Origin of the sequence: Budvicia aquatica DSM 5075 = ATCC 35567 (assembly GCF_000427805.1) — a bacterium.
GTDB classification, from domain to species: Bacteria; Pseudomonadota; Gammaproteobacteria; order Enterobacterales; family Enterobacteriaceae; genus Budvicia; species Budvicia aquatica.
In genome coordinates this window covers 1-107,345 of sequence record NZ_ATYS01000019.1, presented here as the reverse complement: position 1 = coordinate 107,345, position 107,345 = coordinate 1, and the positions used below count along the sequence as shown (strand labels likewise).

Here is a 107,345-nt window from a genome sequence, read left to right as displayed (position 1 = left end):
CGGTCGGTTCTGTTTTTGGGATCGACTTGGGCGATAACGTTGCTTTTTGCGTGCTTTGGGAGACATCGAATGATTTCCTCAACCAACAGATCAATGTTGTATTTATCGTTTGCGGATACGGCTACAATTTGATTTCTTGGATAGTGGAAGCATTTTTCAACGTAGGCTTGTTTTTCTTTGATATGTTGGCGCTGTAATGGAGAAGGACGGTTATTTGCTGTATCCCATTCTCGGTAGGGTTCAATTTTGTCTATCTGATTTAAGACAAAAACAATTTTCTCATCTCCCTCCTGACTGGTTTTTATGACATGGTGATAAAAATATTCATCGGATGCGAAAGCACGGTCATCCCCTTTTAATACCCAAAGTACAATATCTAACTCGGGTAATAGTGAGCGATATAACGTCTTATACTCTTCATCACGTTCCTTGCTTTCACCGACGCCCGGAATATCGATTAAAATAAGAGACCGTTTGCCAAAGGTCAGCTTCATTCTTTTGACTTCACGGGTACAGGCTCCTATATCGCTGACTTCACAGATATTGCTGCGAAATATGGCATTACATAAACTTGATTTTCCAGCCCCTGTTTTCCCCATTACACCAATAACAGGTTCGTAGTTAATCGTGTGTTTTAATTTATCAATGATTTTGTCACTGAGTGATTTAGGTAAAACATCTAAGTACGACCGAACAATTTCAATACCGGATTTATCATCCATAACGCTTTCCTTTGGCTGGTTTTTAAAGGGATTTAGTCTATCAATTCACCGGTTGGTGATTGATCGTTTGTAACAATGAAAAAATGTGATATTGATCGCCGCCGCCGATCAATGCGGTTAAAAACAGCTAAACGTTATTTAACCGGGGGAATATGCTTAATATTCCTCGGTATTGATTATTTATCTTTGTTGGTTTTGTCGATATTTACATAAATGAACTATACCGACGGAGTGTTAGCGCCAGAATGAGGTGTAACTAAACGATATAAGAAGAGAAGGGCTGAAGAGCGTACTGACATAATAAAGAATGGTTGTACGTAGGTTATGCCTCCTCAATGCGGGTCTTACACTGATAAATGTCATGGGAATGGTAACGGCAGAAGTTACGTTGCCAAAGGCTATACAGGGGGCCGTAGGCAGCAATAGGCTCCTGTCGCATACCAAGCTGATACCCCAAGCCCCGACTAAAGTCAAAATCGATAGCATAGGTTGATTCTTGACCAAATGGTGTGGATGTATAGGTAAACTCGGTTACGTAACAGATATACCATCGATTATCCTGTTTCCTTTCTAGTCTAATTTCCACAGGGCGGTAACCGCCCGTTTCTGCCGTGTAGTCCGCATTACTGTAATTGAGTGTGATGCTGAAGACTTTTGGGTGACGTTCGATGATGTTGGCCAGCAGGGTAATGAAGGGTTTAAAAATCGGTAAGTCACAGGTGATGGTTAAGTGCGGTGTTTTTCGTTTTAGTCGATTAGATTTTATTTTCATGAATACGTCTCATTCGCATAATTTATTATGAACAAATAGAGGGGAGGCTAAAAAGCCTCCCCTCGGGTTTTAGTCATATTTGGAAATTTATTTTAGGTTGTAGGTTTAATGACCTTAGCAAAGTCAAAAGGACTGATATAAGTATCTCGGTTAGCATCCAGATAATCCGCCCACCACTGCACCATCAATCGCCGTTCATCTAAATGCTCAGCCTTATGGATGTAAGCCGCCCTGACACCATTACGTTCCTGATGGCTCATCTGACGCTCTACACCATCTCTGGACCATAATCCCGACTCAATTAATGCACTACAGGCCATTGTACGAAAACCATGACCACAGATTTCTGTTTTCGTGTCATAGCCCATATTTTGCAAAGCTTTATTAACTGTTCCCTCACTCATCGGCTTTCTCGAAGAATGGTCACCAATAAAGATCAAATCGCAGCGACCACTTACTTCTTGTACTTTATTAAATAATCCAATGCATTGACGACTAAGAGGTACTAAATGCGGTGTATGCATCTTTGAGCCCCTCTCCGAAAACTTAACACCAGGAATAGACTCCCGTTCAGCAGGAATCGTCCACATAGCACGATCAAAATCTATTTCTGACCAACGTGAAAAACGCAGTTCACTAGAGCGAACGAAAAGCATCAAAGAAAGTTTGATTGCCCACTTCGTAAGTTCTCTACCTTTATACGAATCAATTCGTTTAAGAAGTTCAGGGAGTAGATCAAGTGATAAGGCTGGTCGGTGTGTTACTTTTCCGGAAATAATCGCTCTAGCCATATCTTGAGCTGGATTATAATCAATCAAACCATTCTGTACAGCATAGGTCATAATTGCTGTAGTTCGCTGTTTTAGACGCATAGCAACCTCTAAGCGGCCTGAACGTTCGACGTTCTTAATCGGCACTAACAGATCCTTGGTTTTCAAATCGGCAATGTATGTCTTTCCGATGGAAGGGAATATATGCTCGACTAAACCTTTCAATATGCGTTCACTATGTAACGCTGACCATTTCCTATTTTCGGCGTGCCAAGCCCTAGCTACGGATTCAAAAGTTTTGGCTTCATCCTCTAACTCGGCTTTTACTGCCCTTTTATATTCATTCGGGTCTGTGCCCACAACAATCAGCTTTCTGGCTTCATCACGTTTTTGACGAGCGTCAGCTAGAGTAACCTCTGGATAAACACCTAGCGCAAGCGTCTTTTCCTTACCGCCAAATCGATAACGTAAACGCCAGTATTTCGAACCATTGGGATGAACCAGTAGAAACATACCGTCACCATCGGTGAGTTTGTACGCTTTATCTTCCGGCTTTGCTGAGCGTACTTTGATGTCCGTCAGGGCCATAGTGTATTCCTTTAAATCGCTATTGAGGGTACAGGATTTTTCTATGCGAGAATATACCCGCATTTATACCCACATGAGCACATTGATGTCGGTTGAATTGAGTATACGTAGAGAGAATAGGAAATGAAGAAAATACGTGTAGAAACGTGAAGTTAAGATAAAAAAATAGACGTCTATTGACGTCTATTGATTTGATATTGGTACCGAGGACGGGACTTGAACCCGTAAGCCCAATCGGGCACTACCACCTCAAGGTAGCGTGTCTACCAATTCCACCACCTCGGCACTGCTTTCATACAGAGCAACCTGTAATGGTTACTCTTCGAACTCTTTTTAATCCTATCCCTTAGCGAGGGATATCACTGCTTGGTGTATTCTGAGGGACAGGTTTAACTGCCTCAGTTTTCACCGGAGTGCTTAGGTCTTCCCATTCGCCCACTTTCTTATCCTGGTGGGTACTGAGATTGCCTAATGCTAGGCTAATCACAAAGAATAGCGTCGCTAAAACTGCTGTCATTCGAGTCATAAAGTTACCTGACCCGCCTGAACCGAATAAAGTTGCAGAGGCACCGGCACCGAAAGAAGCGCCCATGTCAGCACCTTTACCTTGCTGAAGCATAACCAGACCAACCAGTCCGATTGCTACCAACAGGAAAATAATAAGAAGCGCTTCGTACATATTCTTGCCTGTAATCCTTCGGGATAACCCCGTGCTAAAACTTGTACCAGTATCCGGAGACGATGTTAATTTTATCTATCTCTCCCGACTGGAGCGGGTGTGAATACTAACGAAAGCCACAGTGAGGTGCAAGTTCATTTTAGCAACCTGCACGCATTTGCGGAAAAAATCAGCATAAATTCAGTCGGCCTGCGGCTAACGGCATCATTATAAAGCAATCATGGCCCGTTAAGCTACGTTTGAATCAGATATCAGTAATAAATAATCTTTCGAATTTTAGTGAACTTGCTTTCTCCGTTATCCCACTCAGCAAGCAACCAGTTGTGGTACCGGTCGTAATCTGAATAATGTTTTTCTCCGCTATTTCTTTTTACTTCGTCGTTACTTGCTATGCCGGTAACTCGTTGTAAAACATTATGTTCACCATAATCAAAGTAATGGGTAGAAATAAGATTTTTTCGTTTAGTTAACACATCGCGGCGGGCAATAAAACCTTGGGAATTGTAATGATATCTTCTAACAGGATAGGTTACTTCACTGAAATTATTTTCATCTAATATTTGTTTTTCAATAACCTCAGTAAGCTGTTGATTGTCATTATAGATATATTCACGCGCCCAGACGCTGTTTAACAACCGGCTTGAAACAATACGGCCCTGCTCATCAAACAGATATTCAATAACCACTTTTCCAACGTCTGACTCTTTGCCATCAATAAGCCAGTTAATACGTTTAATCCAGTTGCCTGATTCATCTCTATAAACCCTGGTGATTGACTCACCTTTTCGGTTCTTTTCCCGTCGCTCCAGTCGAGTCACGTTACCTGACGGGTTGTATTCAATACGGCCAGAGCTGACTATCTCTCCGTTAAGGCTAACGGTTTCATCAAGTTGCTTAAGTTTATAGCCGGGAGGAAATATAGAACTACTGCCGCTCTCAGTTAATACCAAATTAGTCGCAAAAATAGCATTACTATTTGTAAGTGAATTATTGTCTGATGCAAACGAGTTGCTTGAAATAAGAATCGTGCAGAAAACCAACAATGTAGAAAAGAAATTACGGCTAATGAAAGATTTCACGTCCATAGTCCAATCACCTGCCATATATTTTATCCGGATGCCTCAATGCAGCCGAGCAGATAATAACACTTAGAAATAGTTACTTTCCATAAGTATCTCTTTTAAGTAAACGAAATAAACAAAATTATTCAATAAGCGTTTTAAATTGTTGTTCTGTACCGTGGAAAACATTGAGATCGACAAAAGTATCAATGCCATCAAGATGCCCGCGATTAGCGTATTGCCATAGCGTCCACTCACGACTATCAACTAAGGCCGGCTGTGTATAAATATCCCGGATCCAGATAGGGTTATTATCAAATTTATAAGCAACAAAGTCGTTATAGAATTCACTGGTTACATAAAGAATCGGCTTTTTATGATAAAAATCTTCCAGCCGGTTAATTAGCACTTCGATTTCTGCAAGTACCAGCGCTTTGTCTGACGTCAGTTGACAGTTACCGCCATACTCCAGATCAATAACGGGTGGCAGAGTATTCGGCTCAAGCGGAACGGTTTCAATAAAATTTTTAGCCTGTTCTTCACCGGACTTACAAAAAGTGAAGAAATGATAGGCACCAACGATAAAACCACGTTCCCTGGCCGCCGTCCAGTTAGCATGAAAGCTCTTATCTTTGAAATCGCCGCCCTCAGTCGCTTTAATAAAAACAAAACTAACCTGACACTTGTCAATGTCGTCCCAGCGAATCTGTTTTTGATGATTTGAGATATCAATTCCCTGTACGGGGAACTGGCTTAATGTGGGGTAATTAAATCTTAGATATCCATTATACAGTGAAAAAATCACTAGAAGAGCCGCGGCAGTAATGCCGATAACAACAAATAGCAGAGACTTAGCACGCATATGAAGTAATATCCTTTTACTACCCTGAGACGTGACATAAAACTAAAGCGGGAATCTCCCGCTCAAGCTGTTGATAAACCTCACACATCAAAGTCTGGGACTTAAAAAACTCAAACGCAGGGAGAGAATTCCGTTGGGGCCGTAGCTGGCTTGCCAGCCGAAGTACCCCTAGGGATTCTAGGCCCGTAGCCCAATGAACTCAAAGTACCGCCCCTCGGCCGCTAGAAGAAGGTAATATTTCGACATTCTTTTTACGGACGAAACTTCTGATAAAACCAAATTGCACTACTTTATCGTCAGTCTGGGCGGGAATCTCCCGCTTTAGTTTGGATAATAGGCTAAAGTCATTAGCCGTTAGATTTTACCGCATCCGCAATGCTGTTTGCCAGGCGCAGAACTTGCTCATCATCCTCACCTTCAACCATAACCCGGATTAGAGGCTCAGTACCTGATTTACGCAGTAATACCCGACCACGCCCTGCCAACTCTAGCTCAACCTGAGCCGTTACTTGCTTCACGTTCTCAGCTTCCAGCGGGTCATGCTTGCCAGCAAAGCGCACGTTAACCAGTACCTGAGGCAGAAGTCTCATGCCGCTACACAGGTCGTGTAGTGTCATATGGTTGCGCGCCATCGCGGCTAATACTTGCAGGCCAGCAACAATGCCGTCACCCGTTGTTGTTTTATCCAGAAGAATCACATGACCGGAGTTTTCTGCACCTAATGTCCAGCCCAATTCTTTCATTTTTTCCAGAACGTAACGGTCACCTACTTTAGCTCTGGCAAACGGGATACCTAGCTGCTTAAGCGCCAGCTCCAACCCCATATTGCTCATTAGTGTGCCAACGGCTCCGCCTTTAAGCTGCCCCTGACGCAGAGCCTCACGCGCAATAATATACAGGATCTGATCGCCATCCACTTTATTGCCTAAATGGTCAACCATCATGACCCGGTCGCCATCACCGTCGAAGGCGATACCTACATGGGCTTTCTCAGCTAAAACCCGCTCTTGCAGCAGACGGACATCGGTAGCACCACATTTTTCATTAATATTCATGCCATCCGGTTCACAGCCAATAGTAATGACGTTTGCACCCAATTCACGCAATACGCTCGGGGCGATGTGATAGGTGGCACCATTGGCGCAGTCCACGACGATTTTTAACTCACTGAGGCTGAGTTCGCTAGGGAACCCGCCCTTACAGAATTCAATATAACGGCCGGCAGCATCATTAATTCGGCTGGCTTTGCCTAACTCGGCTGATTCAACGCAGGTCAGCGGCTTTTCCATTTCAGCTTCAATCGCTTCTTCTACCGCATCCGGCAGCTTAGTGCCGTCAATCGAGAAGAACTTGATGCCGTTATCATAATAAGGATTATGAGAAGCAGAAATCACAATACCGGCTTCAGCGCGAAAGGTTCGGGTTAAATAAGCAACCGCAGGGGTTGGCATTGGTCCGGTAAAAGACGCGGATAAACCTGCTGCTGCAAGGCCTGCCTCAAGCGCTGACTCCAGCATATAGCCGGAAATACGCGTATCTTTACCAATAATGATTTTACGAGAACCATGACGGGCTAAAACTTTCCCTGCCGCCCAGCCTAACTTAAGCACAAATTCAGGAGTTATAGGATGATCACCAACTTTGCCCCGAATACCATCCGTGCCAAAATACTTGCGATTACTACTCATTTTATTTTTATCCCTTAGCCGAAAGTGTAGCTTCAACGACTCTCATCGCTTCTGCCGTTTCTTTTACGTCGTGTACGCGAATAATTTGAGCCCCTTGCATCGCGGCAATCACCGCACAGGTAACGCTACCCACTACCCGCTGCTCAGGAGGCACATTCAAAAGTTGCCCTATCATAGACTTTCTCGACATTCCGACCAATAGCGGCAATTCAAAATGATGAAAGTCTGACAAATGAGCCAATAATTGATAATTATGTTTTAGATTCTTACCAAAGCCAAATCCCGGATCGAGTAGCAGCTTACTTCGTTCGATTCCGGCATCAAGGCATCGGGCAATATGTTCAACGAAAAAAGCGTCAACCTCAGCCACAACATCCTGATATTGGGGTTCATGCTGCATTGTTCTGGGCATTCCCTGCATATGCATCAGGCAAACAGGTAATCCGGTTTCAAGCGCGGCATCCATCGCTCCCGGCTCTTGCAGAGCCCGAATATCATTGATCAGATGAACACCTACCCGGTCTGATTCTCTCATAACCTCTGGCTTAGACGTATCGACTGAAACCCAGATTTCAAAATTTTTCGCAATCGCTTCTGCCACCGGAATAACCCGGTCAAGCTCTTCCTCTACCGAAACGTCTGCCGCACCGGGCCGCGTAGATTCGCCGCCAATATCGATAATAGTCGCGCCCGCCTGAATCATCTCATTTGCATGGCGTAGCGCATTATCAATTTGTTTAAAGCGACCGCCATCGGAAAAGGAGTCGGGGGTTACGTTAAGGATCCCCATCACCTGTGGATAAGAGAGATCCAAGGTTAATCCCCTGCTGTCTAACTTCATGATGAATTCCTTAATCCTGCATATCGCAATAAATAACGCCTACTATTTTACTCTAGGCCAGATAACTAACCGCAAACAAAACCTTCTGATGAAGAGACGGTTTTATACCCCAAATAATTCGGGTGAGCCAGCGCAGCTAACAAAGATGCGGCTTGACGTATGACCGGTATATTATACCGATAAATACAAAAACCCCGAGCAAGCTCGGGGTTTTTATTATCATACTCGACCAAATGATAGCTTAAACAGCGGGCTTGTCACTTGGCGCGTCAGGCTTATGCAAGTCTGTCACTGTCGGTTCTGCAGGCATAACCGGAGTCTGTGCGTTACCCGCTGGTGGTTTAGTTCCACCGCTTTGTGCATCATCCCAGCCGGCCGGAGTACGAACTTCTCTGCGGGCCATCAGATCGTCGATCTGAGGAGCATCAATAGTTTCATACTTCATCAATGCATCCTTCATCGAGTGCAGGATGTCCATATTATCTTCCAGAATCTGTCTTGCACGCTCATAGTTGCGTTCAATTAGTGATTTAACTTCCTGGTCGATAATACGCGCCGTTTCATCAGACATGTGCTTGCTTTTTGACATTGAGCGGCCAAGGAATACTTCGCCCTCTTCCTCTGCGTACAGTAAAGGACCTAACTTCTCAGAGAAGCCCCACTGAGTCACCATGTTACGGGCAATTGAGGTGGCTACTTTAATATCATTAGAAGCACCGGTAGACACTTTTTCAGGTCCGTAAATTAGCTCTTCGGCTAAACGACCACCGTACAGCGTTGAAATACGGCTTTCCAGCTTCTGGCGGTTCTCACTTATTGCATCACCAACCGGCAGGAAGAAAGTCACACCCAATGCACGGCCACGAGGAATAATCGTAACCTTATGGACAGGATCGTGCTCTGGTACTAAACGCCCAATAATCGCATGTCCGGCTTCATGATAGGCCGTTGACTCTTTCTGCTCTTCGGTCATAACCAGAGAACGACGCTCCGCACCCATCATGATCTTATCTTTGGCTTTTTCAAACTCAACCATCGATACAACACGTTTATTGGTACGGGCAGCAAACAGAGCCGCTTCATTGACTAAGTTAGCTAAGTCAGCACCCGAGAAGCCCGGAGTACCACGCGCAATAACTGATTCATCAACATCCGGCGATACCGGTACGCGACGCATATGAACTTTAAGGATCTGAGCTCTACCGCGAACATCAGGCAGACCAACCACAACCTGACGGTCGAAACGGCCCGGGCGCAGTAATGCAGGGTCTAAAACGTCAGGACGGTTAGTTGCGGCAATAACGATAACGCCTTCATTACCTTCAAAACCATCCATCTCAACCAGCATTTGGTTTAGCGTTTGTTCACGTTCATCATGACCACCGCCTAAACCTGCACCACGCTGACGGCCAACGGCGTCGATTTCATCAATAAAGATGATACATGGAGCCGCTTTTTTAGCCTGTTCGAACATGTCGCGCACACGAGATGCACCAACACCCACAAACATTTCAACAAAGTCAGAACCAGAAATAGTGAAGAAAGGAACTTTGGCTTCACCGGCAATGGCTTTAGCCAGCAAAGTTTTACCGGTTCCCGGAGGACCGACCATCAGTATACCTTTAGGGATCTTACCACCCAGCTTCTGGAAACGGCTTGGATCGCGTAAGAACTCAACCAGCTCACTCACATCTTCTTTTGCTTCATCACAACCGGCTACGTCAGCAAACGTGGTTTTGATTTGTTCTTCCGATAGCATTCTGGCCTTACTTTTGCCGAATGACATCGCGCCTTTACCACCACCGCCTTGCATTTGGCGCATGAAGAAGATCCAGACACCGATCAATAACAGCATCGGGAACCAGGAGATAAAGACCTGTTGTAGGAAGCCAGGCTGTTCAGGCGGCTCACCAATAGTTCTTACATTATTTTTTAGCAGAAGGCTAAGAAGCAATGGGTCTTCCATTGGCATGTAAGTTGTATGGGCTGCTTTGTCCTGCTGCGTTTTATACTGAATTTCACGCCCGCTAATACGAGCTTCGCTGACCTGGTTATTACTAACCTGCGTCATAAATTCCGAATAGTCGGTACGACGACTATTCGATTCGCTAGGCCCGAAGCTCTGAAATACAGTCATCAGTACAACTGCGATGACCAACCAGAGAATTAGGTTTTTCGCCATATCACTCAAGGAATTAACCTCATATTACAATGGTGTTAACAATACGCGTTAGGGTACTACAGTTTGCGCCCAGTCGCTACAATGTATACTTCACGTGAACGAGCTCGCGAAGCATCAGGTTTTCGGACCTTTACTATGCTGAAAAGAGAGCGAACTTGACGTAAATACTCATCAAAACCCTCTCCTTGAAAGACCTTCACCAAAAAACTCCCGCCCGGCGCTAAGACATCTCTACACATCTCTAACGCCAACTCAACCAGATACATCGCCCTTGGAATATCAACGGCGGGAGTGCCACTCATATTCGGCGCCATATCAGACATTACCACCTGAACCTTACCATCACCTACGCGTTCTAATAAGGCTTTCAGTACCATCTCATCACGAAAATCACCCTGAAGGAAGTCAACTCCGACTATTGGATCCATAGGTAAAATGTCGCATGCGATTACTCTACCTTTGTTACCAATTTGTGTCACAACATATTGTGACCATCCGCCAGGGGCCGCCCCCAAATCAACAACTGTCATTCCCGGCCTAAATAGTTTGTCAGTTTGCTGTATTTCATCTAGTTTAAACCATGCGCGGGAACGTAGCCCTTTTTTCTGCGCTTGTTGCACATATTTATCGCTAAAGTGTTCTTGTAACCAGCGCGTTGAACTGCCTGAACGCTTTTTACCCATGTGGTATTCCAACCATAAATGTCTATCGGCTTCACACCAAATTGGTGATAAGTATCAGATGGCGGTAGAATAAGCCGTTTTCAACCCCAACCCCAAACTGACGTAAAGAAAATGAATCTATCTAACAAGCAAAAGCAACATCTTAAAAGCTTAGCGCACCCTTTAAAGCCTGTGGTGATGATTGGTGGTAACGGCCTCACAGAGGGCGTTCTCGCTGAAATCGAACAAGCTTTAGCGCATCATGAGCTGATCAAAGTAAAAATATCAACGGAAGAGCGCGAAACAAAACAGCTGATTGCTGATGCAATTACTCGTGAAACTGGCGCTAACAACGTGCAGGTGATTGGTAGTATTTTAGTGCTCTATAGAGCAAGTAAAGATAAAAAAATCAGCCTGCCTCGTTAAGTTTGATGAAAAAAGGTGATAATTGTCGCCTTTTTTCATTTCTTTACATTCGATTAACCTTTAACCAAATGTAACATAGCTAAAAATCAGAGATATTCAACCTTCAAAATCTCAAATTCGATGTCACCGCCCGGCGCTTTAATCACCACCACGTCGTCCGCTTCCTTGCCGATCAAACCACGCGCCATCGGTGAATTAATTGAGATTAGATTTTGTTTAAAATCAGCCTCATCATCACCGACAATGCGGTAAGTCACTTCTTCTTCCGTTTCCAGGTTCATCACTTTGACCGTGGCACCGAAAATAACCCGCCCCGTATTGGGCATTTTCGTTACATCGATAATCTGAGCATTCGATAGCTTAGCTTCGATATCCTGAATACGACCTTCACAAAATCCTTGCTGTTCACGGGCAGCATGATATTCAGCGTTTTCTTTGAGATCTCCGTGAGCGCGAGCCTCAGCGATATCAGAGATAATTTTTGGTCTGCGTACGCTTTTTAAAAACTCAAGCTCTTCACGCAGGCTCTCTGCACCAAGTAACGTCATTGGAATTTGTTTCATCTACTATTCCCTCTTAAATCGCCAAACTTTAGTTATAATAGCGACGATTTATAATAAATTAACGGCATCAGTCTGCCATACCGGCTACTTTACAAACAAATAGAGTCCGACCCGGCACTATTTTACCAAGCCAAATAAATATCGTATTTAATCCCCATTTTACCTTAGAGTTGCTGTGGGGTCATTGTTTACTTTTATTACTCACCATCCGAGCGTATGGCAACCATGGTATAAATGATGTCATCAAATAGTGATACACTTTCACCTATTCGGACTTTTGCCTCTCTTCATATTTGCTGGCTACCCGCTGGAGCGGTTTAGCAAGAACCGATATCGGGGCAACTACTTTTTATTTTTGCAGGTAAGCAGGTATCTATTCATTATGCGTTTACTGAAAATTCTCACTGGTTTGGCATGCTCGCTCGCATTAACTGCACAGGCAGTGCCCGTTGAACAATATACAAATTTGCTACCGGAAGGGGCCAGCCTTTCACTGATGGTGCAAAAAGTCGGGGCCCCTGCACCTTCAATAGACTATCACGGAAAACAGCTCAGCCTGCCGGCCAGTACGCAAAAGGTGGTAACTGCCTTAGCTGCACTGCTACAACTGGGTCCGGATTATCGATTTACCACTACAATGGAAAGTTCCGCCGGCATAAGTAACGGTGTTCTCAACGGAGACTTAGTGGTTCGATTTAGCGGTGATCCAACGCTGAAACGTCAACAAATTCGCAATATGGTGCAATCACTTAAACAGCAAGGGTTACAAAAAGTATCCGGCAGTCTAGTGATTGATACCTCGATATTTGCCAGCCACGATAAAGCGCCGGGCTGGTCATGGAATGATATGACTCAGTGCTTTAGTGCTCCGCCTTCGGCCGCTATTGTAGATAAAAACTGTTTCACCATTGCGCTGCAAACGTCCAAACAGGACGGCGGCATAGCAACGCCACAGGTTGCCCCGTATTACCCGGTACAGGTTATTAGCAATGTCCGGTCCTACCCAAGAAACTCACCGGACGCCCGTTACTGCGAATTTGATGTTACCGCCGGGGAAAATCAGAAATATACTCTGACAGGCTGCCTGACTCAGCAAGAAAAACCGATTTCTTTAGCCTTCGCTATTCAGGATGGTGCGGGTTATGCCGCTCAGATAGTGAAAAGTGAATTTCAACAGGCCGGAATTCAAATTGGAAACGCGATCAGGTTCCAGACATCAAACACTACGCCTGAAAAAATTATTGCTCAGACTCAGTCAGACACACTACATAACTTACTTAAAGTCATGTTAAAAGAGTCAGACAATATGATTGCTGATACCGTATTTCGCACGCTGGGTAACAAACAGTACGGAGTGCCGGGCACATGGCGAACCGGTGCAAACGCCGTTCGTTCAACCCTGCGTAATCAGGCGGGTATTGATATTGGCAACACCGTCATTGCGGATGGCTCGGGCCTTTCCAGGCATAACCTTATTGCTGCCGATACCATGATGCAAATTTTGCAGTATATCGCTAAGAATGACGCTCAATTAGATTTCATCTCCATGCTGCCAGTATCAGGCCAAGACGGGACACTGCGCTCACGCAGTGGCTTTAAAGATGCCGGATTAGACGGAAAAGTTTTAGCCAAAACGGGCGCGCTTCAAGGCGTATACAATTTGGCGGGATTTATCACTACCGCTAGCGGAGAGAAAATGGCTTTCGTTCAGTATCTTTCTGGTTATGCTATGTCGCCACAAGACCGTTCTGGCCGCAAAGCAACATTAGCCGGCTTCGAGAGCCAACTGTACCGGGATATTTATACTAATAACTAATCGCTGATAAAACGCTTTCCGGGCGGAGATAAAAACCGCCCGGTAATTCATCACTCAATCAGCATCAATCATCTCGGCTAAGACCCAAACGCTAACGCTCCCGCCGTTAACTGAAAACGCGCCCGTTCCCTGCTCATCAGTAACGATCGTTTCCTGACGATGCCCAAGATAATCACAATAGCGCTTATTTTCGAACCCGGCTCCCAGCGCTATCACTTTTTTATTTTCGCTACCGTTCGACATGATCACCACACAACCAGGCCCGTCATCGGTACCAGAACGGACAAAAGCAATACAGTTGACATCATCAAAATAGTCGGTCTGAATGCCATTAGCGAAGCGCTGACGCCCTTTAATCAATAGGGGCAGTTGCTCAATAGCGGGTATCTCAATATCATAGAGCCCGCCATCACTTCCCTCATCCTGATAATTTGCACCAAATAGATCCGGGTAGAAAATACAAGGAACCCCCTGCTCTCGCAGCAAAATTAACGCGTAGGCTAAAGGCTTAAACCAAGGTTCAACCGGGGTTTCTAACGACTGCAAAGGCTGAGTATCATGATTAGCAACAAGCGTTACAGCGTGTTCTGCATCAGCGGCAACTAATGAGCCATCAAGAATGGTCGTCAGATCGAATTCATCTCCGCCTTTTGATGCATGGTGGAAATTCAGATGAAGCGGAGCGTCAAACAGCATTAGTTTGTCATCAATCAGCGCTAAGTATTGCTGTAAAACAGTCAAATCATGCGACCAATATTCAGCAACGGTAAATAGATTACGCTGCACGGTGCCTCTGGCATGGTCCAGCCATTGTTTAAAAAACCATGCGGGAATATGTTTCACTGCATCCAGTCTGAAGCCATCACAAGGAACGGTTTCCATCAGCCAGGTAATCCAGCGTTTTAGTTCCTCTATCACCGCCGGATTTCGAAACTCAATATTGGCGCCCATCAGAAAATCATAATTACCATTTTCGCTGTCAACTTCATCGTTCCATCCCTCGTCAGCGTAGTCATTGACGATCTTAAATATCCCCTCTTCTTGAGGCTCTTCGATATAATCAACGCCGCTAAAGCTGTGATAATCCCAAACGTATTCAGAGTACTGATTTTTTCGGCCCGGAAATGTAAAGCGAGTATAGGCCAAAGCCTCAATCACTTCGGTTGAAATATCATTCCGGTTATCGGGATCGACTTTTTTGACCTTAACCTTTTCTTTTTCATCAGCACCAAGCTTATGATTCAGAACGATATCCAAATAGACTTCTAAACCATGATTTTTAAGGGTATTAACTGCATTAAGTAACCCCTCTTTATCACCGTATTTAGTCGCGCGAGAACCTTTTTGATCAAACTCACCGAGATCAAATATGTCATAGGTATCATAGCCAACTGAATAACCACCAGAGGCGCCTTTATAAGGAGGCGGAAGCCAAACTGCAGTTATGCCTAAATCAGCCAGCTCAGCCGCACGCTCCGCGGCCTCTGGCCATAGCTTGCCCCCATCAGGATAATACCAGTGGAAAAACTGCAGCAATGTCGCTTTTTTCATGATTTACTGGTTCCATAACTCAATTGGGTTCAGTAAGAGTATGGTGTTAATTGGCTGAAAATGCAGCAAAACCGAATATTAATTATCAATTCAGCTTAAATAGAAAAGGCTACCCTAAGGCAGCCTTTTCTATTAATACGACGGGTAAATCAATCAGCGTTCATAAATAATCTCAACGCCGTCATCGTCTTCTTCATCCCAATCATCGTCATCATCATCTTCATCACCATCAGTACCACTCCAGATCTCTTCAGTACTTTTACTCTCCGGACCGTCTAACTGCTCGCGATGATAATCATCCCACATGAACTCAACTTTTTCAGGCGCGACTTCTTCAATCGCCATCGCTTTAGGATGTGCGTTCAGGAAGGCCATGACATCCCAGCAAAGCGCAGTAACGCCAGCCCGGTTAGCCGCTGAAATCAAATAGTACTTGTCTTCCCAGCCGAGTGCATCAGCGATCTCTTTTGCTCTAGCCTCAGCTTCTTCTTCACTCACTAAATCGACTTTGTTAAACACTAGCCAACGTGGTTTTTCAGATAAGTTTTCACTGTATTGATTGAGCTCATTGATAATAACATGCGCATTTTCAACCGGGTTTGACTCATCAATCGGGGCAATATCGATCAGGTGTAATAGTACACGACAGCGCTCAAGGTGCTTAAGGAAGCGAATGCCTAAGCCAGCGCCGTCTGAAGCCCCTTCAATAAGGCCGGGAATATCTGCGATCACAAAGCTCTGCTCGCTGTCCATACGGACTACGCCAAGGCTAGGTATCAAGGTGGTAAACGGATAATCAGCAACCTTCGGTTTCGCAGCAGAAACTGCGCGAATAAAGGTTGATTTACCCGCATTAGGTAAACCCAACATGCCGACATCAGCCAGCAGCAGTAATTCGAGTAATAAATCATGTTTATCACCCGGCGTACCGCTGGTCTTTTGACGCGGAGCACGGTTAATCGAAGATTTAAAACGCAGGTTACCTAAACCATGGAAACCACCTTTGGCCACCATCAGTTTCTGCCCGTGGCGGGTCAAATCGCCCAGAATCTCACCGGTATCCTGATCTTTAATACGCGTACCCACAGGTACTTTGATCGTAATATCTTGGCCTCTGCGCCCGGTACAGGCTTTGCTTTGACCATTCTGACCGCGCTCAGCACGGAAAGACTTCTCAAAGCGATAATCAATCAGCGTGTTAAGGTTTTCATCAGCAACCATGAAAACGTCGCCGCCGTCGCCGCCGTCGCCGCCGTCAGGGCCGCCGTTTGGAATATATTTTTCGCGGCGGAAGCTTACACAACCGTTACCACCGTCGCCTGCTTCAACGCGAATGACTGCTTCATCAACGAACTTCATTCACTGTCTCCGTAAATTATTTATCCGACTACCCAAATGACTTTGTTTAATTTTACCCTATATGAGTCAGGGTAAATGTCTGAACGCTATTTAAGGGGTAAGACCGGTTTTTTCTCTGACCGCCGGGGGAGTAATCGATGACCCGCAGCGGAAAACATGGCGCCCATAACAACAATGAATGCGCCGCTATATCCAAGTATATTTAACACCGTCATGGAGAACATATCCGGCCAGAACAGTGCTAATAAATCAGAAAATACTAGGGTAAATAAAGGCGTTAGCGTAATCAGGGCACTCACCTGTGCCACCTGCCAACGCGCCATTGCTTCCCCTAAAGCTCCATAGGCAACCAAGGTATTTAAACCACAGAAAGCTAAACAGCTAAGCTGCCATGAATTCAGTTTATAAATCTCACTAGGTGCCGATATAGGAGTGACGAAAATGACACACAATACGTACAGTAAAAATAAGATCTGAGAAGCGGCTAACCGACGTTGTAATATCTTCTGTGCAAGCGCATAGCAGACCCAGACCAGAGATGAACAAACACCGAGTATGACGCCCATGGTGTAATCAGTTAAGCGAGTAAATATCTCAATCAGGTTAGTATTAAAAAACAGTACCAGACCAAAAATTAACATTACTGCACCGATAACCTGCGTAATCCTCATGCTCTCTTTTAAGATAAGCACGCTGGCAAACATCATACCGACCGGCGACAGTTGCGCAATCACCTGCGAAGCCGTTGGCGTAAGATATTGCAATGCGGAACTAAATAGAATGAAGTTTCCGACTAACCCTAGTGAAGCAATAATTAGCATTGCCAGCCAGCGAGGACGCTTAAATAACCTTAGGCTCGGCAACTTGCCTTGAACCGCTAACACAATACCCAGCCCAACGGCAGATATCACAAATCGATACCAGACAATGGTATAAGGCGTCATATCGGTTAAAAGTTGCTTCATCGCAATGGGCACTGCACCCCATAACACCGCGGTTATTAGTGCGAATGTAATGCCTAATGCCATACTCTGCTTTACTTGGGACATTTGTCTAACGGCTCCAGCACTGCGGAACTGATCCTAATCTAATTTAGATGCGAATTCGAATTTTAGGTACAACAACAAAATATTGATAGAGAATGGACCTTAAAAAGCCCATCAATCATGCCACCAACAGCCGATAAGTTAACATATTCTCAAAAATAAAAAGCCCCGCAATAATAATTGCAGGGCCTTACATCTATTCGGGCTCGAGAAAGTTATTCAGCTTCGATGCTGATAAACTTACGATTTTTCGGGCCTTTTACTTCAAATTTGACTTTACCGTCAATTAAAGCAAACAGAGTGTGATCGCGACCGCAACCTACGTTAGTACCAGCGTGGAATTTGGTACCACGTTGACGTACCAGAATGTTGCCAGCCAGGATTGATTCACCACCAAAACGCTTAACGCCTAAACGTTTCGCTTCAGAATCGCGGCCATTTCGTGTGGAACCGCCAGCCTTTTTATGTGCCATTTATCCGATCTCCTATACCTTAAGCGCTGATAGCAGTGATTTTAACATCAGTAAACCACTGACGGTGGCCCTGCTGCTTACGGTAATGTTTACGACGACGGAACTTAACGATTTTAATTTTATCGCCACGACCGTGCGCCACAATTTCTGCTTTAACTTTGCTGCCGTCAACGAATGGAACGCCAATTTTGACGTCTTCACCGTTAGCGATCATCATCACCTGGTCAAACTCAATTGTTTCACCCGTTGCGATGTCCAGCTTTTCCAAGCGAACTGTTTGACCTTCGCTTACTCGGTGTTGTTTACCACCACTTTGGAAAACCGCGTACATATAAACTCCGCATTTCCGCGCACCCGACTCAGTTAAATTTAATGTGTATAGAGTGCGCTATAAAATATTCACAATAGGGCGCGAATTCTACGCAAAAATCTAACCGTTGACAAGCGCATAATAGCTAAGAAGTAGAAGAAAATAATTAAGCACATTTAAGGGCGTTCCTCTATGCTCATTTTCAAGTACAATCCCCTAGCCTTGGCGTTCATTCTGACACGCTAGAGGATGGCCCCTAATATCAAAACGATAATATTATAATTGACGCTATGAACATTGAAAAAATCACGCAGTTAGCAGAAAAGGACATGGTAGCGGTCAACGCGGCAATATTGGCCCAATTAGATTCAGATGTAGTACTTATCAATCAATTGGGACATTACATTATCAGCGGTGGCGGGAAACGCATTCGGCCGATGATCGCAGTGCTTGCTGCCAGGGCTCTAAATTATCAAGGTGACGGGCATATTACGTCCGCAGCCTTAATTGAATTCATTCACACAGCAACCCTACTTCATGATGATGTGGTGGATGAATCCGATCTCCGTAGAGGAAAAGCCACGGCTAACGCCGCATTTGGCAATGCTGCCAGCGTATTAGTTGGCGACTTTATCTACACCCGTTCATTTCAGATGATGACCAGCTTGGGATCGTTAAAAATTCTCAAGCTGATGTCTTCAGCAACCAACGTGATTGCTGAAGGTGAGGTGATGCAGTTGATGAACTGTAACGATCCCGATATCACTGAAGAAAATTATATGCAGGTTATTTACAGTAAAACTGCCCGGCTTTTTGAAGCGGCGGCGCAGGCATCTGCAATTTTGGCAGACGCCACGCCAGAGCAAGAGAAAGCACTGCAGGATTATGGTCGCTATATTGGCACTGCCTTCCAACTGATTGATGACCTGTTGGACTACAGTGCTGACGGAGCTAAGCTCGGGAAAAATCTGGGTGACGATCTTAATGAAGGCAAACCAACACTGCCATTGCTACATGCGATGCATAACGGCACGCCAGAGAGATCCGCGCAGATTCGTGAAGCCATTGAGCAAGGTAACGGGCGACACCTGCTAGAGCCAGTATTAGAGACCATGCATCAGTGTGGCTCGCTAACCTATACCCAGCAAAGAGCCGAAGAAGAGGCCAATAAGGCTATTGAAGCACTAGCCTGCCTGCCAGACTCGCCGTATAAAGCGGCACTGGAAGGACTGGCTCGCATCTCGGTTCACAGAGACACCTAAACGATAATTCACAGATAACGGGCCGCCAGCGGCCCGTTATCTGTTTTATTTTTAACCCAACCTTTGACTAGGCTTCTGCCAGTTCCGCATCCGGTATGGCCGCTGGCGCACTGGTATTAATTTTTGCCATTAGTCCAATGACGCCACTACGAACAATCAGCGTAATGATTTGATCTCGTTCACTTGGGGTCAATTGATTATATGCAGTAACCCAGATAGTAAAGGGATCGTTACCATTAGCCATATATTGCGCACCATTCTCGTGTGCACGTAAAATATTCTTAGCTTTATCTGGAATACTATCGATGTGGTATTCGAGGGCTTTGCCTTGTATACCTAAACGCTTACGACTGGTCCAGTGTTCTCTGCGAGCTTTTTGATTAATTCCCTGAATGGTCGAAGGTAACCCGGCAATACCTGTCAGCTCATTTGTTGAAAACCATTCTTTTTTCATAAAATATGCTCCCTTTCTCCCACTAATCCAAATTATCAGGTCACTAATGATTTTCTTAAAAACAGATGAAATATTTTAATTAGCAGAGCATTCATCGTTTCTTTTGTAACCTGAGTATACAAACAAGTAACTTAATCATGTTAGCCATATAAATAAAAAAACGCCTAACTTAAATTATCATGACTGTATTAAAAGACAGGTTAACTCATTGTAAAAACATGCGTTAAAGGCAGCGCAGGTGGCCACAAGACACCAAAGTTAATAATAATAGAAAATATATAGATAACTCTATGAATCATAAATTGAATTTATATATAAAATTACCCCCATCAAAAAGAAAATTAATATAAACAAGTAACCTGATTAAGAAATTACAAAAAATAATCACATCAGAATAAACAACGCAATAGAAACGATAAAAACAAAATATCATCATAAGAAATAATGAATTACGATAAATACATTATTTCAATCATCGAGATTCATTTATTATCCATCAAATAAATCTGTTGAACTATATTAAGAAATTTGTTGATATAAATATTACAAATAACACTCAGTGTAAGTGTTGTAAAAAATAAACTAACGCGTATCTGTTAGTTGTTTCTATAACATCTGTGATTAATTCATACACTCAAGGAGTATATTCATGGTTTCAAGGAAAAGTGACTGGCATTCCGCTGATATTATTGCGGCATTACGTAAAAGGGGAACAACTTTAGCCGCCCTTTCACGCCAATCTGGTTTAAGTTCATCGACCTTAGCTAACGCTTTAGTAAGACCATGGCCCAAAGGTGAATGGCTTATTGCGAATGCACTAGAGACTCACCCGTCAGAAATCTGGCCTAGCCGTTATTTTGATCCTAAGAGCCGTAAGCTAGCCCCATATCGCCTGCCCAAAAATAAAACAGAGCCTTCTGACATGCCATAAGGCAGCATTAACTAAGTCAGTTTATGGTTGTCGATTAACATAAAAAAACCGCTAACAGTAAGGCTGGTAGCGGTCTTCTTAGCAGTAAGATTAATAATTAGCCTTGAATAAATTTCTCACCCAATTCAATGTCTTGATGTAAAACATCTAACATAGATTCAAGCGCTTTCTTCTCAAAGGCAGATAATGTACCAATATCTTTTTTCGACTCTATTCCATTCTTACCTAGGATAAGAGGTTGAGCGAAGAAGCGGGCATATTGACCATCACCTTCAACGTAAGCACACTCAACAACATTGCTCTCACCCTTCATTGCCTTAATCAAAGACAATGCGAAACGGGCCGCAGCCTGCCCCATCGAAAGGGTCGCAGATCCACCACCAGCTTTAGCCTCAACCACTTCGGTACCCGCATTCTGGATACGCTTAGTCAGGCTTTCGATTTCACTATCTGTGAAGCTAACGCCCGGAATCTGTGACAGTAATGGTAAAATAGTCACGCCAGAATGGCCGCCGATAACAGGTACTTCAACCTCTGTTGGTGATTTGCCTTTCAGAGCAGCAACAAAGGTATTTGAGCGGATGATATCCAGCGTAGTGATTCCGAATAACTTATTCTTATCATATACGCCCGCTTTCTTCAGAACTTCAGCTGCAATTGCAACCGTTGTGTTAACCGGATTAGTAATAATGCCGATACATGCCTTAGGGCACACCTGAGCAACTTGTTCAATCAGGTTACGAACGATACCTGCATTAATGTTGAAAAGATCGGAGCGATCCATCCCCGGTTTACGGGCTACACCGGCAGAAATCAAAACAATATCAGCACCTTGTAGTGCAGGCTTTGCATCTTCACCACTAAAGCCTTTCACTTCAACTGCAGTGGGAATATGGCTCAAATCGACGGCTACACCAGGAGTAACTGGCGCGATATCATAAAGGGAGAGTTCAGAATTAGCGGGTAACTGTGTCTTAAGTAATAAAGCAAGGGCCTGACCAATTCCTCCTGCAGCCCCTAGTACTGTAACTTTCATTCATTACTCCTTTGTATTGCATTTAATGTGTTATTGGAATTCATGTGTCAAGCTTAGAGGATGAAAAGCGCGATAACAAACACTAACCCAGCAGATTGAGATATAACCCAAAAAATAACTAGTTAAATACATTAAGTTCACGACAATATATAAAGATTTTTGAGTCCGGCGCGATTTTTATTCATAATGAGTACATTGTTATCTAACTATCGGCGGTAAATGATGCGAAGCTCTACAAAGCAAGACGATCTGGTTAAGGCCTTTAAAGCACTATTAAAAGAAGAGAAACTCAGCTCTCAAGGTGAAATAGTACAAGCTTTACAAGATGAGGGTTTCGAGAACATCAATCAGTCAAAAATTTCCCGCATGCTAACTAAGTTTGGCGCAGTCCGAATTCGCAATGCCAAAATGGAGATGGTTTACTGCTTACCCAGCGAATTAGGCGTTCCGACCGCAACAAGCCCATTAAAGAACCTGATTTTAGATGTCGACTATAACGACGCTCTGGTGGTTATCCATACCAGTCCGGGTGCTGCACAGCTATTGGCACGCCTTCTCGACTCTATCGGTAAATCAGAAGGGATACTGGGTACAATTGCTGGCGATGACACCATATTTACTACCCCAGCCAGAGGCTTTAGCGTAGAGCAGCTTTATGAGGCCATTCTGGAGCTGTTTGAGCAAGAGCTTTAATTAATGGGTTGGTGCTATTAAATATAAAAGGCCTTCATCATGAAGGCCTTTTTAGTCCAAGCTTGCAGAGCTACTAAGCGTTAGATCAGCTCTTTTTCTTTTAGTCCGGCAAGCAACTTGTCGTGTATGCCACCAAACCCGCCGTTACTCATCACTAAAATATTGTCACCGGGCAAAGCCGTTTTTACTATCATATTCACCAGCGTATCTAAATCACCAGACCAGTGAGCCGGCTGAATACAGGCATCAACAACGTCTGAAATCTGCCACGGTAGATTTTCAGGCTGAAGTAAGAAAACCTCATCCGCGCGTCCAAACGCCGGAGCCAAATCATTTTTGCTTATACCCATCTTCATGGTATTGGAACGAGGCTCAAACACGGCGAGGATTCTGGCGGTACCACCAACTTTGCCTCTTAACGCGGTCAGCGTTGCCAGAATAGCCGTTGGATGGTGGGCAAAATCATCATAAACCGAGATATTATTGACTTCACCTCTCAGCTCTAAGCGGCGACGGGCATTAATAAACTCACCAAGCGCATCGCAGGCATCTTTTGGCAGAACGCCAACGTGCCGGGCAGCTGCAATAGCCATTAAGCCGTTATGCATATTATGTTCGCCTACCAGCGACCAATTAACCTCACCGACTACTTCACCGTTGAGCATAACCTGATAATGACTGGCTTCAGCATTCAGTTTTTGAGCATTCCACTGTTGCCCTTCACCGGAGAATTCAAGCTCACTCCAACAGCCCATATTTATGACCTGTTTCAAATTCAGATCGTTCTCAGGCAGGATAATTTTGCCTTTACCCGGCACCAAACGAACCAAATGATGGAACTGCTTCTGAATCGCAGGCAAATCATCAAAAATATCCGCATGGTCAAACTCTAAATTATTCAGCACCAGAGTGCGCGGGCAGTAATGGACAAATTTAGACCGTTTATCAAAAAACGCACTGTCATACTCATCGGCTTCAATAACAAAGAATGGGCTGTCGCCAAGGCAGGCTGACACATCGAAATTACCCGGAACGCCGCCAATGACAAACCCCGGCTTATAGCCACAGCTTTCGAGGATCCACGCCGCCATACCCGCCGTGGTTGTTTTACCATGCGTACCGGCAATCGCGATTACCCAACGGTCGCGCAGTACATTATCATGTAGCCACTGAGGACCAGAAACATAATGGATTCCTTGCTCTAATACCGCTTCAACACAAGGGTTCCCGCGCTTCATTGCATTACCAATAATCACCAGGTCGGGGGCAGGATCAAGCTGAGCAGGATCGTAACCCTGAATAAGCTCGATACCTTGATTCTCTAGCAATGTACTCATTGGAGGGTAAACATTAGCATCAGAGCCCGTTACCTGATGTCCTAAAGCACGAGCAAGCATCGCTATGCCGCCCATAAACGTGCCGCAAATACCAAGAATGTGAATGCGCATTGTATTTCCATTTTTCTGGTGTATCGAGTTAGCTCTCATTCTAACGCCTTGGGCGGTCTATAAGAAGAGGAATAACCTATCAATTTCTTTAACCTTTAGTTAAAATTTCCCCACACATACTGGCGGCATATGATTGCCACCATTCTTTCAGCCTATTCAGGAATCGTTCATGAAAACGTTAGGCGAATTTATCGTCGAGAAGCAACACGATTTTCCTCACGCCACCGGTGAGCTTACTTCGTTACTTTCAGCAATTAAACTAGGCGCTAAAATTATCCATCGTGATATCAACAAAGCAGGTCTGGTTGATATTCTTGGAACTAATGGCGTTTCAAATGTGCAGGGCGAGGCTCAGATGAAGCTTGACCTGTATGCGAACGAAAAACTTAAAGCAGCGCTGAAAGCGCGCGGCGAAGTCGCAGGGATAGCATCCGAAGAAGAAGACGATATTGTTATCTTCGAAGGAGAACGGGCTACAAATGCAAAATATGTGGTATTGATGGACCCACTTGATGGCTCATCAAACATTGACGTTAACGTTTCTGTTGGTACCATTTTTTCAATCTATCGCCGTATCACGCCTTTAGGCCAGCCAATCACTGAAGCTGACTTCCTACAGCCGGGTAACCGCCAGGTTGCTGCCGGGTATGTCGTTTATGGCTCATCAACCATGCTGGTTTATACTACCGGCTTTGGTGTGCATGCCTTTACTTATGACTCATCGATTGGCGTATTCTGCCTGTCCCATGAAAAAGTACGCTTCCCGGCCAAGGGGAATATGTACTCAATCAACGAAGGTAACTACATTAAGTTCCCGATGGGCGTGAAGAAGTACCTGAAGTATTGTCAGGAACAGGATGAAGCAACTAATCGCCCTTATACTTCACGCTATATTGGATCTTTAGTCGCCGACTTCCACCGCAATCTGTTAAAAGGCGGTATTTATCTGTACCCAAGTACTGCATCACATCCAAAAGGTAAGCTACGCTTACTGTATGAATGTAACCCAATGGCAATGTTAGCCGAGCAAGCGGGCGGGCGGGCCAGTGATGGATTCCGTCGCATTCTGGATATTCTGCCGGAAGAACTTCACCAGCGTATGCCGCTATTTATTGGTAGCGAAGATATGGTGAAAGATGCTGAACGCTTTATGCATAACTACCCCGATCAGGATAGCAACGAGTAATCATTTAAGCTTATCTCGTTAACGCTAAAAGTCATACCGGAGCAGAGATATCTGTTCCGGTAATTTTTTACCCCTGCACGCTCTTTTATATCACCGCAGGTTACAGATTGCTTACCGCCATACAAATTAGGTTAACTATTTATTCTGACATATCGCACCCTTTGATATTAAAGAGGCCTACATGCTGGAGCATTTGCAGATCGTCGACTTGGTTATTATCGGCATTGGATTAACTTTTGCCTATATCATTTTTGGCATTACCGGATTTGGCACCGCTCTGATAGCAAGCCCATTGCTGGCATTTTTTATTCCGGTAGACAAAATTGTTCCACTCTTGGCCCTGCTGGATTGCTCCGCAGCTATCGCCAACGTTGCTCGAGATCGAAAACAGGCCAACATGGGAGAAATTAAGCGACTCGTTCCCCTGATGATATTAGGTAGCCTGCTGGGCGCTGGCATCTTGTTATATACCAACCCTGATAAGCTACTCATATACTTGGCTATATTTGTTATTCTTTATGCCCTTTACTCCCTAAGCGGCTTTAAACCCGTAGCCGAATATTCTGCAAAGGCATCAGTACCATTTGGTTTTATTGGTGGTATTTTTAGTGCTCTCTTTGGCAGCGGCGGTTTCATTTATGCGATCTATTTGTCAGGACGAATTCCGGATAAAAATGGCATCAGAGTGACTCAAAGTACACTCATCGGCCTTAGTACCTTCACGCGTATTGTGATCTTCTTTATTGCCGGTGTTTATACCGACTGGTCATTCCTTTCAATGGCTCTGGTTCTGTTCCCGGCCATGATCATTGGCGTATTTATCGGACGACGCATAACGTTGGCACTGTCCAGGGAATCTTTCCTAAAGATCATCAATATCATTATTTTAATCTCCGGGCTGGCCTTATTGAGCCGAACATTTTTATAAGCCGCAGACAAAATCGTCGGTTGTTTACATTTTTGAAACCATTATAATCATTAGCGTTTACAACATTGAGGTCAGCAATGAATAACATCGTTCAAAAAGGCGTCGTGGTATTTATCGCTTTTTGCGCACTGTCAGGCGTAGGTGGCGTGATACTCGTCGGATTAATGATCTACTCCCGCGCAATATCCTGAATAGACGTATTATTGCTCTAAGGGCATCGCTGCCCAAGGGCGATCACGCCCAATACTTTCTACAAACAACTAAATAAAATTTTAGATATTCATCTGATTATGCAGCCTATCGTCAAAAATTGAGGATTCGTGCAGAGAGTCAGCTATAATATGCGCCAATTCTAATCCGACTTTATTTGAGAAAAAGGAAATAAAGATGAGCCTTAACTTGGTTCCGGCAGGCAAAGACCTTCCAGAAGACATTTACGTGGTAATTGAAATTCCGGCAAATGCCGATCCAATCAAATACGAAGTAGACAAAGACACCGGCGCCATTTTTGTTGACCGTTTTATGTCAACCGCCATGTTCTACCCATGTAACTACGGTTATATCAACCATACCCTGTCATTAGACGGTGACCCGGTTGACGTATTAGTGCCGACCCCTTATCCACTGGTTCCTGGTTCAGTTATTCGTTGCCGCCCGGTTGGCGTACTGAAAATGAGTGATGAAGCCGGTGAAGATGCTAAATTAGTCGCCGTACCGCACACTAAATTAAGCAAAGAATACGATCATATTAAAGATGTGACTGATTTACCTGAATTGCTGCGTGCACAGATTTCTCACTTCTTTGAGCACTACAAAGACTTAGAAAAAGGTAAGTGGGTTAAAGTTGAAGGTTGGGAAAACGCAGAAGCAGCAAAAGCTGAAATCGTTGCCTCTTTCGAACGCGCCAAAAACGTCAAGTAATCTATTTCTGCTGATCTTAACCGCGGTTAAGATAAAAAAAGAGCGCTATCAACGCGCTCTTTTTTATTTTTTATCATGACGATAGTACTGCAAGATTAATCTTCACGATGCACCCAATCGCCACTATCGATGCGCTTAAGCCCTTCGACAGAGTGCAAATACAGATACATCCAGGCGCTACCATACGGAGTCTGAACCAACTCGCGTTTATAGTCCCGTCTGTCATTTTTTAACTCATCCAGCTCAGCAAGAATAGACGAATCGATGCGATAAACTTCACAATCAATCTCTCCGTCACCTTTTATCACGGCCGGATAATGTCCTAAATCGTACAGTTCGTAGCCCGGAATGCGATAATCGCCGAGCCACTGGGCATTAGTCATCCAGTGACTGTTTCCCTGTTTGCGTCGTAAACTACCATAAACAATAATTCGCATAATCAAAACTCAAACTGATAAAGTAAATCCAATGCCTGATCAAGACCAGACACAGCTTCAAGATACAACCTTGGCATTAATCGATAACGTAATGTCAGCGTCGCCAGCGAATCAAAAATCCCTACGCCATACTTCACCTGTAAGTCAGGAGTAATATAGCCGCTAACGACAACAGCAGAACTATCACCAACACCTTCGGTATCTAATGATAGATTTTTCACACCAAAAGCATTACCGATTTGACCAACCAGTTTACCACTTTTGGCAACGCCTAATCCAATAAGCATTGAAGTCATCATATCACTGTCACCACCACGGCTGTCTAGCCCCTGACCTCTTAATAGATAAGAAAGCGCGGCTTGTTGTGACATCGCAGGGTCTGAAAAGATCTCGACGCGAGGTTCACTGGCTAATCCGGTCACCCTCACCCCGGCTGTTACCCCGTCAGCGGTTGAATCCGGGTTACGAATCGCCTCTAAGTTAAGCAGTGGTTGATCCGGCGGCCCGGCAAACTGAATGACCCCTTTCTGGATAACCAAATCCTGCCCATAGGCCCGGAACTGTCCGCTCGGAATATTAATCTGCCCGTTAAGCCCCAACCCTCGCCGATCCTGAATAACATTTAAGTCACCCTGCAGGCGCGCTTTTAATCCAAAGGCGCTGATCCTAACGTCATTACCGACATTAATTACCAGATGGCTGCTAATAGGGATTGCCGCCGTTCTCGGGGCAATTGGCTGTAAATTATGATCTAGCATCACCTCATCAGGTGAGACTCTGGTGGCAGTCTCCGGGACTTCCTGAACCGAAATTCGCGCCCATGGAATACCCACAGAACCATTCAAGCTAAGTAGCTGAGGCGTCGCTTCAAACACGATATCAGGCGAAACATCCAACATCACCGTTGGCGGCATTGCCACCCGTATACGGTCACCTTTGGCGGCAATAGAAGCTCGCCATGCATCAATTTGGCGCCAGTCAGCTTTGCCGCTCAGATTTAATGAGCCTTTCTCTGTTTGAATCTGTCCTGTCAGATCGGAACTGGTGCCATTAAAGTTTAGCGCTAAATTGCCCTGCTTAATGGTTAAAGGTATCCATTGGCTATTAATATGTAATTTATCTAAAGCCAGATGGCCTAAAATTCGTGGGTTCTGAGCCGTTCCGGCTAAACGCAGATTGGCATTCAATGCCCCCTCAGCACTTTCGCTCTCATTAAGAATCGGTCTAATCAAGGCTAGTGACAGGCCATCAATCACAACGTTACCCGACAGATTACGCTGCCCCTGCGGGTCGTTTACTTGAACGTTGCCGTTGAAGCTACCGTTATTGGCAATCTTCATCAACCAGTTCAGCTGTGCCCGATTGCCATTCATATTGGCATCAAGCCTGAGGGTCTCTAACGCAATGGGTAACGGTTGTCCCTCAATCATCTGCGTGACCGAAACGCCATTGCCATTCAACGTTACTCTGGCCTGAGGTAATGTACCGTCAGCTCTCCAACTCACATCGGCATTGCCGGTAAATACGCCGCTGACTTTGGTGTCGCTATCTAAGAGCTGATCGAGCATGACTAGGTCAAAACGGTTAAGAACAATACTGGCTTGTCCGCTTGGACCTGCTTCAATGGTTCTGGGCACACAAAGTTCAGCATTAGGATTACGCCAGCAGTGCGGACTGATGCTAATACTCTGCTGAGTATTGCGATAATCTAATGAAATATCACGGGTTAAGCGCCACTCACCGACCGGGGTATTAAAATGGGTATTATTGAGCGTTCCTCGCCAGCGTTCGGTTTGGCGGTCGAAACTCCCATTTAATGCCAGCTGGCCGGAAACCGGTTCACCGTCAATGTTGAGCTGAAGCTGATGTCGTTGTTCATTTCCTCTGGCCTCAAGGCTCAATAAGCGAACCAACAGCTCGCCCTGCTTTAATTCACTCACCTGTACATTCAGAGAACCGCCAATCTGGGCAGCCGACACAACATCACTTCTTAAGGTCACTCTGGCAATACTGAGTTCCTGCCAGCGCAAACCACTCGCGGTTAAATCAGCCAGTAGCTGAGGTGATTTCGCTGAACCTCTTAGCCTGACAGTTCCGTTAACTACACCATCTAAACCGGGCATCATACCGGCGAGTTTTGGCGCATTAATATTGGCATCAAGAGACCATTGGCTGGCTAAGTCGCCTCTAATATCAACCGTATTCGGCCCTAATCTTAGATTGAAGCCCGGAATAACCCACTGGCCGGAATCATTGCCCCTCGCGGAACCTCTTGCCAGCAGCGGGTTTTGTTTCACGTTACCGTTAAGATCAATTTCAGGGATATTAATCTGCCAGCTACCGCCATATAAACTACCGCGTGTGGTCACTTTGCCATTTAGCTGTGCCGGCCATTCAGGCCACTGTTTTGCCGTATTAATTCCGTCAATGGTCAGAACGGAGTTCCAACTAATAGCCTTGCTCCAGTCAACTACGCCATTAAGCTCCGCTTTGCCCTGAAGTGCACTTAAACGCAGGCGGGACAGCGTAAATTGTTCGATATTTCCTTTTCCGTCCACCAGCAGGCTGGCAGGGGGAATATCCGTGCCTTCAATGCTGGAACGTAGTGAAAGGGCATAATCAGTCGCCTTACCGTTCAGGCGTAAGCGGGTATCATTAAGCTGATAGTCACTTTTACCGCTCAGCGGCCACTGAACCTGTTTACTTTCAAGAGTGAGTAGTAGAGGTAGCCCTGCCGTTGCCAGCTCGGTCTCGGCATCCAATTGAGCGCTAACAGGCCCGGATAAATTAAGCCCCAACGTTAAGCGCCCTATAACTTCGCCGGCTAAAGACAACTTCACCTTTTCGCCTTTGAGCGGTTCCGTATTCACCATTCCGTTAACGGTGAGATTAACCGGCCAGTTATCACTTAATGAGGCATCACCGGTTAGTGCAACGACCCCCTCTGGCGCATTAACTTTCAAGGTATGAATTTGAATATGAGAGTCTTTGGTTTGGGCCTGCAGCTCTAAGCGATCTATCTGTATTTGTGAATCGGTAACCAGCCGTAAATCTTCACCGACTAAGCTTTGCAGCGTGATGTCTACCGGTAACTGGACGTCAGGTAATGAAGCCAATAATGGTTTATCAAACAGCGCTTGCAACATTTCACCCGTTGATTGCGGGTCCTGAGGTGCCGTTACCGTCACCGGTAAATCAGACTCTTCAGCCTTCGGTAATACCACCAAGAGCTGACGGATATTTGAGGGTAAAAGCGTAACTTCACGACCTTGCCAGTTAGCGCCACTGCGAAACTCATCCAACGTAATGGCCATTCCATCAACGGTGACATTGACATTATTCAGGCGCAGCAGACTGAGCGCTATAGGATAGGGTGTTCGTATATCAGTAACGGGTTCACTCTCGGTTACCGGTGCTTCTGAAGGCTCCATTTGGTCACTATCAACGCTGACATCAACGTCTCTGGCCGTGATTGCATTCACGCAGATTTTACCGTCTGTCAGACAGGTAAAATTCACCGAGAGATGAAATTCACCAACGCTTACCGCAACACCCGGTAAACCATACTTAATCTGAGATAAGGTGAAGTTACGTAATCCACCTTCAACATTGCCAATTTGCAGCCCCGGAACAAAACGCGGAACGTTTTTAATCACAAAATGCAGGCCAGTCTGAGTTCCGAGTAAACCGGCCAATGCTCCCACCAGCAGCACCACCAGTAATACCAAGCTAATGGCAATTCGCTTTATCCATTTCATACTCATAACTCCGGCCCTAATCCGATATAAAACTGCAGACCACGTTCATCTTTATCACCAATGGGTGCAGCAATATCTAATTTAATCGGGCCAATCGGTGAAGCCCAGCGAACGCCCATACCTGCACCTTTCTTGAAGGAATAGTCGTCTAATTTATTTACCGCATCACCACCATCCGCAAAAGCGGCGACCCACCATCTGCCACTGACGTTATATTGGTATTCCAGTGAGCCCGTGGCCATTTTCGATGCACCGGTTAATTTATTATCACTATCTCTGGGAGAAATAGATCTGAATTTATATCCGCGAATACTGCGGTCACCGCCGGCGAAAAAACGCAGCGAAGGCGGAACCTTAGAAAAATCACCGGTCTCGATCCATCCGACGTTCCCGCGCACAACAAAGCGATGCCTGTCGGCTAATGTCCGTATCCAAACGTTTTGGGCCTGAGCGGCAACAAAGTTCACATCGGAGCCCCAAGTGGTATCTGATACATCAACGGAGTAGCGCTGACTATCTCCCCAAATGGGCATCAGGCCGCCTCGCTGCCGGGTACGATTAAGACTCACGCCCGGATAGAGCAACATCGTGGTATTGGTGGTTAAACCTTGGGTAAAGTGGTCCAGACTCCAGCGCATATTAATCGCACGCTGCCAGCCGCTTGAGTTATCCCAGAAACGGGCAACGTTGACCGCGGTTGAGTCAGACTGAGTATCGTTGCGGTCTTCTCGTCTAAAGCCGGTTTGTAAGACGTAATATTGTTCCAGCGGGCTTTTTAATAAAGGAATTTTATAGCTGAAATCAATAGACTGCTCCGGCACGGAAAGATTGATACTAGATTGAAAGCTGTGCCCCTGAGAATTAACCCATGGCTTTCGCCAGTTCGCGGTGACTTTAGGACCAATATCGGTTGAAAAACCGCCACCGAGTTCGATAATATTCTGGCTTCTTGGCGACAAAACCCCTTCCAGCGGCAACATTTTATCGCCATAAACCCCGGTAAACTTTGGTGCAACAACCACCGAGTTAAACCACCCCGTCGACGAGAGACGGCGATTTAATTCAGAAAGCTCAGCGGAGCTGTAATAGTCGCCTTCTTTAAAAGGAATCAGGTTTTGTAAATACCGGTCGTCGATTTGGGAGTTAATAAATTCGACATAGCCAAATCGATAACGATCGCCACTGTCAAAATCAATATCCCAAAAGGCCTGAAGTTCACTGGCAGCTACGCCCAACTGGCTTTTAGTGATATCAGCATCAAAATAGCCCCGACGTATGGCTAATCCGGTTAATGAACTTTTAAAACTATCGTAAGTTCCGTGGTCCAAAATAGTGCCATCAGGCGGCACCCCGGTTTTAAGTAATTGGATATAGGCTTCATCCTCTCGGGCTTGCCCCTCAATATTAATTCGGGTTTCTTCTATTCTGACCGGGTCACCGGGTTCAACGATGGCCGTTAAGACTGGCTTCAATGCTAATGCGGGTTTAACAACTTCAAATCTTATTTCAGGATCGTAGTAACCTTTAGCCCGTAATCCTCGTCGAATTTCATCATCGACCCGTCGGGTAAAACGCGGAGTATTCGCGATTTCATCATCAGGTATGGTAGAAAGTAACGCACGAACGTTTTGCTCTAGATCGCCACTAAGTCCTTTAACGTCTAAACTTAAGTCTGCAGTTTTGGCTGATGAAACAGCCACAAACAGCAACAATAGTGGGGACATTCTGTATCGAGTTCGTGGCACGCAGACTCCTAAAATAATCTGTCTGATTTACGACAATAAGCAAGGTGAGTACGATCCGCTAATCGTATCCCTTGTTAATTCTTTGTATATTGTCGGCAAAGATGCCTTGATATACAACATACTTAGCCTTTTATCGACAACCGGATTTGGAGTTAATTCATGTTTCCCTTTGATAAAACTAATTTTATTACATCAGAACACGCTCTGCCGGGACGTTCAGAATCTATGCCGGTAGCAGCTGAACACCTTATTTTACATACCGCTATGACTAAAACCCCTGATAATATGTTAGTTGCTATTCTAGCAATGGGTTGTTTCTGGGGTGTCGAACGGCTGTTCTGGCAACAAAATGGGATCTATAGCACCGCGGTAGGTTACAGCGGTGGCATCACGCCCAATCCGACCTATCGAGAAGTCTGTTCAGGGCAAACCGGACACGCAGAAGTAGTTAAAATTGTTTTTGATCCGGCTCGGACCCACTACCAAACCTTACTTAGGCTATTCTGGGAAAACCACGATCCGGCACAGGGTATGCGTCAGGGGGGCGATATCGGTACTCAATATCGCTCAGCTATTTATACAACTACTGAGCAACAATACCAACTGGCGTTGGAAAGTAAGGCTGCGTTTGAGAGAGCCATGGCTGATGCCGGTGATAAACGCCTCATCACCACTGAAATCATCCCGGCCCTGCCCTTCTATTTTGCTGAAGATGAACATCAACAATATCTTGCCAAGCACCCGAATGGTTATTGTAATCTAGGCGGTATCGGTGTTTGCCTGCCGGCGGCGATCTAAAGGCAGATGACAAGATTTAACCAACTGCTATACTAACGCGTGTGGCGGACTAAAGCCGATAGGCAATATTAGTCCGCAACCCTTTTTCAGACATCCTGATTACTCAATACCAAATCCAATTTCCGACATAACTGCGGATAAATTATGTTAAACAGTCTATTACTGATTATTTTGTTGATCGCCGTGAGCGCGTTCTTCTCATTTGCCGAGATCTCATTAGCCGCTTCAAGAAAAATGAAGCTCAAGATGATGGCGGACGAAGGCAATATTAATGCTGAACGCGTGTTAAAATTACAAGAAACCCCCGGTATTTTCTTTACCGTAGTACAAATTGGGATTAATGCCGTGGCTATTTTAGGCGGTATCGTCGGTGATTCAGCCTTCTCGCCATTTTTAACCGATGTATTTAGCCGCTTTGTAGAACCTGCGCTGGCCGAACAGCTGGGCTTTATTGTCTCATTTACCCTGGTGACCAGCTTATTTATTCTATTCGCTGACTTAACCCCTAAGCGTATTGGCATGACGTCACCGGAAGTCGTCGCCGTTCGAATTATCTACCCGATGCGTTTTTGCATCACATTATTCCGCCCGTTAGTTTGGCTATTTAACGGTATGGCAACCTTAATTTGTCGTTTACTTAAGGTGCCGATGGTACGTAATGACAATATAACCTCTGATGATGTGTATGCGGTATTTGAAGCCGGTGCTCTGGCGGGTGTTTTACGCAAACAAGAACATGAACTGATTGAAAACGTATTTGAATTAGAATCCAGAACGGTGCCTTCATCAATGACGGCCCGCGAACACGTAGTCTATTTTGATCTCAATGAGCAGGAAGATCAGATTAAGGACAAAATTGCCAATTATCCTCACTCTAAATTCTTAGTGTGTAACGGCTCTATCGATCAGATTATTGGTTATGTCGATTCTAAAGACCTCCTGATTCGCGTATTGAGTAACCAAAGCCTGGCGCTAACGGTTAAAGGTGGTATCCACATCCATACCCCGCTGATCGTGCCTGACACATTAACCCTGTCTGAAACGCTTGAGAGTTTTAAGGTAGCCGGTGAAGATTTTGCCGTTATTCTTAATGAATACGCTCTGGTCGTGGGAATCATTACCCTGAAAGACGTAATGACCACGTTAATGGGTGATTTAATTGGTCCCGGCCAAGAAGAGCAAATTATTGCCCGCGATGAGAACTCGTGGCTGGTTGATGGCGCTACGCCGGTTGATGACGTCATGCGCGTTATGTCGATCGACGACTTCCCACAGTCTGATAACTATGAAACCATCGGCGGATTTATGATGTTTATGTTGCGCAAGATTCCAAAGCGCACAGACTCAGTAAAATATGCAGGATATAAATTCGAAGTAGTTGATATCGACAGCTATAAAATTGACCAACTGTTGGTAACCCGAATTGAGAATTTACCAGTACCGGTGGTGGTAGAAGAAGTCAAAGCATCAGACTAAATGCGGTCTGCTAAAACACAAAATGGCCATCTTTTACGATGGCCATTTTAGTCATTAGCAATGCTAACTTAAATGACTATTAGGCAAACTCCGCCCTTAACTCTCTGACTTCACGATTAACTTCAGCCATAACATGAAAGTGAAGTTTATCGCACACTTTTGGAAGCGAAATTTTTCCCATGTCGAACTCAAAAGAACCGATACCTTTGATATATAACTGACCACGGAATAGAGTCTTCACATATAAAGCAATCCGCTGTGGATTGTAATTAGGGAAGATTTTCATTTTACACCCTCCAACATTATTTTAGCCTAACGCCACTATAGCCTGGCCACAAAAATGACTGGTTAGTGGCGCGAGCTAACACACCTAGTTAACACTACAATCGAACCAGTACATAGCCTCTTTAATGTTATTTACATAATCGACCATGACGCTGCCCCGACGACGAACACCCTTAACTATAGGAGTAAATCAGATTTTTATCGAATAAAAATCTAATAAATAATTTCATGTTGAAATATAAAACTAATTAACTCCATTTACTTCGGGGATTAGCCGAAACATAAAAACCAGGATTGATGAAGGATGGAGTCGGAGAGTAATCCAGCGATACATCATCCCAGTTATTCACCTGAAGGCCGGCGGCTAACGCAACGGCATGCCCTGCTCCGGTATCCCAAATACAGGTTGGCCCGAAACGCGGATAAATTTGAGCGCTGCCCTCAGCCACTAAACAAAACTTCAGTGAAGAACCAACGGCCATCGTCTCATATTGCCCCAGAGAAGAGAGAAAATCTTCCAACGGCTGGTCGCGATGTGATCGACTGCATACAACTTTAGGCGGATAAGCACTTTTAGCTTTAATCACCTTGCGCTCACCATCAGCCTCTTTCCATGCGATATTATTTTCAGCCGCGTATAACACATCAAGCACCGGCGCATACACCACGCCCATAATGGGAACACCATGTTCAATCAGTGCAATATTGACGGTAAATTCGCCATTCCGGCTGAGAAACTCTTTGGTTCCGTCTAACGGGTCAACCAACCAATAGCATTGCCAATGGCGGCGGATTTCCCAGTCTTGCGGAGCTTCTTCTGAAAGAATAGGAATATCCGGCGTAAGGAGCGTCAGTCCTTCAACGATCAACTGATGAGCGGCCAGATCGGCGGCTGTTACCGGAGAACTATCAGATTTAAAATTAGCTTCAACGGGTTTGTCTCCCTGATAGATAGCCATAATAGCTTCTCCGGCCTGACGGGATAGCAGAGATATTGCCTCCAACGTTTCAGATAACAGATGCATGATAAAACCCTCTATTGTCACTCGAATTCTGATTACCCAGAGTAGCGCTTTTTCCCATAATAGCCAGCAAGTTGGCCCTATTGATTATCACTATTTCTTATAGATAGGGTTATGCACCTACCTAAAAAGACTGATTGCAATTTTTAAAGATGTATTTAAAATACCACTTAATGAAATCAGATTAATTAAACAGGCGTTTTATGGACTATCCAAATCAATCTCTTGGTGCGCTGGCCATTGCTATTCCAGGTGCAACTAAACTATTTCGTCAATACGACCTCGATTTCTGCTGCGGGGGGAAACAAACGCTTGAACGTTCGGCAGCCAGAAAAATGCTTAACATTGATGTTATTGTTGAACAGTTAGAACAGCTGGCAGCTAAACCAACCAATGATAAAGACTGGTCAACCGCTTCTAACTCAGAAATGATCCCCTATATTATTCAACGATTTCACCAGCGTCATCGTGAGCAACTACCGGAGCTTATTTTACTGGCCGAAAAAGTAGAGCGTGTACACGCCGCTAAACCAACCTGCCCTAAGGGTTTGGCGGCACAACTCAATACTATTTATCAAGATCTCAGCCAGCATATGATGAAGGAAGAACAGATTCTATTCCCAATGATCCAGCAGGGAATGGGCGCTCAGGCCAGTGGCCCAATCCGGGTTATGGAGATGGAACACGATCGGGCCGGTAACGATGTTGAAGCAATAAAAAGTATCACTAACAATCTTACCGCCCCTCAAGAAGCCTGCAATACATGGCGTGCCCTGTATGCTTCGGTCGATGAATTTATCACTGACCTGATGGAACATATCCATTTGGAAAACAATATATTATTCCCGAGAGCACTACGCGGAGAGTAATCAAAAAAAAATAGGCTATAAGTAAAAACGCCAGCATCAGCTGGCGTTTTAGATTGTAAATTTAGCGACTGCGAAATTACAGAATTTCCAACAGCTCAACTTCAAATACTAAGGTACTGAACGGAGGAATCGCAGCACCTGCACCGCGCTCACCGTATGCCAGATTCTGAGGAATGGTTAATTTCCATTTAGAACCAACTGGCATCAGAGTTAACGCTTCGATCCAGCCAGGAATAACACCGCTGACAGGGAATTCAGCCGGCTCGCCACGCTGTACTGAACTGTCAAATACAGTTCCGTCAGTCAGAGTACCGGTATAATGAACGCGTACACGATCCTGACGTGAAGGAATTGCTCCTTCGCCCTGAGTCAGTACTTCAAACTGTAAACCAGACTCGGTGCTGTTGACTTCGCTACGCTTAGCATTCTCTTCTAAGAAACGGACACCGTCTTCAGCCATTTTCTGTTGTTTTTCACTACGGACTTTATCAGCACGTTCATGAATTTCACGCAGAGCACGGTGAACGGCTTCAACAGGCACTGACGGAGCATTACCGTTTAGTGCATCGGTCAGACCGGCTAATAATGCTTCAGGCTGTAAACCTTCTAATCCGGACTCTTGTAACTGCTGTCCGACTTGTAAACCAATACCATAGCTGGCCTGTGCTTCTACGCTATCAAAAGATGGCTTAGTCATCGTTTTTCCTTAGATCGATAAAATAAACCCGAAGCATAGCACAGCTACCTTTAAGGGAAAATTTGGATCTTTAAAAATGATAATTACCCCTGAGCAGAGGCGATTAATTATGCTCAACAATTGCCCGTTCAATACTCTTTTTAGTCATTAACCAAATAATAAGCGCCAGCAGGCTCAGTACACCACCGGCGACAGATACCCCGATCCACTGGGCATATTGATAGGCTAACGCTGAAACTAATGACCCTAAAGCTCCGCCAATAAAATAGCTGGTCATATAACCGGCGGTCAGGCGGCTACGGGCTTCCGGCATCATACGGTAAATCATGGTCTGATTGGTGACGTGCACCCCCTGAACCGCAAGATCTAATACAACAATACCCACCAACAGAGCCCAAAGTGAATACTCACCAAAAGCCACAGGCAGCCAGGATGCAAATAACAGAAGTAAACCCAGCGTTGTTGTCCTGCTGGATTTGCCCTTATCCACCATTCGCCCGGCACCATTCGCCGCCAAAGCACCTGCCGCACCCACTAGGCCAAACAGGCCAATGGCTGCTTCAGAATAATAATAGGGGGCGCCTGCCAATAGAAACGCCATTGATGTCCACAACATACTAAAATTAGCAAACGACAGCGCTCCCAACAGTGCTCTGGTTCGCAGGGTGGCATTACGGGTAAACAGTGAAATGATTGAAATCAGTAACTGCGGGTAATTCAATCCGCTCTGCTGTTTATAGCGGGGAAGTGCGCGCCATAATATGAATGCCATCACCACCATAAATATGCTGGCAACCCAGTACACCGTGCGCCATCCACCCAGCGAGGCTAATAGGCCGGCAACAGTACGAGCCAGTAAAATACCTAACAGCAACCCGCTCATAATCGTGCCGACCACTTTACCTCGTTTCTGCGGCTCTGCCAGCGTAGCCGCTAGAGGAACCAGAATCTGGGCCACCACTGAAAAGAGTCCCGTTAGTGCCGTACCGATAATCACCCACAGAATAGTAGAAGACAGGGCAGTAATCAGTAACCCCGCGGCCGATAAAAGCGTCATCAGTACGATTAAAGCGCGGCGTTCAAACATATCGCCAAGAGGAACAATAAACATCAGCCCGGCGGCATAACCCAATTGAGCGGCGGTAACAATAAATCCGGCCTGACTAACCGTTAACCCAAATGCGGAAGCAATAGTATCCAACAATGGCTGAGCATAATAATTACTGGCAACCGCCAAACCGGTGGCGATAGACATCAACGCTATCAAGGCTGGCGTTAACGATTTATTATCCGTTTTCTGATTCATATTTTAGATTCTTAAAATGACGATTTCCAGAGTATCTGGTAGTTTCAGCAATCCTTCCAATGTATAATTTTCATCCAATCTATCTCATAATGAGATTAATATGAATTTAAAACAGCTGACCTATGTGCTGGCAGTCGCTGAGGAGCAGAACTTTACCCGTGCTGCTGAACGTTGCCATATTGTTCAATCGGCCTTAAGTCATCAAATCGCCAAACTTGAACAAGAGTTGGGCTGTGAACTCTTCAAACGAACTTCCCGCCGGGTCGAACTCACGGCGGCTGGCCATGCCATCATCGGCCCGGCCAGAAAGCTGCTTGATGCCAGCCAGAACCTGATCAATCAGGTAGCCGCTACCAAGGATAAAATTTCCGGCACGCTGACCATCGGTAGTATATCGGCATTACATATGCTCGATCTGGCAGAACTTCTGGCGCAGTTTCATGCAGTGAATCCAGAGGTCAATATCAGGCTGTATATTGCGATGAGTAAAAACTTGGCCGAGGATATACGCCGGAATAAGACTGACATCGCCTTTATTGGTATTTCTGAGCCGGGGGATGCCACTATATTATCTCTTCCCCATATTCAGATAGCCAGTGAACCTTTAGTCGCGCTGTTGCCTCCTGCGCATGCTCTGGCAAAAATGCAGCAAATTACGTTACAAACGTTATCCCATGAGCCTATGGTCGACTATTATTCAGACAGTGCGGCCCGGCTTCAGACCGATAAAGCCTTTCAGGCAGCCGGAATTCAACGCCATGTAAACTTCGAAATTGATCACGTAGAATGGCTTGAGAACATTGTTCGAAGAGGGTTAGCGGTTGGAATCGTTCCGATATCTACCGCCGAGCGCTGTAATAATCTGGTTTCTATTCCAATTAAAGAAGAGCCGCGCCGAGGCGTCTATTGTCTCTGGGGTACAGAGCCATCAATTGCAACAGAGCGCTTTATCCAGTCAGTACAAAGCGCAATTCAGCCAGGCTAAAGTCAGGGATAGCGACGACCAAAAATGGACAGTAGCCTATATATATTATTTACATACGCTAGGTAATTCGGTCTATTATGGATAAGATGACGCCATAGCAAGGCGAGCCTCTCAGGCTTATGCTGATTGCGAAACGCTGGGCTAAGTTAGAAGGGAGTAGAATAATGCAAGCAAACAAAGGCAGAAAAAAAGCATTCACAGGCAGTAATCCGCTTAAAGCCGGGTTATCTAAACTGTGGCATCTGTCTGATAGCTTCGACTGGATGTCTCCGCTGCCTTATCCGCATCGCCGTGGCGTTATACTCGCAACGCTGTTACTGCTCGGAGCATTCTTCTGGCCAAGCTCAACCCCTGAAGACCAAACCAATAATAGCCCGGCTACCCCGGTTGATATCAGCGCGTCTGCAACACAGAATCAGCCACAAACACCGCCTTCCACACCGGAAGTTTCTGAACCGCATAGCGCACCTGCACAGGCCGAACCAGTAGCAACACAGCCACAGCAAAGTGCTGAAACCCCACCACAGGTTCAGCCAGAGCCACAACAACAGCCGGCAGAACCTGCGACAGCTCAGACACCACCGCCGGCAGATAACGGGCAGTGGAAAGAGTTCACTATTCAGCGTGGCCACACGCTGACCCAGCTATTCAGAGAGAATAACTACACGGTAACCGATGCATTTTTACTTGCCAGAGTTGAAGGCCAAGGGCGACCGCTGAACGAACTTCGAGTAGGGCAGAAAATAAAAGTACAAGTGACCCCCGACCGACAGGTTACAGCATTAGAAGTTGAACTAACGCCGAACCGTTCGGCGCTGTTTGTTCGCCAGCGCGATGGCAGCTTTAAACGGGAACGCTAAGTTTTTGCTGTAAAAAATCCCGCAGCACCACCGCCTGATTATGTACGGTGTCTTTATTCGCGAACAGTAATGTCACTACCGCCCCTTGTTGCAATAGCTCAACCAGAGGCTTCCAGCCATCAGTCTGTTCCAGCTCGGCGAGATAGCGCCCACGAAACTCTTCCCACCGGTTAGGATCTTCATGTACCCAGCGTCGTAACGCTTCGCTGGGAGCAATGCTCTTTAGCCAAGGCACGCCGGTTAACCGAACTTTACTTATCCCTCGGGGCCATAGACGATCAACCAAAAAACTGTTCTCTAGTGCAGGTTCTGGCACATCATAAACACGAACGAGTTGAATATTTTCAGTGGTCATATCGCTCTCCTTGTATCAATTAGGTCTCCGAATACAGATTCCAGTTTAGGGCCCGGTTAGACAAATGAAAACGATAAAAAGCAAAACGCCAGCATAAGCTGGCGTTTTTTTAACATGGTAAGAAAACTAAATATTAGTCTTCAGCAACCACGATCACGTTCAGTTTAGCGAATACTTCGCTATGGACTTGGAAGCTTACTTCGAACTCGCCAACGTTGCGTAAAACGCCGTCTGGCAGACGAACTTCGCTCTTAGCCACTTCAACACCTGCTGCAGTAACTGCATCAGCAATGTCACGTGTACCGATAGAACCGAACAGTTTTCCTTCATCGCCTGCTTTAGAAGCGATAGTCACGCTACCCAGACCAGTGATCTGAGCTGCACGAGCTTCAGCTGCTGCCAGAACGCCAGCCAGTTTGGCTTCTAATTCTGCACGGCGAGCTTCGAAGTACTCAACGTTTTTCTTGGTTGCCGGAACCGCTTTACCTTGCGGAACCAGATAGTTGCGAGCATAGCCCGACTTAACGTTAACTTGATCACCTAGGCTGCCTAAGTTAGCAACTTTATCAAGTAGAATAACTTGCATTACCGTATCCTCTCTAAGTTCGTGGACAGTTGCCGATTACTGATGACGATCAGTATACGGTAACAAAGACAGGTAACGCGCGCGCTTGATAGCACGAGCCAGCTGACGCTGGTATTTTGCGCGAGTACCGGTGATACGGCTCGGGACAATTTTCCCGCTCTCGGTGATATAATTTTTTAGCGTTGCGATATCTTTATAGTCGATCTCTTGAACGCCTTCCGCGGTGAAACGGCAGAACTTGCGACGACGGAAATAACGTGCCATTTGGCTAGTCTCCAGAATCTATCAATTCAATCTGCTCGGCATGTAACACTAATTTATTTAGCCCGTTGCGGCCTTGATGGCTGCTAATAAAGCCGGTTACTTTTAGGTTACTGCCGACCGTTATACTGTGAGTTAACGCTTGTGACTGCGGCCCGCTGACAACGATGGGCATTCTGCACCATGCTTGTCGGTTAAATCCTGCTTCCTGTTGCTGTGAGCGGTGCTCTAGCACGAACTGACAGTGAGGAATACCGGACGGACTTGTTTTACGAATGGGTGTCTTGCACACAGTACCAGACAACACCAAACGATTTGCAGTCAACACGTGCGATTACTCTTCAGAATCCTCAACATCATCAGAATCATCAATGCTTTCTTCTGCGAAATCTTCACGACGCTCACGGCGCTCGTCTTTCGCTTTAACCATTGGTGAAGCTTCTGTTACGGCATGCTTAGTACGCATTACCATGTTACGGATAACGGCGTCGTTGAAACGGAAGTTAGTTTCCAGTTCATCGATCGCTTCCTGAGGTGCTTCAACGTTCAGAAGAACGTAGTGAGCTTTATGCAGTTTATTAATTGGATAAGCCAGTTGACGGCGGCCCCAATCTTCTAAACGGTGGATAGTACCACCTGCAGTTGTGATCGCACCTGTGTAACGTTCGATCATGCCTGGAACTTGTTCGCTTTGGTCTGGATGGACCATAAAGACGATTTCGTAATGACGCATCAATTGCTCCTTACGGATTATTCAGCCTCCTGTCAGGGTCAGCCGTGGCCCATGGAAGCAAGGAACGTGTTTAAGTGTACGGCTGAAAAAATGACGGTGAATTGTACGTTTATGGCTCAGGAACTTCAAGGAGATTCAGCTTTTCTTTTTGTCGCCAGCCGGGCCTCTAATTTCTCAATCAAATAATCTTTAAATAATGACAGGCGCGCCGGGTAATGTTCCCGTCGTTTATAGAACAGGCTTATGTCAAAAGTACTGGCCATATAGTTGTCTAATATACTGATCAGGCGGCCTTGTTTGATATCTTCTCCCACTAACGACTTGGGTAAATAGGCAATACCGGCATGGTTAAGCGCCAAGCGTTTGAGTATTTCAGAGTTATCACATTCAAAAAAGTTAGGGATATTGTAGATACTCATTTTGCCATTAAGAAAGAATTGCCACTTATTACCACTCACCAGACTCTTAGAATAGAGGCAACGATGGTTAGCCAGATCTTCCGGAGTTTGAGGAGCAGGATGGTCATTCAGATAAACAGAGGATGCAACCGTCACCAAAGGCTCACTAATCAGTCGCTTACGAACATCTGAGGAATCAAGATCGATTTTACCTTTATAAGTCGCCTGAGCACGGATAGAGAAGTCCACCTCATCAACTAAATCGACCGGAAAAGGATTAATAAATAGTTTGACTTTAATTTTAGGGTATTCAATTAAGAAGGCAGAGATAATATCGACCAAATACTCCGTGGCAAACAGCGGAGTCGAGGCTATGCGGATAAGCCCGATATAGTCATTACCGGTACTGACAACCTCTTCAATCATTTCACGGGCTTGGCGCATTAATGGTTCAAATTTCTCATATAAATGCATTCCCGTTTGAGATGGCGAAACCCTACGCGTCGAACGCTTTAATAAACTCACCCCCATCTCTTTTTCTAATTCAGCGACCCAGCGGCTGGCGGCAGAAACGGAAATATTAAACTCTTCTGCGGCCTTGCTGAGTGAGCCTAATTTCACTACCGTGCAAAAAAAGATGATTTTATCGAACATGCAGGGATTTCCTTTTTATTATTATGTCACTCTTCAGATTGTGGCCTAAAAAGGGGGAGCTATATATTGGGTAAAGCAGAATATCTGTCATTTAGGAAATGATAGGCTATGAGTCTGTTACACACCAAGAACACCGCCCCTCAGCCGCCAGAGAAAACAAATATTCCGATGTTGATTATGCGAACGAAATTAACGTCGGGAGCTGATTAAATCACGCGGTCACTCGTCTCAATACCGCTCTCCTTCCGAAGCATGCAATGGTAATATTTTTGCTGATTAGATTCGCGCTGGGTGGTCACAAAAATGCACCTGCAAACCTAAGAAATATTGCGAGAATTTAGCGGTAGCTTGCGCCGATAACACGGCCAGCCGATAAAAATCCCCACTCAAGAAAAAAGCGGGGAGGCGAAGAAACTCCAGAATACTAACCGACAGCTAGATGTTTTTGATCACGATCGCAACACCCATTCCACCGCCAATACACAGAGATGCCAAACCGTACTGATTATTACGACGCTTCATTTCATAAAGCAGTGAAACCGTAATTCGACCACCACTGGCGCCCAGCGGATGCCCTAGCGCAATGGCACCACCGTTAACGTTAGTATGTTGCAAAATATCGTCCACTGAGCAGCCGTGTTCTACCGACAGTTCACGTAAAACCCCCAGAGACTGAGCGGCGAAGGCCTCGTTCAATTCAATAAGCTCCATATCCTGTAAGCGCATACCGGCATTTTTCAGCGCCTTAGCAATCGCAGAAACCGGGCCGAGCCCCATCACTTTAGGATCGACACCGGCCTGAGCATAGGAGACGATTTCAGCCAGAGGCTTCAAGCCATACTGTTTAACCGCCTTTTCACTGGCCACAATCACAGCACAGGCGCTATCGTTCAAGCCAGAGGCATTAGCCGCAGTGACCGACCCGCCCTCTTTTTTAAAGGCCGGGCGCAATTTCTCCATATCAGCCAGCGTGGTAAAAGGCTTGATATATTCATCTGAATCAAAAGTGATTGTTCCCTTACGGGTTTCAATCGTTATAGGGATAATTTCATCGCGGAATTTGCCGTCTTCTTGAGCAGCCGCTGCCTTTTGCTGGCTGGCAAGCGCGAAAAGATCCTGTTCCTGACGGCTAATATGATGCTTCTCCGCAATATTCTCGGCGGTCACGCCCATATGAATATGACTCAATGCATCAGTCAGGCCATCAACCAGCATCGAATCTTCCATGGTGATGTTACCCATTTTTACGCCGTTACGTACTTTTCCCGGCATTAAAAACGGAGAAGCTGACATATTCTCCATGCCTGCGGCCATCACTAAATCGGCATCACCGGCTTTAATATGAGATGCCGCATCCATGATGGTTTTCATACCGCTACCGCACAGCATGTTCAGCGTATATGCGGGAACTTGATTAGGAATGCCGGCTATTAATGCAGCCTGTCGCCCCGGCCCCTGCCCTTGCCCGGCACTTAAAACGTTACCAACGATAACTTCATCTAGCCACTCAGGTTTAATGGCCGATCTTTCTAGCGTTTTACGCATAACCTGTGCAGCAATTTCATAGGCTGGTAATGCCGACAAGGTCCCGCAAAAGCTACCAATTGCCGCTCGATTAGCGGCAACAATATAAACTTTGTTTGTCATAGCTAACCTTCCAAGTCGATGTTATAGGGTTAAACCGCCGTCAATCTTCAACACCTGTCCGGTAATGAATTTCGCTTTTTCAGAAGCAAGGAACAGAACGCCCTCGGCAATATCTTCAGCCGTTGCCATGCGATTGAGTGGTGTCTTGTTATTGATACCTTCCAGAACTTTTTCCGGTAAATCTTTGGTCATTGGTGTTTCAGTAAAACCCGGCGCTACGCAGTTGGCACGAATTTGTGCACCTTTACGAGCAAACTCTTTTGCCCAACCTTTAGTCATGGCAATAACGCCACCTTTAGTCGCAGCATAGTTACTTTGCCCGATGTTGCCATCCGTACCGACAATCGAAGACATGGTGATGATAGAACCCTTACCGTTTTCCATCATTAGAGCAACGATAGCTTGGGTCATATTGAATACGCCCTTTAGGTTAACGTTCAATACCGCATCCCAATCGTCTTCGGTCATTTTGCCGATCATGGCATCACGCGTGATGCCAGCGTTGTTCACCAAAACATCAATTCGGCCAAACTCGGCGTTAACTTGCTGCACAAATGTCGCAATCGCAGGTCGATCGCAAACGTTTAGTTTGACCGGACGCACATTAGGAAACTGGTTTTCAAGTAATTTCAGCTCCTGCTCATTCATATCAACAGCAAAAATCATTTTGGCGCCGGCTTGTGAAAACTTATTCACAATTTCCAGGCCAATACCGCGACCGGCACCGGTAACGACACAGATTTTATTTAACATATCTTTCTCTCCAATTTTAAATTTAACTTAATTTAATCATATAATTAGCACCTGACCGCGTAATGAGCGGTCAGATGCTTTGGTAGTGGTTATTTCAGAGTCAAACCGATAGGACGGTCATAAAAGATCGCTTCATCCATCACTTTCAGATCGGGACTTATTTGCGGAATAAAGCTCATTTTGCCCAGAACATCTTTTTGCAAATCGACACCCGGTGCGATTTCAATCAGTTCCAGACCTTGAGGTATTAGTCGGAAAACGGCGCGTTCAGTGATGTACAGCACGGGCTTTCGGTTTTCATTAGCCGTTTTGGCTGAGAAGGTAATTTGCTGAACTTTTTCAATAAACTTAATAATATCGCCATCACGATTGATAATTAGCTTACCGTCAGCAACGTGAATATCGAATTTTCCTGCGGTAAAAGTGCCACAGAAAAACACCTCTTTCGCATTCTGCGTAATATTGATAAATCCACCGCAGCCGGGGATTTTAGTGCCAAAGCGGGACACGTTCAGGTCGCCGGTTTTATCGCATTCAGCCAGTCCAAGAAATGCCTGATCGATACCGCCACCATCATAGAAATCAAACTGTTGGTCCTGAGTGATAATGGCTTCTGGGTTAGCCGATGCCCCAAAGCTCAATCCTCCGGCAGGTGTTCCGCCAATAGCACCCGGTTCAACGGTTAAATTTAGTTCGCCACCCTGCCCCTCTTCGTCAACCACCGTTGCGATATATTCCGGCAAGCCGATACCTAAATTCAGAATTGCGCCACGCTTTAGTTCCTGAGCGGCACGGCGGGCAACCACTTTTTTTGCATCCAGTTTAATCGGTGAAATAGTCTGTTCAGCTTTTGGGGTCAGGCGGCAATAGGCATCATTTTGTTGTTCAGCAAAAGTCTGCATGTGGTCTGCTTCATTATCTGCAATCACCACCATATCGACTAAAATACCCGGAATACGGACCTGCTGGGGCTCCAGAGTTCCGGCTTTTACCCGGCGTTTCACCTGAACAATAACCCGGCCGCCGTTGTTTTTTACCATCTGTGCTGCCGCCAGATTTTCAACAAACAGGCACTCATCTTCCATGGTGATGTTGCCATTATCGTCTGCCGTAGTACCGCGCAGCAGAGCAATATTAGCGTCCAGTCGTTTATAGAACAGGTACTCTTTATTGTGGATGGTTATCACGTCGACCCAATCATCTTTGGTCGCACTGTTAATTTTGCCACCTTCAATACGCGGATCGACAAAAGTCCCTAAGCCAACGTGGCTGATGGTGCCGGGTTTACCGGCGGCGGTATCGCGCATCAAGTGGGCAATAATGCCCTGCGGTAAGTTATAGCCGGTGATTTTTTCTTCGTTTGCTAACTTTTGCAGCTTAGGGATTAATCCCCAATGCCCGCCAATAACAAAGGAGACCAGTCCTTCTTCTGCGAGGTTATTAACCGCTCTTTGCGCTGAGTCACCCTGCCCGGCGGCAAAATACAGCGAAAGATTACGCGGATGCCCTTCATCTCTGAAACGTGCGCCAATCGCTTTCTCCAGCGCTTCAGGAACAACCGCACCGATAAATCCGCCCAAGACCAACCGGTCCCCGTCTTGAATCGATTGAGAGAATTCGCTAAGTGATACAAATTGAACAGCCATTATTTATTTCCTTTAATCAATTTGCTGAAAAATCAGACGAGTCCGGTCATGTAGTACACGCCGATAACAACGAATACAGCCATCGTCTTGATGCAGGTCACGGCGAAAATATCTTTATAGGAGTCTTTGTGGGTCAGGCCCGTCACGGCTAATAACGTAATAACAGCACCGTTATGAGGCAGGGTATCCATGCCACCACTGGCCATAGCAACCACGCGGTGCAAAACTTCAGGGCTAATACCCGCAGCTTCAGTTGCTGCCAGTAATTGCTCACCCATCGCACCAAGCGCAATGCTCATTCCGCCCGATGCAGAGCCGGTAACGCCGGCTAAAGAGGTCACGGTGATCGCGGCATTAACTAATGGATTAGGAATGCTGGTCAGCGCTTCGCGGATAACCATAAAGCCCGGAAGAGAGGCGATAACAGCGCCAAATCCATATTCAGATGCGGTATTAACCGATGCCAACATTGCCCCGTTAATGGCAACTTTGGTGCCTTCAGCAAAGTTTTTCCTCACCACGTTAAAGGCGGTACACAACACAAAAAGGATGCCTAATATCAAGGCAGCTTCTACAGCCCAGATACCCACAATTGAGGGAACCTTAGTAACTAGCGGCTCTTTCAAACCGGGTAAGGTAGTCACGTTCTGTACGCCATACCAGTGAGGAATCAGCTTGGTAAACGCCATATTGGCAACGCCAATCAGCACTAACGGAGTGATGGCCAGCCAAGGTGAAGGTAAATTACTGGTATCGACCGGAACCGGTTCATTGACCAGATTCGTTCCATATCCTTCTCCTTTGCGAATGGCGCAACGCACCCGCCAGTTGAGATAAGTGATTCCGGTAAAGAAAATAAATGCAGCCCCAATGCAGCCCAATATGGGTGCGGCCAGAGTGGTAGTACCAAAGAAAGTCGTAGGAATGATGTTCTGAATTTGCGGGGTACCGGGCAGAGCATCCATAGTAAATGAGAATGCACCCAGTGCAACGGCTCCCGGAATTAATCGCTTAGGTAAGTTCCCCTGACGAAACATCTCTGCCGCAAAAGGGTAAACGGCAAATACCACCACAAATAGCGATACGCCACCGTAAGTAAGTAAACCGCAGACAATAACAATAACCATAACCGCCCGCTCACGACCAATCCATTGGATAACTGCGGCAACAATTGATTTAGAAAAGCCGGACAGTTCTATCACTTTGCCAAATACGGCACCGAGTAAGAACACCGGAAAATAGAGTTTAATAAAACCAACCATCTTATCCATAAATAGGCCGGAAAAAACGGGGGCAACAGCGGCAGGTTCGGTGAGCAATACCGCACCAAGTGCGGCGATAGGGGCCATCAAAATAACGCTATATCCACGATATGCGGTATACATCAGAAAGCACAGAGCGCCGAGAACAATGATAAAATCCATCGTTGGGATTCTCCTAATTTTAATGCGGTTAGATTATTATTTTATTTGTTACCGGTTTCTAATTTGGCTATTATTTCCTTGATATTTAGACAAGTCTGACCGGACGTTAATCAGAAATATGGTTTGAAATTTAACAAACACAAACATGTGTCACATAAGATTTAATTGAAATTATGGAAGCCATCGGATAATAGTCACCAAAAGAAAAAACTCAAAATTAAATATTTATTCACACGTCTTATTTCAAATTTAACAAATTGAATGAAAAATAAATTAATACATAAAAAACAATAAATTAATTAATTTCAAATTTTGCTGAATCGTTTTTATTTGCATTTTTAGAGAATCATATTTGCAAAAATAGAACATAACCCGCGTTAAAAATACCATTTTAGAGAATAGTTATATTTTCAAGTTCTATAGCATTAATGATTTTTAAATAATCTTATTAATTTAATTAACTCATACGCCTATCGATTAATTTATAAACTGTTAAAATAAAACATGATCTGCATCTCATATTTAACCGTCTAAACACGCGGCTCTATATAAAAATAAAATAAAATTTATTCGTGAAAAATATCGAATGACAATATCCCGATAAATCAAATTGATGAAAGATGTCAGTTTGTCAGTTTGAACAGCGGCAAAGGGAGGGGAGATTGACCGATTTATGGCTTAGCCATATCAAAGGGATTCAACTGCGCTTTTTGACAGCTGAATCCCCTAATTTTAAGCCACTGCTAACGCTTCAATTTCAAGCGCAGCATTAAAATGCAGGCTGGCAACCCCGGCAACAATACGCGCCGGACGATGTTCACCAATCCATTGAGAATATATCCGGTTAAACTCCGGCCACTGTGCCATATCAACAATATAGATACGCACTTGCACCAGCTTATCCCGATTGCTGCCAGATGCTCTCAGGCAGGCATCAATATTAAACAGTACCTGCTCCGCCTGTTCAGCAAAAGGCCGGTCAGCTAATGGAACGCCTTCAGGGTTAATCGGTAGCTGACCAGAGAGATAGACCATACCGCCGCTAACGCAGGCATGAGAGTAATGACCTCCGGGCTTAGAGAGTTCTGAACTATTAATACAGGATATATCCTTTATTGCTGTCGACTGATTCATGGTGGTTACCTGATTTAATGTTATTGATTTAGCCCGTTAATTAAATATTTCGCTCATCGAACCCGACGCTTTTAGCCCGGAACCGGTAAGAATAACCACCGTTACTTCTCCCGGTTTAATGGTTCCACGCTGAGTAAAAGCATCAATAGCGGCAGCGGCCGTTGAACTGGTCGGTTCTGCAAAAAGTCCCATACCGGACAGCTTTTGTACTGCCTGAATAATCTGTTTTTCTGAAATGGAAATCGTGTCACCGCCCGAGCGCCGAACAGCGGCCAGTACTTCAGCTAAACGTACCGGACTTCGAATGGCAGTACCTTCTGCAATTGTCGGTGAGTATTTCGTCACCACCAGTTCGGTAGCGCCAGCCTGAAACGTCGCATCAATCGGTGAACAGTTTGACGGTTGAGCAATCAGTATCTTAGGGAGTTTCTTGATTTGCCCTGCCGCCAGTAATTCACTAAAGCCAATATCACACCCTAATACGTTACTGCCCGCACCGGTAGGGATAATAATATTATCCGGCGCCTTAAAACCCAGATCTTCCCAAATTTCATAGGCCAGAGATTTTGTTCCCTGTAGAAAGAACGGATGCCAGTTATGGCTGGCATAGAAAGTCTGTTTAGACTGTCGAAGTGCTTCGTCTTCGGTGGCCTGTCGAGAACCCGGAACCCCCTGAACTTCAGCCCCAAATGCTCTGCTTTGCAACAATTTAGCCGGTGAGGTTGAGTCCGGAGCCAGAATTCTGGCTTTAATACCTGCAGCAGCACAGGATGCGGCAATCGCTGCCCCACCGTTACCGGAGCTATCTTCAATCAGTTCTTTCACCCCTAACTGGGCCAGGAATGACACCATCACTGCGGCACCACGATCTTTAAAACTACTGGTTGGGTTAAACCACTCCAGCTTGAACAACACGTCTGAATTACCCCAGCGTTTTCCCACCAACGGCGTACATCCTTCACCTAAAGAGATCGGTCGCTGAATTTCAACCGGTAGTGCAGCCTGATAGCGCCAGAGCGATCGGTGTTTAGTTTCAATATCATCACGGGTAATCCCCGGTAATGGGGTAATCATTAATGGTGCTCCACGTTCTGAGCACCAGCGCAAATCATCAATCGGATAGGATAAACCAAAGCGTTCATCGACATATTTGGGTGGGTTTGTTTTCATCTGCATATCTCCGGGAGCCAAAATATTACTTCTGTTGCACCAACAGTACATCCGTCAGCATATACAAACAATAAATAATTATACAAAGTGTTAAGTTGATAACGGTACTTTTCTTTCATTACTTTTTTTCATTTATATAGCTACGTATCCAGAAGCAGCACTAACTTAAGATTTGACTAAACAGAATAGAAGCCTATAGATGAGGATGAATGGGTCGTTTTCTTGGTTGACATAACAATTCGTAATTACCCGACAGGAATAAAGGGCCATTAACAACACTTTAACTGATAATGAATTTCATTAAGCGATCCATTATAAATTAATCAAGCAACACATTTACTAAGCTTCAATAAGATAACATCGGGGAAATAGCATATATATAAGGAGCGGTAATATTATTGATTAATTAATAACATCATTTTCCATTTTCATTAACACCCTGAAATCAGCGCAATTAAAGCATATCTATTCACTTTTAATGCTCATTTTGAGTTATTAATGATCGTTATGAATAATTATTCAATTCGCAATCACCTCATTTATTATTAATACATCAAAAATGATTAATAACAAGGATGTCCAATTTTTGTATGTTACTTTTCGCTTCGATTTATCAACACGTCTGTAAAAATTTAGTTTAAGAGTTTTCGCTATATCTTTCATGCCGTTATAAGTCACTCCTGTGATTTATGATTATATTTAATTACTATCTAGTTGGATGATTGCAACATGACTGATTCATCTTCGAATAAACTTTCTCTATGGGCACTAACAGCGTTAGTTGTTGGTTCCATGATTGGAGCGGGAATATTCTCTTTACCGGCTACTTTTGGACGAGCAACCGGAGGCGGGGGAGCTATCATCGCCTGGCTAATCGCAGGAAGCGGAATGTTAATGCTGGCATTTGTATTCCAAACGTTAGCACAGCGCAAACCCGATCTGGACTCAGGCGTATTCATTTACGCTAAAGCTGGTTTTGGTAACTATTTAGGATTTATATCAGCCTTAGGTTTCTGGGCAGGTACATGTATAGGAAACGTATCTTATTTCATTTTAATAAAATCAACGCTGGGGGCATTCTTCCCGGTATTTGGTGACGGAAACACACTTCCGGCTATAGCACTGTCTTCAATAATACTGTGGGGATTCCACATTCTGTTACTGAAAGGTGTTAAAGGCGCCGCAGCAATTAATACTATTGCTACCTGTGCCAAGATTATTCCCATCTTCTGTTTCGTTATCATCCTGATTTTTGCCTTCAAGTCTGACATGTTTATGTTGAACTTCTGGGGTGCTCCTGAAGTAGCAGCATTAGCCAACGGCGTAGACATCTCCCACTTGAATGATTACGGCTATGTCGGACACGCAGCGCTGGCAATCGAACCTGTCGTAGAACCAGAGTCTCTGTGGTCACAAGTTCGCAGTACCATGTTAGTAACGGTGTTTGTATTCCTCGGCATCGAAGGCGCCAGCATCTATTCACGCTATGCGAAAAAACGTGAGCACGTAGGCATTGCAACCGTACTCGGCTTCTTAGGCGTTCTATGTTTACTTATCTTAGTGACCATGCTGTCTTATGGCGTGATGTTACGCCCTGACTTAGCCGCATTACGCCAGCCATCAATGGCCGGTGTATTAGAAGCTATCGTCGGCCGCTGGGGTGCAATCTTTATCAGCGTAGGCTTGCTTATCTCCGTTCTCGGTGCCTATTTATCATGGTCACTACTGGCTGCTGAAGTTCTATTCTCCGCAGCCAAAAGTAAAAGCATGCCGAAAGTATTCGCTACCGAAAATAGCAAAGCAGTTCCTGCCGCAGCCGTTTGGCTTACCAATATCGCCATTCAGCTATTCCTGATTATGACGATGTTCAGTGATTATGCTTTCCAGCTAGCGCTAGAACTCACCAGTTCACTGACGTTAATTCCTTACCTGCTGGTAGCGGCTTACGGCTTAAAGTTGGCCTATACCAAAGAGAGCTACGACAACGATCCTGGTAGCCGGACCAAAGACCTGATCATTGCGGCTATCGCAACCTTCTATGCACTACTGATGATCTATTCCGGCGGCCTGAAATACCTCTTACTGTCTGCCGTAGTTTATGGACCGGGTACCATTTTCTACATCATCGCTAAGCGCGAGCAGAACGAAAAACTGTTTACCAATATTGAAAAAACTATCTTCGCAGTCCTGATTACAGCAGCGATCGCGGCTATATACGGCATTATCACTGGTAGCATTACCATCTAATTTTTGGAGTAAATATTTATGAATACTAAACATATCTCTCGCCCTTACGGAGTTCATTCAGAAGTAGGACAGCTTCATAAAGTGATGGTTTGTGCACCGGGCCGCGCCCACAACCGCCTGACACCAAGCAACTGTGACGAATTATTATTTGATGACGTTCTATGGGTTGAGCGTGCTAAACGCGACCACTTTGACTTTATGACTAAAATGCGCGAGCGCGGCGTTGAAGTTGTAGAAATGCATAACCTACTGGCTGAAACATTAGAGAATCCGGCTGCACGTAAGTGGATTTTAGATCAGCAAATCGTACCCAATGAGGTTTCTCTCGGGATCTTAAACGAAACCCGTAGCTTCCTAGAGCAACTTCCGGCACGTACGCTGGCAGAAGTGCTGATCGGTGGTTTATCGACTGAAGAGCTAGCCAGAGACGGACACTGTGACAATGAAGAACTCAGACTGATTCGTGAAGCCGTCGGCATTACCGAATATTTATTACCACCGCTGCCGAATACGCTTTATACCCGTGATACAACCTGCTGGATCTATGGCGGCGTAACGCTTAATCCGCTTTACTGGCCTGCCCGTCATGAAGAGACCATCCTGACCACGGCTATTTACAAGTTCCACCCTGATTTTGCCAAGGCCAATATCAATATATGGTGGGGTAACCCGACACAGCATCACGGTAGCGCAACGCTGGAAGGCGGTGACGTTATGCCTATCGGTAATAAAACGGTCCTGATTGGTATGAGCGAGAGAACCTCTCACCAGGCAATTACTCAGCTAGCATCTTCACTGTTTGCTAATGAGAAGTCAGGCGTAGAGCGAGTGATGATTGCGGCAATGCCTAAATTAAGAGCAGCGATGCACCTTGATACCGTATTTACCTTCTGCGATCGCGATGTGGTAACCCTTTACCCAACGATTGTTGATCAAATTAAAACCTTCTCACTACGTCCTGATGATGGCCCTACCGGTATGAGACTGAGCCAGGATAAGGGAACCTTCGTTGAGGCTGTAGCCGGTGCATTGAATCTGGATAAGCTGCGCGTCGTCGAAACTGAAGGTAATAACTATGACGTTGAGCGCCAGCAGTGGGATAGCGGTAACAACATGGTGGCATTATCACCAGGGGTCGTAATGGCCTATGACCGTAATACCAAAACCAATACTCAGTTGCGTAAAGAAGGCGTTGAAGTTATTGAAATCGTTGGTAGCGAACTGGGAAGAGGTCGCGGAGGCGGCCACTGTATGACCTGTCCATTAATCCGTGATGGCATTGATTACTAAGTTTAATTAATTTAGACAATCATCAAAATCTGACTCCGGCTAACCGTTAGCATTGGCTGACGGCGGCCGGAGGTCCAGATGTTACAAATACTATTCAAGTCAAAACATCGTTGTAAATTCAAATCAATATAAGACAAACCGCGAATGCCAATCCTTGCAGCCATGACAAACTCATCTGATTAAAACAGTTCTTAAACCGGCAGCGGGTTTAATCGTAGCAACAACAGTCGTTTACTTTCTTAGCTATAATAAGATTCATCAGTATCCGTTATAGCCTACTTAATGTTTTTCATACAGGGTTACCGCCTATGCAGCAAGATACCGATTTAGAACAGAAGATACTGAGAAGATCCATTTTTTGTACTCTGATCATAGCGACGCTGGGCATTACGTTCGGTATCCTGTGCGGTTCTCTATCCATTATCTTTGATGGTATGTTCTCAGCGTTAGATGCCGGAATGTGCGGGCTATCTTTGCTGGTATCGCGTTTACTCACTAAACCGTTAAGCCGCCGGTTTCAATATGGCTTCTGGCATGTAGAGCCCTTAGTATTGGCCTTTAACGGTAGCCTGTTGGTTTTACTCTGTTTCTATGCGTTCATAAACGCCGTAAAAGGCATTTTTGACGGCGGACGAGAGCTCGAACTCGGTTGGGCAATTGCCTATGCTGCCGTTGTCAGCGTTTTCTGTTTTACCCTCTACCTTAAGCAATCACGCTTGAATCGTAAGATTAAGTCTAAGCTGATTGCTCTGGATACCAAAAGCTGGTTAATGTCAGCCTGTATCAGCTCAGCCCTACTCGTCGCCTTCATTATTTCATGGGGAATGGAAGGCACCCGCTATGAGTACCTTATCGTTTATGTCGACCCCTTTGTCCTTGCCGTGCTAACGCTGGCACTGATTCCGGTCCCGGTTAAAACGGTTATTTCCGCAGTAAAAGAAGTGCTGCAAATGACGCCGGATTCACTCGACTGTAAAGTAGAAAATGTGATGGAGCGGCTGACCGAGGAGTATGGTTTTCTGGACTATTCCAACTATGCGACCAGAATCGGGCGCGGCTTGTTCATCGAAATTCACATTGTCATTCCGGAAGAAATGGAAAAGATCGGGGTATTACAATTTGATAAAATTCGTGACGAAATCGCCAGTGAAATTACTGAGCGCGGCCCTTATCTCTGGCTGACAATCTCGTTTACACGTGACCCTAAGTGGCTATAGCCTGACCTAAACTATTTATGCCGGAGATTATGCCGGAGACGACTGTTCAGAAAAAGCGATCAACTCAGGTTGAACAATTCGCCCATAGTCTTCCACATTAAGCAAAATTGAACGCTCCAGTGAACCGGCATTAAATACGATCTCTGTTTCCAGCTGAAATAGCATAGGATCAACAACCAGCTTAAGCTCCGGGTGAAAGCTAAACGGCGGAATAGCGCCAAATACACACTGAGTCAGTTCCATCACCTCTTTCGGGCTGGCTAGTGATGCTCGAGTAGCACCCAGAGTTTTAGCGAGTACGGATAGATTGGCCTTACGATGAGCCGGAAGAACCGCCAGTACATGCTGCTTAATACCATTACCTTTCACATGACACACCAGCGCTTTTGCCCCCTGTTCAATCTTAGTCCCCCGGGCTTTGGCCGCCTCTTCCGAGCGGCCCGCCGTTGCGTGTTCTATCACTTTGTAGCGGGCACCTTGATTGTCCAATAACGAAACTAACTGACTAAAAATAATCGATGACACGGGGACCTTCTTACTTGATATGTTGTAGATAAAGCCGTTGATAACGAGTTATCAGACAATATCAAATATGGATAAAACTTGTCTGTCGGCCTTTCTTTAATTGGGCTATAAATCATTTATCATTTTGTATAATCTATAACAAAAAGTAAAACCGGATAACCGCCCAATGTCAGATATAAAACATCACAGTAACCCTAAGCTGAATGAAAATGAATTACTGCTCAGGGAAGCAAAAAAAATTGCCTCCGCGCTGGGTAAGATGTTTGCCCCGAGCTGTGAGGTGGTACTCCACGATCTGACTCATCCGGAACATGCCATTATCGCCATTGAGTGCCCGCTATCGGGGCGAAAAATTGGCGATCCGGCGACAGAAATGGGGCTGGCACGTATTCAAGATAAAGCCTTTCCCGATGTGGTACAGAATTATGAAAATACCTTCCCGGATGGACGCCCGGTAAAAAGCACCTCGATTGGACTACGAAACAGCCGCGATGAATACGTTGCTGCGCTATGCCTGAATATGGATATCTCACTATTCAGCACCGTTCAGCGTGTCATCAGCCAATTAACGGCCGTCGATAATCAACAGGTTCCGCTAAATGAATCATTAAAAACCTGGGGGCTGGATGATATTAAAACCAAAATCAACGAATACGCCGCCGCGTTAAATACCCAACCCCGGGCATTAACCTCACAGCAACGGCAAAAACTGATTCGCCATCTGTCAGAATTGGGAATGTTACAGCTGCGCGGTGCGGCAACGACTGCGGCAGAGACTCTTGGTATTTCACGAGTGTCTATTTATAACGCCTTAAAGAGCTAATCGATAGCCATCACCGACGATGAGACATCCACACGCGCATTCTCACTTTAATATTTCTGTATAAGCGATGTATTTCAGTTTTATCAGGAAACGTATGCGTAAAATAAAGCACGTATTTCTAAATATATACCCGCGTATTGACCTTTGTTCCTTGCAACGTATAGTCATGAAAGAGTCGCCAATTGAGTACTCGCACAATTATTCACTTTAATTAACAGCACCGAACAAATGTCCGGAGCTGCTATTGTTTTCTCTTAATCAAGCGGAACTTCATGCAAAGTTTTCTTCTTCCTCTATGGCACCAGATTGTGCTCTCTGCGCCTCTGTTTATGTTGGCTATTTTAGGATATGGCTTAATCCGCTGGGGAAAATGGAATAAATCCGTTGCTGACGGGCTGACTAAATTCGTCTTCTCCGTGGCATTGCCCGCCATGCTGTTTCGCATGATGTGTAATTTCTCAAAACAGCCTCCGGTTGATGCCCGATTATTGGTCGCTTTCTTCGGCAGTTGCCTGATCGTATTTGTGGTTGGCCGGGTGCTTGGTTCTAAAGTATTTAAGCTTGATGGCACTTCAGGCTCAGTGTTTGCACTGGGCGGTATCTTCTCCAATAACGTCATGCTGGGCATTCCGGTAGCGACGGTGGCGTTGGGTGAAGCCGCGCTGCCTTCTGTCGCGCTGGTGTTAGTCTTTAACGGATTGATTTTATGGACGCTGGTTACGGTCTCTGTTGAGTGGTCACGCAATGGCTCTCTGACGGTAAAAGGCTTTGCCCAAACGGCCCGTAACGTTTTAACTAATCCGCTGATTATTGGCATTATTTCCGGCACGCTGTTCAGCCTGACTGGGTACGATCTCCCCGCTTTTATCGACCAACCGGTCAGCATGTTAGGGCAAATAGCCGCACCGATGTCATTAGTCGCTCTGGGAATGGGTTTAGCTGAATACCGAATCCGCGACGGCTGGCAAATAAGCTCTGCCATCTGTGTGCTAAAACTGATATTGCAACCGATGGTAGTCTGGGCTTTAGCCATAATGCTAAACCTACCGCCGATGGAAACCCAGGTGGTGGTTTTATTAGGTTCAATGGCCGTAGGCGTAAACGTTTATCTGATGTCGCGGCAATTCAATGTCATTGTCGGACCGGCGGCCTCCAGCATGGTTATCTCAACCGTACTCTCGGCAATTACCACCCCGTTAATTCTCACATTAATTGGCGTCAGGGTTTAATGCCTGAATTAAGCAACTACACTTATCATGCAGCAAAACGAATACAGACCAACAATGACAGAGGCTATTACCATGTACCAACTCTATATTGCCAATAAAAACTATTCATCATGGTCGCTACGCCCTTGGGTTTTAATGACAACGTTAGCCATTCCGTTTGAAGAAATTGTGGTGCCTTTTACGCCGATTTCCAGCTGGGATGAGTTCAGGACCTTCTCACCTTCCGGTAAGGTTCCCTGTTTAAACCACGCACAGTTAACGGTATGGGACTCTCTGGCAATCATTGAGTATCTGGCAGAATCGAATTCGTCCGTCTGGCCTGAGTCTACTGAAGCCCGAGCATGGGCACGCTGCGCCGCCGCAGAGATGCATTCTGGGTTTAGCGCTATTCGTAATCATTGCCCGATGAATATCGGCATCCGCCTGCGCCTTAGCCAACAGCCGCAGGATCTACAGAAAGAATTATCCCGCTTAGACGAACTGTGGAATCAAGGTCTGGATAAGTTCGGAGGGCCATTCTTGGCCGGTGATAAATTTACCGCCGTTGATGCTTTCTTTGCCCCGGTTGCCTTTCGCCTCCAAAGCTACGACCTGAAACTTTCCCCTGCGGCTATGGCCTATGCCGATAGATTGCGTCAGCTTCCTGCGATGGTTGAATGGCAACTGGCAGCGTTGAAAGAAGTCTGGCGGGAAGAAGAGCACGAACGTGAAACCCTGGAGCGGGGAACTTTATTACAAGATTTACGAGTCTAATAATTCGGCCATACAATAAACAGCAAAGGTACCCAGTCGGGTACCTTTTGAATTAATGACAAACCCAGAGGCTATCTATTTAGCCGCGCTGGCGCACAATCTCAAACAGACAAACGCCGGTTGCAACCGAAACGTTAAGCGACGATACGCTGCCCGCCATCGGAATGCTGATCAACTCATCACAATGCTCACGGGTCAAACGACGCATACCTTCGCCTTCGGCTCCCATAACCAGTGCTACCGGGCCATCAAACTTACTTTGATATAACGTATGGTCAGCCTCGCCGGCCGTGCCTACGATCCAGATATTATGCTCCTGAAGCAAGCGCAAGGTGCGGGCTAAGTTAGTCACGCGAATCAGTGGTACTGTTTCGGCGGCACCGCTGGCAACTTTCTTCGCAGTCGCATTAAGCTGGGCGGAACGATCGCGAGGAACAATCACCGCATGAACCCCGGCAGCATCCGCGCTACGCAAACAGGCTCCCAAGTTGTGCGGATCGGTAACGCCATCGAGCACCAGCAGGAAGGGTTTATCTAATTTAGCAATGATGTCCGGCAGATCGTTTTCCTGATACTGACGACCTTCGCGCACTCTGGCAATAATTCCCTGATGGACAGCACCTTCAGCCTTGTTATCCAGCCATTGGCGGTTTGCTACCTGAACAGAAATACCGCTTTGCTCAATTTCTGCCACTAAAGGTTGTAAACGTTTGTCGTCACGTCCTTTAAGAATAAAGACTTCAATAAACCGCTGAGGATCCTGATCTAGCAATGCTTTAACGGCATGAATACCGTAAATAATCTCGCTCATAACACCATTCTTCTGCAATCTGATATAAAAATCAGGGCGACACCATGGCCGCCCTGCGATAACAGCCTATAACATTAAAGCTCTGCGGATTTCTTAGCCCGCTTAGTTTTTAACGCTGCCGTTATTTTTTTAGTTTTCGCTGACGGAGATTTAGCCTTTGGCTTTGACTTCGCCTTATCAGCCTTATCTGTTTTACCAGCCTGCTCGACTTTGTCAGCTTTACCGGCTTTATCAACCTTAGCTGGTTTTGCCGGCTTTTTAGCTACGCCCTCGTCCTTAGCGGCGGCTTTACTTCTTCTCGGCGCTTTAGATTTAGTACGAGAATCGCCTTTAGACGGGCTATCGCCGCGTAATTTGGCACTTTTCTTCACGTTCTCGCGGGCAGTTTTACCTTCACCGCGTGGACGTCGCTCGCTAGAAACCAGCGCAAAATCTATTTTCCGCTCATCCAGATGAACTGCATCAACCCGAATTTCGACCTTATCACCCAGACGGAAAGTTTGACCGGAAGATTCACCAATCAAGCGCTGCCCGACATTATCAAAACGATAATAGTCGTTCTCTAAGGTTGAAACGTGAACCAGACCGTCGATAAACAGATCGTCTAAACGAACAAAGAAACCGAATGCCGTCACGCTGGCAATAGTACCGGTAAATACTTCACCGACATGATCCTGCATGAAGTCACACTTCAGCCAATCAGCTACATTTCGCGTGGCTTCATCGGCCCGACGTTCAGTCATTGAACAATGTTCACCTAACTGAAGCATCTCATTTATTTCATAATGCCAGCCGCCGCTTGGCGTTGAATTGCCTTTAAGCGTACCGGCCTCTTTAGCCAGCAGGTATTTAATCCCGCGGTGTAAAGTCAGGTCAGGATAACGACGAATCGGTGAAGTAAAGTGAGCATACGACGTTAGCGCCAGACCGAAGTGGCCGCGGTTGTCCGGATCGTAAATCGCCTGCTTCATTGAACGTAACAGCATGGTCTGTAGCATTTCACGATCGGGACGATCGGCAACGGCATCCATTAACACTGCATAGTCTTTAGGCTGAGGTTCAAGGCCGCCACCCAGCGTTAAGCCCAACTCGCTTAATACGCTACGCAGTGACGTCATATTCTCGCCTTTTGGTCGATCATGAACCCGATACAGCGCAGGCTCGCCGGCCTTCTCAACAAAACGAGCCGCTGAGATATTGGCTAAAATCATACATTCTTCAATGATTTTATGGGCATCATTACGCACCAGTGGCTCAATGCGCTCAATGCGACGTTCAGCATTAAAGATAAACTTAGCTTCTTCAGTCTCAAAAGATATTCCGCCACGCTGCTCGCGAGCTAAATCCAACGCCTTATACAGGTTATTGAGCTCTTCCAGCATAGGGACCAACGGCCGATAGTGCTCACGCAGCTCAGCATCCCCTTTAAGAATATCCGCGACCTTGGTATAGGTTAAACGAGCGTGAGAATTCATTACCGCTTCATAGAACTTAAAGGTCGAGAGCTTACCGGTCGCCGAAACGGTCATTTCGCAAACCATGCACAGGCGATCAACCTGAGGATTTAACGAACACAGTCCGTTCGATAATACCTCCGGTAACATCGGTATAACCTGTGACGGGAAATAAACTGAGGTTCCCCGGCTGTGGGCTTCGGAATCTAGCGGTGTCGGAGGACGAACATAGTAGCTAACATCAGCAATTGCCACCCATAAGCGCCAGCCACCGCCACGTTTTTTCTCACAGCATACGGCGTCATCGAAGTCGCGGGCATCTTCACCATCGATAGTCACCAACGGCAAATCACGCAGGTCAACCCGGCCTTTTTTCGCCTCTTCAGGTACCTGCTCTTTCAGCCCGGCCACCTGATTAAGCACCGACTCAGGCCAAACATGAGGTATTTCGTGGGTACGCAGGGCAATATCAACGGCCATCGACGTGCCCATATTATCGCCTAACACTTCAACAATATTACCGACTGCTTTAGTACGGCGGGTTGGGCGTTGGGTCAATTCAACCACTACCACGTACCCCATGCGGGCACCCATGATATTTTCTGGCGGAATTAATATATCGAAATGCAAACGGCTATCGTCAGGAACCACAAAGCCAACGCCAGCGTCGGTAAAATAGCGACCCACAATTTGGCTGGTTTTTGGTACCAAAACCCGAACTACCCGAGCTTCACGACGGCCTTTACGATCGACATCCTGAGGCTGTGCCAGAATTAGGTCACCGTGAATGGTGGTTTTCATTTGTTCTGCGGAGAGATAAAGATCTTCTTTGCTTCCCTCAACGCGTAAAAAACCGTAACCGTCACGATGACCGATAACAGTGCCTTTAACTAAGTCTAAACGCTCCGGCAATGCATAGCACTGGCGACGGGTGAAGACTAGCTGTCCGTCACGCTCCATCGCTCTTAAGCGACGGCGTAGCGCTTCCTGTTGTTCTTCACCTTCCAAACCAAGCGCACTAAAGATCTCATCGCGATTGGCAGGCTTTTCCTTTTTAGACAGCAAATCAAGAATGAATTCGCGACTCGGAATAGGTGACCCGTACTTTTCAGTTTCACGGGCTAAAAAAGGATCTTTTGACATTACTCTTCCTTCTTTTTAGTTGCCGATATTGATGGTGGATTCGAAAATAATAAGGTCTGTAGACCAGCGTTATCAACAATCATATCAGCAAGCGTGTGATTATCTAATTCTTGTAAAAAAGACTTAACCGCTTTATCTAACACTAATTTTAGTCGACAAGCGGGAGTAATGTGACAAAATTCCGGACTACAATTAACTAATGAAAGCGGCTCCATAACGCGGACCACATCGCCAAGGCGAATAGTGTGGGCCGGGCGGCCTAAACGAATGCCGCCATTCTTTCCTCGCACGGCATCAACCAGCCCTTCGCGGCTCAGTTGATTAATAATTTTGACCATATGGTTGCGAGAAACACCATAAACCTCGGTTACCTGAGAAATATTAGTCAGTTCCCCCTCGGGAAGCGACGCCATATAAATCAGGGCACGTAGGCCATAATCTGTAAAACTTGTTAACTGCACGAAAACCTCTTTACTAAAATTACGTTCAGGGCAGGTCCTGCAAACTTGCAGACTGAACATCGCGATCCCAGTAAGAAGACCGCACAATGACCATAAAAATTTAACCAATCAGGCAAGATGCTTAATTATATATATTCTAAATTGCCTATCAGAATAACAAACACACCGGCAACTAGCTTGCGAATAATTTTACTCGCCCTGCGATATGATAGCCCGTCAGTCACAATAAACGCCGAGCTATTGCGTTTATTGTATAAAAAGAAACCGGGCTAATTGCCCGGTTGATGACCCTACTTAAACATCAGCTGATAATTATGCGTCAAACGGATCGCGTAAAATCATAGTCTCAGTACGATCGGGGCCTGTAGACACGATATCAACCGGAACGCCGGTTAACTCTTCAACACGTTTAATATAGTCACGTGCTGCCTGAGGCAATTTGTCGAACTCTGTCACACCAAAGGTGGATTCAGTCCAGCCCGGTAGGCTCTCATATACTGGCACAATACCTTCCCAGGCATCAGCATCTAACGGAGTAGTTTCCACTACGCGACCGTCAGGCATACGGTAACCAACACAGATCTTAACTTCTTTCAAACCGTCAAGCACATCCAGTTTAGTCATACAGAAACCGGATAGTGAGTTCAGTAATACCGCACGACGAACGGCGATAGCATCTAACCAGCCGGTACGACGACGGCGACCAGTAGTTGCACCAAACTCGTTACCCTTCTGACACAGGAACTCACCAACATCATCAAACAATTCAGTTGGGAATGGACCAGCACCAACGCGGGTAGAGTAAGCTTTAACGATACCTAATACATAATCCACATAGCGCGGACCTAAACCTGAACCAGTAGCTACGCCACCAGCGGTAGTATTAGATGAAGTTACATACGGGAATGAACCATGGTCGATGTCTAATAAAGTGCCTTGTGCACCTTCAAACATCATCAGCTCACCTTTTTTACGGGCGCTGTCTAACAGTTCAGATACGTCAACCACCATCGCAGTCAGGATGTCAGCAATAGCCATTACGTCATCCAGAACTGTTTGATAATCTACAGCCTCTACTTTGTAGTAGTTCACTAACTGGAAGTTATGGTATTCCATCACTTCTTTTAGCTTTGCCGCAAAACGCTCTTTATTAAATAAATCACCTACGCGCAGAGCACGACGGGCAACTTTATCTTCATAAGCAGGCCCGATGCCACGGCCGGTAGTACCGATCGCTTTAGCACCACGCGCTTTTTCACGAGCTACATCTAATGCCGCATGATAAGGAAGAATAAGCGGGCAAGCTTCTGAGATTAACAGACGCTCACGCACCGGGATTCCCCGATCTTCTAACTCACGCATTTCTTTCATTAAAGCTTCGGGAGATAAAACAACACCATTAGCAATGATGCTGGTTACGTTCTCGCGAAGAATACCGGAAGGGATTAAATGAAGTACGGTTTTTTCACCGTTGATAACAAGAGTATGACCAGCATTATGTCCACCTTGATAGCGAACAACATACTTAGCTCTTTCGGTCAGGAGGTCTACGACCTTGCCCTTACCTTCGTCACCCCATTGAGTGCCCAGTACGACGACGTTTTTGCCCATCTCACTATTCACCAAGTCAGTTAAAAAAGAATTCTACCACCACATTAATTTACTTTCAGTAGTTTTTAACACACACGGCTCAAATCAGACCAGTAACAATTCAACATTGGTTAAAAAAGTTACATTTCTTTGTCATAGCGCAATTAATTGTTTAAATATCGGACGAAATTTATCAGTATTCTTATTTCAATCATACGCAATCGTTAACTTATCAATAAAACTGCTTATTTAACCAAAGGCGAATACTTTCACTACTGGCTTCAAAGTGAGGCTGTGGCAATGCTCGCGGATCGCACCAAATCCACTGGCGGCATTTATCCGGTTCTTTCAACTGGATATCCCCACCGCAATAGTCCATGACCAGACAAACTGAAACCGTATGCTTTCCTTCCTGACGCCAGGTCTGAAGGTTGTTGGTTAATGCCACCACCTGTAGTTCACCACCGGTCAATCCGGTCTCTTCAAACAGCTCACGCAACGCCCCCTGTTCAAAAGACTCTCCCGCCTCCAGGTGCCCGCCGGGAATAGACCAATAAGGCGCATGCTGGCTACAGCGCTCTCCGACTAAAATATGCCCCTGATGATTGACAACGATAATGCCAACCCCAACCTGTACTGACATGAAATCGCTCCTTCATCGCTGCAGCAATAATGATGACTCGGTTTAATACCACTAAATATGTGTTTTAAGCAAAGATGTACCGCATTCAATATTAAACCGGCTTAAACAAAAAAGGGCCCGATAATATTATCGGGCCCTTTTTAATACTGACTTACCAGCGAAAACTTACTTTCTTGGCGCTGGTACTGGAGATTGCATATAGCGGAAGAACTCACTGTCAGGGCGAATAACCATAATATCGTTACCACCGCTGAAGCTGGTTTCATATGCCCGTAAACTACGGATAAAGGCATAGAAGTCAGGATTCTGGCTAAAGGCATCAGCAAACAGTCTGGCCGCAGTCGCATCACCCGCACCGCGAGTCATACGCGCTTCACGCTCGGCTTCAGCCAATGTTTTAGTCACCAGATAATCTGCCAGTGCACGATTCTTCTCAGCCTGTTCCTGTCCCTGAGAACGGTGGCGACGGGCAACAGCTTCACGTTCTGCACGCATACGCTGATAGATCGCACCTGAAACTTCCGCAGGCAGGTTAATTTGCTTAATCCGCACGTCGATAACTTCAATACCTAGCTCAGCCATACTGTTGGCATTAGCTAACGGTAGTTTATTATCCGTTGGTAACTCTGTATTAGCAGGGTCAACCGGAACCGGCGTGTCTGACGTTCCTTTATTCAGGGCGTCGCGAACATCCTGCATTAACTTACCGCGGGAGTCAGTAACGATATCGCGGATATCACGCTGACCAATTTCAGAACGTAAACGGTCACTCAGTTTACTGTTAAGAATACGCTCAGCGTTAGCACGGTTGCCGTCACCAGTCGCTAAGTAATAGCGGCTGAAATCGGTGATTCTCCACTTAAGGAAAGAGTCAACGATCAGGTCTTTAGTTTCTTTGGTTACGAAGCGGTCAGCCTGATTATTCATGGTCTGAATACGGGCATCCAGCAGCTTAACGCTATCGATTAACGGCAATTTAAAATGCAGACCCGGCTCATAGACCCGAGGTACATCTTTCGCATCACGTAACACTTTACCAAAGCGTAAAACAATACCGCGATTTCCTTCTTCCACCACGAACAGGGAAGTGAAAATACCGATAACAACAATAACAATGAAGGGAATAAATAATTTACGCATCAGTGATTATCCTCTTCCTAAACCGGCAGCGCCAAGACGTTCAGCATAAGCAGCATTACGTTGTTGCGTGACAGTATTACTGTCTTGCGACGCGGTAGGGCGCGCGGTCGATTCAGGCTTACTACTCGCACTCGCAGCTGGCGGTAACTGAGTAGATGAACTTCCGGTATTAGCCTTAGGTGCAGATATTACCGGCTCTTGTGAAGCAGCAGCTTTACCACGCATCAGTTGATCCAAAGGCAACACCATCAGGTTATTACTCTTATCATCAATCAACACTTTACTGGTGTTGCTCAGAACTTTTTCCATCGACTCTATATACAAACGTTCACGGGTAATTTCCGGTGCGGCTTTATATTCAGGTAATAATTTAGAGAACTTGGCGACTTCACCCTCAGCTTCTAAAACTGTTTGTACCTGATAAGCTTTAGCATTTTCAATTAAACGCTGCGCCTGACCGTTAGCTCTCGGCTGAACTTCATTGGCGTAAGCTTCTGATTCACGGATGTAACGTTGTTCATCTTCCCGAGCAGCGATAGCGTCATCAAATGCGGCTTTTACTTCTTCAGGCGGACGAGCGGCCTGGAAGTTGACGTCCAGCACTTTTAAACCCATATCATAAACTTGGATAGTCCGCTCAAGCTCTTGCTTGGTATCTTCACGGACGATGGTACGCCCTTGAGTCAGGATCTTATCCATGGTGTATTTACCGATAACAGAACGTAATGCACTGTCAGTTGCCTGACTTAAGCTGTCGTCTGCATTGGTTACTCTGAAAAGATATTTAATCGGATCTGCCACCTGGTACTGCACGTTCATCTCAACGCGAACCACGTTCTCGTCGGAGGTTAACATGATACCTGAAGCCGCTAAGCCACGAACGGCCTTGGTATTAACAGGTCGAACGGCATCAATAAAGTTAGGCTTCCAGTTCAGACCTGGGCCAACCATAACCGGCTGAACCTGACCAAAACGAGTAATAACACCTAATTCACCTTCTTTAATGGTATAAAAGCCGCTTAGACCCCAAATAACCACGGCGATGACCGCAACGATAGCAAAAAGACGACCTCCCATAGCCGGACCAGGGCCATTACCGCCGTTTCCACCACCACCGCTACCGACTTTACCGAGCAAACCGCTCAGCTTACTAAAAATATTATCCAGATTCAGCGACTGCTGACCTCGACCTTTATTTGATCCACCACTATTATTTCCACCGGGGTTGCCATTGTTGCCGCTCCCCCACGGATCGCGGTCTTGGCCATTATTACCGGGCTGATTCCACGCCATGTTTTAGCTCCACTCATATACGATCGTTTTATCGGGCACAATCTAACAGGATCCAACTAAACGATAAAGTTTACCAGGCCCTGCTCTTGTTTACAGAGGCGACGCCAATCAACAATTGGCATCCTAATCACCAAACCGATGCTTCCGTCTTCTTCAATCCACTCTTTGAGTATGGCCTGAAGCTGATAGAAACGACTGCGTAATCGACCTTCTTGTACGGGTAGTTTAAGTTCGTACTGCGCAATCTCACCGGAAAGACGTTCCGTTAATGCACGGAACAACAAATCAATGCCATCACCGGTTTCAGCGGAAAGCCAAACCCGAATAGGCAAATTTTCTTCATTTCTATCAATACGCGGAACAAAATTATCCAGCATATCAATCTTGTTCATCACTAGCAGAGCAGGTATTTCATCAGCTTCAATTTCAGCTAAAACTTCATTCACAGCATCAATATTTTCGTCGATTCGACCATCGGCCGCATCCACTATATGCAGCAATAATGACGCTTGCCGAGTTTCTTGTAATGTTGCTTTAAATGCCGCCACCAAATCATGAGGTAAATGGCGTATGAAGCCAACGGTATCAGCTAGAATGGTTACCCCAACGTCTTCCACTTCGATGCGACGCAGTGTCGGATCGAGAGTAGCAAACAGTTGGTCTGCGGCATAAACACCCGCCTCAGTAATACGATTGAACAGGGTTGATTTCCCTGCGTTCGTATAACCAACCAGCGATACAGTAGGAATATCGGCTCGCATGCGAGCTCGTCTTCCTTGCTCACGCTGCTTTTCAACTTTTTCAAGCCGGGAAAGGATTTGACGAATCCGATCCCGTAACAAACGCCGATCGGATTCCAGCTGGGTTTCACCTGGCCCGCGTAAGCCTATTCCGCCTTTTTGGCGTTCAAGGTGAGTCCAACCCCGGACCAAGCGAGTTGCCAGATGCCGCAATTGCGCCAGCTCGACCTGCAGCTTACCTTCGTGAGTTCTCGCCCGTTGGGCAAAGATATCGAGAATTAATCCGGTACGATCAACTACCCGACACTCACAAAGCCGCTCAAGATTACGCTCCTGAGCAGGAGAGAGTGGGTGATTAAACAGCACTACATTTGCGCCGCTCGCATGCACAACATCGGCAATTTCTTGGGCTTTACCCTCACCGACAAAATACTTCGCATGCGGAGCCTTACGGCTACCCGTCACAATCTGTAGTGCTTCCACTCCCGCAGAAGAAACCAGAGATTCAAACTCTCTGAGATCCTCTGTGTCTTTTTCTTGAGAGAAGTAAACATGAACCAGTACCGCCTGTTCTCCGGCATCGTATCGGTCAAACAAGTGCTTCACCTCTCACAAGACAATCGCTCAAATAGACTGGACTATTCAGATACATCATCTTCCTGTTGTGACTGGCCACCCTGGTAATTACCCACGGTTCCCGCAGGTGCATTACTATGGTGAGATACCGGACGCGAAGGAACAACAGTGGAGATGGCATGCTTATACACCATTTGGCTCACTGTGTTCTTCAGAAGAATCACGAATTGGTCAAAAGACTCGATTTGGCCTTGTAATTTAATGCCGTTCACCAGATAAATTGATACTGGAACTCGTTCACGCCGCAGTGCGTTTAAGAACGGGTCTTGTAAAGATTGCCCCTTAGCCATTTTTGTTTTCCTTTATATTGTTTGTTGTTTGTTACCAAGAGCCAAAGGCCCTAAATAAACTGCGTAAAAATAAATCCATCGAGTACAAAACAAAGCCGTTGAGTACATTAAAGTATATAACCTATTAATTGTACACAATCACAAGCTTATACACTAACGACTCCGACAACTCTTTCCAATGAGTGCGATAAATCTTCACTATTTAGCCAATTTATCCCTTCCCAGCCTCTTAACCACGTCATTTGACGTTTAGAAAGCTGTCGGGTCGCACATACTCCCCGATAGACCATTTCATCATGGCCTATCTCTGCGTTGAGATAACTCCACATTTGCCGGTATCCGACACAGCGAATAGCAGGCAAATCGGGATGTAAATCACCGCGGGCCATTAGACTTTTCACTTCATCTTCAAACCCTGCGGCGACCATTTGGTGAAAGCGGTCTTCAATCCGTTGGTGTAACAACTCGCGAGAAGATGGAGCTATAGCAAACTGGTGTACCAGATAAGGCAGCGCATCACCAGCAACTTGTGTTAATTCTGTTAAAGTTTTACCTGAAATGTAAAAAACTTCCAGTGCTCTGCTCAAACGTTGTGGATCATTAGGGTGAATTCTTGCTCCGGCTACCGGGTCAATTTGCAGCAATTGCTGATGTAATGCCCCCCATCCCAAACGTTCAGCATCTTGTTCGATACGCTCACGAACCGCGCTATCAGCGGGTGGCAGAGGTGATAGCCCTTCAAGTAATGCCTTGAAATACAGCATAGTTCCCCCCACTAACAGCGGGATCCTACCGGCAGCAACAATATCCGCCATCTCTTTCAATGCATCAGCGCGAAAATCTGCAGCTGAATAGCTCTCGGCAGGGTCGCGAATATCTATCAGGCGGTGCGGGGTATCGAGCAATTCAGCCGCCGTCGGCTTAGCCGTACCAATATCCATTCCACGATAAATCAGTGCCGAATCGACGCTAATCACATCAACAGGTAAATGTTTGTAAAGAGCTGAAGCCAGAGCGGTTTTACCTGACGCTGTCGGCCCCATTAAAAAGATAGCCGTTGGTTTTTTATTCATGTTTTAGCGCCGCCACTGCAGTCTGTAAATCGATAGTCTGAAGCATATGCTTCGGCGGATGTGCAATAACCTCCGGGCAAAGCCGCTCCAGATCGGCCAGAAGCTGAATAGCCTGAGCCTGAGTCCAGAGCGTGCATTCACCGGTTAATCTGGTGGCAAGCCAGCCAGATAGTTGTTGTGAGTCAGCTTTAGCGTTATCGCCTAAATAGCTTAGCAATGCCGGCAAGAGTTGCTGCAAATTCTGCTGGCGTAGCGGCAACGGCACACCATGGACATGAATACGATTGCGCTCTACCGATAAGTGAATACCAAAGTGGCTCAGCAACGCTTGGTGGTGTTCAATGCCCTGCTTCTCTTTTTCCCCAAGCGTTAGCGCCAGAGGAATCAATAATGGCTGGGGCTTTAGCCCTTCATCTGCCGGCATCAGTTGAACCTGACGTAAGTAGCGTTCAGCGACGGGTAACGATAATAGGGATAATGATTGTCCCCGGTCGACTATCGCATAGCATGACTGCCAGATAGAAAGCACTCGCCCCAGGCTTTGGGCCGCCGTTTTATCCAACATCGATGCAGGAACAGGCCCGGATGATTGCCCTTTCGCAGGAAACAGCGTCGCTTTAGCCTGCGGAGGCGATTCAGGTAAAGAACCGGCTCTTTCAGGAAATAGTTCTGGCTTAACCGGCTGAACAGCAGCCTGCTCCGGGCTAGCAGAATCATCGGATGGTGCTTCTGCTCCCAGTAAACGACGATAAACGTCATTCTCTCTGGCTATAACCGTTGGTGAACGGGATGGCGGTGGCGTATAAGATACCGAGCCGTGGCGCTCAGCCGCCGGCTTGGCTGAAACGTTGTGTTCAGCCGGTCGGTTATATTTATTCTCACCGGCCGCAGGCCGGTTTTCAGGCTGCCAGTCGGGTGACACAATCTCACCCTGCTCATCCACTTGATGGGATGGCAATGGTAACGATGGCGCGCCGGACTGCTGCAATACGGTCACCACGGCCTGATAGATAAAATCATGTACTAAGCGGGATTGGTGGAACCGAACCTCATGCTTAGCCGGATGAACGTTAACATCCACCTGATGCGGATCAACCTCTAAATAGAGTACGTAGGCCGGCGCCTGATCGTCGTTAAGCTGAGTCTGATAGGCCTGACGGATGGCGTGATTAAGCAGGCGATCCCGCATCATGCGACCGTTTACATAGCAATACTGCATATCGGTTAACGTGCGCGCACCGACAGGATCGGCAACCCAGCCGTCAATTTTTAAATCTCCGTGCTGCCATGAAATCGCTAAGGCGTGTTGGAGAAATGCCGTACCGCAGATACTGCCTAAGCGGCGCTCGCGGGGTTCATTCGGCTTAATCGCCCGATACTGACGAACTAGCTTACCGTTGTGCTGTAAATTAATACTGATATCAAAACGGGCAAGGGCAATACGTCGGATCACTTCATCGATGTGACCAAATTCAGTTTTTTCAGTACGTAAGAATTTTCTGCGTGCCGGGGTGTTATAAAACAGATCTAAGACTTCCAGCGTTGTACCGACAGGATGTGCTGCTGGCTTGAGGCTAACATCCATATCCCGGCCTTCTGCATAGGCCTGCCAGGCTTCATTTTGCTCAGCAGTACGGGACGTTAGCGTTAACCGGGAAACCGAACTAATACTGGCCAGCGCTTCGCCACGAAACCCCAGACTAATAATGGCTTCTAAATCATCAAGAGTTGCGATCTTGCTGGTAGCATGACGAGCCAGCGCTAAAGCCAGCTCATCTTTTTTGATACCACAGCCGTTATCCCGGATGCGGATCAGCTTGGCGCCACCGCGTTCAATATCGATATCAATGCGTGTTGCCCCGGCGTCGATGCTGTTCTCAACCAACTCTTTAACCACGGACGCAGGCCGCTCTACAACCTCTCCGGCTGCGATTTGGTTAGCAAGCTGTGGCGGCAATACCTGAATCGGCATGACAACTCCTGATAGCGATCCGCTGTTTATCAATAATCCTACGATCCGGAAATCGTCAGCGTTTGTCCTAAACGAACCTCGTCTGACGTCATATTATTCGTATTCTTTAGCTCTGACATACTCACACCATATTTCTGGCTAATCTGAGAGAGCGTATCGCCTTTAACGACCTTATGTTTCACTACTCCAGACGCTGCTTTACTCTGACTACTGCTTTGTTTTGAAGCTGAAGCGGTGACTGTATTAGTAATGGGGTCCGTTGCCGGCACTTTCAAGCGCTGTCCGCTCCAAACACCATCTTTTTTCAATGAGTTCAGTTCAATCAGTGATTTCATGGTTGTTCCATAGCTCAAAGCTATCTGAGATAGCGTTTCACCCCGCTTCACAACATGAATTTGTGTTTTACCCTGCTTAGTCGCAGTGGATACTGATTTAGCCTGAGCTGTTGTTGCCGTTGCTGTTGATTTACCCGCAGGTACTGAACTGGTTTTCTTTGGCCGATTGTCCGTTGAGCCTGAAGACTCTAACGGATGGGCAAGAAAATAGCTGCGCACCCCCTTATAAATTGCCTGAGCCAGCTTGTCTTGAAAAGCGGCACTGCCTAACAGGCGTTCTTCACCGGTATTAGAAATAAACCCGGTTTCTACCAACAAAGAAGGGATATCAGGTGAACGCAATACGCCAAGGCTGGCATGTTCAGGACTGCGTTTATGTAGCGAACCGATGCGCCTCATCTCAGAGATAACCTTTACCGCAACGTCGTAACCAACCCGCTGGGAATGCCCGAACTGTAGGTCAAGCACCGCCTGACTGAGATAAGGGTTTGATTCACTGTTAGCCAGCACGTCACCGGCGCCCCCCAGCAGCTCTGACTGTTTCTCATGTTGCTCTAGCCAACGCCCCATTTCACTGTTAGCCCGACGGTTTGAAAGCACCCATACCGAGGCGCCCGTTGCGCTGCGATTAGGCGCAGCATCTGCATGAATAGAGATTAACAAATGCGCATTTTTATTCCGGGCTACGTCAGATCGGCCCATCACAGATATAAAGTAATCACCGTCACGGGTCAGTACGCCCTGAAAATTAGGGTCATTATCCAATAAGGCTTTAAGCTTTCGTGCAATAGCTAACGTTACCGTTTTTTCCTGCAAACCGTTCAGTCCGACAGCGCCGGAATCTTTACCACCGTGACCAGCATCAATGGCAATAACGATTTTTTCAGAACTGGTATTTCTGCTACTGGCCTGACGCGGCTCAGTTTTAACTACAACGTCATCACTATTGACGGTTGACGGCCCGGAGAATGGATTTTTGCCGGTGGGTTGATTAGATAAGGTGGGTTGAGTGGTTTTAGCCTGAGTTTTTGGCTTGGCCTGAACGGTATTTTCAGCCTTAATAGTAAATACCACCAGATACTGGCTGCCCTTTTTCTGGCTATTGGCTTTTACCGTTGAGCTCTGTTTCAGCTCAAACACTAGCTGAATACTGTCAGCATCTTTAGGGGTACCTGAAGTAATGCGGCTCACTAAATTCTGCCCGCTAAAATTTAACGGAAGCCCCTGTACAGCCCGCCCGCTTTGCCTGACATCAATAAAGACTTTGGCCGGACTTTTCTGGCTGGAGAAGGCATAAATAGGCTGACTGTCAAAAGCCAACGTCACTTTCGATTCAGTTGCGCTATTATTGACCTGAATATCAATTAATGAGGCTGCCAGCGCCTGCCCACAGGCTAACCAGAGAAAGACAGCAACGAAACCAATCCAAAATTTCCTCATGACTTTACTTTCCCTGTAACAGAACATGATGCATTTCACTCAGGCGGGTCAACATAGATTCCCCCTGCTCGGTTGCTGCCGACAATTCAACCCGACGCCCTTGCTCATAATAGCTAAAATGCAGTGTCAGATCGGCCTGAGGAAACATACCTGTTCCCCGCTGAGGCCATTCAACCAAACAAATGGTATCGGGCTGGAAGTAATCGCGGATCCCCATAAATTCAAGTTCTTCAGGATCGGCCAGCCGATATAAGTCAAAATGATAAACGGTAAATTTATCCAGCTCATAGGGTTCAACCAGCGTGTAAGTTGGGCTTTTTACATTCCCCTGATGACCTAACGCTTGAAGAAAACCGCGGCTAAAGGTCGTTTTGCCGGCGCCAAGATCTCCCAACAGATAAACAATACAGGCTTTATCACAGGTATCGGCCAGCGCAGCACCGAAAGCGACCGTTGCCGCTTCATCGGCTAATGTTAAAACCAATTCTTTCATGTATTCCTGAGCATTTATTAAATAATTAAGGATTTACCAGTCCGGGTATTTCTGACAACAAATCAGTGGCCAGCATGCCACGCTCCCCTTGCCGCAGCGCGATCCTATCTGCAGCAACACCGTGAACAACACAACCGGCAAGGGCCGAATCCAATAACGGCAACCCTTGACCCAATAAACTGGCAATAATGCCGGACAGTATATCGCCCATTCCACCCGATGCCATGCCGGGATTGCCCACATCGGCAATAGCCAGCACTCCCGACTCATCGGCAATCACGGTACCTGCACCTTTTAGTACCACCGTACCGCCATAGCGACGAACCAGTTCCATCGCGGAATGTAAGCGGTCACTCTCAATCTGTTCAACGCTGCACTGCAATAACCGGGCGGCTTCACCGGGATGCGGCGTAATAATGCGATTTTGCCGTTTATCGGCAGTGATTGCCAGCAGGTTGAGTGCATCAGCGTCCCAGAGCATCGGTTTATCACTGCCGGAAACTTGCTCTATTGCCAATCGCCCCCAATCTGACTGACCTAATCCCGGCCCGATAGCGATCACATCGGCCCAGTCTATCGCTGCGGCTAAAGTGCCTTGCTCTAAAGGCTGAACCATGAGCTCAGGCCTGGCTGCTAGCATACCGGCAATATGTTCAACGCGAGTGAGTACTCGCACTAATCCTGCGCCGGTACGCAACGCCGCTTCACCCGCCATACGAATAGCACCGCCGGTCCCCGTATCGCCGCCGATAAATAATAACTTCCCGTGATCCCCTTTATGAGAGCAAGGACGCCGGGGCTTAATCCATTGATTCAGGCAATCCACAGTAAGACGCTGAAGCTGTGGCTTTTGTTCCGCCAACCAGCGAGATAAACCTAAAGAATTATAATACAACTTACCGACAACATCTCTTGCCTGCCCGGTTAGCAACCCGCTTTTTAATGCCACAAAAGTCAGCGTTTGGCTGGCATAAACGACTTCTCCATGCGCTATACCGGTATTCGCATCCAGACCGGAAGGAATATCCAACGAAACCACCGGTGCCGGGTATTGATTAGCCTGGTTAATCAGTGAGGCATAAGGCTCTCTGGGAGCCGAATTAATGCCGGTTCCCAATAATCCATCAATAATAAGATCGCAATTCAGCGGCCAAACGGCATCATGAGGAAAAATTTGACCGTAGTTATTCAGCCAGTTCTCTCTGGCCTGTTGAGCCTCCGCGGGCAGGGGACTGTCTCCGGTTCCACTAATAATGGTAATTTCGATACCGTACTGTTTAGCACAGCGCGCGATGACATAACCATCACCGCCGTTATTACCATGGCCGCACAGAATCAGCCAGCGTCGGGCATCCGGATAAAGCCGGCGGCATAAAGCAAAAGCGGCTTCACCGGCCCGCTCCATCAATTGATAAAGCGATACGCCAATATGCCGGGCACCTTTACTTTCATTTTCCCTAACCCAGTCGGCGCGAAATACAGAATATGGTAAACTGGTGGTGTCTTTGTTCTGTTGATGGTCAATCATGTCGCATCCTCTCGATTTCAATCGGTTAGCCCAAGATATCAAGCTGTGGGGCCAAGCACTAGGTTTTCAGCAGGTGGGTATCAGTGATACAGACCTGACGGAAGAAGAACCTAAGCTACAGGCATGGCTTGATAAGCAGTACCACGGTGAGATGGCGTGGATGGCTCGCCATGGCATGTTACGTGCCAGACCTCATGAATTACACCCCGGTACGCTGCGAGTTATCAGCGTGCGGATGAACTACCTGCCGCCTGCCGCCGCCTTTGCTCAAACCCTTAAAAATCCTGAACTCGGCTATATTAGCCGTTATGCGCTCGGACGTGATTATCATAAAGTATTGCGCCAAAGGTTAAAAAAGCTGGGGGAACAAATACAGGCCTATTGCAGTGAATTTGATCTAAATTTCCGCCCTTTTGTAGATTCAGCGCCGATTATGGAGCGCCCACTGGCGACAAAAGCCGGTATTGGTTGGACGGGTAAGCACTCACTCATTATCAACCGTGAAGCCGGTTCTTGGTTCTTCCTTGGCGAACTTTTAATTGACCTCCCCCTCCCTGTCGATAGTCCGGTAGAAGAAGAGTGTGGTCGCTGCGTAGCCTGTATGACCATCTGCCCGACCGGCGCAATTGTTGAACCTTATACCGTTGATGCCCGACGCTGTATATCTTATCTGACAATCGAGCTGGAAGGCGCCATTCCTGAAGAATTACGCCCGCTGATGGGAAATCGAATTTATGGCTGTGATGACTGCCAAATGACCTGTCCGTGGAATAAGTTATCTCAGTTGACCGATGAGGCTGACTTTTATCCGCGCAGTTATTTATATCAACCGCCACTATTAGAGCTCTATAGCTGGGACGAACCAACCTTCTTACATAAAACAGAAGGATCCCCTATTCGCCGAATCGGCTACTTTCGCTGGCTGAGAAATATCAGCGTCGCGCTGGGCAATGCGCCTTATCAGGCGGATATCATATCGGCTTTAGAAAAACGTAAAGGCTTCAGCCTGCTGCTGGATCAGCATATTGATTGGGCGATTAGCCAGCAAATGACCAAGCGTAATAACGCCGCGATTGAAATACAACAGCCCAAGCAAAAGCGCTTAATTCGCTCGGTCGAAAAAGGCCTGCCGCGGGATGCATAAAACACCTAATATGTTGCAGATAAAAGCATAAAATAAATAATCAAGCCACTGTGCATAAAAAATTAAAATGCTTTATCTATCAACTGCAAAAAAAACCACAAGCGATCGGTGCGACAATTTTAAATTAAAAAAAACCTTAAATTTCATCACGTAATAGTTAATCTTTTTTATACAAACAAAACGTCAGAGTTATACAATGCTGATGTGATTTTGTGGATAACTCTGTTAACAACATTAATACAAAATGAAAATCAAGCGAATTCTTCAAGAAAGAATTCGCTCTGTTGCTGTCAACCCGCGGATTGCCCTAATGACACGATAAAAATAGCAAAGCGATTAAGCATAAACAGACTAATACTGGAAATCAGAAGCTATCGGTGGTCGTGAATTTCCCGCCGCCCGAAGACGAGGACGAGCGATGGCTGCCACCACCAGATGAAGAAAGTGTACTGGAACCATGTCCCCCTCCGGAGGATGACGAAAAGAAACCGCCACCCGAACTAGAAGATCCAGATGAAGAGTTGCTGACCGGAATATAACGAACCCCGCGTAATATTTCACTAAAGTGCTGCGAGTAGATATCACCGATCACCAGAGTTTCCAGCATAGATTCAATTTGCCGTACACCGATATCATAGGCGTATTTAGAAGCACTCAAATTACTATCAATAAATTCCTGATTAAGTTTATGAATACGATCGTATTGAGCACTAACATTTAGCCACTGAGGATGAATTTCAGTAATTGTGTTTTCCAGAGCAGCGATCTTATTCTTATTCATCAATAGATTCTTAAATAACAAATCGTCCTGAGGCGATTCTGTTTTTAGCACTAAGTCATTTAGCTTTGAAAGCGGTAACTGAGCCATGATAGAGGCTATTTTTTCACTGATAGAAGCAAACAGCTCGCCGTGGCCGTTAATATTATCTCGCAGGGTTTCATGCAATCGTTTGATATCGTCGCTACCGCTGTCAATACCGGACTGAATACGCTCAAGCCGATCGTTTACTGCAGTGAAGCCGACTTGGGTTGCCGCTTTATCAATCATAACCTGGCGTTTTTCAAATAAACCATGGTATCGCTGACTGGCATCATCTTTTCGGCGTTCAGCCTCTGCGCTCATTGATTGCAGCATCAGGTAATTGCGGCGATTACGCGGGTAATCAACCTGTCTGGCCAGCCAGCTGTCGAGGTGACGAAAAATCCATTTCCCCTTATATTCCGGCTGTTCAAAATGACGTTTAGTCAGGTAGTGATAAATGGGATGCGTATCAAACTCGGCCAGCTTAGTGCTCACTTCAGCCTGAATATCACTATTCAGAATCTCAGCGTCAGACAGCATGGTTTCTGCCTGAGTAAATTTATCGGCCAGTTCAGAGAACGATTTATCCTTCAGCAGCAATTCAACTTTCTTATCTTCCAGAATCACCGTCTGAGCCGTCAGCTCGTCATAGATAAGCTGATCTTGCTCCAGCTTGTTTTTTAGCTGTTGCAACCGACTATTCAAATCCCCCAACTCGCTTTTGAGACGCAGCAACAGTTGATTAATTTCGCTCAGTTCACCGACATCCGGGCTTTCCAACAGTAGAACTTTGGCCATCTGCTGATAAATTTCAGCCTGTTCACGTTTAAGCAACAGTATTTGCTGACGATTATCCATAATCCGATCGTTCAGTTGACTGACCTGATGTTCTAAAACATTCCGGTGGTCAGATATGATGCGCGATATATCCTTAGCTTTCATAACTTACCACTCCATAATGATTTTGCCGTCGGTTGAACGGGAATAGCTAAATGCCAAGCGGCCGGGCGATTTTTTACCTACCGTCGGATTATCAATATGGCCATTATCCCGCTTATCACTTCTGACCTTATTATATTCAGAAGACGGAACCTGAAGGCCAAATCGAGTCACGGTGGCCATTTTTCCGGTTTCAGAATCCGTCAATCTTAAAGGAAAAGCCCTTCCCTGAGGTGTTTTAGCCTCTACAACCAGATACCAAGTTTTACCGCCGCTATTGTCATAAGTACGTTCAACTCCCGACTTTTCCCCCACTTGATCGACAATCATTAGCGTCAGGTCAGCCTGAGAAAGTTGATACAAATATTCAAGATGGAACAATGCAGCTTGGGCTTCAGGTAATTGAAACTGACTTAGAGATTGCTTCATCTCACTGGCAACGCCGTCAATCTCTGGCTGGTCTTTGCGCAATACCGTTTTCTTCAAAAGCGTAACAATGTCATTACCCTGTCGGGTGATTTTCTGAACTTCAAGCAGCTGTTGATAACTGGCTTCAAGCGCTGCTATTTCGGATTCAGCGTTAGCAGCACCCGATGACAGCGCCAACGTTGCGTTGTCAAAAGCCTTGTGGAATGGCAGATATGTCTGATACAGAGAGCTGAAATTCTTAACGTCTGCAATCTGTTGAATACGGCGATCGCTATTTAGCAGAGACTTATAGTTAGCCAAATTATCGCTGATAATTTTACTGTCTCCCGCAATTGACTGATAGACGGAGGTCAGTTTGGCAAGTTTACTCTCCAGAGAACTATCTGCGGAATCGCTCTGATTAGCCTCAATATCGAAACTTCTGGTTTTATCGACCAGTTGGGCAAATAGCTTATCCGCTTCAAGCCGCAAAGCCTTACCGGCATCGGATGCATAGCGAAGGCCGTTATTATTCAACGACTCAAATTCTTTCAGGTAGTCGGTCAGGTTATTAACCAGCGCCTGTTTTTCTTTTTGTTTCTCAGCCAAAGCCAGCTCGGTCGCTTTTTGGCGTTCAATTAACGCCTGCTTTTCAGCCTGTTGCTTGGCGACTAATGCCTGCTGAGCCCACTTTTCAGTGTAGGAGGTCAGCGTTGCGTATCCGCCCCATGCAATGGCACAGAGCAGACAAGCAATAATAAAAATATTTCGGTTTATATAAAACTTAGCTAACAACCGTTGGTGCCAGGCAGGCTTTGCCATCTGAAAACGTAACCGATCGGCAAACCATTGATTCACGCCTTTTTCAATCAAAGCGTCATCAATATCCATGCCTTTCGACTGATAGTACTGCTTAACGCTTTGCGCTATCTTATTACGTAATGCTGACGGATTAAGCTGTTCTTCCAGAGCAATTTGTTGATGATATAACTCATCAATAATCGCCATTGCCCCCAGTTGATCGCTAAGTTTTATTTCACTCATTCAACGGAAGCCTTAAGAATAATTTCACTAAAGCGACGCTTTCCATCTTCAACAATGTCTTCCAACTCTTTCGAATTATTCGCAGACTCTTCACGCAGCTCTTCGATCAGCTGATAGCTGGACTCCTGATAGCTGACGATAGCATTGACCAGCGAACGGATTGATTCAGCTTTAATCGTTGAACCATATCCGGCGCGCAGGCCAGCTTCTAAATTTTTGTTACCTGAATTGGCAATAGTTTCCAGCCCTTGATTAATTCCGGCCTTCATCGCTTCCAGGGTTTTAGTACTCTCAGCCAAACCGTCAAGCGAAGTCATTGACGCTGACAGCGCGGTAAATACAATTTCATTGGTCGAAAAGAAGGTCACACTCTGGCGGTAAACCCGCTCTTTAATCGATGAAGTCTGTTGCAAACGAGCAAATATAGCTTCAGCAGCGTTATAGGCAACCAACAGGTTTTCGGCCAAATCTTTCACGATCTGATAGCGCTCATCTTCCTTTTGCATCACGCGCAGGGCTTCATCACGAACCAACTCTAAACGAGACTGCTCAGCCGGCTCAGCAGCCGCGGCGTTCTCTCTTGCATCATAAGCCTGCTGTAAAAGCTGTTTACACTGTTCTAAACGTTGTTCAGCCAATACCAGCAGTTCCTGAGAATCAATCTGAGCCTGTTTTAAACCAAAGCGGTAATCCTGATAAGCATCAAGAATGGTACGTTCACGCTCAATCTGCTCACCGGCTGATTTAGCGACATCCAGATAGGTTTGCTTAATTTTATTAAAACGGTCCGGAATAGAGCCTCTGACTAATATCATCCAGCCATTTTTAACTCTCTCAAGTAAATCTAACTTTCCATCATCCAGCCATACCACCATCTCTTGCGCATCGGTACGAATTGAGTCAAAAGCTGCAACGATTTTCCCTTGGCGATTGGCAATATCAAGACCTGAAATATTCTCACGGACGATGGCGTTAAAACCGCTTTGCTGTTGCAAAGTACGGGCAATGGCGACAACGCGATTGTTATCAATATTAGAGATAGAGTCTAACAGGGTCATAACCGGAGCATCGGGCTGAGCCGCAACAATGATGCCAAGTTTTTTGAGTTTTTGAACGGCGCGGTCGGTGTAGGGTACAACAGCAGTAGTCATCAGGTGATCCTTGCTTAAATACGATATAAATAGGCCAACGGTGCGATACCTGATTTGACTGTCCGAATTATCAATTACATCATCCATTACCGGGGTCAACTTATCAGCGCAAAGCCAGCGTTCTGATCTGGCACCCGTTATATCATTCCTGAGCGTTTAATTCCAATATGAATATCTCGCCACATTTCAAATAAAAAACATATTAATCATATAATTGTAGATATTTTAACAATAATGAACGGCTAAAAAGAATGTGCAACCTAGCCACTGATTCTTCAGTATCGGTCTGTTAAAAATAGGCTATATTAGGGGATATTAAGCCATATAAAGGACTAGGGCCCGTTTATGTCAGCTGTTGCAAATATTCAGCCATCAATAGTTAAACGCAATGCACTCTGTTTCATGCTACTGGCCGTCAATATCATCGGATTTATCTATCAGTCTTACTATATTCAAAATATCGGTGGTGACTGGCTATTACCAACCGATACCGATAGCTATGTTTTTATTATTTTGGGCGCTAATGAGGCCAACCTGACCCTAACAGGAGAACCCTGGCGCTTAGTTTCCAATATTTTTCTCCATGCCGATATTGCCCACTTACTGTTCAATATGGTGGCACTCCTTGCCATAGGCCCGTATACCGAAGAACACTTTGGTAAGTTAAAAATGCTGGCTATCTATCTGGTATCAGGCATATCAGCATCGCTAGTCAGCGCCCTGTGGTATAGCAGCGCGGGCAGCCAGGGAAATGAATTGTATGACTCGATCGCGTATTCAGTATTCCAGACTCAAATCTTAAGAATCAACATCAGCGTAGGGGCATCCGGCGCTATTATGGGGTTAGCCGGTGCCAACCTGGCCTCAATGCTTGCCAAAATGGCGGCAACCCACCAAGCCGAGCCGCAACAGAAAAAACATCTAAATTACACGCTAATCATGGTGGGGCTCACTCTGGCTTATGGCTTACAGAAAGGGGTAGATAGTTCAGCCCATATCGGCGGCCTTATCAGCGGCACCCTGTTTGCCGGTATTTTGCTCTGTTGTCATGCCATAAAATCTAAACTTATTCGCTCAACGCTTAGCCTGATTTCTATCGTTGCCGTTGCCGGATTATTGCTTGGTGCTATTCAGGCCAGCCAGCAGCCCGATAGTGAATCAATGCAAGATGCCCGAGAAACTATCATGGCGAAAATGGCTGAATACCAACAGGCCCGCGCGTTAGAACTGCAGCGCAGCTTAGCCCAACAGCAGATAGCGTTGGATAAAAAAAATCGTCCTGACCCCGTATCGGCAGAAGTAGCCGCCGGTATAGAGATTCCGATTGGCGGTTTTGCTGATGACGTGTACCAAACGGCAGATGGCCGATGGCTGTATGCTTCTATTGGAAAGAGCAACCAGCTAATACAAATTGACTTACAGAAAAATAACCACCTCCGAACCTATTCAGCGCCACCGCTACCGAAAACTAATGATGGTTGCCCTCACAATATGTGCCGGGGTATGGGCGTTTCAGGTATTGCTACCAGCCCCGATGGTAAGCTGATCTATGTCACCTCGATGCAACCTGATGCATTAAGCGTACTGGATACAGAACGTGGGAAAATAGTGAAAACCCTCCCTTTGGGTCAGTTTCCGCGAGCGATGCTGTTAACGAATGATGGCAAGCGGGCCTACGTTATAAACAGCGTAGATAACACGCTATCCGTTATCAATTTACAGGATTACAGCATTGAAAGAGTTATCGCATTTGCCGGTGGAAATGCAGAGCATTATGGCTTCGGGCGGCAATTAGCGATGGCTTTATCGCCGGATGAGAAATGGCTAGCATTCGCCAATACCATAGGCTCAACGGTAGAACTGATAAATACTGAAACCCTGGAACCTTTGCCAATACGGGAAAATGAAGCCGAAATATTAAACGTCCAAAGTCTGAGATTCTTAGCTGATAACAAGCAGCTACGCATAGTCACCGACAATACGCTTCTCGACATCAGCGTGCCTGACCGAGCGATAACCCAGCAAGTTCTCAGCTGTGAAGGTAAGGAGCTGCAAAATGCAGTATTGAACTCAGATGGAACCTTAATAGCCGTTCAGACACCATCAGCAGACCATTGGCTACTGGTAAAAATAAGTACCCGTAGCGTGATTGGATATTATCCGTTGACCACCATCGGCTATGGAATGAAATTCTCGAATAACGATGGGTTGCTGTTTGATAAAGGTCTTAACGATATCAGGGTATTAGACAGGGATAGATCTTTGGATCCTCAAGATACTGAGATAACGCCGCTCTGCTTTGAAGATCCGAATAACCAAGATGACATCGGCTGGTAACCTCATTATTGCGAAACTGTCAGATCAATAAAGGGCAGTTTCGCAGAATAACTTAGCGACTAATTCATTACCACGGGCTTAACGCCCACTTTTGGTTCGCCCCCAATCTTATCCTAAAAATCCAAAAGACGCCGTTCATCTCTATTCTATCGACAATCCCCACTCAACTAGCTGTTTAAGTAGAGTTCGTTCTCCAGCCCAGAGCTGAATATTGTTTAAACTTTAAATTGACCGACGGTCGGTCAGTGATGCATGATATGTTTATCATCGATATCAAGCCGATTATTTTTATTCATTTGTTCTGAGAGAAAGCGAAGGAAAAACAATGCGTATTGTTAAAGCACCTGATGTACGTCGCGCAGAAATACTCTCTATCGCAGAGAATTTATTTCAAACAAAGGGGTATGCAAAAACCTCGGTTGATGAAATCGTACGCCAGGCTGGCATTGCAAAAGGGACGTTTTATCACTATTTCAAATCGAAAGAAGAGATTCTTGATTCTTTGACTCAGCAATTAGTGGCGGATATGGCATTTCATAGCCAACTGATTGCCGGTAATAAAAACCTGAATGCCATTGAAAAAATCACCGCAATCATCAGCAAGCAAAATGCATTGGCAGATAAAAATCATAGCGTTGTCGGCAGTATGCACTTGCCTGAAAATAAAGAACTTCACGACAGAGTTAATATTGAAACGGTAAAAGTATTTGGCCCGATACTGGCGAGTGTTATTGAGCAAGGTAACCAACAAGGGCTTTTCCAGGTCGATGACCCGCTAAGTACCATTCAGTTTATTTTGGCCGGCTCACAATGTTTATTAGGCGAAGGCATTTTTAACTGGTCACCCGCCGAACAACAGGCGCGAATTAATGCCATGTTAACGCTGATTGAAAGAACGTTTGCAGCAAAACCGGGTTCAATGGTTACAGCGCTACAGGCCTGTTTGAATCGTAGTACGGACTAATGCTTTCGGCATATTTATGTTGAACACAGGACATAACATAATGAAAAAATTAAGAATTGAGAAATATATTCATCATCAGCTTGATGAATCATTTACCGTTCCATTGGGGCTTATTCGTATATTAAATACGCTGCTGCCAAGCTCGGCGATTGACGCCCTTAATCAAAATGGCCTTGGTTTAGAACAAATGGTTTTAGCCGACAGGTTAAATAAACCTTACCAAGCCTCGGTTGAGGTTGAGGAAAAAGGGATAATGAAAACAGTGACTGTTACGCTGATGTGATTTTTTAACAGTGACTATAAATCCCCTCAAGTTACAGGGGAATGATAAAATCAACTTTAACTTATTTTTATCTGGTTGTTAAAATACCATCCATCACACTATTATAAATATCTAAATCAATAACATAATAATTTTAATCTGTTTATCTGCTGGGCAAATCTCATCACTTTATTGGCCAAATAAAATCTGGCACCTATTATATTACCCGGTAATTAATTTATTAATGCTATTCAATGAGTATTGATGAATCTCAAATTTAAGGCTAATTTTGTGACGGACTTATCACTTCCGCTCACCATGGTTGATAATTTTAGCGTCATTATGGTACTTTTATATCAGACATTAGGATTGTAATAGTACAAAGCTTACTACACAAAACCTATTCTTAAATAGTTTTTCTATTTAGGAATGGGTTTTTTTCATTTTGGAGCGCTAATAAATGAAGATAAAAAAGATACTCAATAATAGCGTTATCCTATCACTGGATTCCAACGATAAAGAGATTATTGTAATGGGCCGAGGAATTGCCTATGCCAAAAAAGTAGGCGATGACGTCGATCCTGAACAAATAACTAAAAAGTTTATTTTAAGCTCGATGGAATACCCACAAAGAATTCTCGATTTATTCTCGGATGTCCCTCTGGAATGCATAGAGCTTACCAATAGCATTATTCAACATGCCAAACAAAAAATATCGATAGAGCTACATGATTCACTCTATATTTCAATCCTTGACCATATCCGAGCAAGCATCGAGCGATATAAAGAGGGCATTACCTTAAACAATAAATTACTCTGGGAAATAAAAAATTTCTATAAGGATGAATTTGAAATTGGCCTATACGCATTACAACTAATTGAAGAAACCTACAATATTAAAATGCAGGAAGATGAGGCTGGGTTTATCGCACTGCATATTGTTAGTTCAGAAACCAATGACGATATTCACCAAACTTATGAAGTCACTAATTTCATACAAAATATCACCAATATTGTTAAATACTATTTCAATATCGAATATGATTCGCAATCACTAGGCTATTACCGTTTTATTACTCACCTAAAATTTTTCGCAACACGATTATTTTCACAAAGTGAAGGTGATAACAGGCCATTAGAAAGTGACTTATTAGACATGATTAAAGAAAAATATGTTCGCCCTTATCTGTGTAGCTTAAAAATAAAAAAATATATTGAAGAAAAATATCAACACAGCTTAGATAATGATGAAATATTATATCTCTGTATTCATATCGCTAAAATTACCGAGAGAAAGGATTAATACACTAATTTAAATATTTACATGTAAGTTAATTTTAAAAAAATCATTAAATCCATCGTTGGATAGTGACATTAAGTTGGCTAAACCTTGATTATTTAATATATAAAATCAAAGGTGAAAACATGAATTACAAAGAATTTTCAAATGATATTATCAACATTGTCGGGGGTAAGGACAATATCAAATCCCTCGTTCATTGTTCAACCCGCTTACGTTTTACGTTACACGACGAAAGTAAAGTAAACGATCAAGCCGCGGCAAAAAACAAAAAAATATTATCTGTTGTCAAAAAAGGTGGGCAATACCAATTAGTTATTGGTAATGATGTTGACAAGGTTTATAACGAAATTGTTAATCACACTAAATTTGAAGGCGCATCTAAAGAAGACGGCACGAAGCAATCTATTGTAAATAAAGTGTTGTCTACCATTACGGGCTCCATTGCACCGGTTATCCCCATACTTGCCGGTGCCGGTATGGGTAAAGTATTACTGATAGTGTTAAATATGCTTGGCATTTTGGATAAAACACATCAAACATACTACATTCTTAATTTTATTTTTGACACCGGCTTCTATTTCTTACCCGTTTTCATCGGCTTTTCTGCGGCTAAGATGTTTAATTGTAACCAATATTTGGCGGCATTTGTTTGTTTAACTATGCTCCATCCAAGTTGGGATGCTTTAGTCAAACAAGGCAACCCAGTACACTTCTTTGGTGTCCCTGTTGAGCTGGTTAAGTATTCATCACAGCTAATTCCGGCACTCTTAACAGTCTGGGCAATGTCTTATATTGAACGAATTGTCTATCGAATTGTGCCTGATATGGTTAAAGTCTTTTTAGCACCATTGTTAGTCGTATTGATTACTACACCAATTGCATTAATTGCCGTTGGTCCTGTTGCAAGCTATTTAGCCCAACTAGTGGCGGATGGAGTGCTGTTCTTACAAGAAAATCTTGGCTTTATTGCAATTCCTATTCTGGTCATGTGTTACCCGTGGTTAGTATCAATCGGCTTACACAAAGCGTTAAGCCCGGTTACCGTGATGCTTGTTCAACAAAAAGGATATGACCCGATTATTCGTGTTATTGCACTTTGTTCTAATATGTCGCAAGCCGCGGCCTCTTTAGCAGTATCAATTAAATCAAAAAATAAAGAACTAAAACAATTAGCCTTCTCAGCCAGTATTACCGCATTTTTTGGCGGGATTACAGAACCGGCAATGTATGGCGTTAACCTAAAGCTTAAAAAACCAATGTATGCTTGTATGATTGGTGGTGGTGTTGCCGGTGTATTTGCAGGTATTGTGCAATTGAAAGCCTTTGTTTATGCCACTCCGGGGCTTTTAAGCTTACCCATGTGGGTATCTGACGTTGATAACCAAATTGTAAATGCCATTATTACTCTGGTGGTCGCCAGTATCACAACCTTTATTGCTACTTTTATTATTGGTTTCGACGATCCGATAGAAGAAAGCTTATCAAAAGAGAACGCACCAACTGCGGATAAAAACACAGGCGCTTCGGTTGCTCTGATTGCCCCTTTAATCGGACAAACAGTCCCATTAAATAAGGTGAATGATGATACTTTTGCATCAGGAATTATGGGAACCGGTATTGCCATTGTTCCAGAACAAGGTGTTGTTATTGCCCCAGGAGATGCGGTGGTTGCCGCTACGTTTAAATCAGGCCATTCCATAGGGTTAAAGCTGGATAATGATATTGAAATGCTCATTCACGTCGGTATTGATACCGTTACTTTAGAGGGTAAATATTTCGAAACTAAAGTGGCTAAAGGACAGCGGGTAAAACAAGGCGAAACGCTTATCGAGTTTGACTTAGAGGCACTCAAACGCGAAGGTTTTGATGTCACTACGATGATAATTATTACCAATAGCAGCGACTACCTGGATGTTATTACGACTGAAGAAGAATCTGTTAATAAAAATTCCGTACTGATGACAGTATTTTAAGTATGGTACCGATCTGGCGGTCATTAATTGATCGCCAAATCGGTGAATAATTGAGGTTAATATAATGATTTATGCTGATTTACATGTACATACTAATCATAGTGATGGCGTATGTGAGATTACAGACGTACTTGAAAATGCGGCAAGCAACGGTATTAAAACTATTGCAATAACCGATCATGATACAATAAACCACTATGATGAAATATTCAGAGAGGGCAAGCGGTTAGGCTTAAATATAATTAAAGGCGTTGAAATGAGTTGTTATGATTTTGATGTTTTTAAGAAGGTACATATTGTTGCGCTTGGACTTGGCCATAATACACCCAATATTGATAAATTATGTTCTCATACACTTTCTTGCCGAGATCAATATCATCACGAGCTAATACAAGAACTACACCAGCAGGGTTATGATATTAACTATGCTGATGCAAAAAAATTCTCTAAATATAATATCGTCTTTAAGATGAATATCTTTCAGGCATTAAAAGAAAAATATCCACAAGAGATGACGAAAGAGCGATATAAACAGCTGTTTGCCTCTAAAACAAGCAAAGAGACCGACTTAAAGATGGGCTACATTCCCATTACTGAGGGTATTGCCAGTATCATTGCTGACGGCGGTGTTCCTATTTTAGCCCACCCCTGTGTCTATAATAATTACGATGAAATTGAAAAATATGTCGGTTTTGGGTTGCAGGGTTTGGAAATTAGTCATTCAAGAATGAAACCCATTGATTTTGGGTTAACCCAAATGTACGCAGATAAATTTAATTTACTAAAAAGCGGTGGCAGTGATTTTCACGATCCGGCTTTATTAAAGTTTGGTGATTTTGGTTTAACTGAACGTCAATTTAATGAATTCATTAATAAAAGTAAAATTGCCGTCTAAAAGAAATATACCCGCTGGATCTAATATTACTGATTGGTTGACTTATCGGCGGGTTTTAATATGCTCAATAATATATATTTTAATTAAATAGAAATCAGATTTGATATACGATAAAAGAAAGGACATCAATATGAAATACCGAGTAATAAAGCAGCATACCAGTGAATACCCAAACCCTATCGTTATGGCTAAAGGAGACCGGCTAATCATTGGTGAAAAATTTGACGATAATCAAGCTTGGAATGATTGGTACTTCTGCGAGACACAGGATCGGGTCAAAGGCTGGGTTCCAAAGCAGGTGATTAACTGGCTCAGTGGCAATCAAGGCGAAGTATTAACCGGAATAAAAGAGCTTAATGGCTGGATATGGTGTCAACATCCTGATTCTAAAGAAGAAGGATGGGTGCCCGCTGAGAATCTTGTTCAAGACTGAATCAAGGCTCATTAATTAAGCTGGCATACCGTCAGAAACATTTACCGTGAGGCAGCCATCCCGACCTCACACTACAATCGGAAGGCAAAATACGGTAGCTCGATCGGTTAACTCGGCCATATCACTAAGCCGATTTAAATACTGAACTATGGTGCAATTGCTAGGCGACGAGCCGCTTCCATAACAGAAGCTCTTCGTCTTGCATGTTCATCGGCACTATCCTCTCCTGTAAGCATACGGGCGACCTGAGGAACGGCTGACCACCACCCGGCTAACGCAAGAATCAAAAAGGTGAGATGATCGGCGTCCAATGTATGAGTAATTGCCCCCTGCTGCTGGCCATCAGCAACCGCCTGAACTTTATAGCCATAATATTCACGTCGCAATTCTTCATCTGGAACTTCACCATCAAAAACTAATCCCTCCCATCGCATAAGCCTGCTCAATTCAGGATGCTCACAGTGATAGTCGTACACTTGGCCTGCATACTTTACTATATCTTCAACCGCAAATGACGCGACCGGCATAGCTTGCGCTACTCGAGCTAATTCATGGCGTAATACCGCGCTAAATAATGATCGTTTATCGCCAAAGTAGTTGTAAATACGTTCTTTGTTCACCTTGGCTGATTTGGCAATTTGTTCAATTTTTGTGCCATCAGGACCATATTTGGCAAACTCACTTATTGCTGCTTCCAGTATTTTACTTTTTGTTCCTTCAGTATCCCAAGCCATAGCTTCCCCCTTTCTCAGTTTGTTGCACTCGTTGGCAAATTATAATACGATAAACTCCAACGTTGTAGTTGGAGTTTGGATTAATTTCATTAAAATTGGAGATATTTATGAAACACCCGATTGTTATTTGTGGATATGGCCCCGGAATCTCTCATGCCGTAGCACAGCTTTTTGGCTGGGCAGGGCATCCTGTAGCCATCATTGCGCGCAATGCTCATCGCCTTGCTGATGGTGTTGCCGCGCTGGAAGCTGAAGGCATCAAAGTACAGGCATTTATGGCCGATCTTAGTAATGTCAAAGAAGTGCAGCGTACTATTGCTGATGTGCGTGCTGCTATGGGATCTATAGGTATTCTTCATTGGAATGCCTACACCAATATCGAGGGTAGCTTACTTTTAGCGTCACCTAATGACCTAAGCAATAGTCTCTCTGTTCGAATTATTGGCTACATCACAGCGGTTCAAGAATGTCTTGCCGATTTAGAGGCAAACCAGGGGGCCGTTCTTGCTACTAGTGGCGCCATGGCTTTTTATGGGGCTGAAATCGATGCTTTTGCTAAAGATTTTGGAATACTCGCAATCTCTGTCGCCGCGCAGCATAAAGCAACGGGTATTCTTACTGAAACGCTTAAGCCACATGGCATTTACGTGGGTGAAGTTATCGTAAACGGCTTTGTGAAAAGCACTGAGAGTGGTAATGAACACCATGCCACCTTGGAACCCAATGACATTGCAAACCAGTTCTGGAAAATGAATGCAATGCGTAAAACGCACTCTATCGTCTTTGGCGAAAACCTTGCCGCACAGCGGCGGTAATTATCACGAATGACCATTTAGCAAAAATCTAATTTATTAACAATAACTGCCATAGTTGAATGATATTAATATTTTATTATTCGCCATGTAATTTATAACGGCAGAATTATTAAATACTTATTTCATATAAAAGAGACTTTTATGAAAATTCATTTATTACTCTCTCTACTAATTAGCCTATTTTTTACTACATCAACTTTTGCAGCTGATACTAATAAACAAAAGCCTACTCATAATGAGGATTCAACATTGATAAGAAAAAACTATCCTAACTTACCCGCTCCAGCCGGCCCCTACTCAATTGCAGTGCGTCACAACAACACACTCTATCTGTCTGGCATCACTGCGTTTGGCACGCCCGCACAGGATAAAAGTATGGCTGAGCAGGCAAAGGCTATTTTTGAGCAAATAAAACAGATCACTCAGGCAGAAGGGATCGGCATGCGTGAGCTTATTAAGGTGACTATATATGTCACTTCCACAGACGATATTACCACGCTACGTCAACTGTTAAGTGAGCAATATGAAGGGCACAACCCAGCAAGCTCATTAATACATATTGCCGGATTAGCGACTCCCGAATTAAATATTGAAATTGAAGCTATATTTGCCATTCCACAATAAAGAGTCATTTAAAGCGAGGGATATTTATGCCTAGGGAACTACTACAGCGATTACTTTTTTCTCTTTTAATGTCCGGTCTGATGGCATTTTTTATTGGTGCTTGGGTTACTTTTATCAATCTGGGACTAGTATCTGGCTATATTGGCTACTGGATGAAAGCTTTTTTCTTGGCATGGCCCGCTGGTTTTATTGTAGTCACGCTTATAGCTCCAACAATACAGCGTATCTCACAGAGATTATTAGTCTGGTGCTATACAGAACCAAATAAATCAATTGAAAAAAACTGATGTAACTATCATGGATTCACTAACACAAATTGTTTTGGGCAGTACTGTTGCAGCGGCTGTTGTTCCGGCTCGTCACCAACGCTGCGCCCTGTTAGCCGGTGCGGTACTGGGAACCTTGCCTGACTTGGATGTTATCTGGTTCAACCTGACAGGTAGCGATGTTATTACAACGGTAACATGGCATCGCGGCCCGTCACACTCATTGTTTGTATTGGGGGGATTAGGCTGGCTATTATGGTTACTTCTCAAACGCTTTAATACACCGATTAGAGATGCACCAAAGCCATGGCTAATTGCAATCTGGCTAGCGTTACTAACACACCCATTGTTGGATGCCTTTACTGTCTACGGTACGCAGTTATTATGGCCTCTACAGATCCCCTCAACGATGTGGTCAACCATTTATATTATTGACCCCTTGTATACGCTGCCGTTGCTGCTTGGTGTGATCGTTGCTTGGCTAAAAGGTACATATAAAAAGCCACCTAATACCAATAGGTGGCACAGTAAATGGACGGCCCGTAAATGGCTTATGGCTGGATTAATGATCAGTTCTGCTTATCTATCTTGGAGCATGGTGGCTAAATTTTCTGTCAATCACATTGCCACCCGCAGTTTAGAGCAGATGGGTTTGGCAAATGCGCCTCGATTTTCAACGCCTACAGCCTTTAATACACTGCTCTGGCGGGTCATAGTGATGGCACCAGATGGATATTATATTGGAGATCGTTCGCTGATTGCCGATCGTGGCGCAATGCATTTCAATTTTTACCCGAGTAATACCGAGGTATTAAAACAGTTATCTGTTGCTCCTGAACTACAACGACTTCTGTGGTTTACTCATGGGTTTGTCAGTGCACATACCCAACAACAGGGTAATGGCCAACAACGCTTGATTATCTCAGACCTGCGTATGGGGCTGGAGCCTGATTACTTCTTTCGTTATAACGTAGCCAGTCGTGATACACAGGGCAGTTGGATAGCAGCGCCATCCATTACTCAGATGTCGGATACTCATAACCATGCTGTAATGCTAACTTGGGTATGGCATCGTCTCTGGGGTATTTAGACTATAACAAGAGACTCTTCGCTAATATCAGATATGATATAACCCGTCGCCATTTCACGTTGTTTCAGCTAATGCTGGAACGATTAAACCAAACGCTTAAAAACCGTATATCACTAAAAACGGTCTATTTATAGGATGATATTATGAGCATGGCTGAATCAATGAAAAAGGATATAGGTAAGCATGGGTTATGGTTTAACAATACGGTCATTATTATAGATAGCTTTACCTGTTATGCCGGTGATTTTTATGTTGTTAAAGATCTAACAACAGAAAAAACGCTTAATATCAATATATGGGAGGATGATGCAAAGGAATTTTTAAAAACAGTTAAATAGCCATATGGTTACCGTTATATTCTTACGCTTCCTACCGCTATCATTCAGAACCGCCAAGATTGCACCAACGTAGCAAAATATGCTACACAATGTCATAAATATGCTCAACTTGAAGAGGATATTACGTTTGAGAGATTCACCTTACTAATTACCCTAATAGCTTACTCACCACTGGCATAGTTTTGCGATACTGCTCTATATCTTTAGATGTGGCTGTAGGTTGTTCCTATCTGAGATCGTATTTTAGCTGCTACCTCTTTACATTCGAAAAAGACCTTATAAAGACTCAATTTAGTCCCATCAATCAAGGTAAACATGCGTTACTCACAACAAATAAAACCGATTAGCTATTTAAAAGCCAATGCAGCAGAAGTTCTAACCAGACTGACGGAATCTGGCACCCCCATGATTATTACTCAAAACGGCGAAGCCAAAGCAGTTCTCCAGGATATAGCGTCCTATAAAGAGACGCAGGAAACGTTAGCGCTACTTAAAATATTGGCGTTAGGTCAACAGTAGGTCGAAGCGGGTGAAGCGGGTGAAGTTAGCGATATGAAAAACGTCTTTCAGCATCTAAAAACTAGAGGAAGGGGAACTAACAAATAATAACAAGGTATTAACTAATAATAGAGGAAATGCTTTTATATAAGGAGTGATTAATTGACCATAGTCTTTGAACAAAGACTTGGAGCGGGAAACGAGACTCGAACTCGCGACCCCGACCTTGGCAAGGTCGTGCTCTACCAACTGAGCTATTCCCGCATTAAGTGCCGTAATCTTTATGACTACTACTTGTGACTATCAGACATATATTTTAGAACTTGGAGCGGGAAACGAGACTCGAACTCGCGACCCCGACCTTGGCAAGGTCGTGCTCTACCAACTGAGCTATTCCCGCATTAAGTGCCGCAATCTTTCTGACTATTACTTTACTCTCACATCGATAAATTTTGGAGCGGGAAACGAGACTCGAACTCGCGACCCCGACCTTGGCAAGGTCGTGCTCTACCAACTGAGCTATTCCCGCGTACCAAACGCCGAACGAATTAACGTTACGGGATGCGCATTATACGAAAATTAGCCCAAGCCGCAAGCTCCTTCGATGAAAAAAAGCGTCTTTTTGTTTTACATGCTTATTAAAACAGCACTGTGGTTTAATAAACACCGGTCTGACATTCACCGGAATGAGCAACAAACAGCTCTGCTCATCACCTAACCAAATACTAAATAAAAATCAATTTATTACCTGATTAAATCAAACTAACTCAGCCATTCTAAGCCTGAATAAAATGCTCGCGATAGTAGGCCAACTCGGCAATTGAATCACGAATATCATCTAATGCCTGATGGGAACTTTGCTTTTTAATTCCGGCCAAAATTTCAGGCTTCCAACGACGGGCCAGCTCTTTTAGCGTGCTAACGTCCAGATAACGATAATGGAAATACTGTTCCAGCTCCGGCATATAGCGATAAAGAAAGCGGCGATCTTGGCCAATGCTATTACCACAAATCGGAGAGCATCCTGCAGGTATCCACTGTTGCAAAAAAGCAATGGTTTGTCGCTCTGCGGCCCGCTCATCTATCGGGCTATCTTTCACGCGCTGAACCAAGCCACTGGCACCATGAGTCGTGGTATTCCACTCGTCCATAATCGCCATATGCTCATCAGTTTGATGGATGGCAAAAACCGGACCTTCGGCCAAAACGTTTAAGTTGGCATCGGTCACAATAGTGGCAATTTCAATGATGCGATTGCACTCAGGATCCAACCCGGTCATTTCCAGATCGATCCAAATCAGGTTATTCTCACTTCCAGACATGATGTTTCCTGCGTTATTAAGCGAACATCAGTGTATCATAGCCTCCAAATAATTGAAGTTGCGGCTAGGCGGCAAGCGAACGAATCCCGATGAGCTTACATAGGTAAGAGATTCGGGTGAGTGAACGCAGCCAACAACGCTGCAGCTTCAAGTCATCAGGATATAGACGTTTAAAGCTCTCCGAGCGACTATCGCCGTTCTTGAAAGGTATTCTTGTGAGTAAAAAACAACTATCTAAAGGCCAACAACGGCGCGTGGCTGCTAACCATCAGCGACGCTTACAAACCTCAGATAAACGACCTGAGCCAGATGATTCCCTATTTGGTGAAGCTCAGGAAGGTATTGTTATCAGCCGATTTGGCAAACATGCGGACGTAGAAGCCCATGACGGCAGCGTTCATCGCTGTAATATCCGTCGGACTATCGGCTCATTAGTCACTGGCGATCGCGTTGTATGGCGAGCCGGTACTCAGGCACAAACGTCCGGTACCCATATTGTTAAAGGTATTATCGAAGCCGTTCATGAACGCACATCGGTACTCACCCGCCCGGACTTTTACGATGGTATTAAGCCTATCGCCGCGAATATCAACCAAATCGTTATTGTTTCAGCCATTTTACCCGAACTATCACTCAATATTATCGACCGCTATTTAGTGGCCTGTGAAACCCTTTCTGTCGAACCGATTATCGCCCTGAATAAGGTTGATCTGCTGGATAAAGACGGCAGAGAATTTATTAATCAGACCATGAAAATCTATCAGGATATCGGCTACAAAGTTCTTCAGGTTTCTAGCTATACCGGTGAAGGGATGGTTGAACTCAAAGCCAATTTGGCCGGTCGTATCAGTATTTTTGCCGGCCAGTCAGGGGTAGGTAAATCAAGCCTGCTCAATGCATTACTGCCTGAAGACCAAGCGATTATCAGCGTTGGTGAAGTCTCAGATAATTCAGGGCTGGGGCAACATACTACTACCGCATCACGCCTGTATCACGTCGTCGACGGTGGCGATATTATCGACTCACCGGGAGTTCGGGAGTTCGGGCTCTGGCATTTAGAACCCGAGCAGGTCACGCTAGGCTATATCGAATTTCGTGATTATATCGGCCACTGTAAATTCAGAGATTGCAAGCATATCGACGATCCGGGTTGCGCAATAAAAGAAGCGGTTGAAGAAGGTAAAATTACCGAAGAGCGTTACGATAATTATCTGAAAATATTAGAGAGTATGGTGGAAGCCCGTAGCCGAAAAAATACCTAATAGGTAAGCCACGTCTCCGATTAATTGCGTAATAAGACCACAATATGGCAATGAAACATTGTTCGGTCCTTGTGGTCTTAAACAAGGGAGCTACGGCAGCAGCGCCAATCAAGGTTGGTTGCATGACTTTATCTGTCAGCCCCGCTACAATGCGCCACTTTATTTGAATGTCGATAAGTTAAAGCGAAGAGGTTTTCTGTGCTGGATGGTATCAAGATACAACTACAATATTTAATCCCTAAACAGGGGCTTACCCGACTTGCGGGCTGGGGAGCAAGCAAACAGGCTGGCTGGTTAACTCGGCTGGTCGTCAAAGCTTTTGCTAAATATTATCGTGTTGATATGCAGGAAGCAGTAGAGCCAAATACTGACGCCTACCTGACATTTAATGAATTTTTTGTTCGTCCCCTGCGTGACAGAGCCCGCCCAATCGTTGACGGTCCCCATCAGTTGGCCCTGCCTGCCGATGGTGCTATCAGCCAGTTAGGCCCGATTACTGAAGGTAAACTGCTGCAGGCTAAAGGCCACGATTTTACGCTGGAAGCCCTTCTTGCCTGTAATATGCCGATGGTCGAAAAATTCCACAACGGGCTGTTTGCCACCACCTATCTTTCTCCGCGAGATTACCATCGTGTTCATATGCCTTGTCGTGGCGTTTTGCGTGAGATGCTGTATGTACCCGGCGATCTGTTCTCCGTAAATCCATTAACGGCAGAGAACGTGGCTAATCTGTTTGCCCGTAACGAGCGGGTTATCTGCCTGTTTGATACCGAATTTGGTCCGATGGCTCAAATTTTGGTGGGTGCGACTATTGTAGGAAGCATTGAAACTGTCTGGGCCGGAACAATTACCCCTCCGCGTCAGGGAGTATTGCAGCGCTGGACCTACCCGGCTTCAGGCGATCAAGCGATTGTGCTGGATAAAGGGGCAGAAATGGGTCGATTCAAGCTAGGCTCAACCGTTATTAATCTGTTTGCTGAAAATCGTGTCACCCTATCGCCGGCGCTACAAAGCAAAACGCCGACCCGCATGGGTGCCCTGTTTGCAGAAGCCGTGTGAATTTAATTTAGCTTATTGGCCCGCTTTATTGCGGGTCATTGTTAACGATAATCGGTTAGCCAGTCACTTCGCTTAAGCTGAAATGTGAGTTGTCGCTAACGGGTATCAAGGAATCTATCGATGCGCTTAATCTTGACCTTGTTAATGAGCCTGATGCTCATTTTTTCCGCTCAGGCAGCAGTCCTGCCTGATGACGGGCAGATCAAGCAGGAGATGAAACAGGCTGAAGCTAATAAAGCGATGCCGAATCAAAAAGAGGTTCTCGATGCTTATCAAAGCGCCCTTAGTTGGGTCACCGAGCGCACAGAATCCATCTCCCGCAGCCAGCAATATCGTAAAGCCATCGATGAATTTCCGAAGTTAACCAAGTCCCTGCGCACCCAGCTAGAAAACTTTAATTTAGAGCCCGATGCTCCTTCAGCAAACTTATCTATTGCCGAACTCGAACAGCTATCGATTCAGACCAGTAGCCAACTGTTTGAATTATCGCGCCAGCTACAGCAAGAACAAGAGCGCTCAAGGGAAATTAATAACTCCCTGACGCAACTGCCATTGCAACTCGCGTCTACGCGTAAATCACTCGGTGATGCCGAGCAGCGGCTACCGAGCCAATCTAACGCCAACACGCCATTAAGTCAGGCTAAATTAACTCAGTTGCAGGCTGAGATATCATTTTATAAAGCCAAAATTGATGAGCTCGAGCTTGAACAGCTTTCAGCCAGTAACCGCCAAGAAATATCCCGCTTACAGGCTGAAATATTAAAAAATAGCCAAAGCAAAACCGACAAGCTGCTCCAGTTAGTCAATGCCCAGCTCAATACTAAGCGGCAAACGGAAACTCAGCAGACGCTGGAACATACCACTCAACTGGCCGAGCAACACGGTGATTTACCTACCTCAGTACGTAAATTACTACAGAATAATCAGGAACTGTCTGAGCTTCTGAGCAAACAGGCAACGCGGATGGATGAAATATCCACCGAGCAGCGCTCTACCATTGCTAAAATCTTGCAGGTCCGTCAGGCTCTGACCTCACTGGCCGAGCAGTCTCAATGGCTCGGCATGTCGACGGCCCTGGGGGAAAGCTTGCGTATGCAGGTCTCTCGCCTGCCTGAAATGCCAAAGCCTCAGCCGCTGGACAGCGAAATGGCTGAGATGCGGGTACAGCGACTCAGCTTGGAAGATCGTCGGGATCAACTCTCTCATATGGGGCCTCTCACTCAGGATGATGGTCAACCCCTGACGGCCAGCCAGCAAGAGTTAGTTAAACAACAAATCAAAATGCAGCAGGAACTGCTCTCTTCCCTGCTGTCCGGGTATGACACATTAATTCTTGAGATCACTAAGCTTAAAGTCTCTAACAATCAGTTAATTGAAGCATTAGTTGAAATTAAAGAGGCCTCTCACCGCTATCTGTTCTGGGTGGCTGACGTAAACCCGCTCGATCTCGGTTACCCGATTGATGTAGCAAAGGATCTGAATAAGCTAGTCTCGCTTGATACCCTGACTGAACTCAGTGGCGCATTCAAAATGATGCTCACCACCAAAGAGTCCGTCGGATTTATTATCGCTGCCCTGCTGCTGGTTGGGTTCAGTATTAGCTCAAGACGCCACTATCAGGCATTTTTAGAGCGCGCCTCATCGCGTATCGGCAAGGTGACCCAAGACCATTTCTCTTCAACTATTCGCACCGTATTTTGGTCAATTCTGGTGGCTTTACCGCTGCCGGTTCTGTGGGGTGCTTTAGCTTATGGGCTGGAACATGCATGGCAATACCCGATAGCCGTTTCAATCGGTGAAGGCGTTAGCGCAACTATTCCGCTAATGTGGGTATTTATGATTAGCGCCAGCTTCGCCCATCCTCAGGGATTGTTTATTGCGCATTTCCGTTGGTCACAGTCACGGGTTGCCAGAGCGATGCGCTACTATCGGCTCTCTGTCTGGCTAGTGGTTCCGCTAATTATCGCGTCGATCAGCTTTGATAACTATAACGACCGCGAGTTTTCCAGCTCCCTTGGTCGCCTGTGCTTTGTACTGCTGTGTGGTGCACTGGTCATGATGACCACCAATCTAAGGCGAGCCGGCATTCCGTTATACCTCGACCGTAAAGGGTCCGGTGATAACATGATTAATCAGGCGTTATGGGGCTTCTTGATCTGCGCGCCTATTGTTGCGGCACTGGCCTCATTACTGGGTTATCTCGGCACTTCCCAGGCTTTATTATTAAGGCTAGAAGCGTCGGTTGCCATCTGGTTCGGGCTGCTGGTGGTTTATCATATTATCCGACGTTGGATGCTTATTCAGCGCCGGCGTATTGAATTTGATCGGGCCAAACAGCGTCGTGCTGAGCGACTTGCACAACGGGCAAAAGGTGAAGAAGATAATACGCCTATCAGCTCATCAGAAAGCAGCATGTTAGATCTTGATGAACCGGTGGTAGTCGATCTCGATGCTATCAGCGCCCAATCATTACAGCTGGTTCGCTCGATCTTAACCATGGTGGCGCTGGTATCTCTGATTATCCTGTGGTCAGAAATTCATTCAGCCTTTGCCTTTCTGGAAAATATAAAACTTTGGGATGTCACCTCATCGGTTCAAGGTGCAGACAGCATTCAGGCCATTACGCTGGGCTCCGTACTGATCGCAGTTTTGGTTTTTGTCGTCACTACGCAGTTGGTACGTAACTTACCGGCGCTGTTAGAGCTGGCAATTTTACAACATCTGGATTTATCACCGGGTACTGGCTACGCCATATCTACCATCACGAAATATATTCTGATGCTGATCGGCGGTATGGTGGCGTTCTCAATGATCGGGGTCGATTGGTCAAAACTTCAGTGGCTAATCGCGGCGCTCGGCGTTGGTTTAGGCTTCGGTTTACAGGAAATTTTCGCCAACTTTATTTCTGGTCTGATTATTCTGTTTGAGAAGCCCATCCGGATTGGCGATACCGTCACCATTCGTGATTTGACCGGTTCCATCACCAAGATTAATACCCGGGCGACCACCATCGTTGACTGGGACCGTAAAGAAATCATCGTTCCTAACAAAGCCTTTATCACGGAACAGTTTGTTAACTGGTCACTGTCAGACTCCGTTACCCGTATTGTACTGACAGTACCGGCAACCGCTGAGACCGACCCGAACCTGGTTAAATCGCTACTGGAAGATGCAGCCCACAAATGTCAGTACGTACTGGATACTCCGCAGCCGGACGCATTTTTGGTGGATATCCAACAGGGGATTCAAATTTTCGAACTGCGGGTATTTGCCGCGGATATGGGCATGCGTATGCCGCTACGCCATGAAATGCACAGCCTGATCCTGAAAGCCTATGCTGAACACCAACTGACGCTACCGTTCCCGCCGTTCCAGATGAGAACCGATGCGATATCACGGGTAGGAAATAGGCCTAGGTTTAAAACCGGTGAGCTTTAAATACACACGTTAAATACACAAAGGGCGCCTGATGGCGCCCTTTTCAGGTAGCAAAGACTAAGCCCGGTCTACTGGAAATGCCATGACTTCACTGATTGATGCCGCGTCCAGCGCAATCATAATCAGGCGGTCAACCCCTAACGCTACGCCCGCGCATTCAGGCATACCGTATTCCAGCGCCGATAGAAAGTTCTCATCAATCGGATGAACCGGTAAACCACGAGCCTCGCGCTTGCGATTTTCCTGTTCGAAACGCTGACGTTGCTCTCCGGCATCGGTCAGTTCTCTAAACCCATTCGCCAGCTCTACGCCTTTATAATAGACCTCAAAGCGCTCAGCAACCCGATGGTCCTCGGTACTGATCTCAGCCAGGCAGGCTTGAGTGGCCGGGAAATGATAAACAAAAGTCGGCTTATCATGGCCGATATGCGGTTCAACCCCGAAGGCAAACAGCATCTGCAGCAATGTATCCCGATCTTCTTCCCGGTTAGCCAACTCTTCCATATCAAGCTTTGCCGCGGCGGCGCGAAGCTGAGTTTTATCCGCAGACAACGGATCGAGCTCTAAATGACGAATAAAAATTTGCTGATAAGAAACCACTTCGCTGGCTTCACAATCGAGGATCTGTTGCAGAAGATCGTCGACTTCATTCATCAGGCGATACATATCGAAGTGGGGGCGATACCACTCCAGCATGGTAAATTCTGGATTATGATAACGACCGGCCTCCTCATTACGAAAGCTTTTACCCATTTGATAAATCGGGCCGCTTCCGGCCGCCAGCAGACGCTTCATATGAAACTCTGGGCTGGTCATTAAATATAGCGTTAAGCCATCGGCGGCGCCGGGGCCAACAAAGCGCGTCTGGAATGGAAATAAATGAATATCCGTTACCGTTGCCTGACTCATGGCAGGCGTATCGACTTCTAATACGCCGCGCTCAGTAAAGAAGCGTCTGATATCACCAACAATTTTGGCGCGCTTCAATAACTTAGCGATAGAGGCACTCGGTTGCCAGCTTGCCACGTCGCTCATGGTGTTGTACTCCAAATTTTAATTTGTCCGGCAGTCTACCTGCATCCAACCAGACAAACAAACTTCGAACTCATTTTGCCCTGACCAAAGGGTGTTTATAGACATAACATTACATAAAAACACATTTATTTAATATATTGATCACACTTTATTAATAATGCTGTTTTAAAAAAAAAGTTAATGTCTATCCTTGATAACTACAAAAAAAATCGAACACATCAATATTCATATACATATTACTAGGTAGAATAACCGTCCTATACTAAAGCTACCGCTATTTTTGGTGGTTGAAATGGTGATCGTCAGATTATCCTGATGTTGAGGACGTTAACCAGCTTGGAAATAATGACTTTTTTTACACTTAAACTGGAACATTTGGAGGAATGCAGTGCAAACCTTTAACGCAGATATTGCTATCATCGGCGCCGGTGGTGGCGGTCTTCGTGCAGCCATCGCCGCTGCTGAAGCTAATCCCAACCTCACTATTGCGCTCATCTCTAAAGTCTACCCTATGCGGAGCCATACCGTCGCCGCCGAAGGGGGCTCTGCCGCAGTAACGCAAGCCCACGACAGCTTTGAATCCCACTTCCACGACACCGTCGCCGGCGGCGACTGGCTCTGTGAGCAGGACGTCGTTCAATACTTCGTTGAACACAGCCCGCGTGAAATGATTCAAATGGAACAATGGGGCTGCCCGTGGAGCCGTAAACCCGATGGCTCCGTCAACGTCCGTCGCTTCGGCGGCATGAAGATTGAACGCACCTGGTTTGCCGCCGATAAAACCGGCTTCCACATGCTTCATACCCTGTTCCAGACCTCACTCAAGTACCCTAACATTAAACGCTTTGATGAACATTTTGTTCTCGACCTGTTAGTGGACGAAGGCCATGCCCGCGGCTTAGTTGCCATGAACATGATGGAAGGGACCCTGATTCAAATCCGCGCCAACGCCGTGATTATGGCCACCGGCGGCGCCGGTCGCGTTTACCGTTATAACACCAACGGCGGTATCGTCACCGGTGACGGTATGGGTATGGCCTTCCGTCATGGCGTGCCGTTACGCGATATGGAATTTGTTCAGTATCACCCGACCGGCCTGCCGGGCTCCGGTATTCTGATGACCGAAGGTTGCCGCGGTGAAGGCGGAATTCTGGTCAATAAAGACGGCTACCGTTACCTGCAGGATTACGGCATGGGACCGGAGACCCCGCTGGGCCATCCGGAAAACAAATACATGGAACTCGGTCCGCGCGACAAAGTCTCTCAGGCCTTCTGGCACGAGTGGCGCGCAGGGCGCACCATTCCGACTCCGCGCGGCGATGTGGTCTATCTCGACATGCGTCACCTGGGGGCCAAAGTGCTGCATGAGCGTCTGCCGTTTATCTGTGAACTGGCTAAAGCTTACGTCGGCGTTGACCCGGTTAACGAACCTATCCCGGTACGTCCGACCGCCCACTACACCATGGGCGGGATTGAAACTGACCAGAACTGTGAAACCCGTCTGAAAGGGCTGTTTGCCGTCGGCGAATGTTCGTCTGTCGGTATGCACGGGGCTAACCGTTTAGGCTCCAACTCCCTGGCTGAGCTGGTGGTGTTTGGTCGCTTAGCCGGTGAACAGGCGGTTGAACGTGCCCGCACGGCGGCGCCGGCCAACGGCAGTGCGCTGGATGCTCAGGTCTCTGATATCGAAGGTCGTCTGCAAGCCCTGTTGAAACAGGAAGGTACCGAAAGCTGGTCAGCCATCCGTGATGAGATGGGCATGAGCATGGAAGAAGGCTGTGGTATTTACCGCACCACCGAGCTGATGCAGAAAACCGTCGACAAGCTGGCTGAGCTGAAAGAGCGCTTTAAGCGCATCAAAATCACCGACACCTCCAGCGTGTTTAACACTGACCTGCTGTACACCATTGAGTTAGGTCATGGTCTGGACGTGGCGGAATGTATGGCCATTTCAGCCCTTAACCGTCGTGAGTCTCGCGGTGCCCATCAGCGCTTAGACGAAGGCTGTACCGAGCGTGATGATGAGAACTTCCTGAAACACAGCCTGACATTCTTTAATCCGGAAGGCGGCGCGCCGCGTCTGGAATACAGCGATGTGAAAATTACTACCCTTGCCCCGGCTAAACGCGTCTACGGGGCAGAAGCAGAAGCCCAAGATGCTGCAGACAAACTGAAGAAGGAGCAGGCCAATGTCTGAGATGAAAACCCTCAAAGTTGAAGTCATGCGCTATAACCCTGAGCAGGACAGCGCACCGCACTTCGAGGCGTATGATGTGCCTTACGATACCTCCACCTCCCTGTTGGATGCATTAGGGTATATCAAAGACAATCTGGCTCCGGACCTGTCTTATCGCTGGTCCTGCCGGATGGCGATATGTGGCTCATGCGGCATGATGGTCAATAAGGTGCCGAAGCTGGCCTGTAAGACCTTCCTGCGCGAATATGCTGACAGCGGTCTGAAGGTCGAAGCCTTAGGTAACTTCCCGATTGAGCGGGACTTAGTGGTGGATATGACTCACTTTATTGAGAGTCTGGAGGCGATTAAGCCTTACATCATTAATGACAGCCTGAAGCCGGAAAACGGCGCCACGCTGCAGACCCCGGCCCAGATGGAGAAATACCATCAGTTCTCGGGCTGTATCAACTGTGGCCTGTGCTATGCGGCCTGTCCGCAGTTCGGCTTAAATCCGGAGTTTATCGGTCCGGCCGCCATTACGCTGGCCCACCGTTACAATCTGGACACCCGTGATAAAGGTAAGGCTGCCCGTATGCCTCAGTTGAACGGCAAGAACGGCGTGTGGTCTTGTACCTTCGTCGGCTACTGTTCTGAAGTCTGTCCGAAGCACGTTGACCCGGCCGCTGCTATTCAGCAGGGCAAGGTGGAAAGCTCGAAAGACTTTATGATTGCCATGCTGAAACCTCAATAAAGGAGAGGGATACTATTATGATGACCAAACGTAAACCCTATGTCCGTGAGGTGAAAGCCGACTGGTGGAAAAACCTCGGGTTCTATAAGTTTTATATGTTCCGTGAGAGCACCGCCGTGCCGGCAGTGTGGTTCAGCATTGTGCTGATTATCGGTCTGTTTGCCCTCAAGGGCGGTGCAGAGAGCTGGGGAAGCTTTGTCGGCTTCTTACAGAACCCGATAGTGATGGTGATTAACATCATTACCTTGATTATGTCAGTCGTTCACACCAAGACCTGGTTTGACCTGACGCCTAAAGCCGCTAACGTGGTGGTGGGTGACAATAAACTGGGCCCGAAACCGATTGTGACCGGTTTTTGGGTGGTAACGATTGTGGTGAGCCTGGTTATTCTGGCCATTGCCCTGATTTAAGCGGAGGAAGAACGAGATGAATCAAGTAAACCCGAAGCGTTCTGACGAACCGGTATTCTGGGGTCTGTTCGGAGCAGGCGGTATGTGGGGCGCGATTGTGGCTCCGGTGATTATCCTGCTGGTGGCGATTATGCTGCCGCTGGGCTGGGCGCCTGAAGCATTGAGCTACCCGCGCATTCTGGCGTTCTGCCAGAGCTTTATTGGCCGGGTATTCCTGCTGCTGATGATTATCCTGCCGGTATGGTGTGGTCTTCACCGTATGCACCATATGACCCATGACCTGAAGTGGCATATCCCGGCCAGTAAGCTGGTGTTTTATGGGATTGCGATGATACTGACCGTAGTAACGGTATACGGCGTATTTAGCCTGTAAGCCAATGAATAGGTTGTATCAATAAATAGTCAACGCCCCGCAAGGGGCGTTTTAGTGTCTGGCATAGCCATTAAATTTGATTGCAGCGCCCATTTCGTCCGCATCATCAACAGCGGAATATGGATACTTCCTGGCGGCCGCGGG

At 45.7% G+C, this 107,345-nt stretch carries 99 protein-coding genes and 4 tRNA genes; 40 read left to right on the top strand and 63 right to left on the bottom strand.

The window, feature by feature from the left end; translation table 11 throughout:
- The 11 genes from YWE_RS27030 to rlmE form a co-directional block, all read right to left on the bottom strand.
- The coding region (locus YWE_RS27030) for a GTPase family protein (RefSeq protein WP_036015640.1) at nt 1-722 on the bottom strand (722 nt) is incomplete at its 3' end.
- Between the two features lie 322 nt (nt 723-1,044).
- Nucleotides 1,045-1,494: a DUF2787 family protein gene (locus tag YWE_RS27025; RefSeq protein WP_051323270.1), complete on the bottom strand. Its 450-nt coding sequence runs from the start codon at nt 1,492-1,494 to the stop codon at nt 1,045-1,047.
- 92 nt (nt 1,495-1,586) lie between these two features.
- Nucleotides 1,587-2,852 (bottom strand): tyrosine-type recombinase/integrase, encoded by a 1,266-nt coding sequence (locus YWE_RS0109865; protein ID WP_029094378.1) that lies wholly within the window; start codon nt 2,850-2,852, stop codon nt 1,587-1,589.
- Nucleotides 2,853-3,050: 198 nt separating this feature from the next.
- A tRNA-Leu gene (locus tag YWE_RS0109860) sits at nt 3,051-3,137 on the bottom strand.
- A 61-nt stretch (nt 3,138-3,198) separates the two neighbouring features.
- The gene (gene secG / locus YWE_RS0109855) at nt 3,199-3,531 is read right to left on the bottom strand and encodes a preprotein translocase subunit SecG (RefSeq protein WP_029094377.1); all 333 of its coding nucleotides are present in this window, start codon (nt 3,529-3,531) and stop codon (nt 3,199-3,201) included.
- Nucleotides 3,532-3,782: 251 nt separating this feature from the next.
- Complete coding sequence (locus YWE_RS0109850) at nt 3,783-4,616, bottom strand: hypothetical protein (RefSeq protein WP_127526413.1); 834 nt, start codon at nt 4,614-4,616, stop codon at nt 3,783-3,785.
- 118 nt (nt 4,617-4,734) lie between these two features.
- Nucleotides 4,735-5,454, bottom strand: coding sequence for a glycoside hydrolase family 25 protein (locus tag YWE_RS0109845; protein ID WP_029094375.1), 720 nt, complete (start codon nt 5,452-5,454; stop codon nt 4,735-4,737).
- A 347-nt stretch (nt 5,455-5,801) separates the two neighbouring features.
- Nucleotides 5,802-7,142, bottom strand: coding sequence for a phosphoglucosamine mutase (glmM, locus tag YWE_RS0109840; protein ID WP_029094374.1), 1,341 nt, complete (start codon nt 7,140-7,142; stop codon nt 5,802-5,804).
- A gap of 7 nt (nt 7,143-7,149) precedes the next feature.
- Complete coding sequence (gene folP / locus YWE_RS0109835; protein WP_029094373.1) at nt 7,150-7,983, bottom strand: dihydropteroate synthase; 834 nt, start codon at nt 7,981-7,983, stop codon at nt 7,150-7,152.
- Between the two features lie 241 nt (nt 7,984-8,224).
- Nucleotides 8,225-10,174, bottom strand: a complete 1,950-nt coding sequence (gene ftsH, locus YWE_RS27020; RefSeq protein WP_051323269.1) for an ATP-dependent zinc metalloprotease FtsH — start codon at nt 10,172-10,174, stop codon at nt 8,225-8,227.
- 47 nt (nt 10,175-10,221) lie between these two features.
- A complete protein-coding gene (rlmE, locus tag YWE_RS0109825) occupies nt 10,222-10,848 on the bottom strand; it encodes a 23S rRNA (uridine(2552)-2'-O)-methyltransferase RlmE (RefSeq protein WP_036015637.1) in 627 nt (208 codons plus the stop codon).
- Between the two features lie 111 nt (nt 10,849-10,959).
- Here rlmE and yhbY point away from each other — a divergent pair, with 111 nt between their 5' ends.
- Nucleotides 10,960-11,253, top strand: coding sequence for a ribosome assembly RNA-binding protein YhbY (gene yhbY / locus YWE_RS0109820; protein WP_029094371.1), 294 nt, complete (start codon nt 10,960-10,962; stop codon nt 11,251-11,253).
- 86 nt (nt 11,254-11,339) lie between these two features.
- Here yhbY and greA read toward each other — a convergent pair whose 3' ends face one another.
- Complete coding sequence (gene greA, locus YWE_RS0109815) at nt 11,340-11,816, bottom strand: transcription elongation factor GreA (protein WP_029094370.1); 477 nt, start codon at nt 11,814-11,816, stop codon at nt 11,340-11,342.
- Between the two features lie 382 nt (nt 11,817-12,198).
- On the opposite strand from greA, the gene dacB reads away from it, so the two are divergent.
- Entirely contained in the window at nt 12,199-13,632 is a 1,434-nt protein-coding gene (dacB, locus tag YWE_RS0109810; protein WP_029094369.1) for a serine-type D-Ala-D-Ala carboxypeptidase, read from the top strand.
- A 54-nt stretch (nt 13,633-13,686) separates the two neighbouring features.
- On the opposite strand, the gene amyA is transcribed toward dacB, so the two are convergent.
- The 5 genes from amyA to rplU all read right to left on the bottom strand — a co-directional run bounded on the left by amyA (nt 13,687) and on the right by rplU (nt 18,392).
- Nucleotides 13,687-15,186: an alpha-amylase gene (gene amyA, locus YWE_RS0109805; RefSeq protein ID WP_029094368.1), complete on the bottom strand. Its 1,500-nt coding sequence runs from the start codon at nt 15,184-15,186 to the stop codon at nt 13,687-13,689.
- Nucleotides 15,187-15,336: 150 nt separating this feature from the next.
- A complete protein-coding gene (cgtA, locus tag YWE_RS0109795; RefSeq protein ID WP_029094367.1) occupies nt 15,337-16,542 on the bottom strand; it encodes an Obg family GTPase CgtA in 1,206 nt (401 codons plus the stop codon).
- A gap of 86 nt (nt 16,543-16,628) precedes the next feature.
- On the bottom strand, nt 16,629-17,591 hold the full coding sequence (locus tag YWE_RS0109790; RefSeq protein WP_029094366.1) for a DMT family transporter: 963 nt from the start codon (nt 17,589-17,591) through the stop codon (nt 16,629-16,631).
- Between the two features lie 212 nt (nt 17,592-17,803).
- Nucleotides 17,804-18,061, bottom strand: a complete 258-nt coding sequence (gene rpmA / locus YWE_RS0109785; RefSeq protein ID WP_029094365.1) for a 50S ribosomal protein L27 — start codon at nt 18,059-18,061, stop codon at nt 17,804-17,806.
- Nucleotides 18,062-18,080: 19 nt separating this feature from the next.
- Nucleotides 18,081-18,392, bottom strand: coding sequence for a 50S ribosomal protein L21 (gene rplU, locus YWE_RS0109780; protein ID WP_029094364.1), 312 nt, complete (start codon nt 18,390-18,392; stop codon nt 18,081-18,083).
- Between the two features lie 269 nt (nt 18,393-18,661).
- On the opposite strand from rplU, the gene ispB reads away from it, so the two are divergent.
- Nucleotides 18,662-19,633 carry an octaprenyl diphosphate synthase gene (gene ispB / locus YWE_RS0109775; protein WP_029094363.1) on the top strand — a complete coding sequence of 324 codons (972 nt, stop codon included), beginning with the start codon at nt 18,662-18,664 and terminating at the stop codon, nt 19,631-19,633.
- A gap of 67 nt (nt 19,634-19,700) precedes the next feature.
- Here ispB and YWE_RS0109770 read toward each other — a convergent pair whose 3' ends face one another.
- Complete coding sequence (locus YWE_RS0109770; protein WP_029094362.1) at nt 19,701-20,087, bottom strand: DNA-binding protein; 387 nt, start codon at nt 20,085-20,087, stop codon at nt 19,701-19,703.
- Between the two features lie 649 nt (nt 20,088-20,736).
- On the opposite strand from YWE_RS0109770, the gene YWE_RS0109765 reads away from it, so the two are divergent.
- Nucleotides 20,737-21,018, top strand: coding sequence for a helix-turn-helix domain-containing protein (locus YWE_RS0109765; protein ID WP_029094361.1), 282 nt, complete (start codon nt 20,737-20,739; stop codon nt 21,016-21,018).
- A gap of 97 nt (nt 21,019-21,115) precedes the next feature.
- Here the strand turns inward: YWE_RS0109765 and mdh are convergent, their stop codons facing one another.
- Nucleotides 21,116-22,054, bottom strand: coding sequence for a malate dehydrogenase (mdh, locus tag YWE_RS0109760; RefSeq protein WP_029094360.1), 939 nt, complete (start codon nt 22,052-22,054; stop codon nt 21,116-21,118).
- A gap of 222 nt (nt 22,055-22,276) precedes the next feature.
- On the opposite strand from mdh, the gene argR reads away from it, so the two are divergent.
- Entirely contained in the window at nt 22,277-22,747 is a 471-nt protein-coding gene (argR, locus tag YWE_RS0109755; RefSeq protein WP_029094359.1) for a transcriptional regulator ArgR, read from the top strand.
- 80 nt (nt 22,748-22,827) lie between these two features.
- Here the strand turns inward: argR and mpl are convergent, their stop codons facing one another.
- On the bottom strand, nt 22,828-24,195 hold the full coding sequence (gene mpl / locus YWE_RS0109750; RefSeq protein WP_029094358.1) for a UDP-N-acetylmuramate:L-alanyl-gamma-D-glutamyl-meso-diaminopimelate ligase: 1,368 nt from the start codon (nt 24,193-24,195) through the stop codon (nt 22,828-22,830).
- 169 nt (nt 24,196-24,364) lie between these two features.
- Here mpl and fbp point away from each other — a divergent pair, with 169 nt between their 5' ends.
- The 3 genes from fbp to ppa all read left to right on the top strand — a co-directional run bounded on the left by fbp (nt 24,365) and on the right by ppa (nt 27,230).
- Nucleotides 24,365-25,381 (top strand): class 1 fructose-bisphosphatase, encoded by a 1,017-nt coding sequence (gene fbp, locus YWE_RS0109745; RefSeq protein WP_029094357.1) that lies wholly within the window; start codon nt 24,365-24,367, stop codon nt 25,379-25,381.
- A gap of 181 nt (nt 25,382-25,562) precedes the next feature.
- Entirely contained in the window at nt 25,563-26,309 is a 747-nt protein-coding gene (locus YWE_RS0109740; protein WP_029094356.1) for a sulfite exporter TauE/SafE family protein, read from the top strand.
- Nucleotides 26,310-26,696: 387 nt separating this feature from the next.
- A complete protein-coding gene (gene ppa / locus YWE_RS0109735) occupies nt 26,697-27,230 on the top strand; it encodes an inorganic diphosphatase (RefSeq protein WP_029094355.1) in 534 nt (177 codons plus the stop codon).
- A gap of 95 nt (nt 27,231-27,325) precedes the next feature.
- Here ppa and YWE_RS0109730 read toward each other — a convergent pair whose 3' ends face one another.
- The 3 genes from YWE_RS0109730 to tamA are packed head-to-tail and all read right to left on the bottom strand — an operon-like array spanning nt 27,326 to nt 33,149.
- A complete protein-coding gene (locus tag YWE_RS0109730; protein WP_036015632.1) occupies nt 27,326-27,667 on the bottom strand; it encodes a gamma-glutamylcyclotransferase family protein in 342 nt (113 codons plus the stop codon).
- Between the two features lie 2 nt (nt 27,668-27,669).
- A complete protein-coding gene (gene tamB / locus YWE_RS0109725) occupies nt 27,670-31,425 on the bottom strand; it encodes an autotransporter assembly complex protein TamB (protein ID WP_029094353.1) in 3,756 nt (1,251 codons plus the stop codon).
- 2 nt (nt 31,426-31,427) lie between these two features.
- Nucleotides 31,428-33,149 (bottom strand): autotransporter assembly complex protein TamA, encoded by a 1,722-nt coding sequence (tamA, locus tag YWE_RS0109720; protein ID WP_036015629.1) that lies wholly within the window; start codon nt 33,147-33,149, stop codon nt 31,428-31,430.
- Nucleotides 33,150-33,329: 180 nt separating this feature from the next.
- On the opposite strand from tamA, the gene msrA reads away from it, so the two are divergent.
- Nucleotides 33,330-33,968, top strand: coding sequence for a peptide-methionine (S)-S-oxide reductase MsrA (gene msrA, locus YWE_RS0109715; RefSeq protein ID WP_029094351.1), 639 nt, complete (start codon nt 33,330-33,332; stop codon nt 33,966-33,968).
- A gap of 144 nt (nt 33,969-34,112) precedes the next feature.
- On the top strand, nt 34,113-35,444 hold the full coding sequence (gene paeA, locus YWE_RS0109710) for a polyamine export protein PaeA (protein WP_029094350.1): 1,332 nt from the start codon (nt 34,113-34,115) through the stop codon (nt 35,442-35,444).
- Nucleotides 35,445-35,523: 79 nt separating this feature from the next.
- Here paeA and YWE_RS0109705 read toward each other — a convergent pair whose 3' ends face one another.
- Together YWE_RS0109705 and cysQ are read right to left on the bottom strand one after the other, a co-directional pair.
- Complete coding sequence (locus YWE_RS0109705) at nt 35,524-35,730, bottom strand: DUF1107 domain-containing protein (RefSeq protein ID WP_029094349.1); 207 nt, start codon at nt 35,728-35,730, stop codon at nt 35,524-35,526.
- A 247-nt stretch (nt 35,731-35,977) separates the two neighbouring features.
- Nucleotides 35,978-36,754 carry a 3'(2'),5'-bisphosphate nucleotidase CysQ gene (gene cysQ / locus YWE_RS0109700; RefSeq protein WP_036015626.1) on the bottom strand — a complete coding sequence of 259 codons (777 nt, stop codon included), beginning with the start codon at nt 36,752-36,754 and terminating at the stop codon, nt 35,978-35,980.
- 200 nt (nt 36,755-36,954) lie between these two features.
- Between cysQ and ytfE the strand changes: the two genes are divergently transcribed.
- Complete coding sequence (gene ytfE, locus YWE_RS0109695; RefSeq protein WP_029094347.1) at nt 36,955-37,620, top strand: iron-sulfur cluster repair protein YtfE; 666 nt, start codon at nt 36,955-36,957, stop codon at nt 37,618-37,620.
- Nucleotides 37,621-37,696: 76 nt separating this feature from the next.
- On the opposite strand, the gene bamJ is transcribed toward ytfE, so the two are convergent.
- Together bamJ and YWE_RS0109685 are read right to left on the bottom strand one after the other, a co-directional pair.
- Nucleotides 37,697-38,317 carry a BamJ family beta-barrel-assembly machinery protein gene (gene bamJ / locus YWE_RS0109690; protein ID WP_029094346.1) on the bottom strand — a complete coding sequence of 207 codons (621 nt, stop codon included), beginning with the start codon at nt 38,315-38,317 and terminating at the stop codon, nt 37,697-37,699.
- A gap of 103 nt (nt 38,318-38,420) precedes the next feature.
- Nucleotides 38,421-39,623 (bottom strand): MFS transporter, encoded by a 1,203-nt coding sequence (locus YWE_RS0109685; protein ID WP_029094345.1) that lies wholly within the window; start codon nt 39,621-39,623, stop codon nt 38,421-38,423.
- 100 nt (nt 39,624-39,723) lie between these two features.
- Here YWE_RS0109685 and YWE_RS0109680 point away from each other — a divergent pair, with 100 nt between their 5' ends.
- Both YWE_RS0109680 and YWE_RS27015 read left to right on the top strand, forming a co-directional pair.
- Nucleotides 39,724-40,608, top strand: a complete 885-nt coding sequence (locus tag YWE_RS0109680; protein WP_029094344.1) for a LysR family transcriptional regulator — start codon at nt 39,724-39,726, stop codon at nt 40,606-40,608.
- A gap of 164 nt (nt 40,609-40,772) precedes the next feature.
- Nucleotides 40,773-41,468: a LysM-like peptidoglycan-binding domain-containing protein gene (locus tag YWE_RS27015; protein WP_051323268.1), complete on the top strand. Its 696-nt coding sequence runs from the start codon at nt 40,773-40,775 to the stop codon at nt 41,466-41,468.
- Here the strand turns inward: YWE_RS27015 and YWE_RS0109670 are convergent.
- From YWE_RS0109670 to YWE_RS0109615, 12 genes are all read right to left on the bottom strand, one after another.
- Nucleotides 41,452-41,823: a DUF488 domain-containing protein gene (locus YWE_RS0109670; RefSeq protein ID WP_029094343.1), complete on the bottom strand. Its 372-nt coding sequence runs from the start codon at nt 41,821-41,823 to the stop codon at nt 41,452-41,454. The two genes, YWE_RS27015 and YWE_RS0109670, sit on opposite strands and share 17 nt — an antisense overlap.
- A gap of 133 nt (nt 41,824-41,956) precedes the next feature.
- A complete protein-coding gene (gene rplI / locus YWE_RS0109665; protein ID WP_029094342.1) occupies nt 41,957-42,409 on the bottom strand; it encodes a 50S ribosomal protein L9 in 453 nt (150 codons plus the stop codon).
- A gap of 36 nt (nt 42,410-42,445) precedes the next feature.
- Nucleotides 42,446-42,673 (bottom strand): 30S ribosomal protein S18, encoded by a 228-nt coding sequence (gene rpsR / locus YWE_RS0109660; protein WP_000135199.1) that lies wholly within the window; start codon nt 42,671-42,673, stop codon nt 42,446-42,448.
- 4 nt (nt 42,674-42,677) lie between these two features.
- Nucleotides 42,678-42,995 (bottom strand): primosomal replication protein N, encoded by a 318-nt coding sequence (priB, locus tag YWE_RS27010; protein WP_071605853.1) that lies wholly within the window; start codon nt 42,993-42,995, stop codon nt 42,678-42,680.
- A 9-nt stretch (nt 42,996-43,004) separates the two neighbouring features.
- Nucleotides 43,005-43,403, bottom strand: coding sequence for a 30S ribosomal protein S6 (gene rpsF, locus YWE_RS0109650; protein WP_029094340.1), 399 nt, complete (start codon nt 43,401-43,403; stop codon nt 43,005-43,007).
- A 125-nt stretch (nt 43,404-43,528) separates the two neighbouring features.
- Nucleotides 43,529-44,455 (bottom strand): LysR family transcriptional regulator, encoded by a 927-nt coding sequence (locus YWE_RS0109645; RefSeq protein WP_029094339.1) that lies wholly within the window; start codon nt 44,453-44,455, stop codon nt 43,529-43,531.
- A gap of 435 nt (nt 44,456-44,890) precedes the next feature.
- A complete protein-coding gene (locus YWE_RS0109640; RefSeq protein WP_029094338.1) occupies nt 44,891-46,102 on the bottom strand; it encodes an acetyl-CoA C-acetyltransferase in 1,212 nt (403 codons plus the stop codon).
- A 21-nt stretch (nt 46,103-46,123) separates the two neighbouring features.
- Entirely contained in the window at nt 46,124-46,855 is a 732-nt protein-coding gene (gene fabG / locus YWE_RS0109635) for a 3-oxoacyl-ACP reductase FabG (RefSeq protein ID WP_029094337.1), read from the bottom strand.
- 89 nt (nt 46,856-46,944) lie between these two features.
- Nucleotides 46,945-48,501, bottom strand: coding sequence for an acyl CoA:acetate/3-ketoacid CoA transferase (locus YWE_RS0109630; RefSeq protein ID WP_029094336.1), 1,557 nt, complete (start codon nt 48,499-48,501; stop codon nt 46,945-46,947).
- Nucleotides 48,502-48,533: 32 nt separating this feature from the next.
- On the bottom strand, nt 48,534-49,925 hold the full coding sequence (locus YWE_RS0109625) for a GntP family permease (RefSeq protein WP_029094335.1): 1,392 nt from the start codon (nt 49,923-49,925) through the stop codon (nt 48,534-48,536).
- Nucleotides 49,926-50,657: 732 nt separating this feature from the next.
- Entirely contained in the window at nt 50,658-51,059 is a 402-nt protein-coding gene (locus tag YWE_RS0109620; protein WP_029094334.1) for a RidA family protein, read from the bottom strand.
- Nucleotides 51,060-51,095: 36 nt separating this feature from the next.
- Nucleotides 51,096-52,229 carry a threonine synthase gene (locus YWE_RS0109615; RefSeq protein WP_029094333.1) on the bottom strand — a complete coding sequence of 378 codons (1,134 nt, stop codon included), beginning with the start codon at nt 52,227-52,229 and terminating at the stop codon, nt 51,096-51,098.
- A 729-nt stretch (nt 52,230-52,958) separates the two neighbouring features.
- Between YWE_RS0109615 and YWE_RS0109605 the strand changes: the two genes are divergently transcribed.
- The 3 genes from YWE_RS0109605 to YWE_RS0109590 all read left to right on the top strand — a co-directional run bounded on the left by YWE_RS0109605 (nt 52,959) and on the right by YWE_RS0109590 (nt 56,983).
- On the top strand, nt 52,959-54,476 hold the full coding sequence (locus tag YWE_RS0109605; RefSeq protein WP_029094332.1) for an amino acid permease: 1,518 nt from the start codon (nt 52,959-52,961) through the stop codon (nt 54,474-54,476).
- 18 nt (nt 54,477-54,494) lie between these two features.
- Nucleotides 54,495-55,766, top strand: coding sequence for an arginine deiminase (gene arcA, locus YWE_RS0109600; RefSeq protein ID WP_029094331.1), 1,272 nt, complete (start codon nt 54,495-54,497; stop codon nt 55,764-55,766).
- A 308-nt stretch (nt 55,767-56,074) separates the two neighbouring features.
- Nucleotides 56,075-56,983, top strand: a complete 909-nt coding sequence (locus YWE_RS0109590; protein ID WP_029094330.1) for a cation diffusion facilitator family transporter — start codon at nt 56,075-56,077, stop codon at nt 56,981-56,983.
- A 27-nt stretch (nt 56,984-57,010) separates the two neighbouring features.
- Here the strand turns inward: YWE_RS0109590 and YWE_RS0109585 are convergent, their stop codons facing one another.
- Nucleotides 57,011-57,508, bottom strand: coding sequence for a YbaK/EbsC family protein (locus YWE_RS0109585; protein WP_029094329.1), 498 nt, complete (start codon nt 57,506-57,508; stop codon nt 57,011-57,013).
- Nucleotides 57,509-57,674: 166 nt separating this feature from the next.
- On the opposite strand from YWE_RS0109585, the gene YWE_RS0109580 reads away from it, so the two are divergent.
- The 3 genes from YWE_RS0109580 (at nt 57,675) to YWE_RS0109570 (ending at nt 60,313) form a co-directional block, all read left to right on the top strand.
- Nucleotides 57,675-58,331, top strand: a complete 657-nt coding sequence (locus YWE_RS0109580; protein ID WP_036015616.1) for a helix-turn-helix transcriptional regulator — start codon at nt 57,675-57,677, stop codon at nt 58,329-58,331.
- A gap of 272 nt (nt 58,332-58,603) precedes the next feature.
- Nucleotides 58,604-59,560, top strand: a complete 957-nt coding sequence (locus YWE_RS0109575) for an AEC family transporter (RefSeq protein WP_029094327.1) — start codon at nt 58,604-58,606, stop codon at nt 59,558-59,560.
- Between the two features lie 72 nt (nt 59,561-59,632).
- A complete protein-coding gene (locus YWE_RS0109570) occupies nt 59,633-60,313 on the top strand; it encodes a glutathione S-transferase family protein (protein WP_029094326.1) in 681 nt (226 codons plus the stop codon).
- Between the two features lie 79 nt (nt 60,314-60,392).
- Here YWE_RS0109570 and rlmB read toward each other — a convergent pair whose 3' ends face one another.
- The 14 genes from rlmB to nnr all read right to left on the bottom strand — a co-directional run bounded on the left by rlmB (nt 60,393) and on the right by nnr (nt 77,355).
- A complete protein-coding gene (gene rlmB, locus YWE_RS0109565) occupies nt 60,393-61,124 on the bottom strand; it encodes a 23S rRNA (guanosine(2251)-2'-O)-methyltransferase RlmB (RefSeq protein WP_029094325.1) in 732 nt (243 codons plus the stop codon).
- A gap of 74 nt (nt 61,125-61,198) precedes the next feature.
- On the bottom strand, nt 61,199-63,721 hold the full coding sequence (gene rnr / locus YWE_RS0109560; protein ID WP_029094324.1) for a ribonuclease R: 2,523 nt from the start codon (nt 63,719-63,721) through the stop codon (nt 61,199-61,201).
- Complete coding sequence (nsrR, locus tag YWE_RS27005) at nt 63,721-64,182, bottom strand: nitric oxide-sensing transcriptional repressor NsrR (RefSeq protein WP_051323271.1); 462 nt, start codon at nt 64,180-64,182, stop codon at nt 63,721-63,723. The genes rnr and nsrR overlap by 1 nt, the downstream gene beginning before the upstream one ends.
- Nucleotides 64,183-64,494: 312 nt before the next feature.
- Nucleotides 64,495-65,793: an adenylosuccinate synthase gene (locus YWE_RS0109550; RefSeq protein WP_029094323.1), complete on the bottom strand. Its 1,299-nt coding sequence runs from the start codon at nt 65,791-65,793 to the stop codon at nt 64,495-64,497.
- Nucleotides 65,794-66,004: 211 nt separating this feature from the next.
- Nucleotides 66,005-66,415, bottom strand: a complete 411-nt coding sequence (locus tag YWE_RS0109545) for a nucleotide triphosphate diphosphatase NUDT15 (RefSeq protein ID WP_029094322.1) — start codon at nt 66,413-66,415, stop codon at nt 66,005-66,007.
- Between the two features lie 165 nt (nt 66,416-66,580).
- Entirely contained in the window at nt 66,581-67,555 is a 975-nt protein-coding gene (hflC, locus tag YWE_RS0109540) for a protease modulator HflC (RefSeq protein WP_029094321.1), read from the bottom strand.
- 6 nt (nt 67,556-67,561) lie between these two features.
- On the bottom strand, nt 67,562-68,848 hold the full coding sequence (hflK, locus tag YWE_RS0109535) for an FtsH protease activity modulator HflK (RefSeq protein ID WP_029094320.1): 1,287 nt from the start codon (nt 68,846-68,848) through the stop codon (nt 67,562-67,564).
- A 56-nt stretch (nt 68,849-68,904) separates the two neighbouring features.
- Nucleotides 68,905-70,185: a ribosome rescue GTPase HflX gene (hflX, locus tag YWE_RS0109530; RefSeq protein ID WP_029094319.1), complete on the bottom strand. Its 1,281-nt coding sequence runs from the start codon at nt 70,183-70,185 to the stop codon at nt 68,905-68,907.
- Nucleotides 70,186-70,226: 41 nt separating this feature from the next.
- Complete coding sequence (hfq, locus tag YWE_RS0109525; protein WP_029094318.1) at nt 70,227-70,514, bottom strand: RNA chaperone Hfq; 288 nt, start codon at nt 70,512-70,514, stop codon at nt 70,227-70,229.
- Between the two features lie 146 nt (nt 70,515-70,660).
- Nucleotides 70,661-71,587 carry a tRNA (adenosine(37)-N6)-dimethylallyltransferase MiaA gene (gene miaA / locus YWE_RS0109520; protein ID WP_029094317.1) on the bottom strand — a complete coding sequence of 309 codons (927 nt, stop codon included), beginning with the start codon at nt 71,585-71,587 and terminating at the stop codon, nt 70,661-70,663.
- Entirely contained in the window at nt 71,580-73,559 is a 1,980-nt protein-coding gene (mutL, locus tag YWE_RS0109515; RefSeq protein WP_029094316.1) for a DNA mismatch repair endonuclease MutL, read from the bottom strand. The genes miaA and mutL overlap by 8 nt, the downstream gene beginning before the upstream one ends.
- 38 nt (nt 73,560-73,597) lie before the next feature.
- Nucleotides 73,598-75,334 carry an N-acetylmuramoyl-L-alanine amidase AmiB gene (amiB, locus tag YWE_RS0109510; RefSeq protein WP_029094315.1) on the bottom strand — a complete coding sequence of 579 codons (1,737 nt, stop codon included), beginning with the start codon at nt 75,332-75,334 and terminating at the stop codon, nt 73,598-73,600.
- Between the two features lie 4 nt (nt 75,335-75,338).
- Complete coding sequence (gene tsaE, locus YWE_RS0109505) at nt 75,339-75,827, bottom strand: tRNA (adenosine(37)-N6)-threonylcarbamoyltransferase complex ATPase subunit type 1 TsaE (protein ID WP_029094314.1); 489 nt, start codon at nt 75,825-75,827, stop codon at nt 75,339-75,341.
- A 25-nt stretch (nt 75,828-75,852) separates the two neighbouring features.
- Nucleotides 75,853-77,355 carry a bifunctional ADP-dependent NAD(P)H-hydrate dehydratase/NAD(P)H-hydrate epimerase gene (gene nnr / locus YWE_RS0109500; RefSeq protein ID WP_029094313.1) on the bottom strand — a complete coding sequence of 501 codons (1,503 nt, stop codon included), beginning with the start codon at nt 77,353-77,355 and terminating at the stop codon, nt 75,853-75,855.
- Here nnr and queG point away from each other — a divergent pair.
- Entirely contained in the window at nt 77,354-78,499 is a 1,146-nt protein-coding gene (queG, locus tag YWE_RS0109495; protein ID WP_029094312.1) for a tRNA epoxyqueuosine(34) reductase QueG, read from the top strand. The genes nnr and queG overlap by 2 nt on opposite strands.
- Nucleotides 78,500-78,863: 364 nt before the next feature.
- Here the strand turns inward: queG and YWE_RS0109490 are convergent, their stop codons facing one another.
- The 3 genes from YWE_RS0109490 to YWE_RS0109480 are packed head-to-tail and all read right to left on the bottom strand — an operon-like array spanning nt 78,864 to nt 82,843.
- Entirely contained in the window at nt 78,864-80,243 is a 1,380-nt protein-coding gene (locus YWE_RS0109490) for a hypothetical protein (RefSeq protein WP_029094311.1), read from the bottom strand.
- A 3-nt stretch (nt 80,244-80,246) separates the two neighbouring features.
- Nucleotides 80,247-81,692, bottom strand: a complete 1,446-nt coding sequence (locus tag YWE_RS0109485; RefSeq protein WP_029094310.1) for a DUF6384 family protein — start codon at nt 81,690-81,692, stop codon at nt 80,247-80,249.
- On the bottom strand, nt 81,689-82,843 hold the full coding sequence (locus YWE_RS0109480; RefSeq protein WP_029094309.1) for a hypothetical protein: 1,155 nt from the start codon (nt 82,841-82,843) through the stop codon (nt 81,689-81,691). The genes YWE_RS0109485 and YWE_RS0109480 overlap by 4 nt, the downstream gene beginning before the upstream one ends.
- A 345-nt stretch (nt 82,844-83,188) precedes the next feature.
- On the opposite strand from YWE_RS0109480, the gene YWE_RS0109475 reads away from it, so the two are divergent.
- The 7 genes from YWE_RS0109475 (at nt 83,189) to YWE_RS0109440 (ending at nt 91,010) form a co-directional block, all read left to right on the top strand.
- Nucleotides 83,189-85,180: a rhomboid family intramembrane serine protease gene (locus tag YWE_RS0109475; RefSeq protein ID WP_029094308.1), complete on the top strand. Its 1,992-nt coding sequence runs from the start codon at nt 83,189-83,191 to the stop codon at nt 85,178-85,180.
- Nucleotides 85,181-85,505: 325 nt separating this feature from the next.
- Nucleotides 85,506-86,144, top strand: a complete 639-nt coding sequence (locus tag YWE_RS0109470) for a TetR/AcrR family transcriptional regulator (protein WP_029094307.1) — start codon at nt 85,506-85,508, stop codon at nt 86,142-86,144.
- Nucleotides 86,145-86,184: 40 nt separating this feature from the next.
- Nucleotides 86,185-86,427 (top strand): hypothetical protein, encoded by a 243-nt coding sequence (locus YWE_RS0109465; RefSeq protein WP_029094306.1) that lies wholly within the window; start codon nt 86,185-86,187, stop codon nt 86,425-86,427.
- Nucleotides 86,428-86,866: 439 nt separating this feature from the next.
- Nucleotides 86,867-87,709 carry a BglG family transcription antiterminator LicT gene (gene licT / locus YWE_RS0109455; RefSeq protein ID WP_029094305.1) on the top strand — a complete coding sequence of 281 codons (843 nt, stop codon included), beginning with the start codon at nt 86,867-86,869 and terminating at the stop codon, nt 87,707-87,709.
- A gap of 122 nt (nt 87,710-87,831) precedes the next feature.
- Nucleotides 87,832-89,682 carry a beta-glucoside-specific PTS transporter subunit IIABC gene (locus tag YWE_RS0109450; protein WP_029094304.1) on the top strand — a complete coding sequence of 617 codons (1,851 nt, stop codon included), beginning with the start codon at nt 87,832-87,834 and terminating at the stop codon, nt 89,680-89,682.
- 64 nt (nt 89,683-89,746) lie between these two features.
- A complete protein-coding gene (locus YWE_RS0109445) occupies nt 89,747-90,577 on the top strand; it encodes a PHP domain-containing protein (RefSeq protein ID WP_029094303.1) in 831 nt (276 codons plus the stop codon).
- 130 nt (nt 90,578-90,707) lie between these two features.
- Nucleotides 90,708-91,010: an SH3 domain-containing protein gene (locus YWE_RS0109440; protein WP_029094302.1), complete on the top strand. Its 303-nt coding sequence runs from the start codon at nt 90,708-90,710 to the stop codon at nt 91,008-91,010.
- Between the two features lie 146 nt (nt 91,011-91,156).
- Here the strand turns inward: YWE_RS0109440 and YWE_RS0109435 are convergent, their stop codons facing one another.
- Complete coding sequence (locus YWE_RS0109435; RefSeq protein WP_029094301.1) at nt 91,157-91,744, bottom strand: TetR/AcrR family transcriptional regulator; 588 nt, start codon at nt 91,742-91,744, stop codon at nt 91,157-91,159.
- 107 nt (nt 91,745-91,851) lie between these two features.
- On the opposite strand from YWE_RS0109435, the gene YWE_RS0109430 reads away from it, so the two are divergent.
- The 6 genes from YWE_RS0109430 (at nt 91,852) to YWE_RS27000 (ending at nt 95,396) form a co-directional block, all read left to right on the top strand.
- Nucleotides 91,852-92,559 carry an SDR family NAD(P)-dependent oxidoreductase gene (locus tag YWE_RS0109430; protein ID WP_029094300.1) on the top strand — a complete coding sequence of 236 codons (708 nt, stop codon included), beginning with the start codon at nt 91,852-91,854 and terminating at the stop codon, nt 92,557-92,559.
- Nucleotides 92,560-92,700: 141 nt separating this feature from the next.
- On the top strand, nt 92,701-93,183 hold the full coding sequence (locus YWE_RS0109425) for a RidA family protein (protein ID WP_084167039.1): 483 nt from the start codon (nt 92,701-92,703) through the stop codon (nt 93,181-93,183).
- A gap of 26 nt (nt 93,184-93,209) precedes the next feature.
- Entirely contained in the window at nt 93,210-93,470 is a 261-nt protein-coding gene (locus YWE_RS31890) for a DUF2798 domain-containing protein (RefSeq protein ID WP_029094298.1), read from the top strand.
- A 10-nt stretch (nt 93,471-93,480) separates the two neighbouring features.
- A complete protein-coding gene (locus YWE_RS0109415) occupies nt 93,481-94,539 on the top strand; it encodes a metal-dependent hydrolase (RefSeq protein ID WP_029094297.1) in 1,059 nt (352 codons plus the stop codon).
- 143 nt (nt 94,540-94,682) lie between these two features.
- On the top strand, nt 94,683-94,877 hold the full coding sequence (locus YWE_RS0109410; RefSeq protein ID WP_029094296.1) for a hypothetical protein: 195 nt from the start codon (nt 94,683-94,685) through the stop codon (nt 94,875-94,877).
- A gap of 315 nt (nt 94,878-95,192) precedes the next feature.
- The gene (locus tag YWE_RS27000; RefSeq protein ID WP_051323267.1) at nt 95,193-95,396 is read left to right on the top strand and encodes a type II toxin-antitoxin system Phd/YefM family antitoxin; all 204 of its coding nucleotides are present in this window, start codon (nt 95,193-95,195) and stop codon (nt 95,394-95,396) included.
- A gap of 167 nt (nt 95,397-95,563) precedes the next feature.
- Here the strand turns inward: YWE_RS27000 and YWE_RS0109400 are convergent.
- The 4 genes from YWE_RS0109400 to orn form a co-directional block, all read right to left on the bottom strand.
- Nucleotides 95,564-95,639: transfer RNA gene (locus YWE_RS0109400), tRNA-Gly, on the bottom strand.
- A gap of 60 nt (nt 95,640-95,699) precedes the next feature.
- Nucleotides 95,700-95,775: transfer RNA gene (locus YWE_RS0109395), tRNA-Gly, on the bottom strand.
- Between the two features lie 53 nt (nt 95,776-95,828).
- Nucleotides 95,829-95,904 (bottom strand) — tRNA-Gly (locus tag YWE_RS0109390).
- A 247-nt stretch (nt 95,905-96,151) separates the two neighbouring features.
- Entirely contained in the window at nt 96,152-96,697 is a 546-nt protein-coding gene (gene orn, locus YWE_RS0109385; protein WP_029094295.1) for an oligoribonuclease, read from the bottom strand.
- Between the two features lie 215 nt (nt 96,698-96,912).
- On the opposite strand from orn, the gene rsgA reads away from it, so the two are divergent.
- The 3 genes from rsgA (at nt 96,913) to mscM (ending at nt 102,456) form a co-directional block, all read left to right on the top strand.
- Nucleotides 96,913-97,959, top strand: coding sequence for a small ribosomal subunit biogenesis GTPase RsgA (gene rsgA / locus YWE_RS0109380; protein ID WP_029094294.1), 1,047 nt, complete (start codon nt 96,913-96,915; stop codon nt 97,957-97,959).
- 198 nt (nt 97,960-98,157) lie between these two features.
- Entirely contained in the window at nt 98,158-99,018 is an 861-nt protein-coding gene (gene asd, locus YWE_RS0109375) for an archaetidylserine decarboxylase (protein ID WP_029094293.1), read from the top strand.
- 120 nt (nt 99,019-99,138) lie between these two features.
- Nucleotides 99,139-102,456: a miniconductance mechanosensitive channel MscM gene (gene mscM, locus YWE_RS0109370; RefSeq protein ID WP_029094292.1), complete on the top strand. Its 3,318-nt coding sequence runs from the start codon at nt 99,139-99,141 to the stop codon at nt 102,454-102,456.
- A gap of 57 nt (nt 102,457-102,513) precedes the next feature.
- Here mscM and epmA read toward each other — a convergent pair whose 3' ends face one another.
- A complete protein-coding gene (gene epmA, locus YWE_RS0109365; protein WP_029094291.1) occupies nt 102,514-103,491 on the bottom strand; it encodes an elongation factor P--(R)-beta-lysine ligase in 978 nt (325 codons plus the stop codon).
- A gap of 388 nt (nt 103,492-103,879) precedes the next feature.
- Here epmA and frdA point away from each other — a divergent pair, with 388 nt between their 5' ends.
- From frdA to frdD, 4 genes are read left to right on the top strand one after another with little or no spacing between them, the layout of a single operon-like run.
- Nucleotides 103,880-105,688, top strand: a complete 1,809-nt coding sequence (frdA, locus tag YWE_RS0109360) for a fumarate reductase (quinol) flavoprotein subunit (protein WP_029094290.1) — start codon at nt 103,880-103,882, stop codon at nt 105,686-105,688.
- Entirely contained in the window at nt 105,681-106,418 is a 738-nt protein-coding gene (locus tag YWE_RS0109355; protein WP_029094289.1) for a succinate dehydrogenase/fumarate reductase iron-sulfur subunit, read from the top strand. The genes frdA and YWE_RS0109355 overlap by 8 nt, the downstream gene beginning before the upstream one ends.
- 17 nt (nt 106,419-106,435) lie before the next feature.
- Nucleotides 106,436-106,828, top strand: coding sequence for a fumarate reductase subunit FrdC (gene frdC, locus YWE_RS0109350; RefSeq protein WP_029094288.1), 393 nt, complete (start codon nt 106,436-106,438; stop codon nt 106,826-106,828).
- 16 nt (nt 106,829-106,844) lie between these two features.
- Nucleotides 106,845-107,201 (top strand): fumarate reductase subunit FrdD, encoded by a 357-nt coding sequence (gene frdD / locus YWE_RS0109345; protein ID WP_029094287.1) that lies wholly within the window; start codon nt 106,845-106,847, stop codon nt 107,199-107,201.
- Nucleotides 107,202-107,345: the final 144 nt, after the last annotated feature.

Coding starts and splice junctions, on each gene's coding strand:
- YWE_RS0109580 (WP_036015616.1), top strand. CDS start 57,675: ATGTCAGATATAAAACATCACAGTAACCCTAAGCTGAATGAAAATGAA.
- YWE_RS0109630 (WP_029094336.1), bottom strand. CDS start 48,501: ATGGCTGTTCAATTTGTATCACTTAGCGAATTCTCTCAATCGATTCAA.
- YWE_RS0109685 (WP_029094345.1), bottom strand. CDS start 39,623: ATGAATCAGAAAACGGATAATAAATCGTTAACGCCAGCCTTGATAGCG.
- YWE_RS0109430 (WP_029094300.1), top strand. CDS start 91,852: ATGAAACACCCGATTGTTATTTGTGGATATGGCCCCGGAATCTCTCAT.
- YWE_RS0109445 (WP_029094303.1), top strand. CDS start 89,747: ATGATTTATGCTGATTTACATGTACATACTAATCATAGTGATGGCGTA.
- YWE_RS0109645 (WP_029094339.1), bottom strand. CDS start 44,455: ATGTTCGATAAAATCATCTTTTTTTGCACGGTAGTGAAATTAGGCTCA.
- msrA (WP_029094351.1), top strand. CDS start 33,330: ATGTTTCCCTTTGATAAAACTAATTTTATTACATCAGAACACGCTCTG.
- queG (WP_029094312.1), top strand. CDS start 77,354: ATGTCGCATCCTCTCGATTTCAATCGGTTAGCCCAAGATATCAAGCTG.
- YWE_RS0109480 (WP_029094309.1), bottom strand. CDS start 82,843: ATGACTACTGCTGTTGTACCCTACACCGACCGCGCCGTTCAAAAACTC.
- epmA (WP_029094291.1), bottom strand. CDS start 103,491: ATGAGCGACGTGGCAAGCTGGCAACCGAGTGCCTCTATCGCTAAGTTA.
- YWE_RS27000 (WP_051323267.1), top strand. CDS start 95,193: ATGCGTTACTCACAACAAATAAAACCGATTAGCTATTTAAAAGCCAAT.
- orn (WP_029094295.1), bottom strand. CDS start 96,697: ATGTCTGGAAGTGAGAATAACCTGATTTGGATCGATCTGGAAATGACC.
- fabG (WP_029094337.1), bottom strand. CDS start 46,855: ATGTTAAATAAAATCTGTGTCGTTACCGGTGCCGGTCGCGGTATTGGC.
- cgtA (WP_029094367.1), bottom strand. CDS start 16,542: ATGAAGTTCGTTGATGAAGCAGTCATTCGCGTTGAAGCAGGCGACGGT.
- ppa (WP_029094355.1), top strand. CDS start 26,697: ATGAGCCTTAACTTGGTTCCGGCAGGCAAAGACCTTCCAGAAGACATT.
- YWE_RS0109845 (WP_029094375.1), bottom strand. CDS start 5,454: ATGCGTGCTAAGTCTCTGCTATTTGTTGTTATCGGCATTACTGCCGCG.
- YWE_RS0109670 (WP_029094343.1), bottom strand. CDS start 41,823: ATGACCACTGAAAATATTCAACTCGTTCGTGTTTATGATGTGCCAGAA.
- YWE_RS0109765 (WP_029094361.1), top strand. CDS start 20,737: ATGGTTTCAAGGAAAAGTGACTGGCATTCCGCTGATATTATTGCGGCA.
- YWE_RS0109680 (WP_029094344.1), top strand. CDS start 39,724: ATGAATTTAAAACAGCTGACCTATGTGCTGGCAGTCGCTGAGGAGCAG.
- mscM (WP_029094292.1), top strand. CDS start 99,139: ATGCGCTTAATCTTGACCTTGTTAATGAGCCTGATGCTCATTTTTTCC.
- YWE_RS0109450 (WP_029094304.1), top strand. CDS start 87,832: ATGAATTACAAAGAATTTTCAAATGATATTATCAACATTGTCGGGGGT.
- dacB (WP_029094369.1), top strand. CDS start 12,199: ATGCGTTTACTGAAAATTCTCACTGGTTTGGCATGCTCGCTCGCATTA.
- YWE_RS31890 (WP_029094298.1), top strand. CDS start 93,210: ATGCCTAGGGAACTACTACAGCGATTACTTTTTTCTCTTTTAATGTCC.
- yhbY (WP_029094371.1), top strand. CDS start 10,960: ATGAATCTATCTAACAAGCAAAAGCAACATCTTAAAAGCTTAGCGCAC.
- rlmB (WP_029094325.1), bottom strand. CDS start 61,124: ATGAGCGAGATTATTTACGGTATTCATGCCGTTAAAGCATTGCTAGAT.
- rpsF (WP_029094340.1), bottom strand. CDS start 43,403: ATGCGTCATTACGAAATCGTCTTTATGGTCCATCCAGACCAAAGCGAA.
- YWE_RS0109740 (WP_029094356.1), top strand. CDS start 25,563: ATGCTGGAGCATTTGCAGATCGTCGACTTGGTTATTATCGGCATTGGA.
- YWE_RS0109850 (WP_127526413.1), bottom strand. CDS start 4,616: ATGGACGTGAAATCTTTCATTAGCCGTAATTTCTTTTCTACATTGTTG.
- frdD (WP_029094287.1), top strand. CDS start 106,845: ATGAATCAAGTAAACCCGAAGCGTTCTGACGAACCGGTATTCTGGGGT.
- rpmA (WP_029094365.1), bottom strand. CDS start 18,061: ATGGCACATAAAAAGGCTGGCGGTTCCACACGAAATGGCCGCGATTCT.
- YWE_RS0109590 (WP_029094330.1), top strand. CDS start 56,075: ATGCAGCAAGATACCGATTTAGAACAGAAGATACTGAGAAGATCCATT.
- YWE_RS0109790 (WP_029094366.1), bottom strand. CDS start 17,591: ATGTCCCAAGTAAAGCAGAGTATGGCATTAGGCATTACATTCGCACTA.
- YWE_RS0109470 (WP_029094307.1), top strand. CDS start 85,506: ATGCGTATTGTTAAAGCACCTGATGTACGTCGCGCAGAAATACTCTCT.
- YWE_RS0109485 (WP_029094310.1), bottom strand. CDS start 81,692: ATGAGTGAAATAAAACTTAGCGATCAACTGGGGGCAATGGCGATTATT.
- YWE_RS0109545 (WP_029094322.1), bottom strand. CDS start 66,415: ATGTCAGTACAGGTTGGGGTTGGCATTATCGTTGTCAATCATCAGGGG.
- hflC (WP_029094321.1), bottom strand. CDS start 67,555: ATGCGTAAATTATTTATTCCCTTCATTGTTATTGTTGTTATCGGTATT.
- YWE_RS0109865 (WP_029094378.1), bottom strand. CDS start 2,852: ATGGCCCTGACGGACATCAAAGTACGCTCAGCAAAGCCGGAAGATAAA.
- fbp (WP_029094357.1), top strand. CDS start 24,365: ATGAAAACGTTAGGCGAATTTATCGTCGAGAAGCAACACGATTTTCCT.
- paeA (WP_029094350.1), top strand. CDS start 34,113: ATGTTAAACAGTCTATTACTGATTATTTTGTTGATCGCCGTGAGCGCG.
- rlmE (WP_036015637.1), bottom strand. CDS start 10,848: ATGGGTAAAAAGCGTTCAGGCAGTTCAACGCGCTGGTTACAAGAACAC.
- YWE_RS0109440 (WP_029094302.1), top strand. CDS start 90,708: ATGAAATACCGAGTAATAAAGCAGCATACCAGTGAATACCCAAACCCT.
- YWE_RS0109490 (WP_029094311.1), bottom strand. CDS start 80,243: ATGAAAGCTAAGGATATATCGCGCATCATATCTGACCACCGGAATGTT.
- secG (WP_029094377.1), bottom strand. CDS start 3,531: ATGTACGAAGCGCTTCTTATTATTTTCCTGTTGGTAGCAATCGGACTG.
- YWE_RS0109415 (WP_029094297.1), top strand. CDS start 93,481: ATGGATTCACTAACACAAATTGTTTTGGGCAGTACTGTTGCAGCGGCT.
- YWE_RS0109425 (WP_084167039.1), top strand. CDS start 92,701: ATGAAAATTCATTTATTACTCTCTCTACTAATTAGCCTATTTTTTACT.
- YWE_RS0109355 (WP_029094289.1), top strand. CDS start 105,681: ATGTCTGAGATGAAAACCCTCAAAGTTGAAGTCATGCGCTATAACCCT.
- licT (WP_029094305.1), top strand. CDS start 86,867: ATGAAGATAAAAAAGATACTCAATAATAGCGTTATCCTATCACTGGAT.
- tsaE (WP_029094314.1), bottom strand. CDS start 75,827: ATGAAAGAATTGGTTTTAACATTAGCCGATGAAGCGGCAACGGTCGCT.
- mpl (WP_029094358.1), bottom strand. CDS start 24,195: ATGCGCATTCACATTCTTGGTATTTGCGGCACGTTTATGGGCGGCATA.
- glmM (WP_029094374.1), bottom strand. CDS start 7,142: ATGAGTAGTAATCGCAAGTATTTTGGCACGGATGGTATTCGGGGCAAA.
- YWE_RS0109575 (WP_029094327.1), top strand. CDS start 58,604: ATGCAAAGTTTTCTTCTTCCTCTATGGCACCAGATTGTGCTCTCTGCG.
- YWE_RS0109705 (WP_029094349.1), bottom strand. CDS start 35,730: ATGAAAATCTTCCCTAATTACAATCCACAGCGGATTGCTTTATATGTG.
- rplU (WP_029094364.1), bottom strand. CDS start 18,392: ATGTACGCGGTTTTCCAAAGTGGTGGTAAACAACACCGAGTAAGCGAA.
- miaA (WP_029094317.1), bottom strand. CDS start 71,587: ATGAATAAAAAACCAACGGCTATCTTTTTAATGGGGCCGACAGCGTCA.
- YWE_RS0109615 (WP_029094333.1), bottom strand. CDS start 52,229: ATGAAAACAAACCCACCCAAATATGTCGATGAACGCTTTGGTTTATCC.
- YWE_RS0109770 (WP_029094362.1), bottom strand. CDS start 20,087: ATGAAAAAAGAATGGTTTTCAACAAATGAGCTGACAGGTATTGCCGGG.
- ytfE (WP_029094347.1), top strand. CDS start 36,955: ATGGACTATCCAAATCAATCTCTTGGTGCGCTGGCCATTGCTATTCCA.
- rnr (WP_029094324.1), bottom strand. CDS start 63,721: ATGTCAAAAGATCCTTTTTTAGCCCGTGAAACTGAAAAGTACGGGTCA.
- YWE_RS0109410 (WP_029094296.1), top strand. CDS start 94,683: ATGAGCATGGCTGAATCAATGAAAAAGGATATAGGTAAGCATGGGTTA.
- YWE_RS0109435 (WP_029094301.1), bottom strand. CDS start 91,744: ATGGCTTGGGATACTGAAGGAACAAAAAGTAAAATACTGGAAGCAGCA.
- YWE_RS27025 (WP_051323270.1), bottom strand. CDS start 1,494: ATGAAAATAAAATCTAATCGACTAAAACGAAAAACACCGCACTTAACC.
- YWE_RS0109625 (WP_029094335.1), bottom strand. CDS start 49,925: ATGGATTTTATCATTGTTCTCGGCGCTCTGTGCTTTCTGATGTATACC.
- arcA (WP_029094331.1), top strand. CDS start 54,495: ATGAATACTAAACATATCTCTCGCCCTTACGGAGTTCATTCAGAAGTA.
- hflK (WP_029094320.1), bottom strand. CDS start 68,848: ATGGCGTGGAATCAGCCCGGTAATAATGGCCAAGACCGCGATCCGTGG.
- YWE_RS0109475 (WP_029094308.1), top strand. CDS start 83,189: ATGTCAGCTGTTGCAAATATTCAGCCATCAATAGTTAAACGCAATGCA.
- hfq (WP_029094318.1), bottom strand. CDS start 70,514: ATGGCTAAGGGGCAATCTTTACAAGACCCGTTCTTAAACGCACTGCGG.
- amiB (WP_029094315.1), bottom strand. CDS start 75,334: ATGAGGAAATTTTGGATTGGTTTCGTTGCTGTCTTTCTCTGGTTAGCC.
- YWE_RS0109465 (WP_029094306.1), top strand. CDS start 86,185: ATGAAAAAATTAAGAATTGAGAAATATATTCATCATCAGCTTGATGAA.
- rpsR (WP_000135199.1), bottom strand. CDS start 42,673: ATGGCACGTTATTTCCGTCGTCGCAAGTTCTGCCGTTTCACCGCGGAA.
- YWE_RS0109550 (WP_029094323.1), bottom strand. CDS start 65,793: ATGGGCAAAAACGTCGTCGTACTGGGCACTCAATGGGGTGACGAAGGT.
- cysQ (WP_036015626.1), bottom strand. CDS start 36,754: ATGCATCTGTTATCTGAAACGTTGGAGGCAATATCTCTGCTATCCCGT.
- tamA (WP_036015629.1), bottom strand. CDS start 33,149: ATGTCCCCACTATTGTTGCTGTTTGTGGCTGTTTCATCAGCCAAAACT.
- YWE_RS0109605 (WP_029094332.1), top strand. CDS start 52,959: ATGACTGATTCATCTTCGAATAAACTTTCTCTATGGGCACTAACAGCG.
- folP (WP_029094373.1), bottom strand. CDS start 7,983: ATGAAGTTAGACAGCAGGGGATTAACCTTGGATCTCTCTTATCCACAG.
- frdC (WP_029094288.1), top strand. CDS start 106,436: ATGATGACCAAACGTAAACCCTATGTCCGTGAGGTGAAAGCCGACTGG.
- YWE_RS0109730 (WP_036015632.1), bottom strand. CDS start 27,667: ATGCGAATTATTGTTTATGGTAGTTTACGACGCAAACAGGGAAACAGT.
- ispB (WP_029094363.1), top strand. CDS start 18,662: ATGAACATTGAAAAAATCACGCAGTTAGCAGAAAAGGACATGGTAGCG.
- bamJ (WP_029094346.1), bottom strand. CDS start 38,317: ATGACTAAGCCATCTTTTGATAGCGTAGAAGCACAGGCCAGCTATGGT.
- nnr (WP_029094313.1), bottom strand. CDS start 77,355: ATGATTGACCATCAACAGAACAAAGACACCACCAGTTTACCATATTCT.
- greA (WP_029094370.1), bottom strand. CDS start 11,816: ATGAAACAAATTCCAATGACGTTACTTGGTGCAGAGAGCCTGCGTGAA.
- YWE_RS0109620 (WP_029094334.1), bottom strand. CDS start 51,059: ATGAATCAGTCGACAGCAATAAAGGATATATCCTGTATTAATAGTTCA.
- mdh (WP_029094360.1), bottom strand. CDS start 22,054: ATGAAAGTTACAGTACTAGGGGCTGCAGGAGGAATTGGTCAGGCCCTT.
- mutL (WP_029094316.1), bottom strand. CDS start 73,559: ATGCCGATTCAGGTATTGCCGCCACAGCTTGCTAACCAAATCGCAGCC.
- argR (WP_029094359.1), top strand. CDS start 22,277: ATGCGAAGCTCTACAAAGCAAGACGATCTGGTTAAGGCCTTTAAAGCA.
- rplI (WP_029094342.1), bottom strand. CDS start 42,409: ATGCAAGTTATTCTACTTGATAAAGTTGCTAACTTAGGCAGCCTAGGT.
- YWE_RS0109640 (WP_029094338.1), bottom strand. CDS start 46,102: ATGACAAACAAAGTTTATATTGTTGCCGCTAATCGAGCGGCAATTGGT.
- YWE_RS0109570 (WP_029094326.1), top strand. CDS start 59,633: ATGTACCAACTCTATATTGCCAATAAAAACTATTCATCATGGTCGCTA.
- YWE_RS27015 (WP_051323268.1), top strand. CDS start 40,773: ATGCAAGCAAACAAAGGCAGAAAAAAAGCATTCACAGGCAGTAATCCG.
- tamB (WP_029094353.1), bottom strand. CDS start 31,425: ATGAAATGGATAAAGCGAATTGCCATTAGCTTGGTATTACTGGTGGTG.